This is a genomic window from Streptomyces sp. NPDC045021, assembly GCF_056432645.1.
The window spans coordinates 114,127-227,726 of the sequence record NZ_JBWKIQ010000013.1 but is presented as its reverse complement, the minus strand read 5'-3'; the positions used below and the strand labels follow the sequence as shown (position 1 = coordinate 227,726).

Below are 113,600 nucleotides of genomic sequence, written 5' to 3'. Positions count from 1 at the left end.
GCAGGCCCATGGCACTCGGAGGCGGCGTGCCGCAGTGATGAGGCGGGATTGTTCTTCGCCCCGTCCAAAGAGCCGACAGCGGCGCGGCTGTCCCGTGAGGAGAACGCCAAGCGGGTGTGCGCCCGCTGCCCGGTGATGCTGGAATGCCGGGAACACGCACTGCGTCAGCCCGAACCGTACGGCGTGTGGGGTGGCCTGACCGCTGCCGAACGCCGGGTGGTTCTCGCCCGCAGGCGCCGCCGCGAGGCGGAGCTGCCGCGGACGGACCGGATCGCCGCCGCCGGCTGAGCATGCGAACGGGCCGGGTCCGCCGCGTCAGTCGGCGGGCCCGGCCCGTTCGTGCGTCCGCCGCCCTCGCGCCTGCCCGGGGCGCTCAGCGGCGATTCAGTGGGTGCTCAGCAGGTGCTGAGCAGGTGCTGAGCAGGTGCGCCAGGTCTCAGCGCGCGCGGTCGAAGTCGATCGCGCTGTACGCGCGCAGCTTCGACAGCCGGTGCGTGGAGGAGATCTGCCGGATCGTGCCGGACTTGGAGCGCACCACCAGCGATTCGGTGGTGGCGGTCTCGGCGCGGTAGCGGACGCCCTGGAGCAGCTCGCCGTCCGTGATGCCGGTCGCGACGAAGAACACGTTCTCCCCGCTGACCAGGTCGTTGGTGTGCAGCACGCGGTCCAGGTCGTGGCCCGCGTCGATCGCCCGCTGCCGCTCGGCCTCGTCCTTCGGCCACAGCCGGCCCTGGATCGTGCCGCCGAGGCACTTGATGGCACAGGCGGCGATGATGCCTTCCGGCGTGCCGCCGATGCCCATCAGCATGTCCACGCCGGTGCCGTCGCGTACGGCCATGATGGCGCCCGCGACATCGCCGTCCGCGATGAACTTGATCCGTGCGCCGGTCTCCCGGATCTCCTTGACCAGCCCGTCGTGGCGCGGCCGGTCGAGGATCATGACGGTGACGTCCTCGGGCGCGCTGTGCTTGGCCTTGGCGACCCGGCGGATGTTCACCGACGCGGGCGCCATGATGTCGACGTAGTCGGCGGCCTCGGGGCCGGTGACCAGCTTGTCCATGTAGAACACGGCCGACGGGTCGTACATCGTGCCGCGGTCGGCGACGGCGAGCACGGCCACCGCGTTGGACATGCCCTTGGCGGTGAGCGTGGTCCCGTCGACCGGGTCCACGGCGACGTCGCACTCCGCACCGGTGCCGTCGCCGATCCGCTCGCCGTTGTAGAGCATGGGGGCGTCGTCCTTCTCGCCCTCACCGATGACGACGACGCCGTTCATCGAGACGGTGGAGACGAGCGTGCGCATCGCCTTCACCGCGGCGCCGTCCGCGCCGTTCTTGTCACCACGGCCGACCCAGCGACCGGCGGCCATGGCGGCGGCCTCGGTCACCCGGACGAGTTCCAGGGCGAGGTTGCGATCAGGGGCCTCGGGACTCACTTCGAGCTGGGGCGGCAAATGCTGTTCGGTCATCACAGCGCACCTTTCTGTACGAGGACGGCCGGAAAAGAGGGTGCTGTGACCTTATCGGGTCATCGCGAATATGAGCAGGGCGCACGTCACATGAGCGGCGCGTCGCCGGGCCGGGACGGCCGCCCCTTGGCCTGGGCGGCCGACCCCCGGGCCTGGGCGCCTTCCGGCATGAGGGACCATAGGGGCGTGGCAAACATGCGTGGCAAGCAGACGGTGCGGGACCTGGTGCTGTCGATGTTGGTGCTCGGCGTCGTCGTCGCGGTCATCTACGTGTTCATCCCGCACGACTCCAACGCCGACCCGGTCGTGCCCATCGGCTTCCAGACCGAGCTGAGCCAGGCGAGGCGCGACGCGCCCTTCCCGGTGGCCGCGCCCGAGGGGCTCGGCAAGGACTGGCGCGCGACCACGGTCACCTACGACGCCAAGAACGCCGCGGCCGTCGAGTGGCACCTCGGCTTCGTCGACCCGCAGAACGAGTACGCGTCCGTGGAGCAGGGCAACGGCCCGTCGGGGAAGTTCATCGCGGACAAGAGCAAGCGCGCCGTGCGGGACGGGAACCGTACGGTCACCGTCGCCGGCGTCACGTGGGACCGGTACAAGGGCCCGAAGTACAACGCGCTGGTGCGGGTGGAGAAGGGTGTCACCACGATGATCACCGGCACCGCCCCCGACGACCAGCTCGCCGAACTGGCAGCCGCGCTCAAGACGTCCTGACGGCTTCCCGCTGTCCGGTTCCTTGCTGCTTCCTGCTGCCGCTTCCTGCCAACCGCTTCCCCCGTTGCCCGGCCCTGTGATGTCCGGTTCCGGACGCGCGAACGCCGGGCGGCCCCTGACGGGCGCCCGGCGTTCGGGAGTGTGCGGGGAGATCAGACGGTCGTGACGACCTCGTCGTAGGCCAGACGGGGGCTGCGGGTCGGGAACCAGGAGTCGGTGCCCGGCTTGCCGATGTTCACCACGGCGAGGACCGAGTGCTCACCGTCGGAGAAGAACTCCTTGTCGATGCCCGCGGCGTCGAAGCCGGTCATCGGGCCGGCGGCCAGGCCGGCGGCGCGGATGCCCAGGATGAAGTAGCCGGCCTGCAGCGAGCCGTTCAGGGTGGCGGCCTGCTCGCGCACGGAACGCTCGGAGAAGAAGAGGTCCTTCGCCTGCGGGAAGTGCGGGAACTGGGTCGGCAGCTCCTCGTGGAACTCGTTGTCCGCGGCGAGGATCGCGACCAGCGGGGCGCTGGAGGTCTTCGCCTGGTTGCCCTCGGCCATGTGCTTCACGAGGCGCTCGCGGCCCTCCGCGGAACGCACCAGGACGATACGCAGCGGCTGCTGGTTGAACGCGGTCGGCGCGTACTTGACGAGGTCGTAGATCGCCTGGATCTGCTCGTCGGTCACGGGCTCGTCGGTGAAGGTGTTGGCCGTACGGGCCTCACGGAAGAGCAGGTCCTGGGCGGAAGCGTCGAGTACGAGAGACATGGGAACCTCTTACGGAATCGTGGCAATTTGCGCCGATCGGGCACGTCGCGAACACTCTCATCAACCTGTGTGAAAGTTCAACGATTCCTGGCTCCGGCGTGACGCTCGTCACATCACCTGCGGATCGACCGTGCCTCGAGCCGTCAACAGACCGCCCTGCCACGTCACTCGGCGACGGACTCCTCGTCCTGACCCTCGGCGAGCGCCGCGTCCAGCCGGGCCCGCGCGCCCTCCAGCCAGCGCCGGCACACCCGCGCGAGCTCCTCGCCGCGCTCCCAGAGGGCCAGCGACTCCTCCAACGTCGAGCCGCCGGCCTCCAACCGCCGTACGACATCGACGAGCTCGTCCCGGGCCTGCTCGTATCCCAGCGTGTCCTGTTCTGCCATGGTCACACCCTAGGCCGGAGGTACGACAGCGCCGGTGACCTTCACCATGAACGCACCGCCGGAGACCCGGGCCCGCAACTCGTCCTCCGCCGCCACCTCGTCCGGCCCGCGCACCACGGAACCGTCCGCGCGCTGCAGTACCGCGTAGCCGCGCTGCAGGGTCGCGGCGGGGGAGAGCGCCACCACCCGCGCCCGGGTGTGCTCCAGTTCGCCGTCCGCCCGGTCCAGCAGATGCCGCAGCGTCCGGCGGCTGCGGTCCAGCAGCGCGTCGACCTGCTCCTCGCGGTGCTCGACCATCGTGTGCGGCCGGGCCATCGACGGTCGGCTCAGCGCCGCGTCCAGGCCGCGCTGCTCGCGGTCGAGCAGACCGGTCACCACCCGCAGCGCCCGCAGCCCCAGGTGCTCGACCCGGGTCAGCTCCTCGCCCACGTCCGGGACCACCCGCTTCGCCGCGTCCGTCGGGGTCGAGGCCCGCAGGTCCGCCACCAGGTCCAGCAGCGGCGAGTCCGGCTCGTGCCCGATCGCCGACACGACCGGGGTGACGCAGGCGGCCACCGCCCGCACCAGCTGCTCGTCGGAGAACGGCAGCAGGTCCTCCACGCTGCCGCCGCCGCGCGCCACGATGATCACGTCGACCTCGGGGTGCGCGTCCAGCTCGCGCACCGCCTCCACCACCCGGGGCACCGCCTGCGCGCCCTGCACCGGCACATTGCGCACCTCGAAGCGGACGGCGGGCCAGCGCAGCCGCGCGTTCTCCAGCACATCGCGCTCCGCGGCCGAGGCGCGGCCGGTCACCAGCCCGATGCACTGCGGAAGGAAGGGCAGCGACCGCTTCCGGTCCAGCGCGAACAGACCCTCCGCCGCCAGCGACTTCTTCAGCTGCTCCAGCCTGGCCAGCAGCTCCCCGACGCCGACCGGCCGGATCTCCGTCGCGCGCAGCGACAGCTGCCCGCGCGGCCCGTACCACTCCGGCTTGGCGAACAGCACGACGCGGGCGCCCTCGCCGACCACATCCGCGATCTGGTCGAAGACCGCCCGGAAGCACGTCACGGAGATCGAGATGTCGTGCGACGGGTCGCGCAGCGTCAGGAACACCACGCCCGCACCCGGGCGCCGCGACAGCTGGGTGATCTGTCCTTCCACCCAGACGGCGCCGAGCCGGTCCACCCACCCGCCGATCAGCCGCGACACTTCGCCGACGGGGATCGGCGTATCCGCCGACGTACTCAGAGCCATGGCCCGAGCGTATCGGCCGCCGCCGACAGCGGGATTTCATTCCGGCCGTACCGCGCGCGGCTGCTCCCCTGCTGGCGCGAGCGGTACTGCGCGCGGCTCCTGCCCTGCTGCCACGCGGCTCCTGCTCTGCTACCGCCCGGCCGCGGTCCGCCGTCCGGAGAGCTGCGCGGCCAGCACGATGAGGCCGACGGCCAGCCAGATCGCCCCGACGACCTGGGCGGAGCCCGCGGCCTCGACGATCACGGCAACGGTGATCGCGAGGCCGAGCAGCGGAACGACGATGTGGCGCAGCACGTCCGGCGGCCCCTCCCGGCGCCGCACGGCGAACCAGCCGACGACCGACAGGTGCAGCAGTGAGAAGGCGGTGAGCGCGCCGATGTCGACGACGGAGACGAGCCGGTCCAGGCCGTCGTCGCGGCGCGCCGCCCAGACCGCGGCGACCAGGGTGACGGCCGCGGCGAGCAGCAGCGCCCGCCGGGGCACCCCGCTGCCCGCGTCGACCTTGGACAGCGGCCCCGGCAGGCGCCGGTCGCGGGCCATCGCGAAGAGCAGCCGGCCGGCGGCGGCCTGCCCGGCGAGAGCCGCGAAGGCCGCGCCGATGGCCTTGCTGACGGCGACGAGGTCGTGCAGCCAGCCGCCGACGGCCGCGTCGACGGTGTCGTAGAAGGCGGATCCCTGGCCGGCCGGTTTCGCCGCCAGCTCGGCCGCGGACATCGGGGCGAGCAGCGCCGCCAGGTACGTCTGCACGATGAACAGGACACCCGCCATGACGAGGCAGAACAACACCGCCCGCGCGACCTTCGCCGAGCCGCCCGCCGCCTCCTCGGCGAAGGAGGCGATGGCGTCGAACCCCAGATAGGACAGCACCGCGACGGAGACGGCGCCCAGCACCGCCCCCAGGGAGAACGCGCCCTGGCCGGAGAAGGGCGAGGCCCAGCCGCGCTGTGCGCCGTCGGTGGCGAGCACCACGATCGCGGAGACCACGAAGATCAACAGCACCACGATCTCCAGGGCGAGCACGAGGAAGCCGACGGTGGCGGCGGCCCGCACCCCCCACAGGTTGAGTCCGGTCGTCACCACGACCGCGATCGTCGTCCACACCCACTGGGACACCGACGGCACCAGCGCGTGCAGCGCGATGCCGGAGAAGAGATAGGCCACCGCGGGGATCAGCAGGTAGTCGAGCATGGCCATCCAGCCGGCGATGAAACCGGGACCCTCGCCGAGCCCGGCCCGCGCGTAGGCGAAGACCGAGCCGGCCTGCGGGACGACCCGCACCATCTGCGCGTAGCTGAACGCGGTGAACGCCATCGCGGCCGTGGCGAACACGTAGACCAGCGCGACCGCCCCGTGCGACTTGGCGTCCAGCGCGCCGAAGACACCGACGGGCGCCATCGGGGCGATGAACAGCAGCCCGTAGACCACCAGGTCACGGAAGCCGAGGCTGCGCCGCAGGGTGCCGCCGTCGGTCCCGGCCTGCGCCTGGGCCGGAGCCGGGGGGCCGGGCGGGGGAGCGGGCGTCGGTGCGCTCATGCCCCTCAGCTTGCGCGAACCGTGCCGCGCCCACGAACGGAGCGGGGCCGGGTGGGCGCTCTCCGCGTGCCGCCGGGCAGCCTTCCTCGGACCGGACGCACGCCCCGTACCATGGCTGGCATGACTGCTACGACTGCCCGACGTGTCCTGCTCGCGGCCCCCCGCGGATACTGCGCGGGCGTGGACCGCGCCGTGATCACCGTCGAGAAGGCGCTGGAGCAGTACGGAGCGCCGATCTACGTTCGCAAAGAGATCGTGCACAACAAGTACGTGGTGCAGACCCTGCAGAAGAAGGGCGCGATCTTCGTCGACGAGACGGAGGAGGTGCCAGAGAACGCCATCGTGATCTTCTCGGCGCACGGCGTCGCCCCGGTCGTCCACGAGGAGGCCGCGCAGCGCAGCCTGGCCTCGATCGACGCGACGTGCCCGTTGGTCACCAAGGTGCACAAGGAAGCCGTCCGGTTCGCGAACGAGGACTACGACATCCTGCTGATCGGCCACGAGGGCCACGAAGAGGTCGTCGGCACCATGGGTGAGGCCCCGGAGCGCATGACGCTCGTCGACGGCCCATCCGACGTGGCGAACGTCCAGGTCCGCGACGAGAGCAAGGTCGTCTGGCTCTCCCAGACCACGCTCTCCGTCGACGAGACGATGGAGACCGTCGACGCCCTCAAGGAGCGCTTCCCCAACCTGATCAGCCCCCCGAGCGACGACATCTGCTACGCCACGCAGAACCGCCAGGTCGCGGTGAAACAGATCGGCGCGGAGGCTGAGCTGGTCATCGTCGTCGGCTCCAAGAACTCGTCGAACTCCGTACGGCTGGTCGAGGTCGCCCTGCAGGCCGGCTCCAAGGCCTCGTACCTGGTCGACTTCGCCGACGAGTGCGACGAGGCGTGGCTGGAGGGCGTGACCACGGTCGGCGTCACCTCGGGCGCCTCCGTCCCGGAGATCCTCGTCGAGGGAGTGCTGGACTGGCTGGCCGAACGCGGCTTCGGCGATGTGGAGATCCTCCGGTCGGCGGAGGAGAGCATCGTGTTCTCGCTGCCGAAGGAATTGCGGCGCGACCTGCGTGCGGAGACCGCCCCCGGGGCAGTTGCTGAGGGGTGAGCCGAACGGTTCACGCTTAGCGTGGAGGTCATGAACGTGTTCGGCGTGGACATCGGCGGAACAGGCATCAAGGGCGCTCCGGTCGATCTGGAGCGCGGTGATCTCGCGGAAGTGCGCTGCAAGGTGTCCACTCCGCACCCGGCCACCCCCGAGGCCGTGCTCACTGGCGTCCAGCAGGTCGTGGAGCATTTCGGCTGGTCGGGCCCGGTCGGGGTGACCTTCCCCGGGGTCGTGGTGGACGGGGTGACCCGAACCGCGGCCAACGTCGACTCAAACTGGATCGGCAAGGACGCCCGCGCCCTGATCTCGGAGCGGCTGGGCATGCCGGTGGCCGTCCTGAACGACGCGGACGCGGCCGGTATCGCCGAGATGACGTTCGGCGTCGGCCGGGGCCGCGGCGGGACGGTGATCCTGCTGACGCTGGGCACCGGCATCGGCAGCGCCGTCTTCGTCGACGGGCACCTGCTGCCCAACACCGAGCTGGGCCATCTGGAACTGCACGGTCATGACGCGGAGAAGCGCGCGTCGGTCAAGGCCCGCGAGGAGGACGACCTCAGCTGGGAGCACTGGGCGCACCGGCTGACGAAGTACCTCGCCCATGTGGAGATGCTGTTCTCGCCCGACCTGTTCGTGATCGGCGGCGGGGTGAGCCGCAAGGCGGAGAAGTTCCTGCCGCTGATCGAGGGGATCAGCGCCGAGATCGTCCCTGCTGCTCTGCAGAACAACGCGGGGATCGTGGGCGCCGCCATGACCGCTGCAAAGCTCTGACGCCGACGATCCCGGCGGCCAGCAGCGTGCCGGTGTAGAGCCAGCCGGTCAGCAGCGCCAGCCCGGTGAACATGCCCAGCAGGTGGCCGACGAAGCCGCCGCCGTTGTCGTCGCCGGTCAGCGCGATGGCGGTGGCGAACGCGATGGGGGCGGCGATCGGCGCCGCCACCAGGTCGTACGGCCGCACATACAGCGCCGCCGTGACGCACACCGCGACGAAGACCAGCCCGAAGAAGACCCCGGGCCCGTCGAAGAGCAGCGCGTCCAGCGCCCCGCCCGCCACCGTGACCACGACGGTCAGCAGCCCCGTCCCCAGCCCGGTGAGCTTCGGCTGCGCCTGCGGGAGCCGCACGATCCTGGCGAGCGCCGCGATCCCGGGCAGCAGCCCGGCCAGCGGTCCCTGTCGTGCCGACCGGTAGACCACCGAACCCCCCACCGTGCCCGTGGGGCGGGCCGGCCTGGGCAGCCGGGGCCTGCCCTGGGCGTCGTTTCTGCTGCCGTTGCCGATGTCGTTTTTGGTGCCGTTCCTGGTACCGGTGCGCGCACTGTGTTGCTCCACCCACTCAAAGTAGGCGGACGACCCCGGTCATACCCTGGCAGGACACGCCTTTGATCGCTCCTTGGCCTTCTGTTCGACGGCGACGGGTCGGGCCCGCGCTCGCCCCGTAGACTGGTGGATCGGTCCCTGGACCACCTCCACTCTCCTCGCTCCTCTCGTTACGGGAAGTCGCCACGTGTCGCTCACGATCGGAATCGTCGGTCTGCCGAATGTCGGCAAGTCGACCCTTTTCAACGCCCTGACCAAGAACGACGTGCTGGCGGCCAACTACCCGTTCGCCACCATCGAGCCGAACGTCGGCGTCGTCGGGGTCCCCGACCCCCGGCTGGCCCAGCTCGCCAAGATCTTCGGCTCGCAGAAGCTACTCCCGGCCACGGTCGACTTCGTCGACATCGCGGGCATCGTGCGCGGCGCGAGCGAGGGTGAGGGCCTGGGCAACAAGTTCCTGGCGAACATCCGCGAGTCCGACGCGATCTGCCAGGTCATCCGGGCCTTCAAGGACGAGAACGTCGTCCACGTCGACGGCAAGGTCTCGCCGAAGGACGACATCGAGACGATCAACACCGAGCTGATCCTCGCGGACATGCAGTCCGTCGAGAAGGCCGTCCCGCGGCTCACCAAGGAGGCCCGCCTCCAGAAGGAGAAGGCCGCCGTCCTCGCCGCGGTCCTGGACGCCCAGAAGATCCTCGAAGAGGGCCGCACCCTCTACGCCGCCGGCATCCACGCCGGCACCGAGCAGGGCCGGCTCCTGCACGAGCTGCACCTGCTCACCGTCAAGCCCTTCCTCTACGTCTTCAACGTGGACGAGGACGAGCTGACCGACGAGGACTTCAAGAACGAGCAGCGCGCGCTCGTCGCCCCCGCCGAGGCGATCTTCCTGAACGCCAAGATCGAGGCCGAGCTGATCGAGCTCGACGACGAGGAAGCCCTCGAACTCCTGCAGTCCATGGGCCAGGAGGAGCCCGGTATGGCCGTCCTCGGCCGCGTCGGCTTCGACACCCTCGGCCTGCAGACGTACCTCACCGCCGGCCCCAAGGAAACCCGCGCCTGGACCATCAAGAAGGGCGCCACGGCCCCCGAGGCGGCCGGTGTGATCCACACCGACTTCCAGCGCGGCTTCATCAAGGCCGAGATCGTCTCCTTCGACGACCTCGTCGCCTGCGGCTCCATCCCCGAGGCCCGCGCCAAGGGCAAGGCGCGCATGGAGGGCAAGGACTACGTCATGCAGGACGGCGACGTGGTCGAGTTCCGCTTCAACGTCTAGTCGATCCGACGAAGGCCGTTCGACCCGCCGTGGAGCGGGTCGGGCGGCCTTTGTGGTTTGTGCCGGTCCTGACCGGTGGCGGGCTGGAAATCACGGTGGGGTGGGAGTGCCGGGGCGGGTGATTCGGGTGGCGAAGACGGCGATGTCGGCTACGACGCGTGTGGGCTGTTCCCAGTGGACGACGTGTCCCGCGCCTTCGTAGGTGAGCAGGCGTGCGCCGTGGATGGCGTCCAGGATGATCTGCTGGTCGCTGCGCGGGAGGATGCTGTCCTGGTCGCCCCAGATGACGAGTGTCGGCACCAGGATGCCCGCGAGGGTCGCGCGGAGGTCGGCTTCGAGCACTCCGTTCAGGGTCTCTTTCCAGACGCGGGCGGGGACCTTGAGACTTTCGTCGATCATGGTCTCGAAGAATCCTCTGGCGACCGGGCCGGTCACGATGCCGGACATGAGGTTCTCGACGAACTCGCGGGGAACGGGGTCGGACAGGCCCTGGACGGTCTTGTTCACCTCGGCCGCCGCGGGCTTGTCCGCGAGCGTGGCCGGGACGCCGATCAGGACGAGGCCGGAGATCCGGTCGGGGTGGCTGCCCGCGACGATCCGTGCGGCCACGCCGCCGGTCGAGGATCCGACGAGAATGCAGCGGCCGATGCCCACGGTGTCGAGGAAGGCCACCAGGTCCGCGGCGAAGTCCTCGGGTGTGTAGCCGTCGGGGGGACGGTCGGCGTCGCCGTGGCCGCGCTGGGTCGGCGCGTAACCGTGCAGGGACGCCGGGAGACGTTGCAGGAGGGGCTCGAAGGACCACCAGGAGTCGGCGAGCCCGTGCACGAAGACCACCGGTGTGCCACCGGGGTAGCCCGCCTCGGCATAGGGCAGCGTGATTCTTTCCCGCACCACGGCGGACTTCAGGGAGATCACGGTCATGGCAGCTGCCTCCCTCCGCTCGGCCGCCCCGGTCCGCGAACCGGGCGTGGGAAGCGAGCGGCGATCATTTCCGACACTACCGATCAGTGGTGGGACCCGCTCTGCGACAAAGGGCCCGCTGAGCCGGCCCTGCTGTGCGTCAGGACGTGAGGGGCTCCGGGGCCGGGGCCGAGCTGGTGGGCGGGTTGGTGGTGGGGCTGGTCGTCGGGGTGGTGGGCGACGGCGAGGTGGAGGTCGAGGTCGACGGGGACGGCGACGTGGTGTGCGGCGACGGGGAGGTCGGACGCGGGGAGGACGAAGGCGTGGACGGGACGCTGCCCGGACGCCTCGTCAGCGTGTCCGTGGCGCCGGTGTCGCCCCTCGGGCGCTTGAACCACTGTTCCGTCTGCGCGTCGTAGAGGACGAAGACGTTCACCGTCTTCGCCGCGTCCTGGACGGTCACCACGTTGGAGGAGTCGTAGGACGGCCACGCCTGGCCGACCGTCTTCTCGGACTGCGTGGCTGCCACCGGCGGTTGGAGCGGGTTGCCGCAGGCGCAGCGCACCCGCGGCTCTCCGTGCGCGCCGACCAGGACGGCCGTGCCTGCCTGCAGCACCGACTGGTAGGTGGTGGCCTTGCCGGCCTGGAAGCCGTGATTGGTGACGCGGGTGTCCGTGCGCAGCTGCATGGGCGTCAGGGAGCGCAGATACGAGGGGATTTGGGACTGGGCGACGCCTTCGACGCCGGCGAAGGCCTGGGCCTTCGCCGGGTCGCTCGTCAGGAAGTCGATCTGCTTCTCGACGTCGCAGCTCGAGACGTTGAAGGTGCCGCCGTACAGGCCGGGCACCGACCCGTTCGCGGTTGTGGTGCCGTCGGTCCCGCTGGACAGCGGGCTGGGCATCGGGCTCGGCGAGGCGGGTGCGGAGGAGTCCTTGGCGGTCGATAGGGTGAAGGGGTCGGGGCCCTCGGCGGCTGCCGGTTGGAGGAACAGCTGAGCGGTCGGTTCGGACGTGCCCGCCTGGTCGGATTTCTTGTCCGGACGGGTGAGGAGGACGACCAGTGCCACGACCGCGACCAGGACGACCGCGATGAGGGCGACCCGGGGCGTGGAGCGCCACCAGGGCCGGTGGTCCCCGGGGCGGCCGTGGGGCGCCCCGCCCCCGTCGTGCCCGCCCCCGCCACCGCCGCCGCTCCCGCCGCCACCCCCGGGGCCGCCCGGCGTGTCTCCCTGCCCCGGAGGGGCGGGCTGCTGGGGCATGGCCTGTGTCGGATCCGACGGAGGCAAGGCCTGCGTCGGATCCGACGGCCGCGGCGCGGAGAGCGGACCCGAGGGTGGGCCGGTCGGGTGACTGTCGGGAGGCGGTGCAGATGTCACGAGTCCCTCTTCCGGCGCGCGGATCATCCGACGCAGTGAGAAATTTGCCCAGTAATCGTCCCTTTAGGGTCCATTGTGTGATCCGGTTCACTGTCGCCCGCAAGCGGGGTGAGGTGCCCGTGTCATTCGGTGATGAATGCAGTTGTTCACGAAAGTTGTCCGGAATTGCCTCCGTTCCCGGCAGGAGACAGCGTGCGTCAGACGCGAAGCCCCGCTCCCACCTCCCTCCGGGCCTGGGGGGAGGCCCTCGCCACGGCCGTGGCGGGGGCGGCCGTCATGCTCGTCGTGGCCGCGCTCGGCCTGTGGGCGGCGGGCGCGGGCGACCTTCCCGGCGGTGCGTTCCCCCGGGTGGTCGCGGCCGTGGTCGTCATGGCGGTCGGCGGTTCGGTCGAACTCTCCGGTGACGCCGGGTTCATCGCTCGGACGGACGCCGCCATCGACGTCGTCCCGCTGTCGGTGACGCTGGCCGGTGCCCTCGTGACCGCCGCCGTCTTCCTGCTGCCGCTGCGCGCCAGGGCGGTGACCGACGCCAGGGAAATGCTCGGCCGCGTCGCCCGGACGGCCGTGCTCTGGCTGCTGCTGCTCCTGCTGCTCGCCCTCGCGGCCCGCTACAGCTTCCGCATTTCCGTGGGCAACGGCATCGAGCAGGACATCGGCGAGGCGCTCGGCGCGACACCCACCGTCGGATTCCGCGCGAACGTCCCCGCCACCCTCGGCATCGGCCTCCTCTGGGTGCTGGCCGTGCTCGCGCTCGCCTTCATCGTCTCCCGGAAGGCACCGCTGCCCTCCCGGCTGCTGCACTTCCAGAACTCCGTCCGGCCGCCGGCCTTCGCGATGCTGCTGGTGCTGCTCGGCTACGTGGCGATCGGCCTGGTCGCCGGGGTGGTCTCGCTGGTCACGCACGGCCATCCGGCCGAGACCGTCGCCGTCCTGCTCCTCGGCCTGCCCAACCTGGTCTGGATCGCGCTGGGCCTCGGCATGGGAGGGATGTGGGAGGGGCACGTGGACCAGGCCATCGGGCTGCCCATGCCGCACGTGCTCGACCAGGTGCTCCGCAGCCAGGGCGTGGACCGGACCCTCGACATGAGCTCGATCGCGGCATACGACGGCCGGGCCTGGCTCCTGGTGGCCGTGGCCGCCGTGGCGCTGCTCGCCGCCGCCTTCGTCGCGGCGGTACGTTCCCCGGTCCGGACTCCGTCATGGCGGCACGCCCTGGAGATGGCCGTGGCCGCGGCGCTCACCATGCTCCTCGTCGGACTGGCCACCCGGATCCACGCGCACTACGGGCTGTCGTTGATCGGTATCGGAGACCTCGGCGGCGGCCTGGGCGGGGAGGTCTCCCTGGAAGCGCACCTCTTCCGGCTGGTGGGAGTGGCGGCGCTCTGGGGGTTGGTCACCGGGTTTCTCGGCAGCCGGCTGGCCCGGCACGTACGCCATCGGCCGGGCGACGTGCGGGACGCGGAGCCGGAGCAAGAAGGGAAGCCCGGACACGGAGCCTGAAGGGAAGCCCGACACGGGAGCCTGACGGGGAGTCGGACGCAAAGTGGCAGCTGGGGACGGCACGGCGGGCGGTGAGCCCCGGCTGCTAGAAGTGAGCCTCAGCCGGGGCGGGCCGGGAACACCGGCGCGGCCCAGCTCGGCGGCGGCGGGGGAGCCGCCGTCCGCTGCCGCGGCCCGTCCGCGCCCGCGTTCACCCGAGTGGCGGCATGGCCGGCCTGCGGACTTCCCGCCGCCCCGGCGCGGGCGGTCCGGCCGGCGGTCCGCAGTGCGGTGACGAACCCCCGGCAGGTCTCGTAACGGTTCTCGGGAGCCTTCGCCAGGGCCTTGCCCAGCACCGCGTCGGCGGCCTCCGGCAGGCCGGGGCGCAGCTCGGACAGGTCGGGCGGCGAATCGTACTGGTGCGCCCAGAGCAGCGCCATGTCGTCGTCGCGCCGGAACGGCGGCGCCCCGGTCAGCATCTCGAAGACGACACAGCCCAGGCTGTAGACGTCGCACCGGCCGTCCACCGGCCGGCCCGAGATCTGCTCGGGCGCCACGTAGTCCAGCGTGCCCACGAACTGCCCGACGCTGGTGAAGCCGGTCAGTGACAGCGACTTCTTCGTCAGGCCGAAGTCGGTCAGGTAGGCGTGCTCCGGACGGTCGCTGTCGGTGCCCTCGGCCAGCAGGATGTTGCCGGGCTTGACGTCCCGGTGGACGAGGTCGTGCGCGTGCGCGGCGTCCAGCGCCGAGGCCACCTGCAGGGCCACCCGGCAGGTCGTTTCCAGGGAGAGTGTTCCCTCCCGGTCGAGCAGCGCCCGCAGGTCGCTGCCCTCGACGTACCGCATGGCGATGTAGAGGACTCCCTCCGTCTCACCGGCCTCGAAGATCGGCACGATGTGCGGATGGTCGATGGCCGCCGCCACCCGCGACTCGTGGGCGAAGCGCTTGCGGAAGTTGTCGTTGCGGGCGAGTTCCGGCGCCAGCACCTTCACGGCCACGGTGCGGCCGAGCCGCAGGTCCCGCGCCCGGTAGACGACCGCCATACCGCCCCGGCCGATCTCGTCCTCCAGCTGGTACTCCGCGATCCGGTGGCCGCGCAGTCCGGATTCGGGCGAGGGCGCCCGGCCGCTCACCGGGGCTCACCGAACCGCGTCGGCGGGTGGCCGGTCGACGGGACGACACGGGTCTTCTCCGCTTCGGCGGCCGCCTCTTCGGGGTGGACGACCGCGGGTTCGCCCTCGCCCCCGGCCGAGGGCCGCTGCGAGGTGGCGAAGGTCCGCAGCGACACCCCGTCGCAGTAGCACCACCGCTCGTGCCGCGCGTCGTAGAGCCAGATCGCCTCGCCGTCCACGACCATGCCGACCCGCATCCCCCGCGTGCGCTCCCGGAACTCCTCGCCGTCCAGCCGCCCGGCGGCCAGTTCCTCGACGAGCCGACGGTAGCGGCCAACCTCGGCCTCTACGGTGGCCAGCAGCGGCCGGGGATCGGCGGTCCGTGCGGACGGCTGCCCGGCGGCGGGCGGTCCGTGCGGAACCGACACCAGCAGCCGGCCGTCCACCCACGCCGACCACCCGTTGGAGCACAGCGCCAGCGCCCAGTCCCCGCGGCGGTCGACGACCTGGACGGGCAGCAGCGGGTCCAGAGGCGCGATCGGCTGCGTCGCATCCGGGGCCGCCCAGGTCATCAGGCCCTCCGGCGGGACGACATGGGTGGGGAGGAAGTCCGGCGCGACAGTCACGGGCAGCTCCTCCGTACACGGGTGCGGGTGTGGAAATCGGGTGCGGTAATGGGCACGGGCAGAGGTGCGGAGCCAGGGCCTACTTCCGCATGATTGCGGGTTCGTGCCGTCGCAGCAGCCTCGCGACCAGGAATCCCAGCACGGCCGAGAGCACGATCAACATGCCCATGTTCAGCAGCCAGATTCCGGGAGAGTGCCGGAACAGCGGGTCGGAGGTGAGTTCCTGCGGCACGATCCGGTGCAGGTCCACCGTGCCCGCCATGGCGCCCAGCGCCCACCGGGACGGCACCAGCCACGACAGCTGCTCCAGTCCGGGTACGCCGTTCAGCTTGAGCAGCGCACCGCAGAACACGACCTGCACGATCGCGAGGAGGACCAGCAGCGGCATGGTGACCTCCTCCTTCCGCACGAGCGCGGACACGAACAGGCCCAGCATCATGGCGGTGAAGGCCAGCAACGCCACGGCGAGGGTGATTTCGAGGAGTGGTGGCAGGAACACCCCTTTGCCGCCGGGGGCGTTCAGATCCACGCCGAACAGCCCGACCATGGTGAGCACCACGGCCTGCACCACCGTGATCGTCCCGAGCACCACCACCTTGGACATCAGATACGCGGACCGGGACAGCCCGACGGCCCGCTCCCGTTGGTAGATCACCCGCTCCTTGACCAGCTCGCGCACGGCGTTGGCGGCGCCGGTCAGCACGGCCCCGACGCACAGGATCAGCAGCCCGTTCAACGCCGTCTCCTGGGTGAGCTTGCTGCCCGCCAAGGCATGCGCCATCGCCCCCATGACGAAGGGCAGGGCCACCATGATGATCAGGAACGTCCGGTCGGCCGTCAGCGCCGCCGCGTACCGCCGGACCAGCGTGCGCAGTTGCGCGCCCCAGCTCTGCGGCTTCGGCGGGGCGACCGGAACCCGCGCCGGCCCGGGGATGTGCCGGGGCTGCCGGGATTCGGTCGAGATGTACTGCCGGTGCAGCGGCGAAGCCCGGTACTGGCCCGACCAGTCGCGCTGCCCGTCGTTCTCGAAGGCTTCGAACGCCTCCGGCCACTGCTCGAACCCGAAGTACGCCAACGCGTCGTCCGGCGGCCCGTAGTACGCGATCTTCCCGCCCGGTGCGAGCACCAGCAGCCGGTCGCAGACGTCGAGACTCAGCACGCTGTGGGTGACCACGATGACCGTGCGGCCGTCGTCCGCCAGGCCGCGCAGCATGTGCATCACCGAGCGGTCCATGCCCGGGTCGAGACCGGAGGTCGGTTCGTCGAGGAAGAGCAGGGACGGCTTCGTCAGCAGCTCCAGCGCCACGCTCACCCGCTTGCGCTGCCCGCCCGAGAGGCTGTGGATGGGCTGGCCCACCCGCTGGACGAGCCCCAGCTCGTGGATGACCTCGTCGACCCGCGCCTGCCGCTCCGCCTTGACCGTGTCCTCGGGGAAGCGCAGTTCCGCCGCGTAGCCGAGGGCCCGCCGCACGGTCAGCTGCGAGTGCAGGATGTCGTCCTGCGGTACGAGGCCGATCCGCTGCCGCAGCTCGGCGTAGTCCCGGTACAGGTCCCGGCCGTCGTAGAGGACGGTGCCCTGGTCCGCGGGGCGTTGCCCCGTCAGTGCGTTGAGCAGCGTCGACTTGCCCGCGCCGCTCGGGCCGACCACCGCCAGCAGGCATTTCTCGCCCACCGGGAAGGAGACGCCCTCCAGCAGTGTCCGGCGGCCCTTGTCGACCCGCACCGCCAGGTCCTGCACGTCCAGCGACACCTCGCCTGTGTCGATGAACTCCTGGAGCTCGTCACCGACGAGGCAGAAGGCGGAGTGGCCGATGCCGACGATGTCGCCGGGGATCACCGGGGCGCGCGCCACCGGCTGGCCGTTGAGATACGTACCGTTGTGGCTGGCCAGGTCGACGATCTCGTAGCCGTCGGGCGCCGCCCGCAGCTCGGCGTGCCGGCGCGAGACCACCAGCTCGTCGACGACCAGGTCACTGTCGGGTGCGCGGCCGATCCGTACCGTCCGGGCCGTCGAGGGCAGCGGCCGCACGGAACTCGGCCGGCGGAAGGTGCTGGTGGCGGCGGGATGCGAGACGGATGACGGCCGCCGGATCTCCGCCGGCCGCGCGGCCACCGCCATGCTGAGGACCGCGCGCGGCCCGTCGTCCGCATCACCGAACCGGATCACGCTGCCAGGACCGACGCTGGACTGCCGCACCCGCTGTCCGTCGGCGTACGTGCCGTTGGTGCTGTCGTCGTCCTCCAGCATCCAGTGGCCGACCGCGGGCCGGAGCACCGCATGGTGCCAGGAGACCCTGTCATCGCTCAGCACGACATCGCTCAGGGGATCGCGCCCGATGTGGTAGGACCTGCTGGGTTTCATCACGTGAGAGTCGCCGTCCGCTTCGACGACGAGTTCGGGCGCGATGGGAGTGACCGGTCGGTCTTCCATGGTCAAATTTTACGGCGGCGGGCCGGGCCCCGCCCGTCGGCAGGAGCCCGTCACCCGGCCCGCGCCGCCGATCGCGGAAGCGGCCGCGCCGCTGATCACCGGGAAAGGGGTGGCGCCGGAGGCCGGCATCCGCTGCGTATCCTCGGCTTCTGGCGGGAAGCGGATCGCGGAGGGTGTTGTACAGGTGGAATTCAGGCTGCTCGGCTCCGTCGCCCTCGTGACGGAGAACGGGGATGTCGCGCTGGGGCCCGCCAAGCGCTCGAGCCTGCTGGCCATGATGCTGTTGCGGCCCAACACCCCGGTGAACGTGAGCCGGCTGATCGACGCCCTCTGGGAGGACGAGCCGCCGGTCCAGGCCAAGACCGTCCTGCAGGGCCATGTCTCCCGGCTGCGTGCGCTGCTCGCCGAGCACGGAGCGTCGGCGTACGGGGTCGAGCTCTCCACGCAGGGGTCGGCGTACACGCTGCAGATGCCGGAGTCCCTGGTGGACGCGCATCGCTTTGAGGAGCTCGTCGCGCTCGCCGCGGTGCAGCGCCGGCCCGCCGATGCGGTGCGGATGCTGCGGGAGGCGCTCTCCTTCTGGCAGGGGCCCGCGCTCACCGGGACCGTGCAGAGCCGGCCGCTGGAGGAGGCCGCCGGCGGTCTGGAGGAGCGCCGGCTGGCCTCGGTGGAGGCGCTCGCCGATGCGTACGGGCAGCTCGGCGAGTACGGCCGGGCCGCCGCCGTGCTCAGGACCGAAGCCGTCGCGCACCCGCTGCGGGAAACCCTGGCCGCCGCGCTGATGCTGGCGCTGGGCCGCTCGGGGCGCCAGTCGGACGCGATCGGCTGGTACCACCGGACCCGGCGGCTGCTCGCCGAAGAGCTCGGTGTGGACCCCGGCGAGGCGCTCGCCGAGGCGTATGCGACGCTCCTGCGCTCCGCGGAACCCGTGCCGGCCCAGCGGCCGGCCCTCCCGTCCTCGGTCGCGATCCCCGAGCTGCTGCCGCGGCCGCCGCGCGGATTCACCGGGCGGGGCACCGAACTGGGTTCGCTCACCAGGGCCGTCGACGGCGGGGACGCACCCGTCTGCCTGGTCACCGGGCCCGCCGGCGTCGGCAAGACCGCCTTCGCCGTGCACTGGGCGTACGGCCGGCGCGCCGACTTCCCGGACGGCCGGCTCTTCGCCGACCTGCGCGGCTTCAGCGACACTCCGCCGCCCGAAGCCGGCGCCGTACTACGCGAGTTCCTGCTGGCGCTCGGCACCCCGGCGCAGCGGATACCGGAGACCGCCGACGCGATGGGCGCGCTGTTCCGCTCCCTCACCGCGGGCAGCCGGCTCCTCGTCGTCCTCGACAACGCACGCTCCTCCGAGCAGGTCCGGCCGCTGCTTCCCGGCGGCGACCACTGCGTGACCCTGGTCACCAGCCGTGACCGGCTCAGCGGCCTCATCGCCTCGGACGCCGCCCGGCCGGTACCCCTCGGGCACCTGCCGCCGGTCGACTCGGTGGCCCTGCTCGGCAGCGTGCTGGGCGCGGAGCGGGTCGCCGCGGAACCCGACGCGGCCGCGCGGCTGGCCGGACTCTGCGACGGGCTGCCGCTCGCCCTGCGGGTGACGGCGGCGCGCCTGGCCGAGCGGCCGCAGTGGACACTCGACGCGATGGTCGGCGAACTGGCCGACGAACAGGGCTGTCTGGCGCTGCTGAACGTCGAGGACACCGGGGTCTCGGCCGCGCTGCGCCTCACCCTGCAGCAGTTGCCCGAGAGCGCCGCCCGGATGTTCCGCGCGCTCGGCCTGCACACGGGATCCGACCTGGACCGTTTCGCGGCGGGCGCGCTCGCCGGGACGTCGCCCGCGCAGGCCTCCGCCGACCTGGACCGGCTCGGCGCGGCCCATCTGCTCACCGAGTCCGTCCCCGGCCGCTGGGCGCCGCACGACCTGGTACGCCTCTACGCCCGGCATCTCGCCCCGCAGGCGGACCCCCAGGGCCTGCAGAGGCTCCTCGACCACTACCTCTACACCGGGCTCGCGGCGGACGCCGCCGCGGAACCGGGCTCCCAGCCCTGCTACTCACTGCCCCCCGATTTCCGCCGGCCCCCGGCGACCAGGGAGTTCGAGGACCGTTCGGCGGCGCTGGCCTGGTACGAGGCCGAGCGTCCGGCCCTGGAGGGCGCGGTCGCCGCGGCCGCCGCTCTGGGCCTGCACGACCGGGCCTGGCGGCTCGCTCTGGTGCAGTGGCCGCTGATGCTGTGGCGGATCAGGGACGGCTGGGTGCCGCTCCTGGAGGCCGGGCTCGCCTCGGCGGAGCACGAGAGCGACTGGGACGCGCAGTCCCGGGTGCGGGCACTGCTGGGCTGGGTGCTGCACGAGGAGGGCCGGGATGCCGAGGCACTCGTCCATCTGGAGCAGGCGCCCGAACTGGCCGCGTGGTCCGGCGACACGATCAGTGAGGCGGTCGCCTACGTCAACCTCGGGGCCGTCCTGGACTCCGCCGGGGACCACGGGCGGGCAGGGGCGCTGATGTCCCGGGCGGTCGCGCTCGCCGAGCGGACCGGCCATCCCCCCACCCAGGTGCTGACCCTCCAGCATCTGGCCCGGCACTGCGTCACCACGGAGGCGTACGAGGCGGCGCTCGCGCACACCCTGCGCGCGGCGGAACTCGTCGCACCCGACGCGGTGGTCGGCCGGGCGCAGCTGCACATCGTCCGCGGCGAGGCGCTGGCCGGACTCGGTCGTCTCGAAGAAGCCGCTGACCAGCTGAGAGGGGCGGCGGCGGCAGCCGACACGGCCGGCTTCACGGAGGGTTCGGCACGGGCCGCGGAGCTGCTGTCACGGCTGTCAGCGGATCGTTAGCGGTACGTAAGCGGGACGGCAGCGCGGCACCGGAAGGTTGTATTCAGCACCGAATGCGTGCGCTGAAACATCCATTACGGGGAGATCCACCGTGCGTATCCACCGCAAGAACACCATCGCCGCCGCTGTCGTCGTCGCCGCCCTCTCGCTGGGACTGACCGCCTGCGGCGGCGGCGACTCCGACGCGAAGGCCGCGGGGAGCCCGAGCGCTTCACAGGCCCCCTCGGACGCCGCGTCGAAGCCGGCGGCGGGCACGGGGGCGACGGCGGACCCGGCCGCGTCCAAGGGCAAGACGAGTTCCACCTCCGGCACCGGCGGTAAGAACTCGACGGGCTCGACGGACAGCTCCAAGGCCCCCGCCTGCGGCTACAAGGACGTGAAGATCACGATGGCGAAGGCGGACGAGACGCCGACCGAGCACATCGTCCTGACCGCGACCAACCGCTCCGGCCGCTCCTGCCGCCTCCTGCAGTACCCGCTGATCGCCTTCGGCGACATCCAGACCGCCAAGGACGTCCCGGCCGTCGCGAAGAGCAAGCCGGCGACCGCGATCGTCCTGAAGTCCGGCGAGCCGGCGTACGCGAACGTCCGCGTCGCCCTCGGTGGCGTGCACGAGAACAACAAGGTCGTCACCAGCTTCAACGTGAACCTCTTCGCCACCGACGGCCCCGCCGAGGGCAGCGCCGTCGTCACCACGCCCGCCGGCGGCCTCGCCGTCGACGAGGCCGCCGCGAAGACCGGCTACTGGACGTACGAGCTGCGCAACGGCGCCGACGAGTTCTGAGCGGCGCTCCCGCGTCCGGCGTCCCGTCGGTACACGGGGATCCACCGCAGGTCGGAAGGGGTCGCGCTCCGGTGAGCGCGGCCCTTCCGCGTGTAGCATCGATACAAATGCCAACAAACAGGAACAGACGCGGCCGGTAGCGGCGCAGCGCAGTTTCCATCGCACTCCTACCGCACGCCCACCGCTCTCCGGCCGGCGGAAGGAGACCGCGATGATCGAACAGACTCTGGACCCGGTGCGGCAGGAGGAGTTCGCCGGCCGGATGGTGCAGGTGCTCAACGACGCCTGTCTGGGATATCTCGCCAGCCTCGGCCATCGGACGGGGCTCTTCGATGTGATGTCCGGCCTGCCGCCGTCCACCAGCGAGCAGATCGCCGAGGCCACCGGCCTCAACGAGCGCTACGTACGGGAATGGCTCGGCGGAATGACCGTGAGCGGTGTCATCGAGTACGCCCCCGAAGCCGGCACGTACCGCCTCCCGCCCGAGCACGCCGCCTCACTGGTCCGGGCCGCTGGACCCGACAACATGGCTGCGTTCATGCAGGACTTCGCGCTGATCGGCATCGTCGAGGACGAGGTGCTCGAGGCCTTCCGGAAGGGAGGCGGCGTGCCCTACTCCTCGTACCCGCGCTTCCAGGCGCTGCAGGCCGAGGAGACGGCGAGGGTGTACGACGTCGCGCTGGTCGACGCGATCATCCCGCTGGCGCCCGGTCTGGCGGATCGGCTGCGTGAAGGCATCGACGTGCTGGACATCGGCACCGGTCAGGGCCATGCGGTCAACCTGCTGGCCAGGGCCTTCCCCGCCAGCCGGTTCCACGGCGTGGACATCTCCGAGAACGGCATCGCCGCGGCCCGCGAGGAGGCGCAGCGGTTCGGACTGGAGAACGTCCGCTTCGAGGTGACCGACACGGCCGAACTGGCCGACACGTACGACCTGATCACCGCCTTCGACGTGATCCACGACCTGGCCCGCCCCGCGCACACGCTGTCGGCCGTCGCCGAGGCACTGCGGGACGACGGCGTTTTCCTGATGGGCGACATCGCCGCCTCCAGCAAGCTGGAGGAGAACATCGACCACCCCCTCGGCCCGGCCCTCTACACCTTCTCGGTCTTCTACTGCATGACCGTCTCCCTCGGGGAGGGCGGCGCGGGACTGGGCACAGTGTGGGGCAAGCAGACGGCCCTGCGGATGCTCGGTGAGGCCGGATTCGGCAATGTCGACGTGCGGCAGGTGGAGGGCGACATCCTCAACGTCTACTACGTGGCCCGGAAGACCGCCTGACGCTTTCGAACGGCGGCCGGATTCGACGTCCGATTTCCGCCGGACGTGGTGACGCCGGTACCGCAGGATCAAGGCATGTCATCTCGCTTTGATTCCAAGGTAATTGTCGTCACCGGGGGAAACTCCGGAATGGGAAGGGCGGTCGCGGAACGCGTCGCTTCGGAAGGTGCTGCCGTGGTGATCGCCGCGCGGCGCAAGGATGTCGGGGAGGAAGTGGCGGCGGGGATCCGTGCCGCCGGTGGACGGGCGCTGTTCGTGGCGGCCGATGTCACCGTCGAGGACGATGCCGCCCGCGTGGTGGCCACCGCGGTTGCGGAATTCGGGCGGCTGGACGGCGCATTCAACAATGTGGGCGGAGTGAACGCGTTCGGTCCGATGCAGGGAATTGACGCGGCCGACTGGCGGGCGGATATCGAGCACAATTTGTCGAGCGTTTTCTACGGCCTCAAGCACCAGATTCCGGCAATTGTCGCGGGCGGTGGCGGCGCGATCGTCAACAACGCGTCCAACCTCGGCGTCGTGGGAATGGCAGGGGTCTCGCCGTACGTGGCGGCGAAGCACGGTGTCGTCGGGCTGACGCGGGCGGCGGCGCTGGAGACCGCCGAGCAGGGGGTGCGGGTCAACGCGCTCGTCACCGGGGGAGTGGACACCCCGCTGTTCCGCGCCACGATGGGCGCGACGCCGGAGGCGGTGGCGGCGATCGCCGCGATGCACCCGGTGGGGCGGATCGCGCTCCCCGAGGAGATCGCCGCGTTCACCGCGTTCCTGCTGAGCGACGAGGCGACGTTCATCACCGGCGCCGCACTGGCGGTGGACGGCGGCTTCACGGCCCGCTGAGCAAGCACCGCCCCCGGGGGCATCACGGCCGCAGGGTCAGTTCGAACCAGACGGTGCGACCGGCCGGACCGCCCGTGATGCCCCAGTCGGCGGCGAGAACCTCGACGAGGCCGAGGCCGCGCCCGCCCTCGCCGTTGCCGTGCAGCACCCGCGGGGTCTCACGGCTGCCCTGGTCATGGACCGCGATGCGCAACGAGCCTGCGGGGAAGCCCAGTTCGACGGTGAAGCCGCCGAGCGGATCCCCCGAGCGGGTGTGCAGGATCGCGTTGCTCACCAGCTCGCTCACCAGGAGCACGGCGTCGTCCACCACGTACCGGTACGCGGGGTCAGCGATGAGCTGGCTGACGTAGCGGCGGGCCGCGGAGACATGGGCCGGGCTGCCGGGGAAGGTCCGGAACGCCGTACCGGGTGGGCCGGAAACGGCGGCGGGGGCCGGCGGTGGACCGGAAGGGGCTGCCGGGGCGGCTAACGCGGGAACGGCGGCGGGGAGCACGTTCTGCCCGGCCGCGCCTGGTTGCTGGTTCATGAGTGGTCCTCTTCCCGTGGAACCACCCGCAGCGCGAGCAGCGTCAGATCGTCCTGCGGGGCGCCGCCGGCGAACTCCATGACCTGCTGCTCCACCGCGCCCACCACCGCCTGCGCGGACAGGCCGCGGGTCCCGGCCAGGGCCTCGAGCAGCCGCTCGTCGTCGAAGAACGACCGGTCGCCGTCCCGCGCCTCGGTGACCCCGTCCGAGTACATCAACAGGACGTCCCCGCCCTCCAGAACGAGCTCCTCGACCCCGGCCTCCGGCGATGCGCACACGCCGAGCGGCCGGCCGCCGCCCCGGGTGAGACCGACGGTGCCGTCGGCTCTCAGCACCGCGGCGGGCAGATGCCCGGCGCTGGCCAGCCGCACCCGCGCCAGGCCCCGCTCCGCTCTGACATGGGCGAAGACGGCGGTCACGAACCGGCCGCTCGGATGCTGCACGGCCATCGCGTGGTTGACCTTCTCCAGCACCACGTCCGGGTGCTCCTCCCAGACGCTCAGCGTGCGGATGCCGTGGCGTACGGCGGCGGTGACGGACGCGGCCTCGACGCCCTTGCCGCAGACGTCGCCGACGACCAGGCCCCAGCCGCCGAGGGTGGCGAAGGCGTCGTAGAAGTCACCGCCCACTTGCGGACCGCCGCCCGGCGACCGGTACACGCCGGCCACCTCGGTGAACGGGATCTCGGGCAGCTCGTTCGGGAGCAGGCTGTACTGAAGCACCTGCGCGGCGTTCTCCTGGCGGCGGTGGTCACGTTCCGCCACCAGCGCCATCGCGAGGTGCAGGCCCAACTCCTCCAGCAGAGCGAGATCGGGGAGGGTGAAGCCGCGGGATGCGCCGCAGCGCAGCAGGACCAGCGCGCCCAGGGTCTCGGGGCCGCTTCCCAGAGGTACACCCAGGACCGGGCCGAGCGGGCGCGGAGCGGCCACTTCGACCGGCTGCGCCGATTCGATCAGGGAAGCGCCGGAGGTGATGACGGCGCGCGCGACGCGCTGCGCCGTGGCCGTCGACGCCTCGCGGCCCGCCCGGGTCCCCGACCAGGGGCCGGGCGTCGGCCGGGCGTACGGCGGCGCGTCCGCGGGCACCGCGGCGACCTGGTGCGGTGTCCCGCCCCGGGCGAGGAAGAAGATGACCCGGGCGGCGAACTCGTCGGCCAGCAGGCTCGCGGCCTGTTCGAGCAGGCCGGGCCCCGGCGGCAGCGGTTCCCCGACCAGCAGCCGCGTCATCCTGCAGACGACGTCCAACCGTCGTACGCCCATCGCGACTTCGTCCCGCTGGGTCGCCGTGTCCTGGCTCCGGTCCCGGAGGCCGGCGCGGTTCGAGGCGGCGATCGCGCGGTGCACGGTGCCGGCACCGCCGGTGTTGCCGGCCACGCCCGGGGTGACGTCGGGGGAGTCGGGAGAACCGGGCGAAGGGGCGGAGTCCGGGGACAGGGCGACGGCGGAGATCAGCGGGCGGGTGCCGGGCGGGGTCTCCAGCCGGGCCAGTTGGAGCCGTACCGCGCTCGTTCCGTCGGCGCGGATGAGCAGCAGGGGCAGCGGTCCCGGCCGGGCGCCGCGCTGCGCGGCACCGAGCGCCGACCGGAAGACCCTCCGGTGGCCCACCTGGACCCGCGCCGCCAGCGGCTGTCCTGCCAGCTGCTCGCACGTGCTGCCGAGCAGCCGGGCGGCCTCGTCGTTGGCGCGGTGGATGGTGCCTTCGGGGCTGAGCAGGAACACAGGGACGGGGAGTTCGCGGAAGGTGGTGTTGAGCATCCGCCACTCGCGGTCGGCACCCTCGACGCGCAGGGCGATCCGTTCACCGTGCGCGAGCAGGTCCGCCATGCAGGTCCGCAACTCCTCCTCGGCGACCTCCAGTTCGACGAGCGCCAGGTCGAGGGTGCCGAGGATGTCCTCCGGGCGGCCGTCGCGGCGGCCGCGCAGATCGGAGATCCGCTCGCTGAGCGCGCTCAGTTCCTGATGGAACTCGGCCAGATCCCAGGACCCGGGACCGCGGGCAGCCGACATCGCCGCACTGTTCCGGGGTCGGACAGATGCGCCCCCGGGCCCGGAGCGCGCTGGGTGAGCTGTCATTAACTCAACGTAACGCAACCCGTGTCGGACTCAGGCAAAATCGCTGACTGGCTTGACGCGGAGTGGTTGGAGTGTGTAATGCGGACGCCGCCGCCCGGCCCTCCGCCGACGAGGGCGAAGGACCGGGCGGCGTGCCCGCCGGAGCGTGGGTCTCCGTCAGAGCATGTGCGCCCGCCGGAGCGGCGGTGTCCGTCGGATCAGTGGTGGCTGAGGCCGCGGTCGATGGCGGCGATCAGTTCACCGTCGGCGGTGTCGCCGTCCAGGGACCAGACCATGGCGCCGCCCAGTCCGCGGTCGCGGATCCAGGACGTCTTCGCCTTGATGACCTGCGGATCGTCGTAGGTCCAGAAGTTGGTGCCGTCGTAGAGCCACGCGAATCCGTTGCGGGGGTCGCGGTACACCGTGTACGTGCCCGAGGCCGCAAGGGCCTTGAGGGCGTGGTAGTCCTCGTTGCCCGGCTGCCAGGTGGCGGGGGCCGGTCCGGTGGACGGTTGGTACAGGCCGTGCGTGCCGCCGTCGGGGACGCCGGTCCAGCCCTGGCCGTAGAAGGGCACACCGAGGACGAGCTGCCGGGCGGGCGCGCCGCGCTTCAGCCAGTCGCCGACGGCCTGTGCGTCGCTGAACTCATTGGGAACGGGGGAGTTCCGGGGAGTGGTGAGCGCCGACTGCTGGTTGGTGGTGGCCTCGTAGGGCCCGTGGAAGTCGTACCCCTGGACGGTGCCGAAGTCCAGGTAGTTGAAGATCTTGCGGGCCTCGAAGCCGGCGTCGATCTTGGCCGGGGCGGCCGGGAGGAACGCCGACAGGTCGTAGTGCCGGTGCGTCCGGTGGCCGTACGCGTCGAGCTGGCGGCGGAACTCGGCGGTGAGTGCCGTGAAGTTCCGCTTGTCCTCGGGACGGTAGACGGTGCCGGCGTTGCCGGCCGAGCCCGGCCACTCCCAGTCGATGTCGATGCCGTCGAAGAGGCCCGCGGCGGACCCGGGTCCGCCCTTGCCGTCCAGCAGCGGCAGGTTGCCCTTGATGAAGATGTCGATGCAGGACGCGACGAAGGCGCTCCGCGAGGCGGCCGTGCGCGCCGCGTCGGAGAAGTTCGTGGACCAGCCCCAGCCGCCGATCGAGATCATCGTCTTGAGGCGCGGGTTGGCCTTCTTGAGCTCGCGCAGCTGGTTGAAGTTGCCCGCCAGCGGCTGCTCGGCGGTGTCGGCGGTGCCGTCCACGGAGCTCGCGGCGTCGAGCGGGCGCTGGTAGTCGGCCCAGGCGTCGCCCTGGCCGGGCACGTTGGCCTCGAAGCACTTGCCGTCGGTGCCTATGTTGGCGAAGGCGTAGTTGAGGTGGGTCAACTTGGCGGCGGTGCCGCTGGTCTGCACGTTCTTGACCTGGTAGTTGCGCCCGTAGATGCCCCACTGGGTGAAGTAGCCGACCCGCTTGTACTCGGGTCCTTGGTGGTGCTCGGGCTGGTGCGCGCTGGCTGCGGTGGTGAGCGCGGGCAGCCCCACCACCAGGGAGAGGGAGCAGGCGGCGACGGCCAACCTGCCGAGAAATCTTCGACGCATGGGGCTCTTTCCTGTGCGTGAGCCGGGAATGTAGCCGTGCTGTGCGCGGACCGCTGTGCGGAGTCGTGCAGACAGGAAAGTATTGGCCTAGACCAATACGGTCAAGGGGGTACGACGAGGTTCCGGGGAGTCCGTAGGATCCCCGGGTGGACATACCGCCGCCCCAGCCGCCGTCAGACGACCAGCCCCAGCCGCCGCAGGACGATCGGCCGCAGCCGGAAGACCAGCCCCAGCCACCGGAGAACGACAGGCCGCGGCTGGTGAAGGACGACCAGGCGCCTCCGCGGGACGCCGAGCCGCGGGACGCCGAGCCTCAGGACGCTTCGGTCGCGTCCGCGCCATCCGTGGCGCCCGCGCCTGACCCGGCCGTCTCGGAACTGCCGTCGTACCCGCAGCCTCCGGCCCCGCCGCAGGCTCCGTACGGCCAGGCTCCGTACGGTCAGCCGCCGTTCCCGCCGCCGGCGCCCTACGGACAGCCTCCTCATGGGCAGCAGCCGCCGTACGGGCACTCCTCGTTCCCGCCGCCGCCGTACCAGCAGTACTGGTACCCGCCGCCGCCCCCGCCGTCGATGAACGGCATGGCCATCACGTCCTTCGTGCTGGCGGTGAGCTGCATACCCGTGTTCGGGGTGGTGTTCGGGATCGTCGCGCTCTCCCAGATCCGCAAGCGCGGCCAGCAGGGCAAGGCGCTGGCCATCTCCGGTATCGCGGTCTCCGGCGTCGCGACGCTCCTCGCCGCCGTGATGATCACCCTTGGGGTGGTCGGCGTCCTGAACAGCGGCACGCGCACGGACGACCTGCGGACCGGCGAGTGCTTCAACATGCACGGCGATTCGCTCAGCGAATCCAGCGGGGAGTCCAGGGGCGTTGACGTGGTGCCGTGCACCGAGGAGCACGACGCGGAGACCTTCGGCGTCACGTACCTCCCGGACGTGACCGGAAGGTACCCCGGCGACGACGAGGTGCAGACGCTGGCCGACGACAAGTGCAATCTGCTCGCCGAGAGCTACCTTGAGGGCTCCGACCGGTCGGTCGACTCGCTCAGCATCTACTACTCGTTGCCGCGCAAGAGCGGTTGGTCCGGCGGCGACCGCAGGGTGACCTGCTTCTTCGGCGACGGCGGCCGGAAGATGACCGGCTCGGTCAAGGCGTCCTCGGGGGACTCGGGAACCAACGCGTAAACCTTTGGGCATGGCTTGCGGTCAACCACCCAGGGTTGTCAAGCTGTCGCAGATAGTCAACCTGAGGGAGGGGCACCGTGCCTTTCGGTGAGCAGCCCGCATACCTTCGTGTGGCCGACGACCTGCGCCAGAAGATCCTCGACGGGACGCTCGCGCCGCACACCCGGCTGCCCTCCCAAGCGCGCATCCGTACCGAGTACGGGGTGTCCGACACCGTCGCGCTGGAGGCACGCAAGGTGCTGATGGCCGAGGGGTTCGTCGAGGGGCGCTCCGGCTCGGGGACGTATGTGCGCGAGCGTGCCGAACCGCGGCGCATCATCCGTTCCGGTTACCGCCCGGCGAGCCCGCCCAGCCCGTTCCGCCAGGAGCAGGGCGACGAGGGCGTCAAGGGCAGCTGGGAGTCGAGCAGCAACCAGGACCTGGCGACGCAGCCGGTGGCCGAGCGGCTCCGGATCGAGCCGGGTGACCGCGTCATGCGCACGCGCTACCTCTACCGGACCGACGGCGAGCCGATGATGCTCGCGACCTCGTGGGAGCCGCTGGCCGTCACCGGCCGCACTCCGGTGATGCTGCCGGAGGAGGGGCCGCTCGGCGGCCAGGGCGTTGTCGAGCGGATGGCGGGCATCGAGTTCGTGGTCGACAACATGGTCGAGGAGGTCGGCGCGCGGCCCGGTCTCGCGGACGAGACGGCGGCCCTCGGCGGCGTGCCCGGTCACATCGTGATGGAGGTCAGGCGGACGTACTACGCCTCCGGCCGCCCGGTGGAGACCGCCGACATCATCGTGCCGGCCGAGCGGTACCGCGTTGCATACCACCTGCCGGTGAAGTGACCGGTGAAGTGACCGATAGCCGGACATCGTGGTCCGGGCCTGTCATGCTGACGTAACGCGAGGTCAACTGCCTTAACCGGCAGGCAATCGAGCCTCGCCGCCGCTTGTCATGTCCGGATCCTATTTTGCGGCGATGACGGACACCGCGACACCCACGGACACTGCGACACCCGAGGCGCCCGCAGCGCCCGGCACCCCCGAGGCGCCCGGCGCGCCCAAGAGGAACTACGCCAAGCTCGCGGCGGACGAGAGCCGCGAGGACTACTCGCTGCGCTACGCCCCGCACTCCTTCCGCCGCTGGTCGCCGACGATGGTGGCGTCCACCGCCCTCGGCGGAATCGCCTATCTCGCGGACTTCGCGATCGGCGCGTCGATCGTCTTCACCTACGGCTTCACCAGCGGGCTCGCCTCGATCCTGTGCGCCGCGGCGATCATCTTCCTCACCGGCATCCCGATCGCCCGCGCCTGCGCCACCTACGGCCTGGACATGGACCTCGTGACGCGCGGTGCGGGCTTCGGCTACTTCGGATCCACCCTCACCTCGCTGATCTACGCGAGCTTCACGTTCATCTTCTTCGCGCTCGAGGGCTCGATCATGGCGCAGGCGCTGCACTCGGCCCTGCACATCCCGGTGGCGGTCGGCTATCTGATCACCACGCTCATCGTCATCCCGTTCGTCTTCCGCGGGATGGGCGCGCTCGCCAGGCTCCAGGCGTGGACGCAGCCGGTCTGGCTGATCGGCCTGGTGCTGCCGTTCCTCGTGCTGGCCTTTGAGTCGCCCGACTCCTGGGGCGCGTTCGGGTCCTTCGGCGGCACCGAGGGTGCGGGCTCCGGCTTCCACTGGCTCGGCTTCGGACTCGGTACGGGCGTGGCGCTCTCGCTCATCGCGCAGATCGGTGAACAGGCCGACTACCTGCGGTTCATGCCGGCCAGGACCGAGCAGAACAAGCGCCGTTGGAACCTGGCGGTACTCGCCGCCGGGCCCGGCTGGGTGATCATCGGCGCGGCCAAGCAGCTCGGCGGCGCGTTCCTCGCCTTCTGCGCGCTGGCGGCCGTCGGCAAGACGCACGCGCTGGAGCCGATCGCACCGCAGATCGAGGCGCTCAAGCCCTGGCTGGGCTCGGTGGCGCTGCCCGCCGCCGCGGTCTTCGTCGTGGTCTCGCAGATCAAGATCAACACGACCAACGCCTACAGCGGGTCGCTCTCCTGGTCGAACTTCTTCTCCCGGATCACCCACCGGCACCCGGGCCGCGTCTGGTACATCTTCCTGAACCTCGCCATCGCGCTGACGCTGATGGAGATGAACATGTTCTCCATGCTCGGCAAGTTGCTGGGCTTCTACTCCAACGTCGGCATCGCCTGGATCGCGGCCGTCACCGCCGACCTCGTCATCAACAAGCCGCTCGGGCTGAGCCCGAAGTACATCGAGTTCAAGCGCGCCTATCTGCACTCGGTGAACCCGGCCGGCTTCGGCGCGATGGCGATCGCGTCCACCGTCTCGATCCTCGCCTTCTTCGGGCTCTTCGGCGAGTACGCGGAGGCGTTCAGCACCTTCATCGCGCTAGGGCTCGCCATGACCCTCAGCCCCCTGCTGGCCTGGGCGACCAAGGGCCGGTACTACCTGGCCCGGCCGAATCCGGTCAATGGCCCGGGGGTTGAAGTAGCGGATGTGACGGCCACCCACACCTGCTCGGTCTGCGCGACCGCGTACGAGCTGCCGGACGTGGCGGACTGCCCCGTCCAGTCCGGACCGATCTGCTCGCTGTGCTGCAGTCTCGACGCCGAGTGCGGAGATGTCTGCAAGGACCGGGAAGGCGGCGGGGGGCCGGTCCTGATGCCGATGCCTACGCTTCGAATGGGCTGATCCAGTCGTACAGTTGGCCGAATCGGTACCTCTTCGTGTCAAGTCGCACCCGAGCTGTGAAGCTCGGGCGTAGTGTCGGGCATATGCGGATTGCCGTTTCCTCGGACATGGATGAACCGGTGGCGCGGCTGGTCGTCGACGAGCTGCGCCACCGTGGCCACACCGTGCTCGCCTTCGGCGCGCTACGGGCCGGTGACCGGAAGGACTGGGCCTGGAGCGCCGAAGCGGCCGCGCGTGAAGTGGCGGAAGGCCGTACGGAGCAGGCTGTCGTCTGCTGCTGGACGGGCACGGGCGCGTCCATCGCCGCCAACAAGGTGGCCGGCGTGCGCGCGGCCCTGTGCGGTGACGCCTACACGGCGCGTGGCGCGCGCAAATGGAACGACGCGAACGTGCTGGCGCTCAGCCTGCGGCTGACCAGCGGGGCGTTGCTGACCGAGATCCTGGACGCGTGGTTCGACGCCGTCGCGAGCGGCCATGCGGACGTCCAGGCCAACATCGGGCATGTCGATTCCATCGGGGTTTCCGACGGGGTTTCCGACGATGCATCCGATGAGGCCGACGCAGGGGCTCCTCCGGTCGAGGAGACGGTCCGATGAACGATCTCCCGTGGGTCGTCGTACGCCAGGACGACAACGGCAACCGCTACCGGGTCGGCCGCTACGCGACCCGCGAGGAGGCCGAACGCGTCTCCGACATGCTGGACGCGCGCGGCCACAAGCAGCTCTATCTCGTCGAGCGGATCGACCGCCAGGCGTCGTAGGGTTCCGCGCATGACATTGCGCGTCGTCGTGGGCGGAGCCGTACTGGACCAGGGGCGACTGCTCGCCGCCCGCCGCAGCGCCCCTCCCGCGCTGGCCGGGCGCTGGGAGCTGCCCGGCGGCAAGGTCGAGCCGGGCGAGACCCACGAGCAGGCCCTCGTGCGCGAGCTGCGCGAGGAGCTCGGCGTGGAGGTCGAGCCGATCGCCCGGATTCCGGGGGAGTGGCCGCTGACCTCGGGGTTGGTCCTGCACGCGTGGACGGCGCGGCTCGTGTCCGGAACGCCGGTTCCGCTGGAGGACCACGACGAGCTGCGCTGGCTGTCGCCGGACCGGATCCACGACGTCGACTGGCTCGACCAGGACCGCCCGGCAGTCGCCTGGACCGCCGCCCACCTCCTCGCCTCCGGCTGAGGTTTCCGCCTCCTCCCGCACCCACTGGGCGGGCGAGGGTGGCCTCAAACGCCGGCCGGGCTGCCTTGGACTGCTGCCGGCCCTGAGATCCGGGCGAGATGTTCGTCGCGGTGCCCGGCGCCCGCCGGTGCGGCCCTCGGACGCCGGGCCGTACGGGTGGTAGCCGCGCGCGTCGGCCCGGACGCGAGCGTCGGTGGTCCGACGTCAGCCCGCCGAGGATGTAATCCGCGGCCAGGTTCGATGGTCGGGCCGAGGCGCGCCCGCTTCCGCGCCGTCGGCCTGGCAGCGAGCGTCGGTGGTCCGACATCCGCCCGCCGGGGACCCAAGTGGCGGTCCGGGGCGATGGCTGGGCGAAGGCCCACCCCTCTCTCGCGACCGCGACCGGGATCGGCCAGGTCCGGGGCTCTGGGGCAGGGGTCTGGTCCGCATGTCCGGGGGACTCAGGGCGCGGCCAGGGGTTCGGAGCTGGTGCTGCCGTCCAACGCCCGACGCCGACGGCGGACCGTACGGCCTCGGCGCCTGTTCACGGCCGAGGCCGTACTCCCCGGCGCTGTGGGTGCCGGGCCTTACGCCGCAGGCGGACCACGCGCCGGGGTGCCGTCCCCGTCTGAGGCCGTACTCCCCCCACCGCGCCGGAGGCGGGGCGGTACGGAGGGGGAGATATCGGGTATGTGGGGGTTGATCCCTCTTCATAGCCGGGCGATCCGGCCCGATTCGGTCAGGGACGATGTGGACGGCTTGAGCAGCAGCGATGAGGCGGCGGGGGCGCGGAGGCGCGGCGGGCTGCAGCCGGGGCCGGTGGCCGAGGCCGGGGACAGCCCGACGGGCACGTTGCTGGACACGCTGCGGGTGGCCGTCGTCATGCTGGACACCTCGGGCCGAGTGTTGCTGTGGAGCCCACTGGCAGAGGAAATGTTGGGGTGGGCGGGCGAGCACATCGTCGGGCGGCGCGTCGGCGGCCTCTTCGACCTCGGCGAGTCGGCCGGCGGCTCCCGCCGGATGGCGGCGGTGCCCGAGCCGGGCAGGGCCGAGCGGATCCTCGCGGACCTGCTGCGCAACGGCCGCTGGGACGGCATCCTGTCGCTGCGGCACCGCGACGGCCACAGCGTGCAGGTCGAGGCGCGCGCCTCGCTGCTGGTGGACGGGGACGGCCGGCCGTTCGTCCTCGCCTCGGTCGCCGAGACGAGCCTGCTGCGCACCCTGGAACACGACCTCGCCGCGCTGGACGCGCTCTACGACTCGTCACCGCTGGGCGTCGCGGTCTTCGACACGGACCTGCGCTACGTACGGGTCAACGAGGCGCTGGCCCGGATGAACGGCCTGACCGCCGCCGAGCACATCGGCCGGACCGTCGGTGAGATCGTCGACGACCCCGGGGCGGCCGCGGAGCTGACCACGCTGCAGCGTGCGGTGCTGGACACCGGCCGTCCCGTCATCGACCTGATGATGCTGGCCCCGCGCGGCCTCGGCCACCGCTCCATCTCCTATCACCGGCTGGAGGACCGGGCAGGTCACGTGCTGGGGATCAGCGCGACGGTGATGGATGTGACCGAGCGCAAGGAGGCGGCCGACAAGGTCGAGCGGGCCCGCAGCCGGCTCGCCCTGCTCAATGACGTCGGCGCCCGGATCGGCGGCCTGCTGGACGTGCGCAGGGGCGCGGAGGAGCTGGCGAGGGCGCTGGTGCCGAGGTTCAGCGACTACTCGGGGGTGATCCTGCACGCGGCGGTCGCCGACGGCGGGGAGCTGCCGACGGTGCAGTACAGCGAGAGCACGCCGATGCGGCAGTTGGGCGTGGGCGCGATCCGGCAGGGCCCCGAGGTGGACCGGATGATCCAGCTGGGCTCGGTGATCTCGTTCACCCGCAAGTCCATCTTCGGCACGGTACTGGCCACCGGGCGCCCGCAGTTGGTGGAGAACAACGAGCAGTTGCTCGCGACGACATTCCCCGGCGACCCCAAGGTGCGCGCCACCATGGAGCTGGGCATCCACTCGCTGCTGGTGCTGCCGCTGCGGGCGCGCGGCGTCGTGCTGGGGCTGCTGGTGGTCAGCCGGGCGGACGGCAGGGAGCCGTTCGACCGCGACGACCTGGCGCTGGCGATGGAGCTCGCCGACCGCGCCGGCTCCGGGCTGGACAACGCGCGGCTGTACGTCCGCGAACGCGAGGGCGCCCTGATGCTGCAGCGCAGCCTGCTGCCGCAGACCGTTCCGCAGCCGCCCGGCGTCGAGGTCGCCTTCCGGTACGTGCCGGGCAGCAGCGGCACCGAGGTGGGCGGTGACTGGTTCGACGTGATCCCGCTGGCCGGCGGCCGGGTGGCGTTCGTCATCGGCGATGTGATGGGGCACGGGCTCGGTGCCGCCGCGACCATGGGCCGGCTGCGTACCGCCGTCCGGACGCTGGCCGGGCTCGACATGCCGCCGCACGAACTGCTGCGCCGCGTCAACGACCTCGGCGACGACCTGGCCCAGGGTCAGGACGAGGGCTGGATGGCCACCGTCGTGTACGCCGTCTACGACCCCGCGACCCGGCGCTGCACCCTGTCGAAGGCCGGGCATCTGCCGCCGGTGCTGGTCTATCCGGGAGAGGAGCGCGGGTTCGCGGGGTGCGGGGCGACCCTGCTGGAGATGCCGTCGGGGGCGCCGCTCGGCGTCGACGGCGTGGAGTTCGAGTCCGTGGAGCTGGATGTGCCGGACGGAACGGTGCTGGTGCTCTACACCGACGGGCTGGTCGAGGCCCGCGGCGAGGACATCACCGACGGCCTGGAGCGGCTCTCCACCGTGCTGTCCCGGCCCCTCTCCTCATTGGAGGACGCTTGTGACGACCTGCTTGCGACGATGGTGCCGGGCCGGGAGCCGGACGACGTGGCCCTGTTGATGGCACGGCTCGGTGGTCTCCCCGAGGGCAGCACCGCCTCGTGGACCTTCCCGGCCGAGCCCAGTGCCGTACGGCGGGCCCGCCGCCATGTCCGTGAAACTCTCTCCGACTGGCACCTCGAAGCGCTGACCGATGTGACGGTGCTGCTCGTCAGCGAGCTGGTCACCAACTCCCTGCGGTACGCGCACGGTCCGATCGGCGTACGCATGGTGCGCGGCGGCTCGCTGCTGGTCGAGGTCTCCGACCCGCTCCCCGATCCGCCGCTGGAACGCGTCGCCTCCGCCGAGGACGAGGGCGGGCGCGGCCTGCAGCTCGTGGCCCGTGCCTCACGGCGCTGGGGCACCCGGCACGGACGGCTCGGCAAGACCGTGTGGTTCGAACTCGCGATGCCCCCGGGCGTGTCCGGCACCTGACAGGGTGGTTCAGCCACTGCTCACCGGGTAGCGAGTAGAGGCGAACGGGAACCAGTGGGAGCCGAGATGATGCTGTGATCGTCAAGACCGTGTGCGGGACGGTCGTGATGCTGAATACTCGGCTCCAAACCGGTCCATGTGTGCTGAGCTGGAGGGGTCGGGCTAGTGAACGACGTGCCAGCGGGGGCCGATGTGTCTGATGAGCGGGACAGGTCCACTTCTCCCCGGGCCACGGTCTGGCAGTCCAGTCCGCCCGGTTCGATCTACGACTACATCCGCGTGGCGTCGTTCTCGATCGGTGCCGACGGACGGATCGACCAGTGGAGCGAGCGGGCCGCCGAGTTCTTCGGTGTGCCGGCCGCGCAGGCCCTCGGCAAGGACCCCATCACCGCCTTCGCGCCGCCGGACACCTGGGACCGCGGCCACGAGCGGGTGGCCGAGATCCTGGACGGCCGCGAGTGGATAGGGCTGGCGCCGTACCGTGATGCGGCCGGTACCGAGGGCATCGCCGAGATCTATGTGATGCCGGCCGACCGGGGGGCGCTCTGCATCGCCGTCGACGTCTCGTCGCTGCGGCAGATCGAGACCGATCTGGCCGCCTCCCAGGCGGTCTTCGGGCAGTCCCCGATGGGCTTCGTCCTCTTCGACACCCATCTGCGGCTGCTGCGCGTCAACGAACGTTTCGCGACCGTCTTCGGCCGCACCGCCGAGGAGCACCGGGGCCGCGGCCCGCACGACTTCCTGTCCCGGGTCGAGGCCGACCGGCTCACCGCCGCGCTGCGCCAGGTGCTGGAGAGCGGCGATCCGGTCCTGGACATGCCGCTGGTCGGCACCGTGCCGGGGGAGAGCGGGCGCCGGCGCTGGGCGATCTCGCTGTACCGGCTGCACAGCGGCAGCGGGCGGCCGATAGGAGTCGCCGGGCTGGCCATGGACGTCACCGGGCGGCAGCGGGCGGAGCGCGAGGCCGCGCACGCCCGCCGCAATCTCGCCCTGCTCAACGAGGCCGGGGTACGGATCGGCAACTCGCTGGATCTGGAGACCACGGCCCGCGAGCTGCTCGACGTCGCCGTACCGCACTTCTGCGACCTGGCCTCCGTCGACCTGTACCAGGCGTTGCTCGCCGGCGAGGAGGACCTTGGGGGCGGCACCTCGGACGGCAGCGGCGAGGTGCGCCGGGTGGCGTTCGCCAGTGCCGTGTCGAACGCGCCCTCCGCGATCCTGGGCGGTGACGGCGAGGACGGCTCGGTGCCCGTCGGATCCGTCCACCGCCACCTGTTCAACTCGCCCTGCGCCAGCGCGCTGCGCACTGCCCAGACGCAGATGCTGGGAGTGGATCCCGAGCCGGATCTGGGCGGCGCGCTCGTCCAGTCCACGCTGATCGTCCCGATGGTCGCCCGTGACACCGTCCTCGGCCTGGTGCAGTTCTCCCGCGCCAAGGGCAGCGAGCCGTTCTCGGAACGGGACCGGATGCTCGCCGAGGAGCTCGCAGCCCGCGCCGCGGTCTGTATCGACAACGCCCGCCTTTACCGGCGCGAGCACGAGCGTGCGCTGATACTGCAGCGCAGCCTGCTGCCACCGGGCAATCCGGAGGCGGCCGGGCTCGACATCGCCTGCCGCTACCTGCCGGGCAACATGGAGACCGAGGTCGGCGGCGACTGGTTCGACGTCATCGAGCTGCCGGGGCACCGCACCGCGCTCGTCGTCGGCGATGTCATGGGCCGGGGCCTGCGCGCCGCCGTGGCGATGGGTGAACTCCGCACCGCGGTAAGGACGCTGGCCCTGCTCGACCTGGAACCGGCCGAGGTGCTCACCGCGCTCGACGAGGTGGCCCGCGGGCTCGGCGCCCCGCCCGAGACCCGCAGCCGGCGCGGCAAGGACCGCGGCGGTACGGACCTCACCGAGGTCTACCTCGCCACCTGCGTCTACGCCGTGTACGACGCGGTCACCCGGCGGTGCACGATCGCCAACGCCGGACATCTGCCACCGGTGGTCGTCGAGCCGGGGGAGCCCGCGCTGATGCTGGAGGTTCCGACCGGGATGCCGCTCGGCGTGGGCGGCGAGCCTTTCGAGGAGGTCGACGTCGAACTCCCGGACGGCGCGCTCCTCGCGCTCTACACCGACGGCCTCGTCGAGTCCCGCAACCATCCGCTGGACGAGGGCCTCGAAGCCTTCCGCGCCGCGTTCGACGATCCGCAGCGGCCCCTGGAGGACGTCTGCGACCACATCCTCGCGACGCTGGACACCGCCCATGGCGAGGACGACATCGCGCTCCTGATGGCCCGCGTCCACGGCCTGCCGGCCGACTCCGTCGGGGACTGGACGCTGGAACCGCACCCCGCCTCGGTCGCCCGCGCCCGCGAGTACGCCCGGGAACGGCTGCTCTCCTGGGGCCTGGAAGAGCTCGTCGACACCACGGAACTGCTCGTCAGCGAGCTGGTCACCAACGCCCTGCGGCACGGCGACGGCGACATCAGGCTGCGGCTGCTGCGCGACCGCACCCTCGTCTGCGAGGTCTGGGACGGCGCGCTGGTCCAGCCCAGGCGGCGGCGCGCCCGCGACACCGACGAGGGCGGCCGCGGTCTGCAACTCGTCAGCCTGCTCAGCGAGAGCTGGGGCAGCCGCCGCACCCACCGCGGGAAGACCGTCTGGTTCGAGCTCGCCCTGCCGGGCGGCGGCCCGCCGAAGGAACCGACCGTGGACGAGCTGCTGAGCATGTACTAGGCCGTACCAGGAGCCGACGGCTACCCGCCGGCCTTGAGGGCGGCGAGCCTGGCGTCGACCTCCGCGCTGTCCGAGAGGGTGTCGAGGCTCTCGAACTGGGCGTCCAGCGAGGACGCGGCCAGCTCCTCCTTGCCCTTGGCCCTGGCCTCCTCGCGCCGGACCTTGTCCTCGAAGCGGCCCAGCTCGCTGGTCGGGTCCAGGACGTTGATGTTCTTGGCCGCGTCCATCATCTGGTTCTGCGCCTGCGCGGACTTGGCACGGGCCACCAGCGAGTCCCGCTTGCCCTGCAGTTCACCCAACTTGCTGCGCATCTGGTCGAGCCCGGACTTGAGCTTGTCGACGATCTCGGTCTGGCTCGCGATGACCGGCTCCGCGGTCTTCGCCTCCTTCTCCGCCGTGACCTGGCGGCCCAGCGCCACCTTCGCGAGGTTGTCGAAGCGGTCGGCGTCCGCGGCGCTTCCGGCGGCCCGCAGCTCGTCGGCCTTCTTGCTGGCTGCGAGGGCCTTGCCGCCCCATTCCGCGGCGGCGGCCACGTCCTCGTCGTGGTCCTGCTCCATCAGCCGGAGATTGCCGATGGTGGCGGCGACCGCCTCCTCGGCCTCGGAGATGTTGTTGCTGTAGTCGCGGATGAGCTGGTCGAGCATCTTCTGCGGGTCCTCGGCCTGGTCGAGGAGCGCGTTGACATTGGCCTTCGCGAGCTGGGTCACGCGGCCGAGGATCGTCTGCTTCGTCATGGTCGGGGTTCCTTTGCAAGTCGGTAGAAGAAGCAAGGAGCTGGTCAGAAGCGGCCGCCGCCGCCCATCCGGCCCCGGGTGCCGCCTCCGCCGAAGCTCCCGGGACCGCCGCCCCCGCCGAAGCCGCCGCCCCCGCCGCCGAAACCGCCCCCGCCGCTGTTCAGGATTCCGCCGAGGATGATCCCGCCCAGCACGGCGCCGCTCATCCCTCCGCCGCCCCGCCCGCCACCGAAGCCACCGCCGAAGCCGCCACCGCTCACGTCCTGCTGGGCGAACTGTTGTGCCTGACGGGCCAGCTGGTCGGCCTGCTGGGCCTCGGAGAGCGCGCCCGCCGCATCGGTGGCGGCCAGTGACTCGGCCTGCTCCAACCGCCGTTCGGCCTCGGCGAGCCGGGTACGCGCCTGACTGCCGATCGCGCCGCGGTGCGTGGTGATGACGTCCCGCGCCGCCGCCACCTCGCTGCGGGCCGCCAGCAGGGCCTGGCCGAGCAGACCGCGGGCCCGCTGCTCGTTCACCGCACCCTCGCGGGCACCGGCCAGTGCGACGTCGAGAGCGGCGTCCGCCTCCTCGATCCGGCGCAGCCCCGAGATCGGGTCGTGGCGGCCGGCCGCCAGCTCCTGCCGTACGTCGGCGAGGACGGATTCGGCGCGGGCGATCCGGCCCCGCAGATCGGCCGTCGGCGCCCCCTCGGCGGTCCCGCCGAGAAGCCCCTTGGCATCGGCCAGGTCGGTGTCGGTCTCGGTGAGCGCGTCGTGGAGCTTGGTGTCGGCCTGTTCCAGCTCCTCCGCGCGGCGTACGACGGACTCGGCGAGCGTCCCGGCCTGGTCGAGGGCGCCCTCGGCGGCCCGTACGAAGACCGCCGCCCGGGCGTTGTCGCTCGCGTCGATCGCCTGCCGCGCCCCGTCGATCGCGGTCCCGGCGAACACCAGCCGGTCCCGCGCCTCGGCCGGGTGGCCGGTGACCGGTTCGACGGCGGAGTCCGCGTAGGTCCGCGTCAGCGTGCCGATCGCGGTCTCGGCCGCCGCCACATGCGTGTCGAGCGCCGCCGCCGTCGCCTCGGCCTGCGCGAGGGCCTGCGGGGCGTTGGACTCCAGGGCCCGCAACCGGTCGAACGCCTCCGACTCGGCGTCCAGCCGCCGGTTGGCCTGGGTGCAGCGGCTCAGGATCTCGTCGAGCATCTGCCGCCGGGTCGCCTCGTCCTCGGGAAAGGCGTCGTCGAGCTTCTGCCGCAGCCGGAACGCGGCGTTCAGCTCGCTGCGCGCGTACGAGACCGCCTCCGTGAACGGCTGGGCCGCCTCGTCACCGAACTGAGCCGCCGCGAAGCCGAGCTCCTCCTGGCTGGTGCGCACGGCGTCGTCCGTCTCCACCAGCAGCTGCCGGGCCTGAGAGTCGAGCTCGGGGAGCGGCGTGACCCGGGCCTGCTCGGCGCCCGCACCGGCAGCTGCGCCCCGGCCCCAGCCGGCGCCCTGCGGCGGCGCGCCCCGGCTGCCCCGCCTGCGCCGCGAGTACGCGTACGCGACGAGCACGCCGGCGCCGCCGACCGCCACCACGGGGATCCACAGGCTGCTCGCGCCGTTCCCCTCCGAGCCGCCGCCCGGATCCGCGGCCCCCGGCGTGATCGCGGGCGCCACGACCGGCTGCCCGTCGAGTACGGCCCCGAACCCGTTCGCGGCGCCGATGGCGGCCCCGGCCCAGTCGTTCTGCTTCAGCGCGGGCTCGATCGCCGAGCGGTTCACCTCGTCCAGCTGGCTCTGGGTGAATCCGGAGCCCTGGTCGGCGGAGACGGCGTACTGCCGGTCGTGGGTCGCGACGGCCAGCAGCACGTCGTTCTGCCCGAGACCGTTGCGCTGAGCGGTGGCGTTGGCCCACTCCTGGGCGTCACGGCCGGAGAAACCGCTGACGTAGGCGACGAAGAGCTGGATCCGGTGCCCGGAGTACAGCTTGTCCAGCGCGTCCGCCGTCTGCTGCTTGCGGTCGCCCAGCGCGCCGACCTTGTCGGTGATCTGGCCGGTGCGCGACAGCGTGATCGGGTCGTCGGCGTACGCCGTACCGACGGTGCCGGCGAGCGGCAGCAGCAGGGCGCCGAGCAGCGCCATGATTCCGCCGAGTCGCCGCATCAGCCGCATCCGATCCGCCACGCGCCTGCGGCATGGCTCTGTTCGGGAGCGTATGCGCGGTTTGTACCCCTCGCGACCGGACTGCATCCAGCCGTGCCAGGGCCCCCACGGGCCCGCACGAGTGGTCGTGACGTGAGGGGGACGGGGCCGCAGGGGGAGGGGTCCGAAATGCTGCCGAGCTATTTGTGGGCCGCTGGGGGCACCCCCGGCCGAAGGTTGGGGGACCGTAAATAGTCGATTTCGGACCCCTCCCCCGGAGGGCCCGGCCCCCGACCCCGCCGACGACGCGGGCCGGACCCCCTACGGCCGCCGCAGAATCTTGCTACCGAGCCAGACCAGCGGATCGTACTTGCGGTCGACGGCCCGCTCCTTGAGCGGGATGAGCGCGTTGTCGGTGATCTTGATGTGTTCCGGGCAGACCTCGGTGCAGCACTTGGTGATGTTGCAGTAGCCGAGCCCGTGGTCGTCCTGCGCCGACACCTTGCGGTCCAGGCCCTCCTCGGCGGCGGCGTCGAGCGGGTGCATGTCGAGCTCGGCGATCCGCATCAGGAAGCGCGGCCCGGAGAAGGCGACCTTGTTCTCCTCGTGGTCGCGGACCACGTGGCAGGTGTCCTGGCACAGGAAGCACTCGATGCACTTGCGGAACTCCTGGGAGCGTTCCACGTCCTGCTGCTGCATCCGGTACTCGCCGGGCTTGAGACCGGCCGGCGGCACGAACGCCGGCACCTCCCGCGCCTTGGCGTAGTTGAAGGACACGTCCGTCACCAGGTCCCGGATGACCGGGAACGCCCGCATCGGCGTGACGGTGATGGTCTCGTCGGCCGTGAAGACCGACATCCGCGTCATGCACAGCAGGCTCGGCCTGCCGTTGATCTCGGCGCTGCACGATCCGCACTTGCCGGCCTTGCAGTTCCAGCGGACGGCGAGATCGGACGCCTGGGTGGCCTGCAGCCGGTGGATGATGTCGAGGACGACCTCGCCCTCGTTCACTTCCACCTGGTAGTCGTTCAGCTCCCCGCCGTCGGGGTCGCCCCGCCACACCTTGAAGTGTGCTGTGTACGTCACGGGGCCAACTCCTCGTCCGTCAGATACTTCAGCAGTTCTTCCTTCTCGAACAGGGCGAGGAGGTCGTCCCGCATCGGGTCCATGTCGCGGTGGCTGAGCTTGACCTGGCCGCGCTCCGGGTCGGTGTCGGCCAGCCCGCCGCTGGGGTCCGACAGCTCGCAGACGAGGTTGACCTTCCTCCAGGCCCGGTCCATACCGGGGTGGTCCTCACGGGTGTGGCCGCCGCGGCTCTCGGTGCGCTCCAGCGCGGCGCGGGCCACGCATTCGCTGACCAGCAGCATGTTGCGCAGGTCGATGGCCAGGTGCCAGCCGGGGTTGAACTGCCGGTGCCCCTCGACGCCGGCCCGCCGCGAGCGCATCCGCAGATCGGTGAGGCGGCCGAGCGCCTCCTCCATCTCCGGGGCCCGGCGGATGATGCCGACCAGGTCGTTCATGGCCTGCTGCAGTTCCTGGTGGAGGGTGTACGGGTTCTCCGGCGGGTGCCCCTGCGCCGCGTCCGGGCCGGAGGCCTCCGCGCTGAACGGGCGCAGCGCCTCAGCCGCCGCGCTGTCGATCTGGTCCTCGGGTACGGCGGGCCGCCCCGAGCCGAGCCCGGCCACGTACTCCGAGGCGTGCAGTCCGGCCCGACGGCCGAAGACCAGCAGGTCGGACAGGGAATTGCCGCCCAGCCGATTCGAGCCGTGCATCCCGCCGGCGACCTCGCCCGCCGCGTACAGTCCGGGCACGCCGCGCGCGGCCGCGCTGTCGGGCTCCACGTCGACGCCGCCCATCATGTAGTGGCAGGTCGGGCCGACCTCCATGGGCTCGGCGGTGATGTCGACATCGGCGAGTTCCTTGAACTGGTGGTGCATCGACGGCAGCCGCCGTTTGATCTCCTCGGCGGGCAGCCGGGTCGACACGTCGAGGAAGACCCCGCCGTGCGGAGTGCCGCGGCCCGCCTTGACCTCGGAGTTGATGGCGCGGGCCACCTCGTCGCGGGGAAGCAGCTCCGGCGGGCGGCGGAACTTCTCCGGGTCGGCGTACCAGCCGTCGGCCTCCTGCTCGGACTGCGCGTACTTCTCCTTGAAGACGTCCGGGATGTAGTCGAACATGAACCGTTTGCCGTCGCTGTTGCGCAGCACCCCGCCGTCGCCGCGCACCGACTCGGTGACGAGGATGCCCTTGACGGACGGCGGCCAGACCATCCCGGTGGGGTGGAACTGGATGAACTCCATGTTGATGAGCGGCGCGCCCGCGAGCAGCGCCAGCGCGTGCCCGTCGCCGGTGTACTCCCACGAGTTGGAGGTCACCTTGAAGGACTTGCCGATGCCGCCGGTCGCCAGGACCACGGCCGGGCTCTCGATGACGAACAGCCGGCCCGACTCGCGGATGTAGCCGAAGACCCCGCTGACCGCCGGGCCGTCCTTGAGCACCCGGGTGACCGTGCACTCCTGGAAGACCTTCAGCCGTGCCTCGTAGTCGCCGAACTCGGCGAAGTCCTCCTGCTGCAGGGAGACGATCTTCTGCTGGAGGGTGCGGATCAGTTCCAGGCCCGTCCGGTCGCCGACGTGCGCGAGCCGCGGGTACTCGTGGCCGCCGAAGTTGCGCTGCGAGATCCGGCCGTCCTTGGTGCGGTCGAAGAGCGCGCCCCAGGTCTCCAGCTCCCACACCCGGTCGGGCGCCTCGCGGGCGTGCAGCTCCGCCATCCGCCACTGGTTGAGGAACTTCCCGCCGCGCATGGTGTCGCGGAAGTGCACTTCCCAGTTGTCGTGGGAGTTGGCGTTGCCCATGCTGGCGGCGATGCCGCCCTCGGCCATCACCGTGTGCGCCTTGCCGAACAGCGATTTGCAGATGACCGCCGTGCGCATGCCCTGCTCGCGGGCCTCGATGGCGGCGCGCAGACCTGCCCCGCCCGCGCCGACGACGACCACGTCGTAAGTGTGCCTTTCGACTTGCGTCATGCTTGTTGGCATCCCCTTCGTTTAGAAGAACCGCGGGTCGTCGAAGGCGCCGCTGGCGACGAGATATACGTAGAAGTCCGCGAGGGCCACGCTGATCAGCGAGACCCAGGCGAGCAGCATGTGGTGCCTGTTGAGCCGGCTGACCCAGCCCCAGAGGCGGAACCGCACCGGGTGCTTCGAGAAGTGCTTCAGCCGGCCGCCGATGATGTGCCGGCAGGAGTGGCAGGAGAAGGTGTACGCCCAGATCAGGATGATGTTCACCAGCAGGACGAGGGTGCCGAGGCCCGCGTGGCCCCAGTTGCCGTCCGCGTCGCGGAAGCTCAGCACGACGTCGTACGTCAGGATCCCGGCGACCGGGATCGCGAAGTAGAAGAAGTACCGGTGGATGTTCTGCAGGATCAGCGGGAAACGCGTCTCACCGGTGTACGTGGCGTGCGGCTCGGCGACGGCGCAGGCGGGGGGCGAGGCCCAGAACCCGCGGTAGTACGCCTTGCGGTAGTAGTAGCAGGTGAGCCGGAAGCCGAGCGGGAAGATCAGCACGATCAGGGCCGGGGAGATCCCCCACCAGCTCCCGAACAGGTGCCAGTCGGCGCCGCCGTTCATGTCGGTGCAGTTCGACGCCAGACACGGGGAGTAGAACGGCGACACGTACGGCGCCGCGTAGTAGTTCCCGTTCGCGAACGCGCGCCACGTCGAGTAGACGACGAACGCCCCCAGGCCGAGCGCGGTCACCAGGGGTGGGATCCACCACCGGTCGGTCCGCAGATGTCGGGTCGGAATGGTCGCGCGCCCCTGCGTGTGGACACCACGGCGGGCGGGACTGCTGTCGGCGGACTCGGTACTGGAGGTGGTTCCGGTGGCCAATGCGTACTCCGGAGGGAGCGGAAAGGGGTGGGAGCCGGTTAACGGCTGCGGGGACGCTGTGGGTACGGGAGGGCCACGGGTTCGGGGAGGGCGGGGTTCACGGCGCGTGGCCGTGGGCGGATCCCAGCCCCTCGTCCTCGCAGTCGGACCACAGCGCGGGGTCGTACGGGGTGTCGGGCACGATCACCATCTCCACCGGACCCGTCTGGGCGGTGGAATGCGCGGCCTCGCGCAGCAGCGACAGGCTCTCGCGGAGATGGTCCGCGTCGGAGCGCACACGACGCATGTCGAGGCTGTTCCCGACGTGCTCCTCCAGCCGGCCCACACAGCGGACCAGGTCGTCCAGCCGGCGCTGAACCGATGTCAGATCGTCTTGTAGGGACATGGTTTTCCCTCAGCTCTGCCGCAGTGCGGTCGATGACGCTCATGCGCAAGCGAGTGTCGCGCGTCACATGCGCAGTTGGGAAGAGCGCGTACAGGTGAAATGGCGCCCGGCCCGGATCGCGTCCCGGCCGCACGCCCTCCCGGCCCGCCGTGGGCGCCCGCCGCCGTTCGGGTGGCCTGTGGTCCCTTCACGCCGTGTCGCACCGCCACGCAGGTAAGCGTCGCTTTCAGTAGGTGCGATAAGCGACAAATACCGCCAACTGAGTATAACTGGTGCACGTCCCGAAGGCGTATGCCGGACCGAAGGCGGCCGGAGAGCCCGCGGAGGTACCTGACCATGTCCCGCACCGTCATTCCCGCATCCGTACGCGGGGCAGATCCCCGGCCCCGGTACCGTCCCCGGCCCGCCGTGCCGGGGCTGCGCGGCGCGGCCCTGGCGGGCGTCGCCGCGCTCGCCCTCGCCGGCTGTTCCGCCGAGACCACCGCGGGGCCGGTCGTCCAGGGCACCGACATCGCCTCCGCGCCCCGCGGCGGCGTCAAGGACGGCGGAACGCTGCGCTGGGCCGTCGACAGCGTGCCGGCCACCCTCAACGCCTATCAGGCGGACGCGGACGAGGACACGGCCCGCATCGCGGCCGCCGTCCTGCCCGCGATGTTCCGCCTCGACGGCCGCGGCACCCCACAGCGGGACGCGGACTTCCTGGACGGTGCCTCCGTCGTCGAGCACGAGCCGAAGCAGGTCGTGTCGTACCGGCTCAACCCGAAGGCGAAGTGGAGCGACGGCCGGGCCGTCGGCGCCGACGACTTCAGCGCGCAGTGGAAGGCGCTCAGCGGCCGGAACGCCGCGTTCTGGACCGCGCGCAACGCCGGCTACGACCGGATCGCGGACATCAGCCAGGGCGCGGACAGCCATGAGGTCAAGGTCACCTTCGCCACCCCGTACGCCGACTGGCAGTCGCTCTTCACACCCCTCTATCCCAAGGCGGTGACCAGCGACCCGGACGCCTTCAACGAGGGCGCCCGCTCCGCGCTGCCCGCCGTCGCCGGGCCGTTCAAGGTCAAGGAGCTCGACCGCAAGGCGGGCGCCGTCACCCTGGTCAGGAACCCCATCTGGTGGGGCCGGCCCGCCAAGCTCGACCAGCTGGTGCTCACCGTCGTGCCGGCCTCGGCCCGGGCCGCCGCGCTGACCGGCGGAAAGCTGGACGTGGCGGAGCTGGACCCGGCCGCCCTCCCCTCGATCCGCAAGGCGACCGCCGCCAAGACCCTCACCGTCCGCAAGGCCCCCGGCGCCGCGTACTCACAGCTCGCCCTCAACGGCAGCGCGGGCCCGCTGGCCGACGAACGGGTCCGGCGCGCGGTGGCCCGCGCCGTCGACCGGCAGGCCATCGCCGACGCCGTACTGAAGCCGCTCGGCCTGCCCGCCAAGCCGCTCGGCAACCACCTGGTCCTCGCCTCGCAGAACGGCTACGAGGACCACAGCTCGGCCCTCGGCTCCGCGGACGCGGACCAGGTCCAGGCGCTGCTCGCCGACGCGGGCTGGCAGCGCACCCCCGGACAAGCCCCGACCGGGGGCAAGGCCGCCAACCCGGCCAAGCCCGCCGCCCCCGTCCCGACCAAGCCCGACGCGGCCGCCCCGGCCCTCGGTGTGACGGTGGTCGAGCCCAGCGGAGCGCTGCGCAAGGACGGCAAGCAGCTGACCCTGCGGTTCGTCCTCCCCTCGACCTCACCGGTGCTGGCCGACGTCGGGAACCGGATCGCCGCGATGCTGTCGAAGATCGGTGTCCGCACCGAGATCACCAAGGTCGCCGACGCGAGCTTCTTCCACGACCACGTCGCGGCCGGAAACTTCGACCTGGCCCTGTACTCCTGGCCCGGTACGGCCTACCCGGCCACCGACGACCGGCCGATCTTCGCCAAGCCGCTGCCCGCCCCCGACGGGTCGCTGACCGTCGAGCAGAACTACTCGCGGGTCGGCACCGACCAGATCGACCAGCTGCTCGACCAGGCCGGCTCGGAGCTGGACCGGAAGGCGGCCCGCGACCTCACCTCCCGAGCCGACTCCCGCATCTGGGCCGCGGCCGGGTCCGTCCCCCTCTTCCAGCGCCCCGAGCTCGTCGCGCTGCGGTCCACGGTCGCCAACGCCGGAGCCTTTGGCTTCGAGGCCCCCCGATATCAGGACATCGGGTTCCGTAAGTAGGGGTCCGCGCTCAGTGCTTTTGCCGGATTGACCCGCCCCGCCGCCCGGATGGCGGAATACGCCCGGAAACCGTCGCTGCCACGGGTCCTTCGGGTTGTCACACCGGTCCCGCCCGCTCCGGAAGGAGCCCGTGGGGCCGGTGTTTCCGGCGTTCAAACCTCTCCCGGGCGGCCGAGTCGCCGTGCGCCCCGTACCATGGGGTAAGGCCGCGGCTTGTCCTGCCCGGCGGGCGAGTGCGTCAACACGGAACGCGCAGCCATCCACGATCCCGGGAGAAGCGCCGCAGCATGTCCACGCGCCACGATATTCGTAACGTCGCCATTGTCGCCCACGTCGACCACGGCAAGACGACCCTTGTCGACGCCATGCTCAAGCAGGCCGGCGCATTCGCTGCCCACCAGCACCTCGATGACCGCATGATGGACTCGAACGACCTGGAACGTGAGAAGGGCATCACGATCCTGGCCAAGAACACGGCCGTGAAGTACCACCCCAAGGGTGGCGGCGACGTCATCACGATCAACATCATCGACACCCCCGGCCACGCCGACTTCGGTGGTGAGGTCGAGCGAGGCCTGTCGATGGTCGACGCGGTCGTGCTCCTCGTGGACGCCTCCGAGGGCCCGCTGCCGCAGACCCGCTTCGTGCTGCGCAAGGCGCTGACGGCGAACCTGCCGGTCATCCTCTGCATCAACAAGACGGACCGCCCGGACTCCCGGATCGACGAGGTCATCAACGAGACCTACGACCTCTTCCTGGACCTGGACGCGACCGAGGAGCAGATCGAGTTCCCGATCGTCTACGCCTGTGCCCGTGACGGCGTCGCCTCGCTGACCAAGCCGGAGAACGGCACGGTCCCCCCGGACAGCGACTCGCTGGAGCCGTTCTTCTCCACCATCCTGTCGACGGTCCCCGCCCCCGAGTACACCGAGGGCGCGCCGCTCCAGGCGCACGTCACCAACCTGGACGCCGACAACTTCCTCGGCCGTATCGCGCTCCTCCGCGTCGAGGAGGGCGAGCTCCGCAAGGGCCAGCAGGTCGCGTGGATGAAGCGTGACGGTTCGGTCACTCAGGTCAAGATCACCGAGCTGCTGATGACCGAGGCGCTCACCCGCAAGCCGGCCGAGAAGGCGGGCCCCGGTGACATCTGCGCCGTGGCCGGTATCCCGGACATCACCATCGGCGAGACGCTGGCCGACCTGGAGAACCCGGTCGCGCTGCCGCTCATCACGGTCGACGAGCCGGCCATCTCCATGACCATCGGTACCAACACCTCGCCGCTGGTCGGCAAGGGCGGCAAGGGCCACAAGGTCACCGCCCGCCAGGTGAAGGACCGGCTGGACAAGGAGCTCATCGGTAACGTCTCGCTCCGCGTGCTGCCGACCGAGCGTCCCGACGCGTGGGAGGTCCAGGGCCGTGGCGAGCTGGCGCTGGCGATCCTCGTCGAGCAGATGCGCCGCGAGGGCTTCGAGCTGACCGTCGGCAAGCCGCAGGTCGTCACCAAGACGATCAACGGCAAGGTCCACGAGCCGGTCGAGCGCATGACCATCGACTGCCCCGAGGAGTACCTCGGCGCGATCACGCAGCTGATGGCGACCCGCAAGGGCCGTATGGAGACCATGACGAACCACGGCTCCGGCTGGGTCCGCATGGAGTTCGTCGTCCCGGCCCGTGGCCTGATCGGTTTCCGTACCGAGTTCCTCACGGACACCCGCGGCACCGGTATCGCGCACAGCATCTTCGAGGGTCACGAGCCGTGGTTCGGCGACCTGCGCACCCGTAACAACGGTTCCCTGGTGGCGGACCGCGCCGGCGTCGTGACGCCGTTCGCGATGATCAACCTCCAGGAGCGCGGCGTGATCTTCGTCGAGGCGACCACCGAGGTGTACGAGGGCATGATCATCGGTGAGAACTCGCGTTCCGACGACATGGACGTGAACATCACCAAGGAGAAGAAGCTCACCAACATGCGCGCCGCCTCCGCGGACAACACCGAGAACGTGGTGCCGCCGCGCAGGCTCTCCCTGGAGCAGTCCCTCGAGTTCTGCCGCGAGGACGAGTGCATCGAGGTCACCCCGGAGACCGTGCGTATCCGCAAGGTCGTCCTGGACCAGAAGGAGCGCGGTCGCGCGTACTCCCGCGCCAAGCGCTGACGCCTTCCGCTCGGATCATCGGGTGAAGAGGGGGTCCGGGGACGTGTCCCCGGGCCCCCTCGGGCTCTACGGGACGTGTCCCCGGCCCCTCCGGGCCTTCCAGGGCGCTGCGCGGGCCGTGGGGCCGTCCGGAGCCCCCGGACCGTCTCCCCTGGTCCTGGCTGCCGCTGTGAGCGCTCCGGCGGCTGGGATCAGCCTGTCCGGCGCCCGAGGGCGCGTGGCCCGGGTGAAGCCATGGTCATGGCGCGGGCGCCGGGGTGTTGCCCGGCACGATCCAGGCCGGAGGTTGCAGCACCGGGGTCTTCCAGTAGATGTCGAGCCGGGTGATGAGCCCGTCCTCGCCGAGTTCCATGACGTTGGCGAACGACATCACGTTCCGCTCGTCCGTCGTCGTCGGCTGGATCGTCTCGACGGCCTCGTTGAGCGCCCGCCGGCCGTCCGCGCTGAGGAACGTCCGGCGTGACTCCAGCCGGTGGAAGGCCATCCGCTCCGTCACCCGTGAGACGAACGCCACATACGCGTCCCGACCCCGGACGGTGTCGTCCTCGTCGCCGCGCATCCCGACGCGTACGAAGCCCTCCGCCAGGGTGGCGGCGACGAGGGTCCAGTCGTGCGTGTCGACCCCGCGCCAGAACGACTCCACCGTCTCCTCGCGCCGAGCGTGTTCCAACTCACTGTGGGGCACTGGGCGTTCCTTCCCGCGACCGGCTGATACCTGACGGTCAGTCAGATTAGCCGTCCGACCCCTAGGAGGCGATGGGTGCGACCAGCTCGACCTCGAACCCCTCGGCGTTCTCCAGGTAGGCCGCGCAGTGCGCGTTGCCGCCCGCGAAGGGGTGCCGCTCGGGGAACATCAGGATCCAGCCGTGTTCCGGACCCCGGGCCGCCAGATCGTCGACCATGGCGCGGTCGGCGACGTGGAAGGCCAGGTGGTTCAGGCCCGGACGGCGCCGTTCGTGCCGGTCGCCGGCCAGGTCGGGGGAGCGCTCCACCACGATGTAGGTGGGGCCGAGCTTCCAGCTGCGCCCCGCGGGCCAGTCCTGGAACGGGGTGTAGCCGAGCTCACCCAGCAGCCACCCCCAGCTCGCGGTGGCGGCCGGCAGGTCGCCGACCCACAGCTCGACGTGGTGCAACAGTCCTGAGGTCTCCTCGATCATGGGCCGATTCAACACGTTCCGGCAGCGTCGCGGGCCCGGCCGTATCGGGGACGCACGGGGGTGACCCGCGTAGACTCGGGGTGGATTTTTCGGACGCTCCGCAACGGATTTCACGAGGGCGTCGTCCGGATAGCGGACGCGATTCGCCGGATGTTGCGTTAACAGTCCGTTTCGCGGGTGTCTGTCTACGTTCCAAATGTCCGAATTGTGGGCCAAGTTCGTGCCTGATGTGATCAAAGCGAGACCATTTGGGTGTGGTTACGCGCCTAAACGTGCCCGATAGTGGGACGCAGTTCAGCTCGGGTCAATGGGTCCAAGCGCTTATGGGGAGCGCCGACTCACGAGCAACAGAGGGCCGATTTCGCTGTCAGGGGTGTCAGCGGATGGTCGGCCTTCTTTTCACGTATCAACAGTGAACTCCTGAGGAGGCTTTCCATGCGCGGTGCCAAGAGCGCCAAGTGGGTCGTTGGCGCGGTCATCGTTGCTCTTGCAGCGACCGCTTGCGGCGGCGACAACAAGGACGACAAGCCGGCCGGTGCCGGTAAGGCCGGTGGCACCTTCAGCCTCGGTCTCGTCGAGCCCGTTGCGATCGACCCGGTCAACGCCCAGGAGTCCGAGGGCATCCTGGTCACGGACAACCTGTTCACCGGTCTGTACGAGCCGACCGCTGACGGCAAGGTCATACCGGCCCTCGCGACCTCCAAGACGGTCAGCGACGACGGCAAGACCTGGACCTTCAAGATCAAGCCCGGCACCAAGTTCACCAACGGCGAGATCGTCAACGCCGAGGCGTTCATCCGCGGCTGGACCCGTCTCGCGGCGAAGGCTTCCGCGTCCGACGTGGCCACGCCCAACGTCGGTGGCATCGAGGGCTTCGACGCGCTGCAGAAGGGCACGGCGACCACGTTCTCCGGCCTGAGCGCGCCGGACGAGAACACCATCCAGGTGAAGCTCACCACGCCGGACTTCGAGTTCGACGTCAAGACCACGCACACGTCGATGTCCCCGGTGCCGAAGGTCGCGGGCGCCGGCAAGAACCAGGCGTACAACGACGCACCCATCGGCAACGGCCCCTTCAAGATGTCGGGCAAGTGGGAGCACAACAAGTCGATCACGCTCGTCCGCAACGACGACTACGGTCTGACCAAGGCCCACCTCGACACGGTCAAGATCTCCATCCTGAACTCGGCCAACGCCTCGCAGCTCGAGTACCAGGGCTTCCAGTCCGGCCAGTTCGACTGGGCGCGTATGCCCACGGCGCAGCTGACCGCGGCCAAGGCCAAGTACAGCGCGCAGAACGAGTGGATCCAGGCCGACACCAGCGGCATGAACTACCTGCTCCCGATCACCTCCGCCGGTCCGCTCAAGGAAGCCAAGGCGCGCCAGGCGATCTCGTACGCGATCGACCGTGACGCGATCATCGCGGGTGTCTTCCAGGGCATGCAGACCAAGTCGACGACGATCCTTCCGCCGTCCTTCAAGGACGTCTACCAGAAGGACCTCTGCACCTCCTGCATCAAGCAGGACCCGACCAAGGCCAAGGCCCTCATGGCCGAGGCCGGTCTGAAGCCGGGCGACGAGCTGCACATCGGCTTCAACACCGGTGGTGGCCACGAGGAGTGGGTCCAGGCCGTCGTCCAGCAGATCAAGACGGTTCTGGGTCTGAACGTCAAGATGGACGCCAAGCCGTTCAAGGAGCTGCTCGCCGACGAGCAGGCGCCGAACTCCACCGGTGCCTACCGCTTCGCGTGGGGCGCGGACTACCCGACCCCGGACAACTTCCTGTTCCCGCTGCTGGACTCCAAGTCCATCAACCCGGACGCTTCGGGCAAGGTCCAGGGTGACAACCGCGGCCGTTACAACAACCCGGCGTTCGACGCGCTGGTGGAGAAGGCCCGGAGCACCAAGGACACCGCCGCTCGCAACGAGGTCTACAAGCAGGCCGAGAAGCTGGCGATGGACGACCAGGCCCTGATCCCGCTGTGGAACCGCACCCAGTTCCGTCTGGTGAACACCAAGAAGTTCACCGGTGGGGCGATGGACTTCCACGAGGACCCGAACCTCGCCGAGATCAGCGCGAAGTAGTCACACACCGCCGCATCCAGTGCGGCGCGAACCGGGGGCCGTGGCATCGAGTCGAGACTCGGTTGCCCCGGCCCCCGGCCCCCGTCGGGAACGGTGTGATCCACCGCCCCGTCCAGGCGCGCCCAACCAGGGCGTTGTGGCTGCTTCGGTGCGGCAGCGAGGTAGAGAGGTAAGTCATGGGAAGGTACGTGGTCCGCAGGCTGGGCCAGATGGTTGTCGTCGTGCTCGGTGCGACGATGATCCTGTTCGCCTGCCTGTTCGTGCTCCCCGGTGATCCGGTGGGCTCGCTCGGCGGCGACAAGGCGCGTGATCCCGCGGTCGTCAAGGAACTGCGGCAGCGGTACGGGCTCGACGACCCGTTGGTCGTGCAGTACGTGCACTATGTGGAGAAGCTCGCACAGGGCGACCTGGGACAGGACTACACCCAGGACCGCTCGGTCAACGAGATCCTCCAGCCCAAGCTGGTGAACACGGCGAAACTCGCGGTGACCGCGATCGTCTTCGACATCATCCTGGGCCTGAGTGTCGGTGTACTGGCGGCGATGCGCAGATACTCGATCTGGGACGTGTCGGTGACCTTCGTCACCACACTCGCGGTCGGCGTCCCTTCCATCGTTATCGGCATGATCCTTCAGCGGTTCTTCGTCGTGGAGCTGGGCTGGTTCCCGCTCATCTCCGACGGGACGTGGAAGTCACTTGTCCTGCCCGCGCTGACGCTTGCGATCATCGATGCGGCCCTCGTCGCACAGATCGCCCGGAGCACCATGCTCGAAGTGCTGCGTGCGGACTACGTGAAGACCGCGGTGGCCAAGGGGCTGCCGCGCCGGACGATCCTGGCCCGGCACATCATGCGCAACTCGGTCATCCCGGTCATCACCTACCTGGGTATCTCCTTCGGCGCTCTGCTCGGTGGTGCGCTCATCACCGAGACGATCTTCAACTGGGACGGCATCGGACTCGCGCTGATCACGGCAATTCAGTCGCAGAACAACCCGATCATCGTCGGCGTGGTGACGTACAGCGTTGCTGTCTTCATCCTGCTGAACCTGATCGTCGATCTGCTCTACGCCGCACTCGATCCGCGAATCCGCCTCTCCTGACCCCCAGGGTCGTCCCGAATTAGGAGTCACACCATGACTGAGGTCGTCACGGGCATGGATGGGTCGGGTACCGCGGCCAGTCCGGCCCCGGCCGCGCCGAGCGCAGCCGAACCAAGCGTTGCGAGGATCAGCAACTGGAGCGAGATCCGCGCCCGCTTCCTCGCCAACAAGCTGGCCGTCTTCGGCCTGCTGATCGTCGTTGTTCTTCTCCTGGTGGCGGTGTTCGCGCCGCTCATCGCGCCTGCGGATCCGCTCGACCAGGACCTGATGAACACCCTGAAGGGGCCGAGCAGCGCCCACTTGCTGGGGACCGATGCCCTCGGCCGCGACCAGCTGTCCCGCATCATCTACGGCAGCCGCATCGCGATGATCGTCGGCCTCGCCTCGATCCTGCTCGCCTGCGTCATCGGCATCACGCTGGGTGCGATAGCCGGCTACTTCGGCCGCATCTGGGACACCGTGATCATGCGTGTCGCGGACGTCTTCTTCGCCTTCCCGCTGCTCGTCGGCGCCATCGTCATCATTCTGCTGATGGGCCGCGGCGTACTGCCCGTCGTGATCTCGCTGGGCATCTTCTCCTGGGCCACCTTCGCCCGACTGCTGCGCAGCCAGATCCTGTCGGTGCGTGAGATGGACTACGTCCACGCCGCCAAGGCGCTGGGTGCGAGCCGGCGCAGGATCGTGCTGAAGCACATCCTGCCCAACTCCGTCACCTCGGTGGTGGTCTACGCGGCCAGCAGCGTCGGTATCGCGATCGTCGCCGAGGCGTCGCTGTCCTTCCTCGGTGTCGGGGTCAGCCCCGAGGTCGCCGAGTGGGGAAACATGATCTTCGCGGGCAAGGACTTCATGGGCGTCAAGGACTACCTGTGGGTCTACCCCAGCCTGGCGATCGTCATCACCGCGCTCGGCTTCGTCTTCCTCGGCAACGGCCTGCGCGACGCGCTCGACCCGAAGCTCCGGTGAGGCGCCCCCATGAGTCGGACCCCCACGAGCTACGAGCAAGCAGGACGAAGGTGACGGCATGACCACGGTCGAAACGGCCGCCGAGAGCACTGGAACGACCGCCGCCGGCGGCCCGCTGCTCGAAGTGCGCGACCTCCACGTGGAATTCAAGACGCGCGACGGTGTGGCCAAGGCCGTCAACGGCGTCAACTACAGCGTGAGCGCCGGTGAGACGCTGGCGGTACTCGGCGAGTCGGGCTCCGGCAAGTCGGTGACCGCCCAGGCGATCATGGGCATCCTGGACTCGCCTCCCGGGCGCGTCGCCCAGGGCGAGATCCTCTTCCACGGGCAGAACATCCTGGCCCTGCCGGAGAGCGAGCGGCGGAAGCTGCGCGGCAACAAGATGGCGATGATTTTCCAGGACGCGCTGTCCTCGCTGAACCCGGTGCTCTCCGTCGGCTTCCAGCTGGGCGAGATGTTCACCTCGCACCAGGGGCTGTCGAAGAAGGACGCGAAGAAGAAGGCCATCGAACTGATGGAGCGCGTCCGGATCCCGGCGGCGAAGGAGCGGGTGGGTGACTACCCGCACCAGTTCTCCGGCGGTATGCGCCAGCGCATCATGATCGCGATGGCCATCGCCCTGGAGCCCGACCTGATCATCGCGGACGAGCCGACCACCGCGCTCGACGTGACGGTCCAGGCCCAGGTCATGGACCTGCTCGCGGAGCTCCAGCGCGAGTCCAACATGGGTCTGATCCTGATCACCCACGACCTCGGTGTCGTCGCCGACGTCGCGGACAAGATCGCGGTGATGTACGCGGGCCGGATCGTCGAGACCGCGCCCGTGCACGAGATCTACAAGCGGCCGGCCCACCCGTACACCAGGGGCCTGCTCAAGTCGATCCCGCGCCTGGACCAGAAGGGCCAGGAGCTCTACGCGATCAAGGGCCTCCCGCCGAACCTGCTGGCCGTTCCGTCCGGCTGCGCCTTCAACCCGCGCTGCGACATGGCGCAGGACATCTGCCGGACCGATGTGCCGCTGCTGAACACGGTGACCGAGGCCGACGGCGGCGAGCTGCCGGGCCGTGGCAGCGCTTGCCACTTCTGGAAGGAGACGATCCATGGCTGATCTCAGCAAGGCTGAAACCGGCAAGGCTGATCTCAGCAAGGACGTTGAGACGACAGTCGAGGCCGTCGAGGCGGCGATCAACGCCCCGGTCGACCGCGGCGAGCCGATCCTCCAGGTCCGTAACCTGGTCAAGCACTTCCCGCTGACCCAGGGCATCGTGTTCAAGCGCACGATCGGCGCGGTCAAGGCCGTCGACGGCATCTCCTTCGACCTGTACCAGGGCGAGACCCTGGGCATCGTCGGCGAGTCCGGCTGTGGCAAGTCCACGGTCGCCAAGCTGCTGATGAGCCTGGAGACGGCCACCGCGGGCGAGGTCCTCTACAAGGGCCAGGACATCACCAAGCTGTCGGGGAAGGCCCTCAAGGTCGTCCGCCGCAACATCCAGATGGTGTTCCAGGACCCGTACACCTCGCTGAACCCGCGCATGACGGTCGGCGACATCATCGGCGAGCCCTTCGACATCCACCCCGAGGTGGCGCCCAAGGGCACCCGCCGCAAGAAGGTCCAGGACCTGCTGGACGTCGTCGGGCTCAACCCGGAGTACATCAACCGGTACCCGCACCAGTTCTCCGGCGGCCAGCGCCAGCGCATCGGCATCGCCCGCGGCCTCGCGCTCAACCCGGAAGTCATCATCTGCGACGAGCCGGTCTCCGCGCTCGACGTGTCGGTCCAGGCACAGGTCATCAACCTGATGGAGAACCTGCAGGACGAGTTCAACCTCTCCTACATCTTCATCGCCCACGACCTGTCGATCGTCCGGCACATCTCGGACCGGGTCGGCGTGATGTACCTCGGCAAGATGGCCGAGATCGGCTCCGACGCCGAGATCTACGAGTACCCGACCCACCCGTACACGCAAGCGCTGCTTTCGGCCGTCCCCGTTCCGGACCCCGAGGCCCGCGCCCACCGTGAGCGCATCATCCTGACCGGAGACGTACCGTCCCCGGCCAACCCGCCGTCCGGCTGCCGGTTCCGTACCCGCTGCTGGAAGGCGGAGGAGCGCTGCTCGACGGAGGAGCCGCTGCTCGCGATCCCGGAGCGATTCAAGGGCGTCGACTCGCCCGCGTCGCACGAGTCCGCGTGCCACTTCGCCGAGGTGAAGGACGTAGTGGGCGTCGCGTAACCGCTTCGCTGTCCGACAGTTGAGGGCCCCTTCTGATCCCGGCGGATCAGAAGGGGCCCTCACGCGTTTCCGGTCCCACTTACCCGCACCCGAGCCATCCCCGCCCTAAGCCACCCGGCTCGTCGTCGCTATGCGCATGTTCATCGCGCAGGGGATCGTGCCGTCCGGGAGGGCGAGGGAGGCCGCGCCGCCGATGAACGTTTCGCGCAGCGCGGCCGTGGCGTCCTGGGGGAGGGGGCCGAGGTCGTACAGGGCGGAGAGGGTGACCCATACGTCTTCGAGCGGACCGCTCAGGTCGATCCGTACGGTCTCCCAGGTGACCGGGGCGAAGCCGGCCGGAGTGAGGATCGCGTCCAGGCCCTCGCGGCCGCGGGTCCGCCGGTCGCCCATGCGCGGGATGCGGTGCGTGGCGGGCACCTCGTCGATGACCGGGCTCGCCAGCGCGATGAAGAGCTCGTACGCCTCACCGCCCACGGCTCCGCCGCCCAGGGCGAGCGCCAGCAGGCCGCCGGGGGCCAGGGTCCGGGCGAGTTCGGCGGCGACCTGGTCGACGTCGTTCATGAGCATCAGCGCCATGTGGGAGACGCACGCGTCGAAGTGGTCGGCAGGGAAGGGCAGGTCCTGGGCGCGGGCCTCCAGGAGCGTCGCGCCGACCAGCGCCGGGCGGCGGCGCGCGAGGGCCAGGTCGTCGGGGGAGAGGTCGACACCGGCGAGCTCCCGGCCGCCGGCCGACGCGCCGTCCGCCCGCGCCACCAGCTCCAGCAGGAACCCGTCCCCGCAGCCCAGATCCAGCACGCGCCGGCGCCCGGCGACCAGGTCGCTCAGGATGCGGTAGCTGGAGCGGCCGTCGGCGTCCCGGCCACGGGCCAGGGAGCGTGACGTCACCGCCGGATGCTCGGCGTGGAAGGCGCGCAGGAACGATTCTTCGGCTGTCGTCATCACCCTTCTGACCCTATGTCGGACAACGCCGGTGAGTGAGGCGTTGGCCCACACGGGGTGTCGGCCGGGGGTTCATGGGGCGACACGGGTGCGCTAGAGGTGCGCCACTGACTGCTTTGCGGTGTCATGAGGAGCTAAGTGTCATTTGTGACCCATGAGGAGGCACGCGATGCGCGGATCCACGCGCTTGAAGTGGGCCGTCTGTGCGACGGCCGTCGCCCTGGCGGCCACCGCCTGTGGCGGAGGGGGCAGCGACAGCGGTGGTGGAGGCGGCGCGTCGGGAATCGTCAGTGCCTCGTGGGGAGACCCGCAGAACCCGCTGGAGCCGGCCAACACCAATGAGGTGCAGGGCGGCAAGGTCCTCTCCATGTTGTTCCGGGGACTGAAGCAGTACAACCCGAAGACCGGCGCGGCGGAGAACATGATCGCGGAGTCGATCACGACCTCCGACTCGCAGACCTTCAAGATCAAGATGAAGGACGGCTGGACGTTCAGCGACGGTGACAAGGTCACCTCCGACTCGTTCATCAACGCCTGGAACTACGACGCCCTGCTGAAGAACGCTCAGAAGAACGCGAGCTTCTTCAACTACATCGAGGGCTACGACAAGGTCCACCCGGAAGCGGAAGGTGCCTCCTCCACAGCCCAGACGCTCTCCGGCCTGAAGAAGGTCGACGACCTGAACTTCACGGTCACGCTCAACCAGAAGTTCTCGACCTGGCCCGACACCCTGGGCTACACGGCGTTCATGCCGCTGCCCAAGTCGTTCTTCACCAACCACGCGGCCTGGCTCAGCAAGCCGATCGGCAACGGCCCCTACCTGGTGGACTCGTACACCAAGGGCCAGACCATGAAGATGCGCAAGTGGACCGGTTACAAGGGCCCTGACGCGGCGCAGAACGGCGGTGTCGACCTGCGGGTCTACACCGACAACAACACCGCCTACACCGACCTGCAGGCCGGCAACATCGACCTGGTCGACGACATCCCGGCCTCGCAGCTGAAGAACGTGAAGGGCGATCTGGGCGACCGCTACATCAACCAGCCGGCCGGCATCATCCAGACCATCTCGTTCCCGATGTACGACCCGAAGTGGTCCGCAGCCGGCAAGGAGAAGGTCCGCCGCGGCCTGTCGATGGCGATCAACCGTGCGCAGATCACCGAGCAGATCTTCCAGAAGACCCGGCAGCCCGCCAGCGACTGGACCTCGCCGGTGCTCGGTGCATCGGGCGGCTTCAAGGCCGGACTGTGCAGCGATGCCTGCACCTTCAACCCGACCGAGGCGAAGAAGCTGGTCGAGGAGGGCGGCGGCCTGCCCGGCGGGCAGGTCACTCTCACCTCCAACGTCGACACCGGTTCGCACAAGGACTGGTCGGACGCGGTCTGCAACAGCATCAACAACGCGCTCGGCAACGACAAGGCGTGCGTCTTCAACCCGATCGGCACCTTCGCGGACTTCCGCTCCAAGGTCACCAGCAAGCAGATGACGGGCATGTTCCGCAGCGGCTGGCAGATGGACTACCCGCTGATCCAGAACTTCCTGCAGCCGCTGTATTACACGAACGCCTCGTCGAACGACTCGCACTACACCAGCGCGCCGTTCGACAAGCTCGTGAACGAGGCGAACGCCGAGACGGACATCGCCCAGGCCGTCTCGAAGTTCCAGGACTCCGAGAAGATCCTCGACACCGACATGCCGGTCATCCCGCTCTGGTACCAGAACGGCACCGCCGGCTACTCGGCCAAGATCTCGAACGTGACCCTCAACCCGTTCAGCGTCCCGGTCTACAACGAGATCAAGGTCAGCTGATCCGCGCGGTGGCCCGGCGCGGTGACCTCGCGCCGGGCCACCGCCCGACTTTGGGGAAGGCCCCATGGGACGCTATGTGATCCGGCGCCTGCTGCAGATGATCCCGGTGTTCATCGGCGCCACGTTCCTGATCTTCGTGATGGTGTACGCGCTCGGCGACCCGGTGGCCGCGTTCTTCGGCGACCGCGCCCCCGACCCCGCCACGGCCGCGCAGATCCGGCACCAGTACGGCCTCGACAAGCCGTTGTGGCATCAGTACCTCGACTACATGGGGAACATCTTCACCGGTGACTTCGGGACCGCGTTCAACGGGCAGCCCGTCACCGAACTGATGAAGAGCGCCTTCCCGGTGACGTTGCGCCTGACGCTTGTCGCGATCTTCTTCGAGATCGTCATCGGCATCACCTTCGGTGTGATCACCGGTATGCGCCGCGGCCGCCCCATCGACACCTCGGTGCTGCTGATGACGCTGGTCGTGATCTCCATCCCGGTCTTCGTGCTCGGCTATGTGCTGCAGTACGTGATCGCGGTGCAATGGGGCATCGGCGAGCCATCGGTATCGCCGGAGGCGCCGCTCAACGAACTGATCCTGCCCGGCATCGTGCTGGCCCTGGTCTCGCTGGCGTACGTCACCCGGCTGACCCGGACGTCCATCGCCGAGAACACCCGCGCCGACTACGTCCGCACCGCGGTCGCCAAGGGGCTGCCCCGGCGCCGCGTCATCCTGCGGCACCTGCTGCGCAACTCGCTCATCCCGGTGATCACCTTCATCGGGACGGACATCGGCGGCCTCATGGGCGGCGCGATCGTCACCGAGCGGATCTTCAACATCCACGGTGTCGGATACCAGCTCTACCAGGGCATCCTCCGGCACAACTCAGCGACAGTGGTCGGCTTCGTCACCATCCTGGTGATCGTCTTCCTGCTGGCGAACCTGCTCGTCGACCTGCTCTACGCGGTCCTGGACCCGAGGATTCGGTATGCCTGAGCAGTACGACCGATCGAACGAGTCCGTCGCCCCCACCGGCATGGGCGGATCGATGGACCTGGCCGCCTCCGAGGCCCAGACGCTCGATCACGGGCCGGGCCACGGACCGCAACCTGGCGGCCCGACGGGCAAGCCCCGCAGCCTGTGGTCCGACGCCTGGCACGACCTGCGGCGCAACCCGATCTTCATCATCTCCTCGCTGCTGATCGTCTTCCTGGTCATCATCTCGATCTGGCCCTCGCTGATCGCCAGCGGCAACCCGCTCCAGTGCGATCTGTCCAAGTCCCAGCAGGGCTCCTCGCCCGGCCATCCCTTCGGGTACGACAACCAGGGCTGCGACGTCTACACCCGGACCGTGTACGGCGCCCGCGCCTCGGTCACCGTCGGCGTCTGCGCCACGGCGGGCGTCGCGCTGCTGGGCGGCGTCCTGGGCGGCCTGGCCGGCTACTTCGGCGGCACGTCGGACGCGGTGCTCTCCCGGATCAGTGACATCTTCTTCGCGATCCCGATCATCCTCGGCGGCCTGGTCTTCCTGTCGGTCGTCACCAACTCCACGGTGTGGCCGGTCATCGGCTTCATGGTGCTGCTCGGCTGGCCGCAGATCGCCCGTATCGCGCGCGGTTCGGTGATCACCGCCAAACAGAACGACTACGTCCAGGCGGCCAAGGCGCTGGGGGCGAACCACCGCCGCATCCTGTTGCGGCACATCGCCCCGAACGCGGTCGCCCCGGTGATCGTGGTCGCGACCATCGCGCTCGGCACGTACATCGCGCTGGAGGCGACGCTGTCCTGGCTCGGGGTGGGCCTCAAGCCGCCGACCGTCTCCTGGGGCATCGACATCTCGGCGGCATCCACCCAGATCCGCAACGCACCGCACATGCTGCTGTGGCCCGCGGGGGCGCTGAGCATCACCGTGCTCGCGTTCATCATGCTCGGCGACGCGGTGCGCGACGCCCTCGACCCCAAGCTGCGCTGACGGAGGCGTTCCATGACCAGCCTGATCACGCAGGTCGAACCGGATCCGGCGGTTCCGGAGGCCATCCTGCTGGACGTGCGGGACCTGCACGTCGAATTCCGCACCCGGGACGGGGTCGCCAAGGCCGTCAACGGCGTCGACTACACCGTGAGCGCGGGCGAGACGCTCGCGGTGCTCGGCGAGTCCGGCTCGGGAAAGTCGGTGACCGCGCAGGCGATCATGGGCATCCTGGACTCGCCGCCCGGCTTCGTCACCAAGGGCGAGATCATCTTCCGGGGCCAGGACCTGCTGACGATGGGCAAGGAGGACCGTCGCAAGGTGCGCGGCGAGCGGATGGCGATGATCTTCCAGGACGCGCTGTCCTCGCTGAACCCGGTGCTGAGCGTCGGTGAACAGCTCGGCGAGATGTTCACCGTCCACCGGGGGATGTCGCGCAAGGACGCCAAGGTCAAGGCGATCGAGCTGATGGAGCGGGTGCGCATCCCCGCCGCGAAGCAGCGGGTGGGCGACTACCCGCACCAGTTCTCCGGCGGTATGCGCCAGCGCATCATGATCGCGATGGCGATGGCCCTGGAGCCCGACCTGATCATCGCCGACGAGCCGACGACGGCGCTGGACGTGACGGTCCAGGCGCAGGTGATGGAGCTGCTCGCGGAGCTCCAGCGCGAGCTGCACATGGGTCTGATCCTGATCACCCACGACCTGGGCGTGGTCGCGGACGTCGCCGACAAGATCGCGGTGATGTACGCGGGCCGGATCGTCGAGACCTCGCCCGTGCACGACATCTACCGCAAGCCGGCCCACCCGTACACCAAAGGCCTGCTCCGCTCGATCCCGCGCCTGGACCAGAAGGGCCAGGAGCTCTACGCGATCAAGGGCCTGCCACCGAACCTGCTGCACATCCCGTCCGGCTGTGCCTTCAACCCGCGCTGCCCGATGGCGCAGGCCGTCTGCAGGACCGATGTGCCGCCGCTGTACCCCGTCAGCGATACGCGGGCCAGCGCCTGCCACTTCTGGAAAGAGACCATCGGTGAGTGAGCCCACGACCCACTTGACGAAGGTGCCCCCCGGCGCGTCGGACAAGGAGCCGATCCTCAGTGTCCGCGGCCTGGTCAAGCACTTCCCGCTGACCCAGGGCATCATCTTCCGCAAGCAGATCGGCGCGGTGAAGGCGGTCGACGGGGTCACCTTCGACCTCTACCAGGGCGAGACGCTCGGCATCGTCGGCGAGTCCGGCTGCGGCAAGTCCACCGTCGCCCGGCTCCTGATGAACCTGGAGACGGTGACTGCCGGTGAGGTGCTCTACAAGGGCGAGGACATCACCAAGCTGTCCGGGAAGGCCCTCAAAAGCGTCCGCCGCAACATCCAGATGGTGTTCCAGGACCCGTACACCTCGCTGAACCCGCGCATGACGGTCGGCGACATCATCGGCGAGCCGTACGAGATCCACCCGGAGGTCGCCCCGAAGGGCAGCCGGCGCAAGAAGGTCGAGGACCTGCTCGACGTCGTCGGCCTCAACCCCGAGTACATCAACCGCTATCCGCACCAGTTCTCCGGCGGCCAGCGGCAGCGCATCGGCATCGCCCGCGGCCTGGCGCTGCGCCCGGAGATCATCGTGGCGGACGAGCCGGTCTCCGCGCTGGACGTGTCGGTCCAGGCACAGGTCATCAACCTGATGGCGCGGCTGCAGGGCGAGTTCGACCTGTCGTACATGTTCATCGCCCACGACCTGTCGATCGTCCGGCACATCTCCGACCGGGTCGGCGTGATGTACCTCGGCAAGATCGTCGAGATCGGCAACGACGACCAGATCTACGAGCACCCGACGCACCCGTACACCCAGGCGCTGCTGTCGGCCGTCCCCGTTCCCGACCCGGACGCCCGCGACCGGCGCGAGCGGATCATCCTCGTCGGTGACGTACCGTCCCCGGCGAACCCGCCGTCGGGCTGCCGGTTCCGTACCCGCTGCTGGAAGGCGCAGGAGCGCTGCACGCTGGAGGAGCCGCTGCTCGCCGTCCCGGCGGTCTTCCGGGGGCTCGACTCGCCCGCCGCGCACCCCAGCGCATGCCACTTCGCGGAGGAGAAGCGGGTGGTCCCGCCGGAGGACTGACTTAGCCGGGAGGTGCGGGCGGCCGTCCGGGCGCCGGGACGACCGTCGGCGGGCGGGCACGGCCGTCCGGACGTGCGCACGCCGCGGCCCGTACCCGGGTGCTGCTGGGGTGTCCGGGTACGGGCCGCGGGCCGAACGGAGGACGGGAGCCCGGGTCAAAGGGTCTTTTCCGCCGCCCCCTCGATCGCGGCCAGCGCCGGGTCGAGGACGATGTCCTCTTCCCTTGCCGCGATCGTCGGTTCTTCGGGGAAGTGGCACGCCGTGAGGTGGCCTTCCAGGTTGCCGCCGATCTGGATCAGCGGTGGCTCCTCCGCCGCGCACTTGTCCTGCGCCTTCCAGCAACGGGTGCGGAAGCGGCAGCCGGACGGCGGGTTGATGGGGGAGGGGACGTCGCCGGCCAGCCGGATGCGCTCGCGCTGGTCGTCGTCCGGGTCCGCCTCGGGCGAGGCGGAGAGCAGTGCGTGGGTGTACGGGTGGCGGGGCTGCTCGTAGATGTCCTTGCGGGTGCCGACCTCGACGATCTTGCCGAGGTACATGACGGCGACGCGCTGCGAGAAGTGCCGCACGATCGCCAGGTCGTGGGCGATGAAGAGGAACGCGATACCCAGCTCCTTCTGCACCTTCTGCAGCAGGTTGACGACCTGCGCCTGGATCGACACGTCGAGCGCGGAGACCGGCTCGTCGGCGACGATCAGCTTGGGCTCCAGGGCGAGGGCGCGTGCCACGCCGATGCGCTGCCGCTGGCCGCCGGAGAACTCGTGCGGGAAGCGGTTGTAGTGCTCGGGGTTGAGACCGACGATCTCCAGCAGCTCGCGGACCCGGGCGGCCCGGCCGCCCGGCGGATTGATCTTGTTGATCTCCATCGGGCCGGAGACGATGTTGCCGACCGTCTGCCGCGGGTTCAGTGAGGCGTACGGGTCCTGGAAGATCATCTGGATCTCGGAGCGGATCGGCGCCAGTTCCCTGCGCGACGAGTGCGTGATGTCCTGGCCCCGGTAGCTGATCTTCCCGGCGGTAGGTTCCAGGAGCCGGGTCACCAGCCGGCCGGTGGTGGACTTGCCGCAGCCGGACTCCCCGACGAGGCCGAGGGCCTCGCCCTCGCCGATGTGGAAGTCGACGCCGTCCACGGCGCGCACATCACCGACATGGCGCCGGACGATGAAGCCGCCGCGGATCGGGAAGTACTTGCCCAGTCCCGACACCTCCAGCAGGGGTGCGCCGGAGGAGTCCCGGGGGGCGGGCACGGTGGCCAGGGTCTGCTGTTCGCTCATGGTGGTTTCTCGACTCCTGATCAGCGCAGCCGCGGCTGGATCTGCTCGATGAAGATGTCCTGCTTCTGGTCCGCCGAGAGGTGGCAGGCCGCACCGCGGCGCTTGCCATCGGGGATGACGGGACGCTCCTGCACGCAGCGGTCTCCGCCGACCTGCTCCGTGAATTCGCAGCGCGGGTGGAAGGGACAGCCGGACGGCGGGTTGAGCAGGCTGGGCGGGCTGCCCGGGATGGGGGACAGCGGCACGTCCACCGAGGCGGAGAGCCGCGGGATCGACCCCAGCAGGCCCCAGGCGTACGGGTGTTGCGGTTCCTTGAGGATCTCGCGGACGGTGCCGCGTTCCACCGCGCGCCCCGCGTACATCACCACCACGTCGTCGGCGGTGTTGGCGATCACCCCCAGGTCGTGGGTGATCAGGATGATCGCGGTGCCGGTCTCCCGCTGGAGCTCCTTGAGCAGGTCGAGGATCTGCGCCTGCACGGTCACGTCGAGCGCGGTCGTCGGCTCGTCGGCGATGACCAGGGCCGGGTCGCAGACGAGCGACATGGCGATCATCGCGCGCTGCCGCATCCCACCGGAGAACTGGTGCGGGTAGTCGTCAACCCGCTCCTTCGCCTGCGGGATGCCGACCTTGTCCAGCATCTCGATGGCCCGGGCGCGGGCCGCCTTCCGGGAGGCGCCCATGTGCTTCATATAGGGCTCGGCGATCTGCCGGCCGACCGTGTAGTACGGCGACAGCGCGGTCAGCGAGTCCTGGAAGATCATGGCCATCTTCTTGCCGCGGAGCTTCTCCAGCGTGCGCTCCGAGGCCCCCGTCAGCTCCTGGCCGTCGAGGGTGATCGCGCCCCTGACCGTGGTGTTGCGCGGGTTGTGCAGGCCCAGGATCGCCATGTTCGTGACGGACTTCCCGGAGCCCGACTCGCCCACGATGCCGAGGGTCTTCCCGCGTTCCAGGTCGAAGGAGAGACCGTCGACGGCCTTGACGGTGCCGTCCTCGGTGGCGAACTGGACGTACAGGTCGCGGACCGAGAGGAAGGGCGGTGAGACCTGGGACGAGGGCTCGGCCTCGGCCTTGGTGAGGATGGTCACGGACGGTTCTCCTGCCGGGTCGTGCGGCGTTCGGGACGGCGGGGGCTGACGGCGGTCATGTGAGCCGGATCCGCGGGTCGATGAAGGCGTAACAGGCGTCGACGACGATGTTGGAGAGCACGATGGCGGTGGCACCTACCAGCATCACCGCCATCTCCAGCGGAAGGTTGGCCTGCAGGACGGCCGCCACCGAGAGGGTCCCGAAACCGTGCAGGCCGAAGGTGGCCTCCGTGATGATCGCGCCGCCGAGCACCGATCCGAGGTCGATGCCGAAGATGGTGATGATGGAGGCCGCGGTGCCGCGCATCGCATACCGGAAGAAGACGTAGCGCGAGGACATCCCCTTGGCGCGGGCGGTCCTGATGTGGTCCTCCGACATCTGCTCCACCATCAGCGAGCGGGTCTGCCGGCTGTAGTTGGACCAGAAGATCACCGACATGATCAGGCACGGAAGGATCAGGCCGGTGATCGAGCCCAGCGGGTCCGACGTCCAGTCCGGGTCGTGTCCGCGGTCGAGCCACCCGAGCCTCGTGGAGAAGAACAGGATGGCCAGCGGGCCGATGAAGTAGATCTGGACCGAGTTGCCGACCAGCGAGATGGAGCTGGCGATCCGGTCGAATGTCTTGCCCTGCTGCCAGGCGGAGAGCAGGCCCAGGCCGACACCGATGGTCAGGAAGGTGGCCGCGCCGCCGATGGCCAGCGACAGGGTCGTTGGGAACCGGTCGGTGAGCGTGGGCCAGATCGGCTGGCGGTCCGCGAAGGAGTAACCGAAGCAGGGGGCCGGGCAGGGGCCGATCTCGAAGGTCCGCCCGACGAAGATGCCCTTCATGTAATGCCAGTACTGCAGGTAGACCGGCTGGTCCAGGCCCAGGTTCTTGCGGATCTGGGCGACGTTCTGCGGGTCGCACTGCTTCCCGCAGGAGAGCATCGCCGGATCGGTGGGGAGCACGAAGAAGAGAAAGTACGTGACAGCGCTGATGGCCACGAGGATGACGGCGGCGCCGAGTACGCGTCGAACGAGGAAACGGAGCATCGGACAAGCTCTTCCGTAGGGGCGCGATCGGCGGCGCCGCGCGGTTCAATCAGGGCACCCGGCCCCGGCGGTGAGGCCGGGGCCGGGTGCCATGCGCTGGAACTACTTGACGAATACGGTGCTGGGGTTGATGACGCCGACCACCTGGTTGTAGGTGATGCCGCCAAGGCCCTCGCCGTAGACACCGAAGAACTTGTCGAAGAGGAACGGCACCTGAGAGGTGTCGGTCTTCAGGACGTACTCCGACAGGACGCGCCACTCATCGGCCTGCTTGGTGAGGTCGGTGATCTGCTGGATCCGGTCGATCTCCGAGTTGACCTTGGGGTCGTTGAGGAACGAGTAGTTGTTGGTGCCATCCGCCAGGTTGCGGCCGTCCATGGTCGGCGGGACCACGGTGGAGGCGTTCGGCCAGTCGGCGCCCCAGCCGGTGCGGTACAGGTCGTACGGGGTGTTGACCTTGCCGACGACCGTGTAGTAGCTGGTCGGGTCGATGGCCTTACGGGTGACCTCGAAGCCCGCCTTCTGCAGCGAGTTGGCGACGATCAGGGAGATGTTCTGCCAGCGGGTGGTGTTGGAGTAGGCGTAGGACAGCTTCGGGTGCTCCTGTCCCGCCTCCTTCAGCAGCGCCTTGGCCTTCTCGATGTCACCGGTCGGCGCGCTGAGCTTGCCGAACGGGTCGAAGGCCTTCCAGCCGGCGACCGTCGGGCTGATGAGCGTGGTGCCGAGCTCGCCCTGGGCGGCGCCGCCGAACGCGGTCTGCACCTGGGTCATCGGGAACGCGTAGGCGATGGCCTGGCGGATCCGGGGGTCGGTGATCCGCTTGGTGTTGATGTTCAGGACCTCGACGTACGGCTGGTACTCGCTGACCGTCCGCGCCTTGTACTGCGGGTCCGTCGACAGGGTCTGCATCTTCTCCGGTGCGGCGGCGCCGGACAGGTCGATGCCGGTCCTGTCGTTGCCGGAGCCGGCCATCAGACGGTCGGTGAGACCCGGCTGGGCGATGCCCAGCGAGAAGTTCCAGCTGTCCGGGTAGGCGTTGCGGATCGCGTCGGTCTTCGGGTCCCAGTTGGTGTTGCGGACGAAGACCAGCGACTTGCCCGGCTGGTAGCTGGAGATCTTGTACGGGCCGGACGAGACCGGGTGGTTGTTGTACTTGTCCTTGTCGTCCTTGGCCTTCGGCACCGGCGAGATGTTCGGCATCGCCATGGCGTACGGGGCGTCAGGGTGGGCTTCCTTGAAGTGGAAGACCAGCGTCGAGTCGTCCGGGGTGTCCAGGACGCTCGCGGGGAGTTCCTTGCCCTCGTACGGGCCGGTGTAGGCCTTGCGGTAGTCGGGGCCGAGCAGCCACTTCTGGACGTACTGCGGGCCCTGCGTCTGGTACCCGGCGAAGAGCCGCTCGATGCCGTACTTCACGTCCTTGGACGAGATCGGGGTCCCGTCCTCGAACTTCAGACCGCTCTTGAGCTTGTACGTCCAGGTCTTGGCGCCGTCCGACAGCACACCGGTGTCCGTCGCCAGGTCGCCGACGAGAATGGTCTTCTTGGTCTTGGCGTCGATCTTGTAGCCGGTCAGCGTGCGGTTGTACAGCAGCGAGACCGACATCTGGTCGCTGACGTACTGCTGGCCCGGGTCGAGGTAGTCGAAGCCGGCCTGGTCCAGGTCGTGGACGGTGCCGCCCTTCTTGGCGCCGTCGATCTCGGGCGCCGGGCCGGTGGAATCCGCGGCGGTTCCGAGCCCGAAGTTCTGGGCGGTGGCCTTCGTGTCGCCGCCCTTGCCGCCGGTGCCGCCGGTGTCATTGCTGCTGCCGCTGCTGCATGCGGCTGCCAGCGTCAGAGCCCCCACCGCCAAGCACGCGGAGGCGAAGCGAGCCTTGCGAGATCTCATGAATTCCTGCCTGTCACAGAACGGAACTGCCACCGATGCCGACATGCCCGTTTCCGCAGGTGCGGACCGGTATGACGACCTGGACGATCAACGAATGGTCTTGGGATCGAGCGCATCCCGGACCGAATCCCCGAGCAGGTTGAAGGCGACCACGAAGAGGACCATCGCGATGCCGGGGAAGAACATGAACGTGACGTCGTTCTCGTAGTAGTTCGCGGCGGTCTGGAACATGAGGCCCCAGTCCGGCGTGGGCGGGAGAATTCCGACACCGAGGAAGGAAAGGCCCGCCTCTGTGGTGACGTACACCGGGAGCAGCAGTGTCGACTGGACGAGAATGGTGCTCCAGATGTTCGGCAGCAGCTCCTTGCGGATGATCCGCCAGGAAGAGGCACCGCTGATCCGCGCCGCTTCTACGAACTCGCGTTCACGCAATGAGAGAACCTGCGCTCGAACCAGCCGCCCGATGCTCATCCAGCCAAGTACCGACTGGACGATGATCAATGCGAAGAACCTCACATACGTGGGTTCTTCCTGGTTGGTCGTGACGAACAGGGACACCACCACAGGGGTGAACACGATGAAGAACAGCTGGCTGGGGAAGGCCAGGAAGAAGTCCGAGACCCGGCCGAGCGCGTAATCCGACTTGCCGCCGAGGTAGCCCTGCACGAGGCCGATGAGGACACCGACCACGACCGAGGCGATCGTCACGCAGGTTGCGATGATCAACGAGGTGCGGATGCCGTAGATCAGCAGGGTGAACACGTCGCGGCCCAGCTGCGGTTCGATCCCGAACCAGAAGTCGCCGTCCACGCCGCCGTTCGGTTTGAGCGGCAGGCCGAAGCTGTTCATCAGGCCCTGGTCCTGCCCGTACAGCTCGTACGGGTTCTTGCCGTACAGCTTGGCGATCAGGGGGGCAGCCGCCGCCACGAGGATGAAGCCGATGACGATGACGGCACAGGCGATGCCGCTGCGGTCACGTTTGAAGCGGAGCCAGGCGAGCTGGCCTGGGGAACGCCCGACGAACTCGGGTGCCACTCCGGCTGTTTCGGCCGCCGTTTCAGTCCCGTCGGCCGGAGCCGGGTCGGGCTGCAAGGCGGCAGCTTGGGTTGGACTCGTCATTACGAATGCCCCCGCACCAAGAGTCTGTCTGCGCGACGGTGAAGTGCGTCACGGGTTGAGCGGACTTTGGCAATGGATTCATCGTTCAGTCAAGGGGGTGACGCGGGTAGAAATACTTGAGGGGTGCTTCTTGAGTGAAGATTTTGCAGATTGCCGTGTCCGCGTGCTTGACAAGCGCCAGTTGCCTGCAGCAAGTGTGGATGAAACAGGATCAATCCCGTTTACACCTCGGCAACTTGACTGTCGCCACACCGATATACGGACGTAGCACTCTGAACAGCGTACGGAGGTGGGGTTGTCGTGGCCCGCGATGATCACTCGGGCCGCCCGGGTGGACCGGCTTCGGGGAAAGCCTGTTCCCCTCCCTGATGTACGGGTATATCTATGGGAACGGTGTGCCTGGGGGGAGATGGCCTTGAATCAGGACAATGTGCTCGCGCGGGGAGCGCGAATCGCGGGTGGGATCATTTGTGCCGTTCTCATTGCGGCAGAGATCATTTGGATCGGCCGGGACATCGGCAATGTGGGCGTGAAAGACACATTTCTGACCTGGATCGGTCGACTTTTCACTGGTCAGGAACACGCGCCCCTCGGAACGTCCATCACGGACGTGATCCTGGTCGTCATCTATCTCGGCGCATTGCTGGCCGCGTCGAAGCCGATGGCCTCCGGCGCCTTCGTGACCGCCGGTGTGATCACGTTCTTCTACCGGGTCCCGCTGCTGTGGATCCTGAGCGAGGACGCCACCAAGGGCCTCCACCTGCGGGACCGGGCGCTGCTCACCGCGATCGGCGCGGTCCTCGCCTCCATGGCGCTGATCGTCATCGCGGCCGCCGGACGCCGCCCGGTGGTCTCACCGGCCGACGGCGAGCCGCCCGCCCCGCCGCGCACCGGACCTGCGATCTTCGGCGGACTGTTGCTGATGTTCCTGGCGCTGGCCGCTGTCGCGTGGGAGGCCTACTACATCGACCAGTTCACCTCGGACCGCATGGGACCGTTCTCGTACTGGCGCCAGTTCACCGGGCAGCAGCCCAGCGGCGTCCTGCTCGCCCCGCCGGGTTTCTGGATCGACTGGGTGACGGCCGCGCTGTGCATGGTCGCCGCGGTGCAGGCGTTCGCCAGGAAGCCGGTGGCGCGCCCACTGGGCATGGCGCTGGGCTGGGTGCTGGCCGGCTACGCGGTGTACACGCTGAACTTCTACGCCAAGCGGAAGATGCTCTTCAAGTTCGGCGACCTGGAAACCAGCGACATCCTGCAGCAGCTCACCTCCGTCGCGGAGGTCGTCGCGGGAATCCTGATCATCCTGCTGCTCGCGCTGCGCGGCACCCAACGCCCGCAGGTGGCGGGCGCCTGGGGGGCGCCCGCCGGGCAGTACGGCGCGTGGGGCACGCCGCCCGCCCCCGCCCCGTACAACGATGCCCCGTACGGGCAGTCGGCGTTCGGCACCCCGCCGCCCCTCCCGCCGGAGTACCCGCCGAACGCGCCACCGCGCCCGCAGTCGCCGCCCGGTTGGTAGGAGCGGTGCTGCGGGCGCGGGTCGCGCGCGCGTCGGCCGGGTACTACGCGACGTCCAGCGTCCGCTTCAGGAACGCCACCTGGAGCAGCAGCAGGTTCTCCGCGACCTCCTCCTGCGGGGTCATGTGCGTGACCCCCGAGAGCGGGAGTACCTCGTGCGGCCGGCCGGCGGCCAGCAGCGCGGAGGAGAGCCGCAGCGAATGCGCCACCAGGACGTTGTCGTCCGCGAGACCGTGGATGATCATCATCGGCCGGATCTGGTCGGCCGCGCCCGACAACCCCTGGTCGGTGACGAGGGAGTTGGCGGCGTACACCTCGGGGTGCTCGTCCGGGTGGCCGAGGTAGCGCTCCTGGTAGTGGGTGTCGTACAGCCGCAGGTCGGTGACGGGCGCGCCGACGACTCCCGCGTGGAAGACGTCCGGGCGGCGCAGCACGGCGAGTGCGGAGAGATAACCGCCGTACGACCAGCCGCGGATGCCGACCCGGTCCAGGTCCAGCGGGTACGACCCGGCCAGCGCGTGCAACGCCTCGACCTGGTCGTCCAGCGTCACGCCCGCGAGATTGCCGACCACGGACTTCTCCCAGGCGGGGGAGCGGCCGGGGGTGCCGCGGCCGTCCGCGACGATCACCGCGAAGCCCTGGTCGGCGAACCACTGCGAGACCAGGTGGGCGTTGTGCGCGGACACCACGCGCTGGCCGTGCGGCCCGCCGTACGGGTCCATGAGCACCGGCAGCGGCCCGTCACCCTCCCGGTACCCGGTGGGCAGCAGTACCGCCGCCGGGATCCGGCGCTCGCCCGCCTCGGTCAGCCGGACGACCGCCCGCAGCGTCGGCTGCAGGGCGTACGAGGTGACGACGGCGATCGGCTTGTCGTCCCGCAGCACCCGTACCCGGGCACCGGCGGTCTCCAGGGTGGCCGAGGTGAGCACCGTCAGGGCCCCGGAGCGGACCGCGGAGTGCACGCCCGGTTCGTCCGACACGCGGGTGACGCCGTGATCGGCCACCCGGTAGACGTGGATCTCCCCGATCTCGGCCGCGTCCGCCGCCGCACCGGCCGACGCCGAGACCAGGACGTCGTCCGCGGTGATTTCGAGCACGGCCCTGATGTGCAGCTGCGGGCCGGTCAGCGGCCGGTCGCCGACGACCAGGACGCGCGCCCCCGCCTCCTCGGCGATCCTGACCAGCTTCCCGTCCGGCGTCCAGGCCGGCACCCCGGGGAAAAGATCCAGCCAATCCTGATCTTCCTCCGCGTGCACCGGATGGGTGCGACCCGTGGCGGCGTCGACGCTGAGGAAGAGCTGACTGCGCTGGTCGCGGGCCTGGACGAGCAGAACGGGCGGGCCGGCCGCGGACCAGTGCACCTGCGCGAGATACGGGTAGCGCTCCCGGTCCCACTCCACGTCCAGCCGGGAGCCGTCGAGGCCGACCAGGGCCAGCGTCACCACCGCGTTGGCCGTACCGGCCGCCGGGTAGGCGATCTCGGCCGGGCGGCGGTCCGGGTGCGCCGGGTCGGCGATCCACCAGCGCTGCACCGGGCTCTCGTCGACCCGGGCGGCCAGCAGCCGCTCACTGTCCGGTGACCACCAGAAGCCGCGGCTGCGCGACATCTCCTCCTGCGCGATGAACTCCGCCAGCCCCCAGGTCACCTCGTCGCCGTCCGGCTCCGCGAGCGCCCGGTCGTTGCCGCCGTCGGCGTCGACGACCCGCAGCGCCCCTCCCGCGACGTACGCCACCCGGCGCCCGTCGGGCGACGGCCGGGGGTCGACGACGGGGCCCGCGGTGGGCAGTTCGCGCGCCGTCCCGGCCCGCAGCTCGGCCACGAAGAGCCGTCCGGAGAGCGCGAACGCCGCCAGTTCCACGGTCTGGTCCACCGCATAACCGACCACCCCGGACGACCCCTCACGGCTGCGCTCGCGCCGCGCCCGCTCCTGCGCGGAGAGCTCCTCGCCGGCCCCCGACAGCAGCGCCGCCGGATCCGCGGCGATCCGCTCCTGACCCGATTCCGGATCGAGGATCCACAGCAGGTTCGACGCGTCGGTTCCGGACCGGGACCGCAGGAACGCCACGCGCTCCCCGTCCGGTGAGACGGTGAACGCCCGGGGCGAACCCAGCGTGAAGCGCTGCGTTCGGGCGTGCTGACGTGGAAACGAGAGCTCTTCAGTCATGCCACCGACCCTAGAGGGCGGTACCGGGCGCCCACCGGGTCTGGCGGAAAACCGGCTATGCGCCCCCGCGTGCTTCCGTGCACCGAGATATGCGGTGGCACGGAAAGTTATGATCAGTTGCCGTGTGTGGGTAAGGGTTAGTAGCAACTGGCAAGTGTCGTGCCCCTGCGTACCTGGGAGGTGAGCCGTTGTGGCGCTATCGATTTCGGCGGTGCTGCTGCTGCTGATCGTCGTGGCCCTGCTGGTCAAGAAGTCTGGGCTCAAAGGCGGTCACGCGGTGGTCTGCACGCTGCTCGGCTTCTACTTGGCGAGCTCCTCCGTGGCCCCGACGATCCAGCAGCTGACGACGAGCGTCGCGGGCATGATCGGGGGCTTCAAGTTCTGAGCCTCGCGGACCAGGTCGTTACGCTCTCCTCATGAGCGATCTCCCTCCCAGGCGGCTGCTGCTCGTCCACGCCCATCCGGACGACGAGTCGATCAACAATGGCGCGACGATGGCCAAATACGTGGCCGAAGGCGCCCATGTCACCCTCGTGACCTGCACTCTCGGCGAAGAGGGCGAGGTCATCCCGACCGATTTCGCGCATCTGGCCGCGGACCGTGACGACACTCTCGGGCGGCATCGCATCGGAGAGCTCGCCGCGGCGATGAAGGAGCTCGGCGTCACCGATCACCGCTTCCTGGGCGGGCCCGGCCGCTACCGCGACTCGGGGATGATGGGCGTCGTCCAGAACGAGAACCCGGACTGCTTCTGGCGCGCCGACGTGGACGAGGCCGCCGGCCATCTCGTGGAGGTCATCCGCGAGGTCCGGCCGCAGGTCCTGGTCGCCTACGACCCGAACGGCGGCTACGGGCACCCCGACCACATCCAGGCGCACCGCGTCGCGATGCGGGCGGCCGAGCTGGCCGAGGCCGAGGGCCACGGCATCGAGAAGATCTACTGGAACTGCATGCCGCGCTCGGTGATCGAGGAGGGCTTCGCGGCCCTCGAGGCGGCCGGTAAGGAGATCCCGTTCGAGGGGATCGCCTCGGCCGACGACGTACCGGGTGTGGTGGACGACGCACAGGTGACGGCCGCGATCGACGGAACCGCGTACGCGGAGCGGAAGGCCGCGGCGATGCGCGCCCATTTCACCCAGATCGCGGTGGACGGGCCGTTCTTCGCCCTCTCCAACGACCTCGGGCAGCCGCTCTTCGCCGCCGAGTACTACTCACTGGTGCGCGGGACCGCGGGTGCGGAGCGCGAGGACGACCTCTTCGCCGGGGTGACGGTATGAGCACGGGAACGGGTATGGGCGAGGGAGAGGTCGGGAGCGCGGGTATGGGCACCGTGCCGCGGATCGTGTCGTACTTCGGGCTCGGGGTGCTCGCCGCGCTGGTCGGCGGCGCGGGCGCGCTGGTCCAGGACGGCTGGTTCCCCGGCGGGCTGCTGCTCGCGCTGGCGGGAGTCGCCGGGCTGTTCTACGGCGGGGTGAAACTCACCGGCACCCGGCTGGGAGCGGTGGTGCCGGGCGCCGTGTGGCTGATCACCGTGATGCTGCTGAGCTCCGCGCGGCCCGAGGGCGACTTCCTCTTCGCGGCCGGTATCGGCCCGTACATCTACCTGTTGGGAGGGGCACTCATAGGAGTGGTCTGCGCCACTTTGCCGCAATTGCCCTCATCCGGGGTTAATGGCGCCCGACTTGGCGGCTGACCCGCTCTCCGTGGTGTGCTGAGCGGTGAGCGTTCCCCCGGTCACGGGGATCGCTCCGGCGCCGCCCAGTATGGTGGTGCGCGCTGGCGAGCCGCCTGAGGATGGCCGTGAGGTGGCGAAGCTAACCGGGAGAGCCTGCTTTGAGTCGTGAAACTGACAGTTCGTCCTCCGGGAACCAGGGGGGTCGCGGTGGCGCCGCGTACCCGTCGGGGACCCCGCCGTACGGAACCCGCCCGTTTCCGTCGCTGCACCCGCAGGAGGGGTCGCAGGACGGCGACGCCGCGCCCGAGGGGCAGGTGCCGCCTGCTCCCGAGGAGCCCAGGACCGAGACCACGATGACCACCCGGATCCGGATCAACATCCCCGGATCCCGGCCGATTCCGCCGCTGGTCATGCGCACTCCCGTCGAGGACCGCACGCCCGCGGAACCGTCCGGCGACACCGACCCGGGCCGCCCGGGGTCCAGTTGGAACGCCGTGCCGGCGCCCGCGCCGGCCGAGCCGGCCGCGGAACCGGAGCAGGAGCCGGCACCGGAGCGGACCAGCGACTGGTTCGCCCCGCGCAAGGGCGCCGCGACGCCCGCGCCGTCCCCCGCGCCCGGCCCGACGCCTCCTCCGGCGGCGGACAGCACCCAGCCGATCAGCCTCTCCGGCCTGCAGCCCCCCGACGACGGCCGCGACGCCCGCCCGGGGCCCCGCCCCGACGCCGGGGCCCGGCCGACCGGCGGACAGCCGACCGCGGGCCCGTACCTGGCGCCGCCGATGGGCACACCGCTCGGCGGCATGGGAGCCTTCCCCGGGAACCCGGACGACACCCCGTGGCCCGGCTCGAACCCGCTGGCCCCGCAGGACCCCGCCTTCAGCGACCCGTCCTACTCCGATCCCGGTTTCGCCGACCCCGCGTTCAACGGCCCCCCGTTCGGACCGGGCGGAGCGCCCGGCGACGGCGACCGCAACACGCCCTTCCCCGCCTACCAGCCGCCCGCGGGCCAGACCCCGCCGGGACCGGCAGGACCGACCGCGGGTCCGGTGACCGGTGCGGTGCGGCTGCCGCCCCTGGCGGGCCAGGGCGGACCCGGCGCCCCGGGTGCCGGCGCCCCCGGCCCGCGCCCCGGTGCTCCCGGTGCGCCCGGTGGACGCGTGTCGGGAGACACCCTGGTCAGCGGTATCCCGACGGTGCCGTCCGGTCCCAGGACGCCCAAGCCGCCGGCCGCCGGTGAGGACTCGTACCGCTTCGAGGCGGAGAGCACTCCCGCTCCCAAGGGCCGCTCCAAGGTGATATTGGCGGGCGGCCTCCTGGTCTTTCTCGCGGGCATCGCCTACGGCGCCGGCCTGCTGATGAACCACGCGGAAGTGCCCAAGGGCACCACCGTCCTCGGCGTCGACATCGGCGGGAAGTCGCGCGACGACGCCGTCAAGGCGCTCGACGCGAAGCTCGGCAACCGCATCACGGCCCCGATCAGGGTGAAGATCGGCAATCGGACGCTGGAGCTCAAGCCCTCCGTGGCCGGCCTCTCCATCGACAACCTGGCCACCGTCCGCGCGGTCGCGCACACCGACTACAACCCGGTCTCGGTGATCGGCTCGCTCCTCGGCGGAGCGCGGCCGGCCCACCCGGTGCTGATCGAGGACGACGAGAAGCTGAAGTCCGCGCTGCAGAACCTGTCGCAGCAGGCGGGCGGCGGATCCGGCTCCGAGGGCATGGTGAAGTTCGTCAGCGGCAAGGCCGTCGGCGTACCCGGCACCCCGCGGCAGGCGATCGACGTCGACAGTTCGATGAAGAAGGTCGCCGACGCGTACCGGACGCGCGCCGAGACGGGCCGCGACCAGCCGGTGGAGCTGTCCGCCACCACCGTGCAGCCGAAGGTGACCCAGGCCGAGATCGACCAGGCGCTCGCCGGCTTCGGCAAGACGGCGATGGCCGGAATCGTCACCGTGAAGGCCGACAGCCTGCACAAGGTCCCGTTCGGCCCGAACAAGTCGCTGCCCAAGTTCCTGACGATGGTCGCGGACAGCAACGGCAAGCTCCAGCCCTCCTTCGACCTGGCCGTCCTCAAGGACCTTTACGGCAAGGCGTTCACCGGCGTGCTCGTGGTGCGCGACAACGGCACGAAGACCGCCGTCACCCCGAAGGACGTCGCCGACGCGATGCTGCCGGCGCTCAATTCGTCGGACCAGTCCAAGAAGACCGTGGTGATCCCGCACGTGGCGAAGTAGCGCGAGGTCCCTGGCAGCGGTGGCGGACCCATGACATCTGTCATGGGGAAGACACGATGTCCGGCACTGCCGCGAGGGCCTGCCACTCGGCGAAGCTGATGCCATGACCGCACCAGCCGTACCGACCGCGACCGACGGGCCCGCCACGGGCGAACCCGTGGTCGGCTTCGACAGCGTGAACAAGAGCTTCGGCCCTGTGCACGCTGTCGCCGATCTCACCTTGACCCTGCACCCCGGCGAGACCGTGGCGCTGCTCGGTCCCAACGGGGCCGGCAAGTCCACGGCCCTCGATCTGCTCCTCGGGCTGCGCAACCCCGACTCCGGCGGCATCACGGTCTTCGGCACCAGCCCGTCGCAGGCCATCGCGCAGGGCCGGGTCGGCGCGATGCTGCAGAGCGGCGGCCTCATGGAGGACGTGACGGTGCGGGAGATCATCTCCCTCGCCTGCGCGCTGCACCCGCGCGCCTACCCGGTCGACGAAGTGCTGGCCACCGCCGACATCACCGACATCGGCGACCGCAAGGTCAACAAGCTCTCCGGCGGCCAGGAGCAGCGGGTCCGCTTCGCGCTCGCCACCGCCGGTGACAACGATCTGATCGTGCTCGACGAGCCGACGGTCGGCATGGACGTCACCGCCCGCCAGGCGTTCTGGGCGACGATGCGCCGCCGGGTCGACGAGGGCCGCACGGTGCTCTTCGCCACCCACTACCTGGAGGAGGCGGACGCGATCGCGGACCGCGTCCTGGTCCTGCACCGCGGCCGGCTCATCGCCGACGGCACCGCCGCCGAGATCAAGGCACGGGCCGGTGCCCGCCGGATCACCTTCGACCTCCAGGGCGCGATCGACGAGCCGGCCCTCAAGGCCCTGCCGCACCTGGTGGGCGTCGAGGTGTCCGGGGCCACCGTCCGGATCCGTTCCGACGACGCCGACGCGACGATGCACGCGGTCTACGGTCTCGGGCTCTACCCCCGCAACCTCGAAGTGGCGGGCCTCGGCCTGGAACAGGCGTTCCTCGCCATCACCGACGCAGCATCCGCCGAGGAGGCGGAAGAGCGATGAAGACTCTGATCAAGCTGGAGATCCTGCGCGTCCTGCGCAACAAGAAGTTCATGTTCTTCTCGGTGATCTATCCGCCGCTGCTCTTCCTGATCATCACCGCGGGTACCGACCCCAAGGCGAAGCTGCCCGGCACCGATCTGTCGACGGTCGCGTACTTCATGGTCGCGATGTCCGCGTTCGGCGCCATGACGGCCGTCCTGATGGGCAACGCCGAGCGGATCGCCCGCGAGCGCGAGAAAGGGTGGGTGCGCCAGCTGCGGCTGACCGCGCTGCCCGGCCGCGGCTACGTCACCGCGAAGATCGCCTCGGCGGCCACCATCAGCCTCCCGTCGATCGTGCTGGTCATGCTGGTCGGCGCGGGCGTGAAGCAGGTACGGCTCGACGCCTGGCAGTGGGGCGCGATCCTGCTGTGCAGCTGGGCCGGCAGCTTCGTCTTCGCCGCGCTCGGGGTGGCCATCGGCTACGTGGCGTCCGCCGACGTCGCCCGGCCGATCTCGATGATCGCCTACTTCGCGCTGGCGCTGCTCGGCGGCCTGTGGGTGCCCTTCACGTCCTTCCCGCAGTGGATGCAGAACATCGCCGAGTACCTGCCGGCCCGCCCCTACGCGGCGCTCGGCCAGGCCGTCGAGCTCGGTGACGCGCCGCATGTGAAGGACATCGCGATCCTCGTGGTCTACCTGCTGGTCTTCGCGGGCGGCGCGGCGTACCTGTACCGCAAGGACACCCAGAAGGCGTGACACCGTGAAGCCCGTGAAGCCCATGAACCTCTCCTTTGGCGACCGCGCCGCACGAGAGAGCTGGCCGCCGTGGCGCGAGGAGGTGGAGGCCGCGGACTCCACCTCCATGGGCCGCGTGCCGGAGACCCGCAGGCAAGCGGTGGTCAAGCTGCTGTGGATCGCCATCTGGATGCTCTATCTGGGCGCCCCGGTGGACGACCTGTTGCACGGCGGCCACGGGACCGCGGTGGTCGTGCTGGCCTCCCTGGGCCTGACGGGATTCGTTGTCGCCTATCTGTCGCTGGTCTTTCTGCGCACCAACACCGAGGACGAGGGGCGCTGGGTCTACTGGGTGCTGAGCGCCCTCTTCGCGCTGGCGGTGGTCACCTCGGCCACCCTGGGCAAGTCCTGGCTGGTGCTCTTCGTCTACGTCTCGGTGGCGTGCGGGGCGGTGCTGCCGCCGACCCGGTCCCGCTGGCTGATCCCGGGCGCCACAGGGGCGCTCGCCCTGATCGGCTCGTTCGTCGACACCACGGGGGACCTCTTTCCCGCGCTGCTGATTCCTTGCCTCCTCGGGGGGTTCGCGATGGTGGGCATCAGACAACTCGTCCAGACGATGCGGGAGCTGCGCGAGGCACGGGAGACCGTGGCGCAGCTCGCCGCGACCGAGGAACGGCTGCGGCTCGCCCGCGACCTGCACGATCTGCTCGGCCACTCGCTCTCCTTGATCACGCTCAAGAGCGAGCTGGCCGGCCGGATGCTCCCGGACCGTCCGGTGGACGCCGCGCAGCAGGTCGCCGACATCGAGAAGGTCAGCCGCCAGGCGCTCGTCGACGTCCGTGAGGCGGTGAGCGGCTACCGCCGCCCGACGCTGGCGACCGAGCTGGCCGGGGCCCGTACCGCACTGGCCGCCGCGGGGGTCGGCGCCGACCTCCCGATAGATCTGCCGATCATCGTGGAGCAGACCCTGCCCCGGCTCGCCCCGGACACCGAGGGTGCGCTGGCCTGGGCCCTTCGCGAGGCGATCACCAACGTCATCCGGCACAGCGGCGCCACCCGCTGCGTGATCACCCTCGTCGAGCATTCCGACGACGGCGCCGGCACGGTCGTCCTCACCGTCACGGACGACGGCCGCGGCCCCGCCGGCGGTCCCGGCAACGGCCTCACCGGCCTGGAGGAGCGCCTGCTGCTCGCCGGCGGCAGCCTCTCCACCGGCCCGGCGGACCCGACCGGCTTCACGCTCAGCGCGAGCGTGCCGCGCCGTGCCCCCGTCGTGACGGCCCCGCCCGTCGCCTGACCGGGTACGAGTGGCGTCACGCCCCCCGTTCGGCCCTGTAGCGGTTTCCCCCGGGGATCCGTCGGCTACCTATCTTCGGCCGAAGGCCGCATCGGTCCGGCTCCGGTTCGCCGGCCGCCGGCCGCATTCCCAGGGCTCCAGGGAGAACGCATGGCTTCACCACGTGCCACGAGCGCCGATCCGGGGCCCGGCTCCGCGCGAGTGGGAGCGCTGCGCAGGCTCGGTGAATGGTGCGCCCGGCGCTTCGTCGTGGTCATCATCGTCTGGCTGGTCGCCCTGGCCGGGCTGCACGTCCTGCAGAACACCGTCGGCGGCACCTACTCGGACGACTTCTCGCTGCCGGGCACCCAGTCGAACACCGGCCAGCAGGTGCTGCAGAAGAACGCCCCGGCCTCCAGCGGCACCAGCGGCCAGGTGGTCATGCACGACCCGAAGGGCCCGCTGACCGGCGTCACGGACCAGATCAACCAGACCGTCGCCGCGCTTCAGAAGGTCCCGCACGTGACCTCGGTGGTGAGCCCGCTGCCGGCCTCGCCGTCCGCACCGCCGACCGGTGCGATCTCCAAGGACGGGACGATCGGCTACATCACCGTCCGCTTCGACAGCAATCCCACGTCGGTGGGCGAATCCCTGGTCGACAACGTCGACGGCGCGGTCGCCCCGCTGCGCTCCGCGGGCGTCGACGTCGAGTACGGCGGTCCCCTCGGCGAGGCCGCCCGGCCGGACACCAAGGACTTCACCAGCGAGGCAATCGGGTTCGCCGTCGCGGTGGTCGTGCTGCTGGTCGGCTTCGGCAGCGCCATCGCCGCCGGTCTGCCGCTCGTCAGCGCGCTGATCGCGGTGATCGTCGGGCTGAGCTGTCTGAGCCTGGTGGCGGCGGCCTTCACCTTCGCGAGCGTCTCGCCGACCCTGGCCACGATGATCGGGCTCGGCGTCGGCATCGACTACGCGCTGTTCCTGATCACCCGCTACCGCCAGCTGGTGATGGACGGCGACGATCCGCCGGTCGCGGCGGGCCGTGCGGTGGCCACCAGCGGCCGGGCGGTCCTGGTCTCCGGCTGCACGGTCATCGTCGCGCTGGCGGGCCTGTACGTGTCGCGGGTCAGCTTCATCGGCAAGCTGGGCGCGGCGGCGGCCGTCACGGTGGTCACGGCGGTGATCGGCGCCCTCACCCTGGTCCCGGCGCTCCTCGGACTGATCGGCCGCAGGATCGACCGCTTCACCGTCCGCAAGCCCGTCGCGGAGGGTACCGAGGGTCTGGACGGCGAGGCGCAGGGCGGCTGGCACCGGTACGCCCAGCGGGTGGAGCGCCGCCCCTGGTGGTTCCTGCTCGGCGGGGTGGTGGTGATCGCGGTCCTGGCGATCCCGCTGCTGTCGATCCGGCTCGGCCATATCGATGACGGCGCCGATCCGACCACCTTCACCGACCGACGGGCGTTCGACCTGATCAGCGAGGGCTTCGGGCCCGGCGCCAACGGCCCGCTGACCATCGTGATCGACCAGACGAACGTACCGTCCGCCGACCGGGCGGCGCTGGCCACCTCGGTGCAGAAGGCGCTCACCGGCGTACCGGGCGCGGCGAGCATCAGCCCCCCGCAGCCCACCAGCAACGGCCAGGTGCTGATCTCCACCGCGATCTCCCAGGTCGCCCCGCAGGACGCGGGCACCACAGATCTGGCCAACCATCTCCGGGAGGACGTGCTGCCGAAGGCGGTGTCGGGCACCGCCGCCGCCTCGTATCTGACCGGGACGACCGCCGCCCAGGTGGACTTCCTGGACCTCATCTCCGCACGATTGCCGCTGATCATCGCGGTCGTCGTCGGGCTGGCCTTCATCATCATCCTGACCGTCTTCCGCGGCCTGCTGGTGGCCCTCAAGGCCGCGGTCCTCAACCTGCTGTCGATCGCCGCCTCGTACGGGGTGGTGGTCGCGGTGTTCCAGTGGGGCTGGGGCGGCCCGGGTCTCGGGGTCAACGGCAAGGTACCGATCGAGAGCTATGTGCCGATGATGATGTTCGCCATCGTCTTCGGGCTCAGCATGGACTACGAGGTGTTCCTGCTCTCGCGGGTGCACGAGGCCTGGGAGCGCACCGGGGACAGCAAGGGCAGCGTCGCGCACGGCCTGGAGATCACCGCACGGGTGATCACCTGCGCCGCGCTCATCATGGTGAGCGTCTTCGCCGCGTTCATCCTCAGCGACAACATCGTGATCAAGATGCTGGGGCTGGGCCTGGCGGTGAGCGTGCTGATCGACGCCACCATCGTGCGGCTCCTGCTGGTGCCGGCGGTCATGACGCTGCTCGGCCGGCACGCGTGGTGGATGCCGCGCTGGCTCGACCGGGTGCTGCCGCACGTGGACGCGGAAGGTACCGCGGCGGCCTGAGGCAGCCGCGGCCCTACCCTGGCCGTATGACTGTGGCCAGTGGCGAGTCCCCCGCGCGGAACGTACGAGTCCTGCTCGCCGACGACCAGTCGATGGTGCGGGAAGCGCTGGCCACGTTGCTGGGCCTGGAGGACGACATCGAGGTGGTCGCCCAGGTCGCCCGGGGTGACGAGGTGCTGGCGGCGGCCCGCGCCCACCTGCCCGACGTGGCGCTGCTGGACATCGAGATGCCGGGGCTGACCGGCATCGAGGCGGCGGCGCAGCTGCGCAAGGCGCTGCCGGACATCAGGATCGTGATCGTGACGACCTTCGGCCGCCCCGGGTACCTGCGGCGGGCGATGGAGTCCGGCGCCGAGGCGTTCCTGGTCAAGGACGCGCCGGCGTCCCAGCTGGCCGACGCGGTGCGGCGGGTGCTGCGCGGTGAGCGGGTCATCGACCCGACGCTCGCGGCGGCGGCACTGGCCGACGGCGCCGACCCGCTGACCGCCCGCGAGCGGGACGTACTGCGGGCGGCGGCGGACGGTTCGGTCAATGCGGAGGTGGCGCGGAGCCTGCTGCTGTCGGAGGGCACGGTCCGCAACTACCTCTCGACGGCGATCCAGAAGACGGGCGCCCGCAACCGGGCGGAAGCGGTGCGGATCGCCCGCGAGAAGGGCTGGCTGTAGCCGCCCTCCCCGGCGGCCGCGCGGCGGCTCAGTTCAGCAGCGCACGAGCCGATCTGGCCTGCCGCTGAATGGATTCCGCGGCCTCCGGATCGATCACCTGCAGCATCTCCGCGTAGGCCTCCATCTCGGCCGCTCCCTGGAGGAAGTCACCGCGCCGGACGAGGAGTTGGGCGCGCTCGTAGCGCAGCCGGGCCGGGTGGCGGGGGAGCAGCAGGGCGAGCTCGACGGCCCACAGCTGGACGCCGATCTCCTCGGGCCGGGCGGCCGCCCAGGCGCGGATGTTGTTGAGCACCCGCAGCACGATGTCGAGCGGGTCGGCGGCCACCAGCATGCCCGGCGACAGCGGTGCGCCGGTCGCGCCCGCGACCAGCAGCCCGGCGTCGTCGGAGGTGAGCACCCGGCCGCCGCGGAACGGGTCGGCGAGCACGAAGTGCCCGGCGGGATCGCCCAGGCCGACGACGAAGTGGCCGGGCAGGGCGACACCGTAGACCGGCCCGCCGGCCCGCCGGCCGACCTCGATCCAGACCACCGACAGCAGGATCGGCAGCCCGCGCCGCCGTCGCAGCACCTCGTGCAGCAGCGAGGACTCCAGCCGCCCGTAGTCGGCGGGCAGCCCGGCGAAGCCGCAGGTGCCGCCGAGGAGCGTGGACAGCGCGCGGGCCCAGTCGTCGGGTGTCGCGAGGCCGTAGGGCAGCATCCCGGCCAGCCGGTCGAGTTCGATCTGCGCCGCGTCCAGACCGGTCTGGCCGAAGTCCGGGTCGGCCTCCGCGCTGATCAGCAGGCACAGCTCCGCGAGGTCGGGCCGCTCCTCGCGGGCCGCCTCTGCGAAGCGCTCACGCCACTGGCCCGTCACGGCGACGGCCGCCGGTAGTGGTAGCCGTGATGGGTGGTGAAGCCCATCCGGTCGTACAGCGCCCGCGCGGCGTCGTTGTCCGCCTCGACCTGGAGATACGCGAACGACGCGCCCTCCTCCACAGCCCGCTGGGCGAGCGCGGCCATCACCGCGGTGGCAAGCCCCCGCCGCCGGTACGCGGGCTCGACCTCGACGGCGCCGAACAGCGCCCACCGGCCGTCCACGACAGCGCGCCCGATCGCCCCGGGCGCGGTGGCGAACCAGACCGAGGGCCCGCCGAGCACCACTTTGAGCGCCTGTTCCGCCAGCTCACCCGTGCGGTGGTACGACGCGAGCCAGGAATCCCCGGGCTCCCGGGTCAGGGTGACGCCGCCCGCGCCGGGCAGCTCCGCGAGCGGCGCGAGAGGCGCCGTGCGGACCAGGGTGTCGGCCTCCCGGAGCCAGCCGCGCCGGTCGAGCTCGGCGGCGAGCGGCGCGTCGTCGGGGACCTGGAGGTACGGGGTCGTGCCGCGCCCGCGGTACCAGCGCGTGACGAAGGCCAGCGCATCGTCCAGCGGTACGCTGGGATCACCGTGGGCGAGTACCGAATTGGCCCGTCTCGTGAAGCCCCCGGCGGCGCGGAGCGTCCACTCGCCCAGCCGCTCGGTCTCCGTCGCCGGCCAGGCGCGCGAGGCCGCCTCCTGGAGCTCCCCGGGGCTGACGCGGGCGCTGCGGCGGACCGGGGCAGGGGGCACGATCTTGCCCGCGACCAGCGCCGATTCCGCGATCCGGACGGTTTCCCCGTCCCGTCGAGTGACGCACACCACGCCGTGATCCCACGATGCGAGAACACCGACGGTGTCGCTGAACGTAGGCTGCCCGTCAACGATCTCCAGTACCCGCCGTACCGAAACGCGTTTTCCCACGTCAGCAGGGCTGATGCGGACCACTAGCCGTCCTGTGGCGGCAAAATCCATAGTCATCAGTGCCCCTCTTGTTCGTCTCATGCCCAGGAACGGAGATACTAGGGGCGGGCATCGACGACGCCGCGCTCCCGCGCGAGATGAGCCCTACCGAGGAGGAACGACAGCGTGACCTACGTCATCGCGCAGCCTTGTGTCGACGTCAAGGACAAGGCGTGTATCGAAGAGTGCCCGGTCGACTGCATCTACGAGGGCTCCAGGTCCTTGTACATCCACCCGGACGAATGCGTCGACTGCGGCGCGTGTGAGCCGGTCTGCCCCGTCGAGGCCATCTTCTACGAGGACGACACCCCGGAGGAGTGGAAGGACTACTACAAGGCGAATGTGGAGTTCTTCGACGAGCTCGGCTCGCCCGGTGGCGCCTCGAAGCTCGGGCTGATCGAGCGGGACCACCCCTTCATCGCCGCGCTGCCTCCGCAGAACGGCTGAGCAGGACCGCACGTCGCGTCGGTCCCGTACGGGGAGGCTTCCGTACGGGACCGACGTCGTTCTCCAGTCCAGGAAAGTGAGCACCAGCGTGGCGCCAGTCTCCGACCGTCTCCCCGTCTTCCCCTGGGACCGGCTAGAGCCGTACAAGGCCGCGGCCGCCGCACACGCCGACGGCATCGTCGACCTGTCGGTGGGCACCCCCGTGGACCCGGTCCCGGCCGTGATCCGCAAGGCGCTGTCCGCGTCAGCGGACAGCCCCGGCTACCCGCTGACGTACGGCACCGGTGCGCTGCGGGACGCCGTCGCGGAGTATCTGCGGGACCGGCTCGGCATCGCGGGCGCGCTGCCGGCGAACGTGCTGCCGCTGATCGGCTCCAAGGAGCTGGTCGGCTGGCTGCCGACGCTGCTGGGGCTGCGCGAGGGCGACCAGGTCGCCTACCCGGAGCTGGCCTACCCGACGTACGAGATCGGGGCGCTCGTCGCCCGCGCCGAGCCGGTGACGTACGCCGACCCGGTCACCGATCTCGACCCGTCGCGCGTCCGGCTGCTCTGGCTCAACACCCCGTCGAACCCGACGGGCCGGGTGCTGGACGCCGACGCGCTGCGCCGCATCGTGGAGTGGGCGCGCGAGCACCACATCCTCGTCGTCTCCGACGAGTGCTACATCGAGCTGGGCTGGGACGCCGAACCGGTCTCCGTGCTCCACCCCGACGTGTGCGGCGGCAGCCACGACGGCCTGGTCGCCGTCCACTCGCTCTCCAAGCGCTCCAACTTCGCCGGGTACCGGGGAGCGTTCCTGGCGGGCGACGCCGCCGTCGTCAAGGAACTGCTGGGGGTGCGCAAGCACACCGGCATGATCGTCCCCGCGCCCGTGCAGTCCGCGATGATCGCCGCGCTCGGCGACCGCGAGCACGCCGTCGTGCAGAAGGAGCGCTACGCCCGCCGGCGGGCCGTGCTGCGGACCGCCTTCGAGGCCGCGGGATTCCGGATCGAGCACAGCGAGGCGAGTCTCTACCTGTGGGCCACGCGCGGGGAGTCCTGCTGGGACACCGTCGGTGACCTGGCCAAGCGGGGCATTCTGGTGGCGCCGGGCGAGTTCTACGGTCCGACGGGCGCGAACTTCGTACGGGTCGCGTTCACCGCGCTCGACGAGCGGGTGGACGCCGCGGTGCGCCGGCTGGCCTGATTCCTTCCCGAACAGCCGCAAGGGCCCGGAGAGCCGACGCTCTCCGGGCCCTTGCGCGTACGGGTCTGCCCGACTAGCCGATCGGCAGGCTGCCGAGCGGCAGCGAGCTGGTCGGCAGGGTGTGGACCGGGAGGGCATCCGCCGACGGCAGCGAGGAGCCGCCGGGCAGGCCGGCGACCGGGAGCGTCTCGGCGCCGGGCAGGCCGGCCGCGCCCACGGACTTGGTGGTCGAGCCGAGGAGATCGCCGGCGGAGCCCGTGGCATCGCCCGCGGTCTTCTGGGCGGCCGGGGTGGCGGTCTTCCCCGCGGTGCCGACCGTCCTGCCCGCCGCCGGGACGGCGGTCTGCACGGTCTTGCTGCCGGTCTCGGTGGCCAGGCCGCTGGCCTGCTGGGAGGCGCCGTCGAGGGTGTTGCCCAGGTTCGCGCCGTCGAGGTTGGTCAGCCCGCCCAGGTCAGCCGTCTGCGGCAGCTCGGCGGCCGACGCGCCGCCGGCGCCCAGCAGGGGAGCCGCGGCCGCACCGATGAGCAGGGCAGCACGGGCGATCCGACGCGAAAGGGGGAGGGACATGGTGCTCCTTTTACGGAGGGGGAACGGGACATGTCCGCCGGGCGGACGTGCTGACTACCGCTCCAGGAGCCCGAAGGTTGCGGTCGTTCGAGGTAAAGAGTTGGTAATGCGTCGCATAATAGTGCTCCGGCAAAAGAGGCCATTCCGGTCATGGACGGAAGAAGTGAGGAAACGTCACTTCCCTTACGTGACAAGGGAATTGGCGGCCAGTCGGGGGAATTGGGCGCTTCCGGGGTTTGACGTGGTCGCCATGCGCTTGCGGGGGATGCGCCGCACTATTGCGCGACCGTGATCCGTACGTCTCCGTCGGCGGCCTCGGCCGCACTGGTGTCGGACTTCTGCCACCCCTTGCCGGAATCGGCCGCCCGCCACTGCTTGTCCTGGAACGAGACCTTCTCGACCTTCAGGGCGTCGGAATGGGCCACCGCCCACTGGGCCAGCTCCCAGCCGCGGCGCTTCCCGTCCCCCTCCGCCGCGCCACCGGCGGGGGCGGACGGCACCTGGACGGTGCGCCGGCGCGCGGTGCCGCCACCGGCCCTGCCCTCGGCCGGCCGCGGTGCGACCTGCGGTCCGAACTCGCGGGCCAGCTGCTTGCGCACCTGCGCGGGATCGCCCGTCGTGACGGTCTCACCGGAGCCCCGGGTGCAGGTGAGCGCACCGGGCTGCCGGCCGGTCAGCGCCGAGGTCAGCAGGGTCGCGTCCGCCTCGTGCTTCGCGTACGCCTGCGGGAAGCCGCTCTTCTGCACCCGCTGGGCGGCCACGGTCAGCGGCAGCCGCGAATAGCCCTCGATCTTCACCAGCCCGTCGAAGAACTCGTTCGTGGCGTGCACCGGGTCCATGATCTGCTCGGGCGTGCCCCAGCCCTGCGAGGGCCGCTGCTGGAACAGGCCGAGCGAATCGCGGTCGCCGTGGTCGAGATTGCGGAGCATCGACTCCTGCATCGACGTGGCCAGCGCTATCGTCAGCGCGCGCTCCGGCAGACCCCTGGACGTCGCGACCGCGGCGATCGTCGACGCGTTCGCCGCCTGCTGCGATTCGAGCTTCAGGGTGTTGCCGTCCGCCGCCACCGTGCACCCGGCGCGCTGGGCGCGGTTCTCGACGACGTAGTAGACGCCGTACCCGGCGATCCCGAGCAGGACGAGACCCGCCACGGTCAGCCGGAGTCGGCGGCCGTGCCGGCGAGGGCGCCGCTCCGGTGTCGGCGAAGGCTGGGACATGACGCCACCGTACCCAAACACCGCTCCGCAGCCTCGAACGCCTGCACCGGACCCGGCACGTCGCGGGGGCCGGCCGGTGCCGCCGGTAGGGTCGGGGTCATGACCGCAAGCCCACTCGACCTCAGCCAGGATGCCGCCGCCGTCACGGCGCAGCTCGTCGACATCCCCTCCGTCAGCCTCGCCGAGAAGGCGCTGGCCGACATCGTGGAGCAGGCGCTGCGCGCGCTGCCCCACCTGACCGTGGACCGGGACGGGGACGCGGTCGTGGCGCGGACGAACCTGGGCCGCGCCGAGCGGGTGGTGCTCGCCGGACACCTGGACACGGTGCCGATCGCCGACAACCTGCCGTCGCGGCTCGACGCCGACGGACTGCTGTGGGGCTGCGGCACCACCGACATGAAGTCGGGCCTCGCCGTACAGCTGCGGCTCGCCGCGACCCTGCCCGAGCCCAACCGCGACCTCACCTTCGTCTTCTACGACGCCGAGGAGATCGCCGCCCAGTTCAACGGCCTCAAGCGGCTCGTCGAGAACCACCCGGAGTGGCTGGCGGGCGACTTCGCGGTGCTCCTGGAGCCCACCGACGCCCAGGTGCACGGCGGTTGCCAGGGCACCCTGCGGGTCAGGGTGCAGACCACCGGCCGCCGCGCCCACTCGGCGCGCAGCTGGCTCGGCGAGAACGCCATCCACAAGGCCGCGCCGATCCTCGCCCGGCTCGCCGCCTACGAGCCCCGCCGGGTCGTCATCGACGGGCTCGTCTACCCCGAGGGTCTGAACGCGGTGATGATCGAGGGTGGGCACGCGGGCAATGTGATTCCCGACACGTGCGCCGTGATCGTCAACTACCGCTTCTCGCCCGATCAGACCGAGGCCGAGGCGCTCGCACACGTCAACGAGGTCTTCGAGGGATTCGACGTCGTGCCCACCGACAGCGCGCCCGGCGCGCTGCCCGGACTCTCCCAGCCGGCCGCCGCCGCTTTCGTCGCGGCCATTGGAACCGAGCCTTTCGGCAAGGAATCCTGGACCGACGTGGCCCGTTTCTCCGCTCTCGGCATCCCGGCGGTCAACTACGGCCCCGGCAATCCCAAGCTGGCCCACACCCGCGAGGAGAACGTGTCGGTGGCCGCCGTCCTGGAGGCCGAGGAGCGGCTGCGCGCCTGGCTCACCGCCTGACGTTCCGGACGCGCCGGGTGCCCGGCGGGAACCGCGTGGGCCGTTATCCGCGTGATGTTCCTGCCATGGTGTGATCGGATGCGACCGATCGTGTGGGGGGAAGAAGGCCGTTCCATGGGACTGACCAGTCCGCTGTTCTTCGTTGCGCTCATCGTCGCGGCCGTCGCGGCCGTGGCGGGAGCCGTGCTGCTGTGGGGGCGCGTGCCGGGCCCCCGGCTGATCCGGCTGCCCGCCCGCGTCGGGATGATCGTGGTGTGCCAGCTGACGGCGGTCTTCGTGGTGATGGCCGGGGTGAACAACCAGTACGGCTTCTACGCCTCCTGGGACGACCTGCTCGGCGGCGGCAGCGGCGGCGGCAGCATGAACGCCACGGCGAAGCACAAGCCGCCGCCACCGGGACCGCCGCAGCTGACGGTGAAGTTCGACCCGTACGCGCAGGGGTTCCGCAAGGCCGACGTCCACGGCACGAAGTCCGGCGCGTCGGGCGACGTCATGGTCTGGACGCCGCCGCAGTACGACAAGAAGGAGTACGCGAACACCCGCTTCCCGGTGATCGTGGTGCTGCACGGCCTGCCCGGAAGCCCGCGCAGCTTCCTGCGCGCGATGCGGCTCGGCCAGATCATGGAGCGCCAGATAGCCGCCGGCAAGGCCGAGCCGGCCATCCTCGTGCTGCCGACGATCACGCCGAACGGCGCCAAGGCCGGGTGCGCCGACGCGCCGGGCCGCGGCAAGGGCGGCACCTGGCTCGCCCAGGACGTGCCGGACGTGATCGCGCACAACTTCCGTACCCTGCCCGCCCCGAGCGGCTGGGCGGTGATGGGCATATCGACCGGTGGCTACTGCGCCGCCCGGCTCGCCCTCGACTACCCCACCCGCTACGTGGCGGGCGCCGCGCTGGCCCCCGACAACCCCGCCGAGGGTCCCCGCTCGCCGCTGTGGCTGGCCCACAACACCAAGCCCAACGTGGACCTCCTGGTCGGGTCGAGCGTCCAGGACCCCGAGAGCCCGCCGCGGTTCGCCGACTGGCTCGGCCACGCGGTCCAGGCGCCGACGACCGTCACGCCCATGTTGCTGGACACCGGCGGCCACAACTGGAAGACCTGGGGACGGATGTTCCCCGACGCGCTCACCTGGGTGAGCAGCCATCTGGAGGCGCCGCGCGTTGTGCCGCTGGCCAGCCCGGACGCGCAGTGATGCGTCGTACGCTGCTCGCATGAGTAGCGCACGCAGGGAAACGAGCAACGCGCAGGAGGCGGCAGCGGCGGCCAACGAGGCGGCCGAGCGCTCTTCTCCGCAGGGACAGGGCTGGCCCGAACGCCACACCGGGCCGGTGGTCCGGCGGCGCGGGCAGGTGCAGGCCGGGACGACCGACCAGCGGCTGCTGGACAGCCGCGGCCCCTCGGAATGGGTGCACGGCGATCCCTGGCGGGTCATGCGGATCCAGTCCGAGTTCGTCGAAGGATTCGGCGCCCTGGCCGAACTCGGCCCCGCCGTCAGCGTGTTCGGCTCCGCGCGCACCCCGGTCGACTCCGTGGAGTACGCGGCCGGCATCCAGATCGGCCGGGCGCTGGCCGAGGCCGGCTTCGCAGTGATCACCGGCGGCGGCCCCGGCGCGATGGAGGCCGCGAACAAGGGCGCGGGCGAGGCGGGCGGGGTCTCCGTCGGACTCGGCATCGAGCTGCCCTTCGAGCAGGGCCTCAACCCCTACGTCGACATCGGCGTGAACTTCCGCTACTTCTTCGTCCGCAAGACGATGTTCGTGAAGTACGCGCGCGGCTTCGTGGTGCTCCCCGGCGGATTCGGCACCCTGGACGAGCTGTTCGAGGCCATCACCCTCGTCCAGACGAAGAAGGTCACCCGGTTCCCGATCGTCCTGTTCGGCACCGCGTACTGGAAGGGCCTCGTCGACTGGGTCCGGGGCACCCTGGTCGACGGCGGCAAGGCGTCGGCGGCCGATCTGGAGCTGTTCCACCTGACCGACGACGTGGACGAGGCCGTGGCGCTCGTGACGAAGGAGACCGAGGGCTGAGCGGGACTGATCCGGAGCCCTGCCGGCCGGGCCGAGGTCCCTACGCCAGGCCGCGGCGTGCGACCGCGGGCGGCCGGTGGCCCGCGATGGAGGCCACCATGTCGAGGACCTGACGGGTCTCGGCGACCTCGTGGACGCGGTACACCCGGGCTCCGAGCCAGGCCGAGACCGCGGTGGTCGCCAGCGTCCCGATCAGCCGTTCCTTGACCGGTCGGTCGAGCGTCTCACCGACGAAGTCCTTGTTGGACAGCGACACCAGCACTGGCCAGCCGGTCTCCGCCATCTCCGGGAGCCGCCGTGTCGCCTCCAGCGAGTGCCGGGTGTTCTTGCCGAAGTCGTGCCCGGGGTCGATGAGCACGGCGTCGCGCCGCACCCCGAGCGCGACGGCCCGCTCCGCGAGGCCCACGGTGACCCGCAGGATGTCCGCCATGACGTCCTCGTACCCCGTGCGGTGCGGGCGGGTGCGCGGCTCGACGCCGCCCGCGTGCGTGCAGACCAGCCCGACGTCGTAGCGGGCGGCGACCTCGGCCAGCTTCGGGTCGACGCCGCCCCAGGCGTCGTTCAGCAGATCGGCGCCCACCTCGCAGACCGCCTCGCCCACCTCGTGCCGCCAGGTGTCGACACTGATCACGACGTCCGGGTGGCGCCGGCGCACCTCGCCGACGAAGGCCACCGTGCGGCGGATCTCCTCCTCGGCCGAGACGTCCTCGCCGGGACCGGCCTTGACCCCGCCGATGTCGATGATGGCGGCGCCCTCCGACACCGCCCGCTCCACGCGCAGCAGGGCCGGTTCGTCGGTGAACGTGGCGCCCTGGTCGTAGAACGAATCGGGTGTCCGGTTCACGATCGCCATGATGACGAGCTCGTCGTCGCCGAACTCCCGCCTGCCCAACCGCAGCATTTGCGTGTGCCTCCCTGTAGGTCGCCCGCCAGCGACGATAGCCGCAGGAGGCCGCCGACCCTCCACAGGAGGGCCCCGCGGGGGCCGGGCATGGCACCATCGTGCAAACACATCGCGCGGCCCCGGGAGACGGTCTTGTTCTGGTTCATGCTCATCGCGCTGGTCGCGGTGGTCGCCGCAGTGGCACTGGCCGTACTCGGCGACGGCGGAACGCTCCGCAACGCGGACCCGGACCGGATCGACGACCGGCTGCCCTCGGACCGTCCGCTGGTCCGCTCCGACATCGACGCGCTGCGGCTGCCGGTGGCCGTGCGCGGCTACCGGATGCTCGACGCGGACGAGGTGCTGGACCGCCTCGCGGCGGAACTGGCCGAGCGGGACGCGCGCATCGCGGACCTGGAGGCGGCTCTGGCCGGCGCCCAGGCGACCGCCCTGGCCACGCCGTCGCTGCTGGACGCGCCGCCCTCGCTGCTCAAGGAACCGGAGGACCGTCCCCATGAGTGAGCGCTCCACGGTGACCGGCGAGGACGGCCTCGCCCGCTGCCCCTGGGGGCTGTCGGCGCCGGAGTACGTGGAGTACCACGACGGCGAGTGGGGCCGCCCGGTGCACGGCGACGACGCGCTCTTCGAGCGGCTCTGCCTGGAGGCGTTCCAGTCCGGGCTCTCCTGGATCACGATCCTGCGCCGCCGCGAGGGGTTCCGCGCCGCCTTCGCGAACTTCTCCATCAAGGCGGTCGCGGAGTTCACCGACGAGGACCGGGTCCGGCTGCTCGCCGACCCCGGCATCATCCGCAACCGCGCGAAGATCGACGCGTCCCTCGCCAACGCTCACGTGGCCGCCGGGCTGGGCGCCGGCGGCCTCGACGAGCTGATCTGGTCGCACGCGCCGGACCCGGCGGGCCGGCCGGTGCCGCGCACGCTCGACGACGTACCGGCGACCACGCCCGAGTCGGTGGCGCTGGCCAAGGACCTCAAGAAGCACGGCTTCCGCTTCGTCGGGCCGACCACGGCCTACGCGATGATGCAGGCCTGCGGCCTGGTCGACGACCACCTGGCCGGCTGCCACGTCCGGACCGCCACCGCGTAGGCCCCAGGCGCGGCTAGTGCTCTGGCCGGAAAGGTTTGCCTGGTTCGCGGCGGCCGGCGCGGTGCATCGCGAACCGGTGAACCTTTCCGGTCAGAGCACTAGCGGCCCAGGTAGCGCGGCGGCTCCTTCTTGAGGAACGCCTCCACGGCGATCCGGTGGTCCTCCGACGCGCCCGCGACCGTCTGGAGCTCGTCCTCCTTCTCCAGCGTCTCCAGGAGCGAGTGGTCCGTCCCGTACGCCAGCGACGCCTTGATCGCCGCGTACGCCACGGTGGGCCCCGCCGCGAGGCTCCGTGCCACCGCCAGGGCCTCCGCGGCCAGCTCCGCGGCCGGGACGACCTTGTTGGCGATTCCGAGCTCCAGGGCCTCCTGAGCGGTCACCTTGCGGGGGAAGAGCAGCAGATCGGCGGCCCGGCCGTGGCCGATCAGGCGGGGGAGGGTCCACGACGCGCCCGAGTCCGCGGTCAGTGCCACCCCCGCGAAGGACGTGTTGAAACTCGCGGTGTCGGCGACCACCCGGTAGTCCGAGGCGAACGCCAGACCCGCCCCGGCGCCCGCGGCGACGCCGTTGATCCCCGCCACCACCGGCTTCGGCATCGTCGCGAGGGCCGTCACGATGGGGTTGTAGTGCTCCCGGACCGTCGACATCGTGGCGCCCGTGCCGGACTTCCGGTCCTCCATCAGCAGGCCGACGTGCTCCTTGAGGTCCTGGCCGACGCAGAAGGCGCGCCCGGTCCCGGTCAGCAGAACGGCCCTGACCTGGGAATCCGCCGCCGCGCCCCGGACGGCCTCGCGGAGCGCCACCTTTGTCTCGATGTTGAGGGCGTTCATCGCGTCGGGACGGTTCAAGGTGATGGTCGCGAGCCCGTCGCTCACCTCGTACAGCACGCTGTCGGACATGGCAGATCCCCTTCGTCGCGGCTCCGGTCCTGGCCAGCATGCCGGAGATCGCCACAGGCGAACATGTGACGTACGTCAAACATTCAACGGGGCGAATGCGGCACGGATGGGGAGTGCGGCGGCGAAGTATCGCAGTCCGATCACCGAATTGGCCGGTTTTGTGGGAGGGGTTTCTCGAACGGATGGGAACCGATGTTGGTCATCAGGTCGGCACATGCGGGATAATGGTCGAGAACCAATGTGTTCGAGTCCGAGCTGGTTTCAGGAAGGGGAACGAGCATGGCGGCCATGAAGCCGCGGACGGGTGATGGCCCGCTCGAGGTCACCAAGGAGGGGCGGAGCATCATCATGCGCGTTCCGCTCGAGGGCGGCGGACGGCTTGTTGTCGAGCTGACTCCTGACGAGGCGGATGCCCTCGGCGACGCGCTGAAGAAGGCCATCGCCTGACACGAGCGCGTTCCCAATAAACGTCACGGCCCCGATTCCTGACCGTTCCAGGTCCGGAACCGGGGCCGCTGCCGTATCCGCGGGGTGGTGTCCGCAGGGCGTCGCCCGGTGCCGCCGAGGTGGTTACGCGCCCCGGCGGACCGCGCACAGCAGCCCGTCGTCGGTGGGCAGCAGGACCGGCGCGAAGGCCCGGCTGTCGCGGACCGCGCGCATCAGCTCGCGTAGCCGCACGGCCTCGGTGTCCTGGTGCGCGGCGTCCAGCGTGCGGCCCTGCGCGAAGGTTCCCTCGAAGCAGACCAGTCCGCCCGGGCGCAGCAGGCGCAACGATTCGCCGAGGTAGTCCAGGTACTCCAGACGGTCGCCGTCGCAGAAGACGAGGTCGTATCCGCCGTCCGCCAGACGCGGCAGGACCTCCAGCGCGCGGCCGGGGATGAACCGGGCGCGGTTGGCGGCGAAGCCGGCGTCCCGGTAGGCCTCGCGGGCCAGTTGCTGGCGGTCGGGTTCGGAGTCGACGGTGGTCAGCACGCCGTCCGGGCGCATGCCGAGCAGCAGGTGGATGCCGGACACGCCGGTGCCGGTGCCGATCTCGACGACGGCCTTGGCGTCGGAGGCGGCGGCGAGCAGCCGCAGCGTCGCGCCGGTTCCGGGGGACACAGGGCGCAGACCGGACTCATGGGCGCGGCGCCGGGCTCGTATCAGCGCGTCGTCTTCGGCGACGAAGGCGTCGGCGAACGCCCAGCTCGCCTGCCGGTTGCCGGTAATGGCCCTCTCCCTGTCCCCGTCGGTGTTGCGGCCCGCCCGGCGACTGTATCCGTCCCCAGCTACCGCTGGGTGGTGCCCCCAGGGCCGGGAACCCGTTGAGGAGGGTACGCGTTAGTAGGGCGGGACCAGGAACGGTGCGGTGCCGGGGAACACCCCGGGGTGGCCGTCCGGATCAGGTCCCCGGCGAGACAGCGCACTTATCCGGAGCTAACGGGCGAGGTGGATATGGTAGTGGCTCTACTGGAGACCACCAGAGCCGACAGGGGAGGTGCGGCTGCGGCCGGTGATCGGGGAGTGCTCCGGCATATTCTCAGGTCTTCCGGACAGCCGAAATCCGTGACCAACACTGCTGACCGTTCACGCAACGATGTACCCGCCAACGCGACCTTCGCCACCGACGGGGAGAACCAGGCGTGGACGCCTCCTTCCTGGGAGGAGATCGTCAGCACGCACAGTGCCCGCGTCTACCGCCTGGCGTACCGCCTGACGGGCAACCAGCACGATGCCGAGGACCTCACCCAAGAAGTCTTCGTCCGTGTCTTCCGTTCCCTGTCGACGTACACGCCCGGCACCTTCGAGGGCTGGCTGCACCGCATCACCACCAATCTCTTCCTGGACATGGTGCGACGCCGTCAGCGGATCAGGTTCGACGCGCTCGGCGACGACGCGGCGGAGCGGCTCCCGAGCCGTGAGCCGTCCCCCGCACAGCACTTCAACGACACGCACTTCGACGCGGACGTCCAGCAGGCGCTGGACACCCTCGCGCCGGAGTTCCGGGCCGCGGTCGTGCTCTGTGACATCGAGGGTCTGTCGTACGAGGAGATTGCCGCCACCCTGGGCGTCAAGCTGGGCACGGTCCGGAGTCGGATCCACCGCGGCCGTTCCCACCTGCGCAAAGCCCTTGAGCACCGTTCCCCCGCGGCCCGACCGGGACGCGCGCTGGCCGCCGCCATGACGAAACCGGGCCTGGAGGGCGGGAGAGCGTGAGCAGTAGCGGTACCGGCCAGCAGCAGGGCACGCCTGCCGAGCAGCATCTCGGGGATCGCCTCGCCGCGCTCGTCGACGGGGAGTTGCCCGACGACACCCGGGAGCGGGTGCTCGCACATCTGGTGACGTGTTCTCAGTGCAAGACAGCCGCCGATGAGCAGCGCCGGCTGAAGAACGTCGTGGCGACCACAGCCCCGCCGGCCCTCTCCGCGGGCCTGCTGGCCCGTCTCCAGGGACTGCCGGGTGGCGACGACGAGGGAAGAGGCCCGTTCGACGGCGGCCTCTTCGGTGGTGGTGATGTCTTCGGGCAGGGCACGGCGGAGGAGTTCTCCTTCCTGTCACCCGGTCCCGATCTCGCCGCACCGACCGATGTACGGTCCCGGGGTTTCCGGATCCATGAGGTCGAGCGTTCGGCTTCCGGGCCCGGTTCTGCCTCCCGCGGCCGGCGGTTCGCCTTCGCGGCGGCCGGTGCGTTCTCGATGGCGGCCATCGCGCTCGGCGGCGCGCTCCCGATGGACGCGGCCATCGACAACGGCGCACCCCGCCCCGAGGAGCAGGGCCCCGCGGTCGCCCCGCCCGGCGCCAACTCGGTCTCCGACCTCAAGCCGCTCCGGGACGACATGGTGAGCGCGGCGGAGGACCGCTATCTGCGGCACCCCCCGATGGCCGGCGTCACGCCCGCCTCGGTGACCCGTTCGCTGATGGCGCCCCTCGCGGCACCGACCGCCACCCCCGTACCGACCGCCTCGCTGACCCCGGCGGCCACTCCAGGACCTGCCGTACACCACTGACGCGCGCCGCTGAGGCCATCCGGCCGCGTGGCACTTGCGGAGTTCCGCATTCCGCCCGCAGGCTCGAAGGATGAGCGATCAGGCGGACCGGCCGCAGTGGTGGAGTCGCCCGGCGGGCCAGGAGCCCGGTGCGAGCGGCGCGGGGGCGTCAGCACCCGCCCCGGACGAGGCGTTCCCCGACCCGTACCTGCTCTCGCAGTCGTCCGGCCGCCATCCCCAGCCCGCCCCCTGGCACCATTCCAAGGCCCCTGCCCGCCCCCGTGGCAGGAGGGCGGCCCCGCTGATCGCTGGCGCGGCGCTGGTGGCGTTGCTCGCCGGCGGGATCGGCGGAGCGGCCGGCGTCTACGCCGAACGGCACAGTGCCGGTGAGAGCAATCAGGTGACACTGCCCCAGGTCTCCGAGGGCACCGGCGACCGCGCCGGCGACAGCATCGCGGGGATCGCGGCCAAGACACTGCCCGGCGTCGTCTACATCCATGTGAAGGGCGCCGCGGGCGAGGACACCGGCACCGGGTTCGTTCTGGACACCAGGGGCCACATCCTCACCAACAACCATGTCGTGGGCGCCGCGGGCAAGGGCGCCGAGGTCCAGGTCACCTTCAACGGCGGCCAGCTGAGCAAGGCGACCGTGGTCGGGGTGGACACCGGCTACGACCTCGCCGTCATCGAGGTCAGCGGGGTGTCGGGGCTGCGCCCGCTCACCTTCGGCAACTCCGACTCGGTGCGCGTCGGCGATCCGGTGGTCGCCATCGGCGCCCCGTACGGCCTCGAAGGCACCGTCACCGCGGGCATCATCAGCGCCACCCGCAGGCCGATCACCGCGGGCGGCAGCACCGACGGCACCGACGTCAGCTATGTGGACGCCCTGCAGACCGACGCACCCATCAACCCCGGCAACTCCGGGGGCCCGCTCGTCGACGGGAAGGGCCGGGTGATCGGCATCAACAGCGCGATCCGGGCCGCCGACGACGGCACCGCGGCCGGCGGCCAGGGCGGCAGCATCGGGCTCGGCTTCGCGATCCCGGCCAACCAGGCGAAGCGGGTCGCCGAGGAACTGATCAACACCGGCCAGGCCACCCATCCGGTGATCGGCGTAACCGTCGACATGACCTACGACGGGGACGGCGCCCGGGTCGGCAGCAAGGCGGGCGCCGCCGCCGCGGTGACCCCCGGCGGACCCGGCGACCAGGCCGGCATCGAGCCCGGTGACGTCATCACCGCGGTCGACGGCGAGCGGGTGCACCGCGGCGAGGAGCTGATCGTCAAGATCCGCAGCCACCGCCCGGGTGACCGGCTCGCACTCACCCTGACGCGCGCCGGATCGGAGCGTACGGTCGAGCTGACCCTGGGTTCGGCGACCGGGAACTGACCCTTTACCTGGTGGCGACGTACTGTTGGCCCAAGCCACTCCCGCGCCGACCGCGCGGCCAGGTACGGTAAGTCGACCCGGACCCTGCCCACCCGGCTGTGGACGTCCCAAGGAGCTGCAAGGTGTTCTTCGACATAGGCCCGATGGAGATGATCGCGCTCGTCATCCTTGCGGTGCTCGTCTTCGGCCCGGACAAGCTGCCGAAGGTCATCCAGGACACCATGTCGTTCATCCGAAAGGTGCGGGCCTTCTCGGACAGCGCCAAGGAGGACATCCGCAAGGAGCTGGGGCCCGAGTTCAAGGATTTCGAGTTCGAGGACCTGAACCCGAAGACGTACATCCGCAAGAACATCCTGGAGAACGAAGAGCTCGGCCTGCAGGATCTGCGCAACGGTTTCGACTTCCGCAAGGAGATGGCCGAGGTCACGGATGCCGTGAACGGCACCGACACCACGGCCGCGGCCGCCTCCGCCGGCGCCGCGGGAGCCGCCACGGGTACCCCGGACCGGCTCCGCAAGCGCGAGACGCTGGACAAGGACGAGCCGCCGCCGTTCGATTCTGACGCGACCTGAGTCAACCCGTTTGTCCCGTTCCACCCCGTGGGGTGGCTATTCTCCATGTGTCCGCCATCACCGTGCGCCGTTTTGGCCTCCGGGCCCGGCTCCGGTCCGGCAAGATGGCGGAGCCCAAAAGGGCATGGAGGAGGCGCCACCCCGATGGAGACGAAGACCGGCACAGCGGATCGAACGGTCGACGGCTACTTGATGGCCGACTTCCCGTGGTACGGGCTGGACGAGGCGTTCACCGGACGCCGCTGGCTGACCACGGTCGGCACCAGCGCGGACGGAACCGTGGAGCACGGCTCGATAGGGCATGGCGATGAACCGTCGATCAAGGCGGAGACCACCGACCCCGATGCCCAGCGATTCGTCGTGGTCGTCACGGTCGCCCGGCGTCCCGGCCGGCACAGCGCGGACGGCACCGGCGTGCTGGAGGCCACCTCGGTCTCCTCCGCGGCCTGGCTGGCAGGCTCCGGCCTGCTGTCCTGCACCTGGCCCACCCACATGGAGCGAGCACTGCGCCAGGATTGGCTCGACCAGCAGACCGCGACCGCCTGGGATCTCGCCGACGATCTAGCCGGCCCCCACTGGTCGACCCTGACGCTCCCGGTGGACGGCGAGCCCACCGCGTTCCACTACCGGGAGTCCGAGTACGGCTGGGTCCTGGCGGGCTCCGCGCGCGGCGCCCACCTGGGCGCGTACGGGCGAGGCATGAGCGCGTACGGGCTGGGGCTGTCCGTGGTCAAGGACATCACGACGTACGACGGCTGAGAGCCGTCATGACGGTGCCCCCGACCGCACCGCGGCCGGGGGCACCGTCATGAGTGTCAGAACTTGTTGCGCGGGGTGATCCCCAGCGACATGCCCGCCAGGCCGCGGGCGCGGCCGCCGAGCTTGCCCGCGATCGCCTTGAGGGCGAGCGCCGCGGCGGAGTCCGGGTGGCTCAGCACGACCGGACGGCCGTCGTCGCCGCCCTCGCGCAGCCGTACGTCGATCGGGATCTGGCCCAGCACCGGAACCGTCGCACCCGTGGTCTTGGTCAGGCCCTCGGCGACCCGCTCGCCGCCGCCGCTGCCGAAGACGTCGACGATCTCGTCGCAGTGCGGGCACGGCATCCCGGACATGTTCTCCACGACGCCGACGATCTTCTGGTGGGTCTGCACCGCGATGGACCCGGCGCGCTCCGCGACCTCGGCGGCGGCCTGCTGAGGCGTCGTCACCACGAGGATCTCGGCGTTCGGCACGAGCTGCGCGACGGAGATCGCGATGTCGCCGGTGCCCGGCGGCAGGTCCAGCAGCAGGACGTCCAGGTCGCCCCAGTACACATCGGCGAGGAACTGCTGCAGCGCGCGGTGCAGCATCGGTCCGCGCCACACCACGGGCGCGTTGCCCGGGGTGAACATACCGATGGAGATGACCTTCACGCCGTGCGACGACGGCGGCATGATCATGTTCTCGACCTGGGTCGGCCGGCCCTCGACGCCGAGCATGCGCGGCACCGAGTGGCCGTAGATGTCCGCGTCCACGACGCCGACCTTGAGGCCGTCGGCGGCCATCGCCGCCGCCAGGTTCACCGTCACCGAGGACTTGCCGACGCCGCCCTTGCCGGAGGCGACCGCGTAGACCCGGGTCAGCGAGCCGGGCTGGGCGAAGGGCACCTCGCGCTCGGCGGTGCCGCCGCGCAGGTTTCCGGCGAGCTCCTTGCGCTGCTCGTCGCTCATCACGTCGAGCTCGACGGTGACACCGGTGACGCCCGGTACCGCCTCGACGGCCGTGGTGACGTTCGTGGTGATGGTCTCGCGCATCGGGCAGCCCGACACCGTCAGGTAGACGGCGACCTTCACGGTGCCGTCGTCCGCGATGTCCACGGATTTGACCATGCCGAGATCAGTGATCGGCTTGTGGATCTCCGGGTCGTTCACCGTCGCGAGCGCGGCGCGCACGGCGTCGGCGGTCGGAGCGGATCCGTGAATGTCGGTAGCCATACGGTCGATGGTACGGCGCTCACCGGTCGGTTCTGGCGTCGCCTTCGTCACGCCGCTCCTCGAGCTCCTTCAGCAGATCCTGGAGCTCGGAACGGATCCAGTCGCGGGTGGCGACCTCCCCGAGGTTCATCCGCAGCGACGCCACCTCCCGCGTCAGGTACTCGGTGTCGGCGATGCTGCGTTCGTTCTGCTTGCGGTCCTGTTCGTGGGTGACGCGGTCGCGGTCGTCCTGCCGGTTCTGCGCGAGCAGGATCAGCGGGGCCGCGTAGGACGCCTGCAGCGAGAGCATCAGCGTCAGGAAGATGAACGGGTACTGGTCCCAGCGCATCGAGTCCGGCGCGAAGACGTTCCACAGCACCCACAGGATGATGAGGACCGTCATCCAGACGATGAAGCGCCCGGTGCCCAGGAAGCGGGCGATCCGCTCGGAGAACTTCCCGAACTCCTCCGGGTCGTAGGACGGCAGCAGCCGTCGGCGGGTCGGGCGCGGCTGGTCCAGGCGCACCCGCGGCCGCGGCGCGGCGGTGGCGCCGGTCGCTGTCTTCGCGCGCTCGCGCTCCAGTTCAGCGGGCATCGGCGGGCCTGTTCTCGTCCGGCCGCTCGCTGATGTGGTGCGCGCCGGCCGCGCCGTGCAGATCGGTCTCGCGCCAGTCCTCGGGCAGCAGGTGGTCCAGCACGTCGTCGACCGTCACCGCGCCGAGCAGTGATCCGCTCTCGTCCACGACGGGCGCCGAGATCAGGTTGTACGTGGCGAGGTAGCTGGTCACCGCGGACAGCGGGGTGCCGGGCGGCAGCGGCAGCAGGTCGGTGTCGACGATGGAGCCGACCAGGGTGAAGGGCGGGTCGCGCAGCAGCCGCTGGAAGTGCACCAGACCGAGGTACTTGCCGGTCGGCGTCTCGTCGGGCGGCCGGCACACGTAGACCTGGGCGGCGAGCGCGGGGGACAGGTCGGGGTTGCGGACCCGCGCGAGCGCGTCCGCGATCGTCGCGTCGGGCCGCAGCACGATGGGCTCGGTGGTCATCAGGCCGCCGGCGGTGCGCTCCTCGTAGGAGAGCAGCCGGCGCACGTCGGCGGCGTCCTGCGGCTGCATCAGGGTCAGCAGCCGCTCCTGGTCGACCTCCGGCAGTTCGGAGAGCAGGTCGGCCGCGTCGTCCGGGTCCATCGCCTCCAGGACGTCGGCGGCGCGCTCCTCCTTGAGCTTGCCGAGGATCTCGACCTGGTCGTCGTCCGGCAGCTCCTCCAGGACGTCGGCGAGCCGGTCGTCGTCCAGGGCGGCGGCGACCTCGCCGCGGCGCTTGGGCGACAGGTGGTGCAGGACGTTGGCGAGGTCGGCGGGGCGCAGCCGCTCGAAGGTGGCGAGCAGGTTCTCGGCGCCCTGTCCGTGCTCCTCCAGCGAGAAGCCGCTCACGGCCGACCAGTCCAGGGTCAGCGTCTCGCCGCGCCTGCGCAGCGCGCCGCCCTTGCCCCGGCGGACGAAGACCTTGTCGATCTCCCAGTCGCGGCGGGCCGGCAGCTGCACCATCGAGATGTCCAGCACGGTCACCTCCTCGCCGGTCGCGACGATCCTGACCCGCCGGTCGAGCAGCTCGCCGAGGACGAGGGTCTCGGTCGGCCGCTGCTCGAAACGCCGCATGTTGACGACCCCGGTGGTGATCACCTGGCCGGACTCGACGCCGGTCACCCGGGTCATCGGCAGGAAGATCCGCCGCCGGCTGACCACCTCGACGACCAGTCCCAGCACCCGCGGCGGCTTCCCGCCGACCCTCAGCATGACCACCAGGTCCCGGACCCGGCCGACCTGGTCCCCGCCCGGGTCGAAGACCGCGACACCCGAGATGTGGGAGATGAACACGCGCGGGGCACCTGCGGCCATGCGGTGCCTCCTGGCGTCGTGCGGGTCACGGTTCGTCGCTGCCAGGCTAACCCGCGCGGATCTTGGCTGCCGCACGGTGCTGCTCCGCGGGAGACCGCCTGCCGCCGGTGGTGGACGGAAGGGGCCGGTCCGGGTCTCGGCAGGGAGCTGTACGCTGCGGTAGCTTCGGGTCTCCCCACCCCGTTCCCCTGCCGCTGGAGGAAGAGAACACGTGTTTCCCGGCCGCCGATCCGTAGTTCTCGTCGGGGCGCTGTGCGCCGGACTGACGCTCGCCGGGTGCGGTGACCCGGACGCCGGGACGAACGGGGTCGCCAAGCTGCCGCCCAAGACGATCGAGCAGCGGGCCCGCGACGCCGCCGCGTCGGCGCGGACCGTACGGCTGTCCGGCACGGTGGTCAGCAAGGGGAAGACGTACAAGCTCGACATGCGGCTGCGCAACGACGGCGGCGTCGGGGACGTCTCGACCCAGAACAGCACGTTCCAGCTGCTGCGGGTCGGTGACGACCTGTATCTGAAGGCGGGCGCCGACTTCTACGGCGACGCCGGCTCCGACAAGGACAGCCAGGCCGCCGCGGCGAAGCTGAAGGACAAGTACGTCAAGGTGCCGGCCGGCGACCCCGCTTACCAGCAGTTCAGCGGCTTCACGGACAAGAAGGTGCTGCTCGACGCGCTCTTCGTCCTCAACGGGGAGCTGTCCACCGGCGACCACCGGAAGGTCAACGGCACCCGCACCATCGCCCTCGCCGCCGACGACGGCGGAGGCGGCACGCTCGATGTCTCCCTCGAAGGCAGCCCCTACCCGCTGCGGTACGAGCGCGCGGGCGGCTCCGGCACGCTCACGCTCGCCGACTGGGGCAAGGACTTCACGCTCGCGGCGCCGGACGCCGCCCATGTCGTCGACTACGGCAAGTCCGTGACGGGCACTTCGGGCGGCTGACGCCGCCCAGGCCGTACGGTCGGGCTCTTTGACGTCAGGCGCGCTTCTTGCGGCGCGCGAGCAGCCGCGGCAGCGCCTCCGGCATCGGCTGCCGGGTCGTGGCCGGCGTGGGGACGGGGCCTGCCGCACCCGAGGTGTCCGGCATCGTGCCGGGCTGCTCGATCGGCGGTCCGGACGGTGCCAGCCGCAGCACCTGGCACTCGCGCGCCCAGCGCACGGTCATCGTCTCGGCGTCCGGTGCGTTCAGCCGCTTGCCCTTGAGCTCCTCGACGGCGGCGGTCCACCCGTCGCTGTCGGGAACGAGCGCGGTGACGGCGGCGGGCCAGGTGACCAGCCGGCCGCCCTTGTCCTTGCTGCGCACCGTCACGACCGCGGTGCCGCCGTCGGCCAGCCCGCTGAGCGGCTGCTCCCCGGGGCCGCCGCCGACGACGCACATGGCGCCGTCCACCCACGCGTGCCAGACCGCCTGCGGCGGGCGTCCGGTCGGGGCCTGCACCCAGACCAGGCCGGACTTCTTGGTGGCCTCCTCGACGAGGGCGCTCTGTTCGGCGGTTTCCGTCATGGGGCTCACCTTATTGCGTGCCGCCCGTCGCGTGCCGTGTTCGTGCGGCCTCCCGGACGCCGTCCAAGCGTTGGACGACAGGAGCTTGGTCTTGTCATGGGCCTTACGCTGGTCGGAGCCCCTGTCCCGACCGAGGAGAACCCGTGTCCGCCGAGTCGCGCACCGTCGCCCCGCCTGCCGCAGTTCCTCCCGCGGCAGCGGTCGCGCACCGGCCGCTGGACCTCACGCTGCTGGCCGTGGCCATCGCCGGCGTCTCGTTCTCCGCCCCGCTGATCGCGGCCACCGCCGCCCCGGCACTGGCCATCGCGTTCTGGCGGAACGCCATGGCGGTCGGGGTGCTCACCCCGTTCGTGCTCCGCCGCAACCTCGGCGAGCTGCGCCGGATGGGCCGCCGCTCCCTGCTGCTGTCGGTGGCGGCGGGCGCGACGCTCGCGCTGCACTTCGGGCTCTGGCTGCCGAGCCTGTCGATGACATCGGTCGCGACCTCGACCGCGCTGTGCACCACGACCCCGATCTGGACCACGATCATCCTGCGGATGCGCGGCCACCGACCGCCCCGCATGGTGTGGGCGGGCACGCTGCTGGCCGTCGTCGGAGTCATCATCCTGACCGGCATCGACATGTCGACCGACACCCGTGCGCTGGGCGGCGACGCGCTCGCGCTGGGCGCGGGCATGGCGGCGGCCGCGTACGTCCTGCTGGGCGCCGAGGTCCGCAGGACCGCCAGCACCACCGCGTACACCTACCTCTGCTACTCGACGACCGCGGTCGCGCTGCTGGTGACCTGCCTGGTCTCCGGCGCCTCGCTGAGCGGGTACAGCGGTGAGACCTGGCTGAAGTTCATCGCGCTCACCGTCGCCGCGCAGCTGCTCGGGCACTCGCTGCTGAACCGGGTGGTGCACGGGCTCGGCCCGTCCACCACCTCGACCGCGATCCTGCTGGAGACGCCGGGCGCGGCCCTCATCGCGGCGCTCTGGCTGGGCCAGACGCCGCCGGCGATGGCCTATCCGGCGCTCGGGGTGATCCTCGCCGGCCTGGCACTGGTGATCCTGTCGGACCGGAAGGCCGGCCCGGTCCCTGCGGACCTCCCGGCCACGCCCGGCGGAGCCTGACCCCGGCGGAGCCCGAGCACCGCCGGTGCTACAGCCAGCCGTTGCGCCGGAATCCGCGGTGGATGCTGAAGCAGATGGCGACGGTCGCGCACAGCACCATCGGGTACCCGTAGCGCCAGTGCAGCTCCGGCATGTGGTCGAAGTTCATGCCGTACACGCCGGTGATCATCGTCGGCACGGCGAGGATGGCGGCCCATGCGGTGATCTTGCGCATGTCCTCGTTCTGCGCGACGGTCGCCTGCGCCAGGTTCGCCTGCAGGATCGAGTTGAGCAGATCGTCGAAGCCGACCACCTGCTCGTGGACGCGCGCCACGTGGTCGGCGACATCGCGGAAGTACTTCTGGATCTCCGGGTCGATCAGCCGCATCGGCCGTTCGCTGAGCAGCTGCATCGGCCGCAGCAGCGGGGAGACGGCCCGCTTGAACTCCAGCACCTCGCGCTTGAGCTGGTAGATCCGGCCGGCGTCGCCACCGCGCGCGGACTTGCCCTGCTCGGCGGAGAAGACGTCGATCTCGACGTCGTCGATATCGTCCTGAACGGCCTCGGTGACGGCGAGATAGTCGTCGACCACCTGGTCGGCGATGGCGTGCAGCACGGCCGAGGGGCCCTTGGCGAGCAGCTCGGGGTCCTCCTCCAGCCGGTGCCGGAGCGCGCGCAGCGAGCCGTGGCCGCCGTGCCGGACGGTGATGACGAAGTGCCGGCCGGTGAAGACCATGACCTCGCCGCTCTCGACGACCTCGCTGGTCGCGGTGAGCTCGGTGTGCTCGACGTACCTGATGGTCTTGAAGACGGTGAACAGGATGTCGTCGTAGCGCTCCAACTTGGGGCGCTGGTGGGCGTGGACGGCGTCCTCGACGGCCAGCGGGTGCAGCCCGAACACCTCGGCGATGCCGGCGAACTCCTGCTCCGTGGGCTCGTGCAGCCCGATCCAGACGAAGCCCTCGCTGCGGCTGCCGCTGCGTACCTTCTCCAGGGCGGCGGCCGGGTCGATGTGGTCGCTGCACCGCGCGCCGTCGCGGTAGACGGCGCAGTCCACCACCGCGCTCGTCGCGCTGGGCGTCCGGGTCGCGCCGTAGTCGTATGAAACGGCGCTCTTGCGCAGGGAGGGACGGACCACTGCACGCAGGTCACGGATCATCGACATGGCAAGCTCCTTCACGGACTGGCCGACGGCACGGAAGCCGCACTGAAATGCTGATCAAGGCAGGGTGATCACAAGGCAGTTCAGGGCGCTCTTCCGGCGCGGTGCTCGCGGCAGGCGGCTGTTCCGACGGGAAGTGGAAACTTCCGTGTTTCCCGGCGATGGGGCCGGGTATGGAAAGCGAGGGCTCAGCCGGCGAGGTGGCGGAAGGAAGAGCGGGCAGGACTGCAAGGTCGACTATGATCCATGTCAACCCCACCTCCTCCGGCCGATCCCCGCTGAGGGATGACGTGTACTCATGGCTGCGCCGGACTTCACGGCGGCCAACGCCCCACCTTAGCAAGCGCCCAGAGCGCTCCTGTCCGGCTTTGCCTGTTCGATACGGTTCCCCTACCTGTCGCGGGCATGGCGGACCTATGCTCCGCGGTATGGGCGATCTTCTTCAGCTGGTCGAGGCGCGACTGCACTCGGCGTTCGGTGAGCGGCACAGCAGGGCGTCGGTGACCTTCCTCGGCACCGACCGCATCGAGGTGCTGCGCTTCGTCGACGGAGATGTACTGCGCTACGCGACGCTCGGCATGTCGCGGCAGCCCATGAGCGATCCCCTGGCCACCGTCGCCGACCCGCAGCGCGGCCCGCGCGCCGAACTGGTGCTGTCCGTACGGGCCGGGCTCGCCCCCGTCGACCAGGTGCTGCGGCCGCTCGCCGTGCTCGCCGCCTCGCCCCAGGTCGAGGGCGTCGTGGTGGCTCCCGGTGCCTCCCTGGACGTCGGCGGACCGCTGTGGACCGGCGCGCCGTTCTCCGCCGTGCTGGTCGCCGAGCCGGGCGGCCTGGTCGAGGACCTCGAACTGGAGGATCCGCTGGATCCGGTCCGGTTCTTCCCGGTGCTCCCCATGACGCAGAACGAGGCGGCCTGGAAGCGGGTGCACGGCGGCGCCGCGCTGCAGGAGCGCTGGCTGAAGTACGGCACGGATCTGCGCGACCCGCTGCGGCCGTCGGTCCCGCTCGCCGACTGACCGCGCCGCGCCCGTACCGTCGCACCGGTTCCGCCGCAGGTCCCATCCCCGTGAGTGCCGCCCCGGGAGCCCGCCCCGCCGTGCGTACGGCTGATCTCTCGACGCCGGACGGGTGATCGTCCTTGACGCGGGCACGTCGCGGGAGGACCGTTGGGCCCTATGAGGGGCGAACCCAGTTGCCCGAAGTGTGGTGGCCGGGTGCGAGCGCCCGGCCTCTTCGCCGATGCCTGGCAGTGCGGAGTGCACGGGACCGTGTACCCGCTGCAGCCGGTCGTCCCACCGAGCGTCGAGGCACTGGGGGTCGTGGTGCACCGCGCGCAGGTACCGGTGTGGATGCCCTGGCCGCTGCCGGTCGGCTGGCTCTTCTCCGGTGTGGCCTCCGCGGGCGACGACCGCAGCGGCGGGCGGGCGACCGCGGTGGCCTGTTCCGGTCCCGGTCCGCTCGGCGGTCCCGGTGAGCTGCTGCTGATCGCCGAGGAACTGGGTGTGGGCCTCGGCGCGCGCTACGCGGGCATCCCGGGACCCGATCCCGGCCCGTCGATGTGTGTGGACCAGTCCCCGCACACCAAGGTGCTGGCCGCGGGCCGGCCCACCCCGCTGTGGCATGTGAAGGACGCGCCGGGCGACCGGGCGGTCTTCGCGGGCGAGGCGCTGGGGCTGTGGCTCTGGGCGATCGTGTGGCCCGAGCAGTCCGGGCTCATGATGTACGACGAGCTGGTGCTCACCGATCTGCGGGACGCGGGGGCGGAAGTCGACCTGCTGTCGTGCGGTGCGCTCTCTCCCCGGCTGCTCTCCTGAGATTCGCAGGTTCCCCGGCCCGCTATCCTTATTTTCCGAAAGCCTGTGCCGTATACCGCCTATCGCCGTTGGGAGCTGTGCCGTGCGCATCGACCTGCACACCCACTCCACGGCCTCGGACGGTACGGACACCCCCGCCGAGCTGGTGCGCAACGCCGCCGCGGAGGGCCTCGACGTAGTGGCGATCACCGACCACGACACCGTCGGCGGCCATGACGAGGCCGTCAAGGCGCTCCACGACCTCGGGTCGCCGCTGACGCTGGTGACCGGCGCGGAGCTGTCCTGCAGGATCGACGGCATCAGCATGCACATGCTGGCGTACCTCTTCGATCCCGCGGAACCCGAGCTGTTCCGGGAGCGGGAGCTCGTACGCGACGACCGGGTGCCGCGGGCGCGGGCCATGGTCGGCAAGCTCCAGGAGCTGGGCGTTCCGGTCACTTGGGAGCAGGTCGCCGCGATCGCCGGTGACGGTTCCGTGGGCCGGCCGCACATCGCGACCGCGCTCGTCGACCTCGGCGTCGTGGACAGCGTCTCGGACGCGTTCACGGACCAGTGGCTGGCCAACGACGGCCGCGCGTACGTCGGGAAGCACGAGTTCGACCCGTTCGACGCCGTACGCCTGGTCAAGGCGGCCGGCGGGGTCACCGTCTTCGCGCACCCGGGCGCCCACAAGCGCGGTGAGACCGTTCCGGAGAGCGTCATAGCCGCACTGGCCGCGGCCGGACTCGACGGCATCGAGGTGGACCACATGGACCACGACGAGGCCACCCGGGCCCGGCTGCGCGGCTTCGCCGCCGAGACGGGGCTGCTCGCCACCGGCTCCAGCGACTACCACGGCAGCCGCAAGGCCTGCCGGCTCGGGGAGTGCGTCACCGACCCCGAGGTGTACCGGGAGATCGCGCGCAGGGCGACCGGCGCGGTCCCGATCAGCGCCGTCTAGCGCCCTTCCCGCCCCCCGGCGGCCCCGACGCCCGGCGTCCCGCCGCCTCTTCGCTGCTCGCTCCTGCCGCCTGTCCTGACGCCCCGGCCTCGGACCGCGGCGCCCTGCCCGTCCTGCCGGCCCACCGCGGAAAGCCCCCACTGAACATGCTCGACGTCACCCTCTTCGGGTCGGTCTTCGTCACGCTCTTCGTGATCATGGACCCGCCCGGAATCACCCCGATCTTCCTCGCGCTGACCTCCGGGCGCGCCACCAAGGTGCAGCGCCGGATGGCCTGGCAGGCGGCCTCCGTCGCCTTCGGCGTCATCACCGTCTTCGGCCTGTTCGGCCATCAGATCCTCGACTACCTGCATGTCTCGGTCCCGGCGCTGCGGATCGCCGGCGGCCTGCTGCTGCTGCTCATCGCGCTGGACCTGCTCACCGGCAAGATGGACGAGCCGACCCAGACCAAGGACGTGAACGTCGCGCTGGTGCCGCTGGGGATGCCGCTGCTGGCCGGTCCCGGTGCGATCGTGACCGTGATCCTCGCGGTGCAGAACGCCCACGGCTTCGGGGAACAGGCGTCGGTGTGGCTGGCGATCGCCGCCATGCACGTCGTGCTGTGGCTGGTCATGCGCTACTCGCTGGCGATCATCCGGCTCATCAAGGAGGGCGGTGTGGTGCTGGTGACGCGGCTGTCCGGGATGCTGCTCTCGGCCATCGCCGTTCAGCAGGTGGCCAACGGGGTGCTGGGGTTCGTGCACGGCGAGGGCTGAGCCGCCGAGTGCCCCCGGACGGCACAGCACGCAAAAGCGCCCCTGTACGTCCTTCGTACAGGGGCGCCGTCGTCGAATGCTGTCTCAGATCGCCGGGCGGATGTAGATCCGCTGGCCGATGGCCGCGGCCTGCTGGACGATCTTCTTGACGGCGGCGGCGTCCACGACTGTGCTGTCCATGGCGGTGCCGTTCCGGTCGTCGAGTCGCATGATCTCGAAGCGCATGGTGCTTCTCCCTTCGTCGCACTGTCCATGAGTAGTCAACGAACCCCCTCGCTAAAACATTCCCTACGCTAATGAAAACTTTTCCGAGCCTAAGTACTCACGAGTACGGGACAATGGCGGACCTATGGACAACGACAACGCGCTGGCCGCCCTGGCCGCCGGTATCGAGCGCACCAACGAGCTCCTCCAGCGGGTCCTGGCCGAAGTCGCCACCACCCCCGCCACCCACGCCGTGTTCGTGGACGCCGGCTACGTCTACGCCGCCGCGGGCCGCCTCGTCGCGGGCACCGAGGACCGGCAGACCTTCGACCTGGACGCCGAGGGCATCATCGAGGCGTTCATCGACAAGGCGCGCTCGCTCTTCCCCGACAGCCGGCTGCTGCGCGTCTACTGGTACGACGGCGCCCGCCGCCGCATCCACACCCGCGAGCAGGAGCGCATCGCCGAACTCCCCGACGTCAAGGTCCGGCTCGGCAACCTCAACGCCAGCCGCCAGCAGAAGGGCGTCGACTCCCTCATCCGCACCGACCTCGAATCGCTCGCCCGGCACCGCGCCATCAGCGACGCGGTCCTCATCGGCGGTGACGAGGACCTGGTCTCCGCCGTCGAGGCGGCCCAGGGGTACGGCGCGCGCGTGCACCTGTGGGGCATCGAAGCCACCGACGGCCGCAACCAGGCCGACCCCCTGCTCTGGGAGGTCGACAGCCAGCGGACCTTCGACCTCGAGTTCTGCAAGCCGTACCTGACCCGGCGACCCGTGCCCGAGTACGGCGACACGGCGGTGCCCTCGCGGGCGGACGTGCACTTCGTGGGCGCCCGGGTCGCCGGCCAGTGGCTCGCCGTGCGGGGCCGCGACACCCTCGCGGAACTGCTGCCCGGCCGGCCGTACCTGCCGCCGGCCTACGACCAGGAACTGCTCGTCGAAGCCGAGAGCCTGCTCGGCATCTCGCTGCGCGGCCACGCCGACCTGCGACGTTCGCTGCGCGACGGCTTCTGGGACCACCTCACCGCCCAGCTCTGACTCCTCACTCGCCCTGCGGGCTCCAGAAATCGATCAGTGCCTCGGCCGTCGCCTCCGGCTGGTCCACGTTCGGCGAATGCTCCGCACCCTTGATCACCACACGCCGAGCGCCCAGCCGCAGCGCCATGTCGTCGAGCCACTCCGGCGGCCACGCGTAGTCGACGGCGCCGGAGAGCACCAGCATGCGGATCGGTACGGCGGCCAGCTCGGCGACCCGGTCCGGCTCCGCGATCAGCTGCTTGCCGGTCGCGATCAACTGCTCCGGGACGGTGCCCATCCAGCGCCGGTACAGGAACTCGGCGATGGCCGGCGGGTCGTCGGGCGCGTCGGCGTTCTCCGCGTCCATCGCACGCATCGCCTGCCAGACCGCCTCCATCCCCATCGCGGGCAGCGCCTCGACGAGCAACCTCGTCCTGGCCTGCTGCGCGGCGTCGATGGCGGCCGGGCCGGAACTCATGATCG

General features: G+C 70.6%; 103 protein-coding genes (2 of these 103 only partly in view). 60 read left to right on the top strand and 43 right to left on the bottom strand.

What is annotated here, in order from left to right:
• Positions 1-288, top strand: partial view of a WhiB family transcriptional regulator gene (locus AC07DC_RS33095; RefSeq protein ID WP_138358599.1) — the 3' portion only. Its footprint begins 63 nt before the window's first position; 288 of the gene's 351 nt are visible here — the last part of the coding sequence; its start codon lies off the left edge, out of view; the stop codon is at positions 286-288.
• 148 nt (positions 289-436) lie between these two features.
• Here AC07DC_RS33095 and glpX read toward each other — a convergent pair whose 3' ends face one another.
• Positions 437-1,468 carry a class II fructose-bisphosphatase gene (glpX, locus tag AC07DC_RS33090; protein ID WP_478918173.1) on the bottom strand — a complete coding sequence of 344 codons (1,032 nt, stop codon included), beginning with the start codon at positions 1,466-1,468 and terminating at the stop codon, positions 437-439.
• Between the two features lie 195 nt (positions 1,469-1,663).
• Between glpX and AC07DC_RS33085 the strand changes: the two genes are divergently transcribed.
• Positions 1,664-2,182 carry a DUF4245 domain-containing protein gene (locus AC07DC_RS33085; RefSeq protein WP_478918208.1) on the top strand — a complete coding sequence of 173 codons (519 nt, stop codon included), beginning with the start codon at positions 1,664-1,666 and terminating at the stop codon, positions 2,180-2,182.
• A gap of 152 nt (positions 2,183-2,334) precedes the next feature.
• On the opposite strand, the gene AC07DC_RS33080 is transcribed toward AC07DC_RS33085, so the two are convergent.
• The 4 genes from AC07DC_RS33080 to AC07DC_RS33065 all read right to left on the bottom strand — a co-directional run bounded on the left by AC07DC_RS33080 (position 2,335) and on the right by AC07DC_RS33065 (position 6,086).
• Positions 2,335-2,931: a malonic semialdehyde reductase gene (locus AC07DC_RS33080; protein ID WP_478918172.1), complete on the bottom strand. Its 597-nt coding sequence runs from the start codon at positions 2,929-2,931 to the stop codon at positions 2,335-2,337.
• A 164-nt stretch (positions 2,932-3,095) separates the two neighbouring features.
• Positions 3,096-3,317 (bottom strand): exodeoxyribonuclease VII small subunit, encoded by a 222-nt coding sequence (locus tag AC07DC_RS33075; RefSeq protein WP_478918171.1) that lies wholly within the window; start codon positions 3,315-3,317, stop codon positions 3,096-3,098.
• Between the two features lie 9 nt (positions 3,318-3,326).
• A complete protein-coding gene (gene xseA, locus AC07DC_RS33070) occupies positions 3,327-4,553 on the bottom strand; it encodes an exodeoxyribonuclease VII large subunit (RefSeq protein WP_478918170.1) in 1,227 nt (408 codons plus the stop codon).
• A gap of 129 nt (positions 4,554-4,682) precedes the next feature.
• Entirely contained in the window at positions 4,683-6,086 is a 1,404-nt protein-coding gene (locus AC07DC_RS33065; protein WP_478918169.1) for an APC family permease, read from the bottom strand.
• A 111-nt stretch (positions 6,087-6,197) separates the two neighbouring features.
• Between AC07DC_RS33065 and AC07DC_RS33060 the strand changes: the two genes are divergently transcribed.
• Both AC07DC_RS33060 and ppgK read left to right on the top strand, forming a co-directional pair.
• A complete protein-coding gene (locus AC07DC_RS33060; RefSeq protein ID WP_478918168.1) occupies positions 6,198-7,193 on the top strand; it encodes a 4-hydroxy-3-methylbut-2-enyl diphosphate reductase in 996 nt (331 codons plus the stop codon).
• 30 nt (positions 7,194-7,223) lie between these two features.
• Positions 7,224-7,961, top strand: a complete 738-nt coding sequence (gene ppgK, locus AC07DC_RS33055) for a polyphosphate--glucose phosphotransferase (RefSeq protein ID WP_478918167.1) — start codon at positions 7,224-7,226, stop codon at positions 7,959-7,961.
• On the opposite strand, the gene AC07DC_RS33050 is transcribed toward ppgK, so the two are convergent.
• A complete protein-coding gene (locus AC07DC_RS33050) occupies positions 7,882-8,520 on the bottom strand; it encodes a DUF6542 domain-containing protein (RefSeq protein WP_478918166.1) in 639 nt (212 codons plus the stop codon). The genes ppgK and AC07DC_RS33050 overlap by 80 nt on opposite strands.
• Positions 8,521-8,695: 175 nt before the next feature.
• On the opposite strand from AC07DC_RS33050, the gene ychF reads away from it, so the two are divergent.
• Positions 8,696-9,784, top strand: coding sequence for a redox-regulated ATPase YchF (gene ychF / locus AC07DC_RS33045; RefSeq protein ID WP_138358617.1), 1,089 nt, complete (start codon positions 8,696-8,698; stop codon positions 9,782-9,784).
• A gap of 90 nt (positions 9,785-9,874) precedes the next feature.
• On the opposite strand, the gene AC07DC_RS33040 is transcribed toward ychF, so the two are convergent.
• Complete coding sequence (locus tag AC07DC_RS33040; RefSeq protein ID WP_478918165.1) at positions 9,875-10,705, bottom strand: alpha/beta fold hydrolase; 831 nt, start codon at positions 10,703-10,705, stop codon at positions 9,875-9,877.
• A 139-nt stretch (positions 10,706-10,844) separates the two neighbouring features.
• Complete coding sequence (locus AC07DC_RS33035) at positions 10,845-11,942, bottom strand: DUF6777 domain-containing protein (RefSeq protein WP_478918164.1); 1,098 nt, start codon at positions 11,940-11,942, stop codon at positions 10,845-10,847.
• A gap of 309 nt (positions 11,943-12,251) precedes the next feature.
• Between AC07DC_RS33035 and AC07DC_RS33030 the strand changes: the two genes are divergently transcribed.
• Complete coding sequence (locus AC07DC_RS33030; RefSeq protein WP_478918163.1) at positions 12,252-13,559, top strand: streptophobe family protein; 1,308 nt, start codon at positions 12,252-12,254, stop codon at positions 13,557-13,559.
• Positions 13,560-13,657: 98 nt separating this feature from the next.
• Here the strand turns inward: AC07DC_RS33030 and AC07DC_RS33025 are convergent, their stop codons facing one another.
• The 3 genes from AC07DC_RS33025 to AC07DC_RS33015 form a co-directional block, all read right to left on the bottom strand.
• Positions 13,658-14,671 carry a serine/threonine-protein kinase gene (locus AC07DC_RS33025; protein ID WP_478918162.1) on the bottom strand — a complete coding sequence of 338 codons (1,014 nt, stop codon included), beginning with the start codon at positions 14,669-14,671 and terminating at the stop codon, positions 13,658-13,660.
• Positions 14,668-15,276: a hypothetical protein gene (locus AC07DC_RS33020; RefSeq protein ID WP_478918161.1), complete on the bottom strand. Its 609-nt coding sequence runs from the start codon at positions 15,274-15,276 to the stop codon at positions 14,668-14,670. Before AC07DC_RS33020 ends, AC07DC_RS33025 begins: the two co-directional genes overlap by 4 nt.
• Positions 15,277-15,355: 79 nt before the next feature.
• Complete coding sequence (locus tag AC07DC_RS33015) at positions 15,356-17,707, bottom strand: ABC transporter ATP-binding protein/permease (protein ID WP_478918160.1); 2,352 nt, start codon at positions 17,705-17,707, stop codon at positions 15,356-15,358.
• A 184-nt stretch (positions 17,708-17,891) separates the two neighbouring features.
• Between AC07DC_RS33015 and AC07DC_RS33010 the strand changes: the two genes are divergently transcribed.
• The 4 genes from AC07DC_RS33010 to AC07DC_RS32995 all read left to right on the top strand — a co-directional run bounded on the left by AC07DC_RS33010 (position 17,892) and on the right by AC07DC_RS32995 (position 23,440).
• Positions 17,892-20,537, top strand: a complete 2,646-nt coding sequence (locus AC07DC_RS33010) for an AfsR/SARP family transcriptional regulator (RefSeq protein ID WP_478918159.1) — start codon at positions 17,892-17,894, stop codon at positions 20,535-20,537.
• Positions 20,538-20,628: 91 nt separating this feature from the next.
• The gene (locus AC07DC_RS33005) at positions 20,629-21,321 is read left to right on the top strand and encodes a DUF4232 domain-containing protein (RefSeq protein WP_478918158.1); all 693 of its coding nucleotides are present in this window, start codon (positions 20,629-20,631) and stop codon (positions 21,319-21,321) included.
• A gap of 211 nt (positions 21,322-21,532) precedes the next feature.
• A complete protein-coding gene (locus AC07DC_RS33000) occupies positions 21,533-22,603 on the top strand; it encodes a class I SAM-dependent methyltransferase (protein ID WP_478918157.1) in 1,071 nt (356 codons plus the stop codon).
• 75 nt (positions 22,604-22,678) lie between these two features.
• Positions 22,679-23,440, top strand: a complete 762-nt coding sequence (locus AC07DC_RS32995; protein WP_478918207.1) for an SDR family NAD(P)-dependent oxidoreductase — start codon at positions 22,679-22,681, stop codon at positions 23,438-23,440.
• Positions 23,441-23,462: 22 nt separating this feature from the next.
• On the opposite strand, the gene AC07DC_RS32990 is transcribed toward AC07DC_RS32995, so the two are convergent.
• The 3 genes from AC07DC_RS32990 to AC07DC_RS32980 all read right to left on the bottom strand — a co-directional run bounded on the left by AC07DC_RS32990 (position 23,463) and on the right by AC07DC_RS32980 (position 27,588).
• Positions 23,463-23,966 carry an ATP-binding protein gene (locus AC07DC_RS32990; protein WP_478918156.1) on the bottom strand — a complete coding sequence of 168 codons (504 nt, stop codon included), beginning with the start codon at positions 23,964-23,966 and terminating at the stop codon, positions 23,463-23,465.
• Positions 23,963-25,972 (bottom strand): SpoIIE family protein phosphatase, encoded by a 2,010-nt coding sequence (locus tag AC07DC_RS32985; RefSeq protein ID WP_478918155.1) that lies wholly within the window; start codon positions 25,970-25,972, stop codon positions 23,963-23,965. The genes AC07DC_RS32990 and AC07DC_RS32985 overlap by 4 nt, the downstream gene beginning before the upstream one ends.
• 263 nt (positions 25,973-26,235) lie before the next feature.
• On the bottom strand, positions 26,236-27,588 hold the full coding sequence (locus AC07DC_RS32980; RefSeq protein WP_478918154.1) for a glycoside hydrolase family 18 protein: 1,353 nt from the start codon (positions 27,586-27,588) through the stop codon (positions 26,236-26,238).
• Positions 27,589-27,734: 146 nt separating this feature from the next.
• Here AC07DC_RS32980 and AC07DC_RS32975 point away from each other — a divergent pair, with 146 nt between their 5' ends.
• The 8 genes from AC07DC_RS32975 to AC07DC_RS32940 all read left to right on the top strand — a co-directional run bounded on the left by AC07DC_RS32975 (position 27,735) and on the right by AC07DC_RS32940 (position 38,638).
• Entirely contained in the window at positions 27,735-28,769 is a 1,035-nt protein-coding gene (locus AC07DC_RS32975) for a DUF4190 domain-containing protein (protein WP_478918153.1), read from the top strand.
• A gap of 77 nt (positions 28,770-28,846) precedes the next feature.
• Positions 28,847-29,599 (top strand): GntR family transcriptional regulator, encoded by a 753-nt coding sequence (locus tag AC07DC_RS32970; protein ID WP_478918152.1) that lies wholly within the window; start codon positions 28,847-28,849, stop codon positions 29,597-29,599.
• A gap of 133 nt (positions 29,600-29,732) precedes the next feature.
• Entirely contained in the window at positions 29,733-31,463 is a 1,731-nt protein-coding gene (locus tag AC07DC_RS32965; protein WP_478918151.1) for a purine-cytosine permease family protein, read from the top strand.
• An 83-nt stretch (positions 31,464-31,546) separates the two neighbouring features.
• The gene (locus AC07DC_RS32960) at positions 31,547-32,059 is read left to right on the top strand and encodes an RpiB/LacA/LacB family sugar-phosphate isomerase (protein ID WP_478918150.1); all 513 of its coding nucleotides are present in this window, start codon (positions 31,547-31,549) and stop codon (positions 32,057-32,059) included.
• On the top strand, positions 32,056-32,223 hold the full coding sequence (locus AC07DC_RS32955; RefSeq protein WP_478918149.1) for an SPOR domain-containing protein: 168 nt from the start codon (positions 32,056-32,058) through the stop codon (positions 32,221-32,223). Before AC07DC_RS32960 ends, AC07DC_RS32955 begins: the two co-directional genes overlap by 4 nt.
• Before the next feature lie 10 nt (positions 32,224-32,233).
• Positions 32,234-32,632, top strand: coding sequence for a (deoxy)nucleoside triphosphate pyrophosphohydrolase (locus AC07DC_RS32950; protein ID WP_478918148.1), 399 nt, complete (start codon positions 32,234-32,236; stop codon positions 32,630-32,632).
• 738 nt (positions 32,633-33,370) lie between these two features.
• Positions 33,371-35,917 carry a SpoIIE family protein phosphatase gene (locus tag AC07DC_RS32945; RefSeq protein WP_478918147.1) on the top strand — a complete coding sequence of 849 codons (2,547 nt, stop codon included), beginning with the start codon at positions 33,371-33,373 and terminating at the stop codon, positions 35,915-35,917.
• Between the two features lie 192 nt (positions 35,918-36,109).
• Positions 36,110-38,638: a SpoIIE family protein phosphatase gene (locus tag AC07DC_RS32940; RefSeq protein WP_478918146.1), complete on the top strand. Its 2,529-nt coding sequence runs from the start codon at positions 36,110-36,112 to the stop codon at positions 38,636-38,638.
• Positions 38,639-38,658: 20 nt separating this feature from the next.
• Here AC07DC_RS32940 and AC07DC_RS32935 read toward each other — a convergent pair whose 3' ends face one another.
• The 6 genes from AC07DC_RS32935 to AC07DC_RS32910 all read right to left on the bottom strand — a co-directional run bounded on the left by AC07DC_RS32935 (position 38,659) and on the right by AC07DC_RS32910 (position 45,743).
• Entirely contained in the window at positions 38,659-39,372 is a 714-nt protein-coding gene (locus AC07DC_RS32935) for a PspA/IM30 family protein (RefSeq protein ID WP_478918145.1), read from the bottom strand.
• Between the two features lie 44 nt (positions 39,373-39,416).
• On the bottom strand, positions 39,417-41,489 hold the full coding sequence (locus AC07DC_RS32930; protein WP_478918144.1) for a TPM domain-containing protein: 2,073 nt from the start codon (positions 41,487-41,489) through the stop codon (positions 39,417-39,419).
• A gap of 300 nt (positions 41,490-41,789) precedes the next feature.
• A complete protein-coding gene (locus tag AC07DC_RS32925; RefSeq protein ID WP_478918143.1) occupies positions 41,790-42,554 on the bottom strand; it encodes a succinate dehydrogenase/fumarate reductase iron-sulfur subunit in 765 nt (254 codons plus the stop codon).
• The gene (locus AC07DC_RS32920; protein ID WP_478918142.1) at positions 42,551-44,494 is read right to left on the bottom strand and encodes a fumarate reductase/succinate dehydrogenase flavoprotein subunit; all 1,944 of its coding nucleotides are present in this window, start codon (positions 44,492-44,494) and stop codon (positions 42,551-42,553) included. The genes AC07DC_RS32925 and AC07DC_RS32920 overlap by 4 nt, the downstream gene beginning before the upstream one ends.
• Before the next feature lie 21 nt (positions 44,495-44,515).
• The gene (locus tag AC07DC_RS32915) at positions 44,516-45,358 is read right to left on the bottom strand and encodes a hypothetical protein (protein WP_478918141.1); all 843 of its coding nucleotides are present in this window, start codon (positions 45,356-45,358) and stop codon (positions 44,516-44,518) included.
• A gap of 97 nt (positions 45,359-45,455) precedes the next feature.
• Positions 45,456-45,743 (bottom strand): hypothetical protein, encoded by a 288-nt coding sequence (locus tag AC07DC_RS32910; protein WP_478918140.1) that lies wholly within the window; start codon positions 45,741-45,743, stop codon positions 45,456-45,458.
• Between the two features lie 336 nt (positions 45,744-46,079).
• Here AC07DC_RS32910 and AC07DC_RS32905 point away from each other — a divergent pair, with 336 nt between their 5' ends.
• Positions 46,080-47,939 carry an ABC transporter family substrate-binding protein gene (locus AC07DC_RS32905; RefSeq protein WP_478918139.1) on the top strand — a complete coding sequence of 620 codons (1,860 nt, stop codon included), beginning with the start codon at positions 46,080-46,082 and terminating at the stop codon, positions 47,937-47,939.
• A gap of 287 nt (positions 47,940-48,226) precedes the next feature.
• Positions 48,227-50,092 (top strand): translational GTPase TypA, encoded by a 1,866-nt coding sequence (gene typA / locus AC07DC_RS32900; protein WP_478918138.1) that lies wholly within the window; start codon positions 48,227-48,229, stop codon positions 50,090-50,092.
• 238 nt (positions 50,093-50,330) lie between these two features.
• Here the strand turns inward: typA and AC07DC_RS32895 are convergent, their stop codons facing one another.
• Together AC07DC_RS32895 and AC07DC_RS32890 are read right to left on the bottom strand one after the other, a co-directional pair.
• Positions 50,331-50,777 (bottom strand): nuclear transport factor 2 family protein, encoded by a 447-nt coding sequence (locus tag AC07DC_RS32895; RefSeq protein ID WP_478918137.1) that lies wholly within the window; start codon positions 50,775-50,777, stop codon positions 50,331-50,333.
• Positions 50,778-50,838: 61 nt separating this feature from the next.
• Entirely contained in the window at positions 50,839-51,249 is a 411-nt protein-coding gene (locus AC07DC_RS32890) for a VOC family protein (protein ID WP_478918136.1), read from the bottom strand.
• 435 nt (positions 51,250-51,684) lie between these two features.
• Here AC07DC_RS32890 and AC07DC_RS32885 point away from each other — a divergent pair, with 435 nt between their 5' ends.
• The 5 genes from AC07DC_RS32885 (at position 51,685) to AC07DC_RS32865 (ending at position 57,628) form a co-directional block, all read left to right on the top strand.
• Complete coding sequence (locus AC07DC_RS32885; RefSeq protein ID WP_478918135.1) at positions 51,685-53,334, top strand: peptide ABC transporter substrate-binding protein; 1,650 nt, start codon at positions 51,685-51,687, stop codon at positions 53,332-53,334.
• Positions 53,335-53,510: 176 nt separating this feature from the next.
• Positions 53,511-54,434: an ABC transporter permease gene (locus AC07DC_RS32880; RefSeq protein ID WP_478918134.1), complete on the top strand. Its 924-nt coding sequence runs from the start codon at positions 53,511-53,513 to the stop codon at positions 54,432-54,434.
• Positions 54,435-54,467: 33 nt separating this feature from the next.
• Complete coding sequence (locus AC07DC_RS32875; RefSeq protein ID WP_478918133.1) at positions 54,468-55,397, top strand: ABC transporter permease; 930 nt, start codon at positions 54,468-54,470, stop codon at positions 55,395-55,397.
• Positions 55,398-55,455: 58 nt separating this feature from the next.
• Positions 55,456-56,505 (top strand): ABC transporter ATP-binding protein, encoded by a 1,050-nt coding sequence (locus tag AC07DC_RS32870; protein ID WP_478918132.1) that lies wholly within the window; start codon positions 55,456-55,458, stop codon positions 56,503-56,505.
• Entirely contained in the window at positions 56,498-57,628 is a 1,131-nt protein-coding gene (locus AC07DC_RS32865; protein ID WP_478918131.1) for an ABC transporter ATP-binding protein, read from the top strand. Before AC07DC_RS32870 ends, AC07DC_RS32865 begins: the two co-directional genes overlap by 8 nt.
• A gap of 105 nt (positions 57,629-57,733) precedes the next feature.
• Here the strand turns inward: AC07DC_RS32865 and AC07DC_RS32860 are convergent, their stop codons facing one another.
• Complete coding sequence (locus AC07DC_RS32860) at positions 57,734-58,567, bottom strand: class I SAM-dependent methyltransferase (RefSeq protein ID WP_478918130.1); 834 nt, start codon at positions 58,565-58,567, stop codon at positions 57,734-57,736.
• Positions 58,568-58,736: 169 nt separating this feature from the next.
• Here AC07DC_RS32860 and AC07DC_RS32855 point away from each other — a divergent pair, with 169 nt between their 5' ends.
• From AC07DC_RS32855 to AC07DC_RS32835, 5 genes are all read left to right on the top strand, one after another.
• Positions 58,737-60,377 carry a peptide ABC transporter substrate-binding protein gene (locus AC07DC_RS32855; protein ID WP_478918129.1) on the top strand — a complete coding sequence of 547 codons (1,641 nt, stop codon included), beginning with the start codon at positions 58,737-58,739 and terminating at the stop codon, positions 60,375-60,377.
• A 64-nt stretch (positions 60,378-60,441) separates the two neighbouring features.
• Entirely contained in the window at positions 60,442-61,365 is a 924-nt protein-coding gene (locus AC07DC_RS32850; protein WP_478918128.1) for an ABC transporter permease, read from the top strand.
• Positions 61,358-62,341: an ABC transporter permease gene (locus tag AC07DC_RS32845; RefSeq protein ID WP_478918127.1), complete on the top strand. Its 984-nt coding sequence runs from the start codon at positions 61,358-61,360 to the stop codon at positions 62,339-62,341. Before AC07DC_RS32850 ends, AC07DC_RS32845 begins: the two co-directional genes overlap by 8 nt.
• A gap of 63 nt (positions 62,342-62,404) precedes the next feature.
• The gene (locus AC07DC_RS32840) at positions 62,405-63,379 is read left to right on the top strand and encodes an ABC transporter ATP-binding protein (protein ID WP_478918206.1); all 975 of its coding nucleotides are present in this window, start codon (positions 62,405-62,407) and stop codon (positions 63,377-63,379) included.
• Positions 63,372-64,451 carry an ABC transporter ATP-binding protein gene (locus tag AC07DC_RS32835; RefSeq protein ID WP_478918126.1) on the top strand — a complete coding sequence of 360 codons (1,080 nt, stop codon included), beginning with the start codon at positions 63,372-63,374 and terminating at the stop codon, positions 64,449-64,451. Before AC07DC_RS32840 ends, AC07DC_RS32835 begins: the two co-directional genes overlap by 8 nt.
• Positions 64,452-64,606: 155 nt before the next feature.
• On the opposite strand, the gene AC07DC_RS32830 is transcribed toward AC07DC_RS32835, so the two are convergent.
• From AC07DC_RS32830 to AC07DC_RS32810, 5 genes are all read right to left on the bottom strand, one after another.
• Positions 64,607-65,722 carry an ABC transporter ATP-binding protein gene (locus AC07DC_RS32830; protein WP_478918125.1) on the bottom strand — a complete coding sequence of 372 codons (1,116 nt, stop codon included), beginning with the start codon at positions 65,720-65,722 and terminating at the stop codon, positions 64,607-64,609.
• Positions 65,723-65,742: 20 nt separating this feature from the next.
• Positions 65,743-66,810 (bottom strand): ABC transporter ATP-binding protein, encoded by a 1,068-nt coding sequence (locus AC07DC_RS32825; protein WP_478918124.1) that lies wholly within the window; start codon positions 66,808-66,810, stop codon positions 65,743-65,745.
• A gap of 55 nt (positions 66,811-66,865) precedes the next feature.
• Complete coding sequence (locus tag AC07DC_RS32820; protein ID WP_478918123.1) at positions 66,866-67,843, bottom strand: ABC transporter permease; 978 nt, start codon at positions 67,841-67,843, stop codon at positions 66,866-66,868.
• 102 nt (positions 67,844-67,945) lie between these two features.
• Positions 67,946-69,727, bottom strand: a complete 1,782-nt coding sequence (locus tag AC07DC_RS32815; RefSeq protein WP_478918122.1) for an ABC transporter substrate-binding protein — start codon at positions 69,725-69,727, stop codon at positions 67,946-67,948.
• An 87-nt stretch (positions 69,728-69,814) separates the two neighbouring features.
• Positions 69,815-70,846, bottom strand: coding sequence for an ABC transporter permease (locus AC07DC_RS32810; RefSeq protein WP_478918121.1), 1,032 nt, complete (start codon positions 70,844-70,846; stop codon positions 69,815-69,817).
• A 610-nt stretch (positions 70,847-71,456) separates the two neighbouring features.
• Between AC07DC_RS32810 and AC07DC_RS32805 the strand changes: the two genes are divergently transcribed.
• Positions 71,457-72,362 (top strand): hypothetical protein, encoded by a 906-nt coding sequence (locus AC07DC_RS32805; protein WP_478918120.1) that lies wholly within the window; start codon positions 71,457-71,459, stop codon positions 72,360-72,362.
• A gap of 43 nt (positions 72,363-72,405) precedes the next feature.
• Here AC07DC_RS32805 and AC07DC_RS32800 read toward each other — a convergent pair whose 3' ends face one another.
• Entirely contained in the window at positions 72,406-74,526 is a 2,121-nt protein-coding gene (locus AC07DC_RS32800; RefSeq protein ID WP_478918119.1) for a S9 family peptidase, read from the bottom strand.
• A 190-nt stretch (positions 74,527-74,716) separates the two neighbouring features.
• Here AC07DC_RS32800 and AC07DC_RS32795 point away from each other — a divergent pair, with 190 nt between their 5' ends.
• From AC07DC_RS32795 to AC07DC_RS32755, 9 genes are all read left to right on the top strand, one after another.
• Complete coding sequence (locus AC07DC_RS32795; protein WP_138351021.1) at positions 74,717-74,911, top strand: hypothetical protein; 195 nt, start codon at positions 74,717-74,719, stop codon at positions 74,909-74,911.
• 31 nt (positions 74,912-74,942) lie between these two features.
• Positions 74,943-75,803 carry an N-acetyl-1-D-myo-inositol-2-amino-2-deoxy-alpha-D-glucopyranoside deacetylase gene (gene mshB / locus AC07DC_RS32790; protein ID WP_478918118.1) on the top strand — a complete coding sequence of 287 codons (861 nt, stop codon included), beginning with the start codon at positions 74,943-74,945 and terminating at the stop codon, positions 75,801-75,803.
• Entirely contained in the window at positions 75,800-76,219 is a 420-nt protein-coding gene (locus AC07DC_RS32785) for a DUF6113 family protein (RefSeq protein WP_478918117.1), read from the top strand. The genes mshB and AC07DC_RS32785 overlap by 4 nt, the downstream gene beginning before the upstream one ends.
• Positions 76,220-76,359: 140 nt before the next feature.
• Positions 76,360-78,435: a VanW family protein gene (locus tag AC07DC_RS32780; RefSeq protein ID WP_478918116.1), complete on the top strand. Its 2,076-nt coding sequence runs from the start codon at positions 76,360-76,362 to the stop codon at positions 78,433-78,435.
• Between the two features lie 103 nt (positions 78,436-78,538).
• Entirely contained in the window at positions 78,539-79,495 is a 957-nt protein-coding gene (locus AC07DC_RS32775; protein ID WP_478918115.1) for an ABC transporter ATP-binding protein, read from the top strand.
• Positions 79,492-80,232: an ABC transporter permease gene (locus tag AC07DC_RS32770; protein ID WP_478918114.1), complete on the top strand. Its 741-nt coding sequence runs from the start codon at positions 79,492-79,494 to the stop codon at positions 80,230-80,232. The genes AC07DC_RS32775 and AC07DC_RS32770 overlap by 4 nt, the downstream gene beginning before the upstream one ends.
• 106 nt (positions 80,233-80,338) lie before the next feature.
• Complete coding sequence (locus AC07DC_RS32765) at positions 80,339-81,508, top strand: sensor histidine kinase (protein ID WP_478918205.1); 1,170 nt, start codon at positions 80,339-80,341, stop codon at positions 81,506-81,508.
• A 150-nt stretch (positions 81,509-81,658) separates the two neighbouring features.
• Complete coding sequence (locus AC07DC_RS32760) at positions 81,659-83,890, top strand: MMPL family transporter (protein WP_478918113.1); 2,232 nt, start codon at positions 81,659-81,661, stop codon at positions 83,888-83,890.
• Positions 83,891-83,916: 26 nt separating this feature from the next.
• Positions 83,917-84,555 carry a response regulator gene (locus tag AC07DC_RS32755; RefSeq protein ID WP_478918112.1) on the top strand — a complete coding sequence of 213 codons (639 nt, stop codon included), beginning with the start codon at positions 83,917-83,919 and terminating at the stop codon, positions 84,553-84,555.
• Positions 84,556-84,583: 28 nt separating this feature from the next.
• Here AC07DC_RS32755 and AC07DC_RS32750 read toward each other — a convergent pair whose 3' ends face one another.
• The gene (locus tag AC07DC_RS32750) at positions 84,584-85,408 is read right to left on the bottom strand and encodes a transglutaminase family protein (RefSeq protein WP_478918111.1); all 825 of its coding nucleotides are present in this window, start codon (positions 85,406-85,408) and stop codon (positions 84,584-84,586) included.
• Positions 85,405-86,364 (bottom strand): GNAT family N-acetyltransferase, encoded by a 960-nt coding sequence (locus AC07DC_RS32745; protein ID WP_478918204.1) that lies wholly within the window; start codon positions 86,362-86,364, stop codon positions 85,405-85,407. Before AC07DC_RS32745 ends, AC07DC_RS32750 begins: the two co-directional genes overlap by 4 nt.
• A gap of 114 nt (positions 86,365-86,478) precedes the next feature.
• Between AC07DC_RS32745 and fdxA the strand changes: the two genes are divergently transcribed.
• Positions 86,479-86,799, top strand: coding sequence for a ferredoxin (fdxA, locus tag AC07DC_RS32740; protein ID WP_003985062.1), 321 nt, complete (start codon positions 86,479-86,481; stop codon positions 86,797-86,799).
• A gap of 88 nt (positions 86,800-86,887) precedes the next feature.
• Complete coding sequence (dapC, locus tag AC07DC_RS32735; protein WP_478918203.1) at positions 86,888-87,985, top strand: succinyldiaminopimelate transaminase; 1,098 nt, start codon at positions 86,888-86,890, stop codon at positions 87,983-87,985.
• 73 nt (positions 87,986-88,058) lie between these two features.
• Here the strand turns inward: dapC and AC07DC_RS32730 are convergent, their stop codons facing one another.
• Together AC07DC_RS32730 and AC07DC_RS32725 are read right to left on the bottom strand one after the other, a co-directional pair.
• Positions 88,059-88,553 (bottom strand): ATP-binding protein, encoded by a 495-nt coding sequence (locus AC07DC_RS32730; RefSeq protein ID WP_478918110.1) that lies wholly within the window; start codon positions 88,551-88,553, stop codon positions 88,059-88,061.
• 275 nt (positions 88,554-88,828) lie between these two features.
• The gene (locus tag AC07DC_RS32725; protein WP_478918109.1) at positions 88,829-89,770 is read right to left on the bottom strand and encodes a VldE C-terminal domain-containing protein; all 942 of its coding nucleotides are present in this window, start codon (positions 89,768-89,770) and stop codon (positions 88,829-88,831) included.
• A gap of 99 nt (positions 89,771-89,869) precedes the next feature.
• On the opposite strand from AC07DC_RS32725, the gene dapE reads away from it, so the two are divergent.
• The 3 genes from dapE (at position 89,870) to AC07DC_RS32710 (ending at position 92,969) form a co-directional block, all read left to right on the top strand.
• Positions 89,870-90,940, top strand: a complete 1,071-nt coding sequence (gene dapE, locus AC07DC_RS32720; protein WP_478918108.1) for a succinyl-diaminopimelate desuccinylase — start codon at positions 89,870-89,872, stop codon at positions 90,938-90,940.
• Positions 90,941-91,054: 114 nt separating this feature from the next.
• Positions 91,055-92,134 (top strand): alpha/beta hydrolase, encoded by a 1,080-nt coding sequence (locus tag AC07DC_RS32715; protein WP_478918107.1) that lies wholly within the window; start codon positions 91,055-91,057, stop codon positions 92,132-92,134.
• Between the two features lie 19 nt (positions 92,135-92,153).
• Positions 92,154-92,969 (top strand): LOG family protein, encoded by an 816-nt coding sequence (locus AC07DC_RS32710; protein ID WP_478918106.1) that lies wholly within the window; start codon positions 92,154-92,156, stop codon positions 92,967-92,969.
• 40 nt (positions 92,970-93,009) lie between these two features.
• On the opposite strand, the gene folP is transcribed toward AC07DC_RS32710, so the two are convergent.
• Complete coding sequence (gene folP / locus AC07DC_RS32705) at positions 93,010-93,870, bottom strand: dihydropteroate synthase (RefSeq protein WP_478918105.1); 861 nt, start codon at positions 93,868-93,870, stop codon at positions 93,010-93,012.
• A gap of 135 nt (positions 93,871-94,005) precedes the next feature.
• Here folP and AC07DC_RS32700 point away from each other — a divergent pair, with 135 nt between their 5' ends.
• On the top strand, positions 94,006-94,374 hold the full coding sequence (locus AC07DC_RS32700; protein ID WP_478918104.1) for a cell division protein DivIVA: 369 nt from the start codon (positions 94,006-94,008) through the stop codon (positions 94,372-94,374).
• Positions 94,367-94,957, top strand: coding sequence for a DNA-3-methyladenine glycosylase I (locus AC07DC_RS32695; protein WP_478918103.1), 591 nt, complete (start codon positions 94,367-94,369; stop codon positions 94,955-94,957). Before AC07DC_RS32700 ends, AC07DC_RS32695 begins: the two co-directional genes overlap by 8 nt.
• Positions 94,958-95,055: 98 nt before the next feature.
• Here AC07DC_RS32695 and chcB read toward each other — a convergent pair whose 3' ends face one another.
• Complete coding sequence (chcB, locus tag AC07DC_RS32690) at positions 95,056-95,856, bottom strand: 2-cyclohexenylcarbonyl CoA isomerase (protein WP_478918102.1); 801 nt, start codon at positions 95,854-95,856, stop codon at positions 95,056-95,058.
• A gap of 279 nt (positions 95,857-96,135) precedes the next feature.
• Here chcB and AC07DC_RS32685 point away from each other — a divergent pair, with 279 nt between their 5' ends.
• Entirely contained in the window at positions 96,136-96,303 is a 168-nt protein-coding gene (locus AC07DC_RS32685; RefSeq protein ID WP_069464762.1) for a DUF3117 domain-containing protein, read from the top strand.
• Positions 96,304-96,426: 123 nt separating this feature from the next.
• Here AC07DC_RS32685 and AC07DC_RS32680 read toward each other — a convergent pair whose 3' ends face one another.
• The gene (locus AC07DC_RS32680; protein WP_478918202.1) at positions 96,427-97,065 is read right to left on the bottom strand and encodes an O-methyltransferase; all 639 of its coding nucleotides are present in this window, start codon (positions 97,063-97,065) and stop codon (positions 96,427-96,429) included.
• 225 nt (positions 97,066-97,290) lie between these two features.
• Here AC07DC_RS32680 and sigE point away from each other — a divergent pair, with 225 nt between their 5' ends.
• From sigE to AC07DC_RS32655, 5 genes are all read left to right on the top strand, one after another.
• Positions 97,291-98,052, top strand: a complete 762-nt coding sequence (gene sigE / locus AC07DC_RS32675; protein ID WP_478918101.1) for an RNA polymerase sigma factor SigE — start codon at positions 97,291-97,293, stop codon at positions 98,050-98,052.
• Complete coding sequence (locus tag AC07DC_RS32670; RefSeq protein ID WP_478918100.1) at positions 98,049-98,843, top strand: zf-HC2 domain-containing protein; 795 nt, start codon at positions 98,049-98,051, stop codon at positions 98,841-98,843. The genes sigE and AC07DC_RS32670 overlap by 4 nt, the downstream gene beginning before the upstream one ends.
• 70 nt (positions 98,844-98,913) lie before the next feature.
• Positions 98,914-100,212, top strand: a complete 1,299-nt coding sequence (locus tag AC07DC_RS32665; RefSeq protein ID WP_478918099.1) for a S1C family serine protease — start codon at positions 98,914-98,916, stop codon at positions 100,210-100,212.
• A 122-nt stretch (positions 100,213-100,334) separates the two neighbouring features.
• Positions 100,335-100,784 (top strand): sec-independent translocase, encoded by a 450-nt coding sequence (locus AC07DC_RS32660; RefSeq protein ID WP_478918098.1) that lies wholly within the window; start codon positions 100,335-100,337, stop codon positions 100,782-100,784.
• A 144-nt stretch (positions 100,785-100,928) separates the two neighbouring features.
• The gene (locus tag AC07DC_RS32655; protein ID WP_478918097.1) at positions 100,929-101,543 is read left to right on the top strand and encodes a hypothetical protein; all 615 of its coding nucleotides are present in this window, start codon (positions 100,929-100,931) and stop codon (positions 101,541-101,543) included.
• Positions 101,544-101,599: 56 nt separating this feature from the next.
• On the opposite strand, the gene AC07DC_RS32650 is transcribed toward AC07DC_RS32655, so the two are convergent.
• The 3 genes from AC07DC_RS32650 to AC07DC_RS32640 are packed head-to-tail and all read right to left on the bottom strand — an operon-like array spanning position 101,600 to position 104,631.
• Positions 101,600-102,757, bottom strand: coding sequence for an Mrp/NBP35 family ATP-binding protein (locus AC07DC_RS32650; protein ID WP_478918096.1), 1,158 nt, complete (start codon positions 102,755-102,757; stop codon positions 101,600-101,602).
• A 19-nt stretch (positions 102,758-102,776) separates the two neighbouring features.
• Positions 102,777-103,331, bottom strand: coding sequence for a DUF1003 domain-containing protein (locus AC07DC_RS32645; RefSeq protein ID WP_478918095.1), 555 nt, complete (start codon positions 103,329-103,331; stop codon positions 102,777-102,779).
• Positions 103,321-104,631, bottom strand: a complete 1,311-nt coding sequence (locus AC07DC_RS32640) for a magnesium transporter MgtE N-terminal domain-containing protein (protein ID WP_478918094.1) — start codon at positions 104,629-104,631, stop codon at positions 103,321-103,323. The genes AC07DC_RS32645 and AC07DC_RS32640 overlap by 11 nt, the downstream gene beginning before the upstream one ends.
• A gap of 211 nt (positions 104,632-104,842) precedes the next feature.
• Here AC07DC_RS32640 and AC07DC_RS32635 point away from each other — a divergent pair, with 211 nt between their 5' ends.
• Entirely contained in the window at positions 104,843-105,568 is a 726-nt protein-coding gene (locus AC07DC_RS32635) for a hypothetical protein (RefSeq protein ID WP_478918093.1), read from the top strand.
• A 34-nt stretch (positions 105,569-105,602) separates the two neighbouring features.
• Here the strand turns inward: AC07DC_RS32635 and AC07DC_RS32630 are convergent, their stop codons facing one another.
• A complete protein-coding gene (locus AC07DC_RS32630; protein WP_478918092.1) occupies positions 105,603-106,130 on the bottom strand; it encodes a hypothetical protein in 528 nt (175 codons plus the stop codon).
• A 143-nt stretch (positions 106,131-106,273) separates the two neighbouring features.
• Here AC07DC_RS32630 and AC07DC_RS32625 point away from each other — a divergent pair, with 143 nt between their 5' ends.
• Complete coding sequence (locus AC07DC_RS32625) at positions 106,274-107,242, top strand: DMT family transporter (protein WP_478918091.1); 969 nt, start codon at positions 106,274-106,276, stop codon at positions 107,240-107,242.
• 28 nt (positions 107,243-107,270) lie between these two features.
• Here AC07DC_RS32625 and AC07DC_RS32620 read toward each other — a convergent pair whose 3' ends face one another.
• Complete coding sequence (locus AC07DC_RS32620; protein WP_478918090.1) at positions 107,271-108,386, bottom strand: magnesium and cobalt transport protein CorA; 1,116 nt, start codon at positions 108,384-108,386, stop codon at positions 107,271-107,273.
• A gap of 425 nt (positions 108,387-108,811) precedes the next feature.
• Here AC07DC_RS32620 and AC07DC_RS32615 point away from each other — a divergent pair, with 425 nt between their 5' ends.
• The 4 genes from AC07DC_RS32615 to AC07DC_RS32600 all read left to right on the top strand — a co-directional run bounded on the left by AC07DC_RS32615 (position 108,812) and on the right by AC07DC_RS32600 (position 111,892).
• Entirely contained in the window at positions 108,812-109,399 is a 588-nt protein-coding gene (locus tag AC07DC_RS32615; RefSeq protein WP_478918089.1) for a suppressor of fused domain protein, read from the top strand.
• A 159-nt stretch (positions 109,400-109,558) separates the two neighbouring features.
• On the top strand, positions 109,559-110,197 hold the full coding sequence (locus AC07DC_RS32610; RefSeq protein WP_478918088.1) for a DUF6758 family protein: 639 nt from the start codon (positions 109,559-109,561) through the stop codon (positions 110,195-110,197).
• A gap of 82 nt (positions 110,198-110,279) precedes the next feature.
• Positions 110,280-111,137 (top strand): PHP domain-containing protein, encoded by an 858-nt coding sequence (locus AC07DC_RS32605; RefSeq protein ID WP_478918087.1) that lies wholly within the window; start codon positions 110,280-110,282, stop codon positions 111,135-111,137.
• 146 nt (positions 111,138-111,283) lie between these two features.
• The gene (locus tag AC07DC_RS32600; protein ID WP_138350988.1) at positions 111,284-111,892 is read left to right on the top strand and encodes a MarC family protein; all 609 of its coding nucleotides are present in this window, start codon (positions 111,284-111,286) and stop codon (positions 111,890-111,892) included.
• Positions 111,893-111,976: 84 nt separating this feature from the next.
• Here AC07DC_RS32600 and AC07DC_RS32595 read toward each other — a convergent pair whose 3' ends face one another.
• The gene (locus tag AC07DC_RS32595; protein ID WP_478918086.1) at positions 111,977-112,117 is read right to left on the bottom strand and encodes a hypothetical protein; all 141 of its coding nucleotides are present in this window, start codon (positions 112,115-112,117) and stop codon (positions 111,977-111,979) included.
• A 124-nt stretch (positions 112,118-112,241) separates the two neighbouring features.
• Between AC07DC_RS32595 and AC07DC_RS32590 the strand changes: the two genes are divergently transcribed.
• A complete protein-coding gene (locus AC07DC_RS32590) occupies positions 112,242-113,138 on the top strand; it encodes an NYN domain-containing protein (RefSeq protein WP_478918085.1) in 897 nt (298 codons plus the stop codon).
• A gap of 4 nt (positions 113,139-113,142) precedes the next feature.
• Here the strand turns inward: AC07DC_RS32590 and AC07DC_RS32585 are convergent, their stop codons facing one another.
• A protein-coding gene (locus AC07DC_RS32585; protein WP_478918084.1) for an alpha/beta fold hydrolase crosses the window boundary here: on the bottom strand, positions 113,143-113,600 show its 3' portion. 403 nt of this gene lie beyond the right edge of the window; only the last 458 of its 861 coding nucleotides appear in the window; the start codon falls outside the window, past its right edge; its stop codon occupies positions 113,143-113,145.

Bases quoted from the DNA above. Each gene is read 5' to 3' on its own strand.
- glpX (WP_478918173.1), bottom strand. From the start codon at position 1,468: ATGACCGAACAGCATTTGCCGCCCCAGCTCGAAGTGAGTCCCGAGGCC.
- AC07DC_RS33085 (WP_478918208.1), top strand. From the start codon at position 1,664: ATGCGTGGCAAGCAGACGGTGCGGGACCTGGTGCTGTCGATGTTGGTG.
- AC07DC_RS33080 (WP_478918172.1), bottom strand. From the start codon at position 2,931: ATGTCTCTCGTACTCGACGCTTCCGCCCAGGACCTGCTCTTCCGTGAG.
- AC07DC_RS33075 (WP_478918171.1), bottom strand. From the start codon at position 3,317: ATGGCAGAACAGGACACGCTGGGATACGAGCAGGCCCGGGACGAGCTC.
- xseA (WP_478918170.1), bottom strand. From the start codon at position 4,553: ATGGCTCTGAGTACGTCGGCGGATACGCCGATCCCCGTCGGCGAAGTG.
- AC07DC_RS33065 (WP_478918169.1), bottom strand. From the start codon at position 6,086: ATGAGCGCACCGACGCCCGCTCCCCCGCCCGGCCCCCCGGCTCCGGCC.
- AC07DC_RS33060 (WP_478918168.1), top strand. From the start codon at position 6,198: ATGGCTGGCATGACTGCTACGACTGCCCGACGTGTCCTGCTCGCGGCC.
- ppgK (WP_478918167.1), top strand. From the start codon at position 7,224: ATGAACGTGTTCGGCGTGGACATCGGCGGAACAGGCATCAAGGGCGCT.
- AC07DC_RS33040 (WP_478918165.1), bottom strand. From the start codon at position 10,705: ATGACCGTGATCTCCCTGAAGTCCGCCGTGGTGCGGGAAAGAATCACG.
- AC07DC_RS33035 (WP_478918164.1), bottom strand. From the start codon at position 11,942: ATGCCCCAGCAGCCCGCCCCTCCGGGGCAGGGAGACACGCCGGGCGGC.
- AC07DC_RS33015 (WP_478918160.1), bottom strand. From the start codon at position 17,707: ATGGAAGACCGACCGGTCACTCCCATCGCGCCCGAACTCGTCGTCGAA.
- AC07DC_RS33000 (WP_478918157.1), top strand. From the start codon at position 21,533: ATGATCGAACAGACTCTGGACCCGGTGCGGCAGGAGGAGTTCGCCGGC.
- AC07DC_RS32995 (WP_478918207.1), top strand. From the start codon at position 22,679: ATGTCATCTCGCTTTGATTCCAAGGTAATTGTCGTCACCGGGGGAAAC.
- AC07DC_RS32990 (WP_478918156.1), bottom strand. From the start codon at position 23,966: ATGAACCAGCAACCAGGCGCGGCCGGGCAGAACGTGCTCCCCGCCGCC.
- AC07DC_RS32985 (WP_478918155.1), bottom strand. From the start codon at position 25,972: ATGTCGGCTGCCCGCGGTCCCGGGTCCTGGGATCTGGCCGAGTTCCAT.
- AC07DC_RS32980 (WP_478918154.1), bottom strand. From the start codon at position 27,588: ATGCGTCGAAGATTTCTCGGCAGGTTGGCCGTCGCCGCCTGCTCCCTC.
- AC07DC_RS32965 (WP_478918151.1), top strand. From the start codon at position 29,733: ATGACGGACACCGCGACACCCACGGACACTGCGACACCCGAGGCGCCC.
- AC07DC_RS32960 (WP_478918150.1), top strand. From the start codon at position 31,547: ATGCGGATTGCCGTTTCCTCGGACATGGATGAACCGGTGGCGCGGCTG.
- AC07DC_RS32955 (WP_478918149.1), top strand. From the start codon at position 32,056: ATGAACGATCTCCCGTGGGTCGTCGTACGCCAGGACGACAACGGCAAC.
- AC07DC_RS32950 (WP_478918148.1), top strand. From the start codon at position 32,234: ATGACATTGCGCGTCGTCGTGGGCGGAGCCGTACTGGACCAGGGGCGA.
- AC07DC_RS32935 (WP_478918145.1), bottom strand. From the start codon at position 39,372: ATGACGAAGCAGACGATCCTCGGCCGCGTGACCCAGCTCGCGAAGGCC.
- AC07DC_RS32930 (WP_478918144.1), bottom strand. From the start codon at position 41,489: ATGCGGCGACTCGGCGGAATCATGGCGCTGCTCGGCGCCCTGCTGCTG.
- AC07DC_RS32920 (WP_478918142.1), bottom strand. From the start codon at position 44,494: ATGACGCAAGTCGAAAGGCACACTTACGACGTGGTCGTCGTCGGCGCG.
- AC07DC_RS32910 (WP_478918140.1), bottom strand. From the start codon at position 45,743: ATGTCCCTACAAGACGATCTGACATCGGTTCAGCGCCGGCTGGACGAC.
- AC07DC_RS32905 (WP_478918139.1), top strand. From the start codon at position 46,080: ATGTCCCGCACCGTCATTCCCGCATCCGTACGCGGGGCAGATCCCCGG.
- typA (WP_478918138.1), top strand. From the start codon at position 48,227: ATGTCCACGCGCCACGATATTCGTAACGTCGCCATTGTCGCCCACGTC.
- AC07DC_RS32890 (WP_478918136.1), bottom strand. From the start codon at position 51,249: ATGATCGAGGAGACCTCAGGACTGTTGCACCACGTCGAGCTGTGGGTC.
- AC07DC_RS32885 (WP_478918135.1), top strand. From the start codon at position 51,685: ATGCGCGGTGCCAAGAGCGCCAAGTGGGTCGTTGGCGCGGTCATCGTT.
- AC07DC_RS32880 (WP_478918134.1), top strand. From the start codon at position 53,511: ATGGGAAGGTACGTGGTCCGCAGGCTGGGCCAGATGGTTGTCGTCGTG.
- AC07DC_RS32875 (WP_478918133.1), top strand. From the start codon at position 54,468: ATGACTGAGGTCGTCACGGGCATGGATGGGTCGGGTACCGCGGCCAGT.
- AC07DC_RS32870 (WP_478918132.1), top strand. From the start codon at position 55,456: ATGACCACGGTCGAAACGGCCGCCGAGAGCACTGGAACGACCGCCGCC.
- AC07DC_RS32865 (WP_478918131.1), top strand. From the start codon at position 56,498: ATGGCTGATCTCAGCAAGGCTGAAACCGGCAAGGCTGATCTCAGCAAG.
- AC07DC_RS32860 (WP_478918130.1), bottom strand. From the start codon at position 58,567: ATGACGACAGCCGAAGAATCGTTCCTGCGCGCCTTCCACGCCGAGCAT.
- AC07DC_RS32855 (WP_478918129.1), top strand. From the start codon at position 58,737: ATGCGCGGATCCACGCGCTTGAAGTGGGCCGTCTGTGCGACGGCCGTC.
- AC07DC_RS32850 (WP_478918128.1), top strand. From the start codon at position 60,442: ATGGGACGCTATGTGATCCGGCGCCTGCTGCAGATGATCCCGGTGTTC.
- AC07DC_RS32845 (WP_478918127.1), top strand. From the start codon at position 61,358: ATGCCTGAGCAGTACGACCGATCGAACGAGTCCGTCGCCCCCACCGGC.
- AC07DC_RS32830 (WP_478918125.1), bottom strand. From the start codon at position 65,722: ATGAGCGAACAGCAGACCCTGGCCACCGTGCCCGCCCCCCGGGACTCC.
- AC07DC_RS32820 (WP_478918123.1), bottom strand. From the start codon at position 67,843: ATGCTCCGTTTCCTCGTTCGACGCGTACTCGGCGCCGCCGTCATCCTC.
- AC07DC_RS32815 (WP_478918122.1), bottom strand. From the start codon at position 69,727: ATGAGATCTCGCAAGGCTCGCTTCGCCTCCGCGTGCTTGGCGGTGGGG.
- AC07DC_RS32810 (WP_478918121.1), bottom strand. From the start codon at position 70,846: ATGACGAGTCCAACCCAAGCTGCCGCCTTGCAGCCCGACCCGGCTCCG.
- AC07DC_RS32800 (WP_478918119.1), bottom strand. From the start codon at position 74,526: ATGACTGAAGAGCTCTCGTTTCCACGTCAGCACGCCCGAACGCAGCGC.
- mshB (WP_478918118.1), top strand. From the start codon at position 74,943: ATGAGCGATCTCCCTCCCAGGCGGCTGCTGCTCGTCCACGCCCATCCG.
- AC07DC_RS32785 (WP_478918117.1), top strand. From the start codon at position 75,800: ATGAGCACGGGAACGGGTATGGGCGAGGGAGAGGTCGGGAGCGCGGGT.
- AC07DC_RS32775 (WP_478918115.1), top strand. From the start codon at position 78,539: ATGACCGCACCAGCCGTACCGACCGCGACCGACGGGCCCGCCACGGGC.
- AC07DC_RS32770 (WP_478918114.1), top strand. From the start codon at position 79,492: ATGAAGACTCTGATCAAGCTGGAGATCCTGCGCGTCCTGCGCAACAAG.
- AC07DC_RS32765 (WP_478918205.1), top strand. From the start codon at position 80,339: ATGGGCCGCGTGCCGGAGACCCGCAGGCAAGCGGTGGTCAAGCTGCTG.
- AC07DC_RS32760 (WP_478918113.1), top strand. From the start codon at position 81,659: ATGGCTTCACCACGTGCCACGAGCGCCGATCCGGGGCCCGGCTCCGCG.
- AC07DC_RS32755 (WP_478918112.1), top strand. From the start codon at position 83,917: ATGACTGTGGCCAGTGGCGAGTCCCCCGCGCGGAACGTACGAGTCCTG.
- AC07DC_RS32745 (WP_478918204.1), bottom strand. From the start codon at position 86,364: ATGGATTTTGCCGCCACAGGACGGCTAGTGGTCCGCATCAGCCCTGCT.
- AC07DC_RS32730 (WP_478918110.1), bottom strand. From the start codon at position 88,553: ATGTCCCTCCCCCTTTCGCGTCGGATCGCCCGTGCTGCCCTGCTCATC.
- AC07DC_RS32725 (WP_478918109.1), bottom strand. From the start codon at position 89,770: ATGTCCCAGCCTTCGCCGACACCGGAGCGGCGCCCTCGCCGGCACGGC.
- dapE (WP_478918108.1), top strand. From the start codon at position 89,870: ATGACCGCAAGCCCACTCGACCTCAGCCAGGATGCCGCCGCCGTCACG.
- AC07DC_RS32715 (WP_478918107.1), top strand. From the start codon at position 91,055: ATGGGACTGACCAGTCCGCTGTTCTTCGTTGCGCTCATCGTCGCGGCC.
- AC07DC_RS32710 (WP_478918106.1), top strand. From the start codon at position 92,154: ATGAGTAGCGCACGCAGGGAAACGAGCAACGCGCAGGAGGCGGCAGCG.
- folP (WP_478918105.1), bottom strand. From the start codon at position 93,870: ATGCTGCGGTTGGGCAGGCGGGAGTTCGGCGACGACGAGCTCGTCATC.
- AC07DC_RS32695 (WP_478918103.1), top strand. From the start codon at position 94,367: ATGAGTGAGCGCTCCACGGTGACCGGCGAGGACGGCCTCGCCCGCTGC.
- chcB (WP_478918102.1), bottom strand. From the start codon at position 95,856: ATGTCCGACAGCGTGCTGTACGAGGTGAGCGACGGGCTCGCGACCATC.
- AC07DC_RS32685 (WP_069464762.1), top strand. From the start codon at position 96,136: ATGGCGGCCATGAAGCCGCGGACGGGTGATGGCCCGCTCGAGGTCACC.
- sigE (WP_478918101.1), top strand. From the start codon at position 97,291: ATGGTAGTGGCTCTACTGGAGACCACCAGAGCCGACAGGGGAGGTGCG.
- AC07DC_RS32665 (WP_478918099.1), top strand. From the start codon at position 98,914: ATGAGCGATCAGGCGGACCGGCCGCAGTGGTGGAGTCGCCCGGCGGGC.
- AC07DC_RS32655 (WP_478918097.1), top strand. From the start codon at position 100,929: ATGGAGACGAAGACCGGCACAGCGGATCGAACGGTCGACGGCTACTTG.
- AC07DC_RS32650 (WP_478918096.1), bottom strand. From the start codon at position 102,757: ATGGCTACCGACATTCACGGATCCGCTCCGACCGCCGACGCCGTGCGC.
- AC07DC_RS32645 (WP_478918095.1), bottom strand. From the start codon at position 103,331: ATGCCCGCTGAACTGGAGCGCGAGCGCGCGAAGACAGCGACCGGCGCC.
- AC07DC_RS32640 (WP_478918094.1), bottom strand. From the start codon at position 104,631: ATGGCCGCAGGTGCCCCGCGCGTGTTCATCTCCCACATCTCGGGTGTC.
- AC07DC_RS32630 (WP_478918092.1), bottom strand. From the start codon at position 106,130: ATGACGGAAACCGCCGAACAGAGCGCCCTCGTCGAGGAGGCCACCAAG.
- AC07DC_RS32620 (WP_478918090.1), bottom strand. From the start codon at position 108,386: ATGTCGATGATCCGTGACCTGCGTGCAGTGGTCCGTCCCTCCCTGCGC.
- AC07DC_RS32615 (WP_478918089.1), top strand. From the start codon at position 108,812: ATGGGCGATCTTCTTCAGCTGGTCGAGGCGCGACTGCACTCGGCGTTC.
- AC07DC_RS32610 (WP_478918088.1), top strand. From the start codon at position 109,559: ATGAGGGGCGAACCCAGTTGCCCGAAGTGTGGTGGCCGGGTGCGAGCG.
- AC07DC_RS32600 (WP_138350988.1), top strand. From the start codon at position 111,284: ATGCTCGACGTCACCCTCTTCGGGTCGGTCTTCGTCACGCTCTTCGTG.
- AC07DC_RS32595 (WP_478918086.1), bottom strand. From the start codon at position 112,117: ATGCGCTTCGAGATCATGCGACTCGACGACCGGAACGGCACCGCCATG.
- AC07DC_RS32590 (WP_478918085.1), top strand. From the start codon at position 112,242: ATGGACAACGACAACGCGCTGGCCGCCCTGGCCGCCGGTATCGAGCGC.